We start from the raw sequence: 115,033 nt of genomic DNA, 5'->3' as shown, positions 1-115,033 counted from the left end.
TGCACAGCATCGTCTTCGGCGGCTTCTCGCCGGAGGCCCTGGCCGGCCGCATCATCGACTCCGGCTCCTCCGTCGTCATCACCGCCGACGAGGGGCTGCGTGGCGGTCGCCCCATCCCGCTCAAGAAGAACGTGGACGAGGCGCTCACCAACCCGGAGACCCGGATCAGCAAGGTGATCGTCCTCAAACGCACCGGCGGCAACGTCGCCTGGCACGGCCACAGGGACATCTGGTGGCACGACGCCATCGCCACGGCCAGCCCGGATTGCCCGCCCGAGGCGATGGGCGCCGAGGATCCGCTGTTCGTGCTCTACACCTCGGGCTCCACCGGCAAGCCGAAGGGGGTGCTGCACACCACCGGCGGCTACCTGGTCTATGCCGCCCTCACCTTCAAATACGTGTTCGACTATCACGAAGAAGACATCTACTGGTGTACCGCCGACGTGGGCTGGGTCACCGGCCACTCCTACCTGGTCTATGGCCCGCTCGCCAACGGCGCCACCACATTGATGTTCGAAGGGGTGCCGAACTACCCGGCCACCAACCGCATGAGCCAAGTGGTGGACAAGCACCAGGTCAGCATCCTCTATACCGCGCCGACCGCGATCCGCGCCCTGATGGCCAAGGGCAAGGAGGCGATCGAGGGTACCTCCCGCTCCAGCCTGCGCATCATGGGATCTGTGGGGGAACCCATCAACCCGGAAGCCTGGGAGTGGTACTACCGCACCATAGGCGACGAGCGCTGCCCCATCGTCGATACCTGGTGGCAGACCGAGACCGGCGGCATCCTGATCAGCCCGCTGCCCGGCGTGACCGATCTCAAGCCGGGCTCGGCCACCCGCCCCTTCTTCGGCGTGCAACCGGCGCTGGTGGACAATCTGGGCGAGCCGCTGGAGGGGGCCACCGAGGGCAACCTGGTGATCACCGACTCCTGGCCGGGCCAGATGCGCACCGTGTTCGGCGATCATGATCGCTTCGAGCAGACTTATTTCTCTACCTTCCCCGGTCGCTACTTCACCGGCGACGGCGCCCGTCGCGACGAGGATGGCTACTACTGGATCACCGGTCGGGTGGATGATGTACTGAACGTCTCGGGTCACCGCATGGGCACCGCCGAGATCGAATCGGCGCTGGTCGCCCATCCCAAGATCGCCGAGGCAGCGGTGGTGGGCGTTCCCCACGAGATCAAGGGCCAGGGCATCTATGCCTATGTCACCCTGATCGCCGGGGAAGAGCCGAGCCGCGAGCTGCATAAAGAGGTGAAGGAGTGGGTGCGCAAGGAGATAGGCGCCATCGCCACCCCGGACGTGATCCACTGGGCCGAGGGGCTGCCCAAGACCCGCTCCGGCAAGATCATGCGCCGCATCTTGCGCAAGATCGCCACGGGCGAGACCGACAGCCTGGGGGATATCTCCACCCTGGCGGATCCGGGTGTAGTCGACAAGCTCATCCGCGAGAAGTCCGAAGCGGCCTGACGCAGGTCCCTGCCCATGTCCACAAAGCCGGCCTTGCGCCGGCTTTGTCATCCCTGCCGCCCGCCTTTGCCGGCAGGCGCCGAAAAGCTCAAAAAACAGACAGATGTAGAGATTAGACCAGTAAAGTGCTGCTAATTTTCACGAAATCAATATAATTGCGAAATCTGTGTGCCAGTGCACACCGAATTGCGCAGAAAATGGCTAGATTTCTGGTCATCCGCAAGATAGCTGATAGATAGCAGCATTATCATCGAGGATGTACTCAATATGTCGCAACATCACCGAATTCTCCTGCTCAACGGTCCCAATCTGAATCTGCTGGGCAAGCGGGAACCGGGTATCTACGGCAGCAAGACGCTCGATGAGATCGTCGCCGATCTGCAGCTAAGCGCCAGCGAACTCGGTGTCACTCTGGATCACCTGCAATCCAACGCCGAACATGAATTGGTCGGCCGCATCCACCAGGCCATGGGCCAGGTGGATTTTATCATCATCAACCCGGCCGCCTTCACCCATACCAGCGTCGCCCTGCGCGACGCCCTGCTGGGTGTCGCCATTCCCTTCATCGAGGTGCACCTGTCAAACGTGCACGCCAGGGAGCCCTTCCGTCATCACTCTTATCTGTCTGATGTCGCCAAGGGGGTGATCTGTGGGCTGGGTGCCGATGGCTACCAATTCGCTTTAACCGCGGCCGTGCATCAGTTGCGCGCGGCTTGATAATCACTGATCAGATAAAGAAGAAAGAGAATGCTAATGGATATCCGCAAAATCAAGAAGCTGATTGAACTGGTTGAAGAGTCCGGCATCGCCGAGCTGGAAATCTCCGAAGGGGAAGAATCTGTTCGCATCAGCCGTAATTTCTCCGGCCAGGTTAGCGTTGCCCCGCAGATGATGATGCAGCAGGCGCCCATGCAACAGGTTGCCGCCCCTGCCGCTACAGCTGCAGCGGCCGCCGCTCCGGCTGCCGATACCACCCCGAGTGGTCATCTGATGCGCTCCCCCATGGTTGGCTCCTTCTATCGCTCCTCCAGCCCGGAAGCCAAGCCGTTCGTGGAAGTTGGTCAGCACGTCAATGTCGGCGATACCCTGTGCATCGTCGAAGCCATGAAAATGATGAACCAAATCGAGTCTGACAAGGCCGGTGTGATCAAAGCGATCCTGGCTGAAAATGGTCAGGCCGTCGAGTTTGACGAGCCACTGTTCATCATCGAATAAGGGAAGACGCCACCCATGTTGGACAAAGTAGTCATCGCCAACCGAGGTGAAATTGCCCTGCGGATCCTGCGCGCCTGCAAAGAGCTCGGGATCAAGACAGTGGCCGTTCACTCCACCGCCGATCGGGAGCTCAAACATGTGCTGCTGGCCGACGAAACCATCTGCATCGGCAAGCCTGCCAGTGGGGACTCCTACCTCAACGTGCCGGCCATCATCGCCGCCGCCGAGGTGACGGGTGCCGTCGCCATTCACCCTGGCTACGGCTTCCTCTCCGAGAACGCCGACTTCGCCGAAGTGGTCGAAAAATCAGGTTTCATCTTCATCGGCCCGCGCGCCGAGACCATTCGCCTGATGGGTGACAAGGTCTCCGCCATCGAGGCGATGAAGAAGGCGGGCGTGCCCTGCGTACCCGGCTCCGACGGCCCGGTGGACAACGATGCCAAGCGCAACGCCACCATCGCCAAGCGGATCGGTTACCCCGTGATCATCAAGGCCGCCGGTGGCGGTGGTGGTCGTGGCATGCGCGTGGTGCGCAATGAGGCCGAACTGGCCGCCGCCATCGCCCTGACCAAATCCGAAGCAGGCCAGTTCTTCAAGAACGACATGGTCTACATGGAGAAGTACCTGGAGAACCCGCGTCACATCGAGATCCAGATCTTGGCGGACGGTCAGGGCACCGCCCTCTACCTGGGTGAGCGGGACTGCTCCATGCAGCGCCGTCACCAGAAGGTGGTGGAAGAGGCGCCGGCTCCCGGCATCACCGAAGAGATGCGCAAGTTCATCGGTGAGCGCTGCGTGCGTGCCTGTCTCGAGATCGGCTACCGCGGTGCCGGTACCTTCGAGTTCCTGTACGAGAACGGCGAGTTCTACTTCATCGAGATGAACACCCGGATCCAGGTCGAGCACCCGGTCACCGAGATGGTCACCGGCGTGGATCTGATCAAGGAGCAGCTGCGCATCGCCGCCGGTCAGCCCCTGTCGATCACCCAGCAGGACATCCGCATCCGTGGCCATGCCATCGAATGCCGGATCAACGCCGAAGATCCGGCCACCTTCATGCCGTCTCCTGGCCTGATCCAGCGCTTCCATGCGCCGGGTGGTCTGGGCGTGCGTTGGGAGTCCCATATCTATGCGGGCTACAAGGTGCCGCCCTACTATGACTCCATGATCGGCAAGCTGATCTGTTACGGTGAGAACCGCGACATCGCCATCGCCCGCATGCGTCACTCCCTCGACGAGCTGGTGGTGGAAGGGATCAAGACCAACATCGCCCTGCAAAAAGAGATCATGAAGGACGAAAACTTCCAGCACGGTGGCACCAACATCCACTATCTGCACAAGAAGTTGGGTCTGTAAGAACCTCCCATTTCCGGCACGGCGGCAGGCACTCTGCGCCGCGCTGTACCGGAACTCGGCTCCTCAAGGATCCGCAACTGAAAAAGGGCCATGGCGACATGGCCCTTTTTTGTTATTCTTGCGCCCCTCTCAATCGTCGGAGGCCAAGGTGAACCGTTTCGCTCTCGCCCGTCGGGAAGCAGCCTTCTGCCTGCTGCTCACCCTGCTTTACTTCGTTGCCTGGTATGGCACCGCTTACTTCATCCCGGAAGAGATAGAACTCTGGGATATGCCGCTCTGGTTCCTGCTCAGCTGCATGCTGATGCCACTGCTGTTCATCGGCCTGTGCGGGCTGATGGTGGATCGCCTGTTCATCGAAATCCCGCTGGATACCGAGGAGTCGTCACATGAATCTTGAGTTGATGCTCCCCCTCGTCATCTATCTGGTGCTGGTGCTGGGGGTCGGCTTCTGGGCCAGCCGCCATCGCAGCAACGGGGACTTCGTGCAGGAGTACTTCATCGGCAACCGCAGCATGGGCGGCCTGGTGCTGGCCATGACGCTGGTGGCCACCTATACCTCGGCATCCTCCTTCATCGGCGGGCCCGGCGCCGCCTACAAGATAGGCCTAGGCTGGGTGCTGCTGGCGATGATCCAGCTGCCCACCGTCTGGCTCACCCTGGGGGTGCTCGGCAAGAAATTCGCCATCATAGCCCGCCGGGTCAATGCGGTAACCATCAACGACATGCTGTGGGCCCGCTACCGCAGCAAGTGGGTGGTGGTGCTGGGTTCGGTGACCATCATCCTCGCTTTTATCGCCACCATGGTGGTGCAGTTCATCGGCGGGGCCCGCCTGCTGGAGACCGCCACCGGCCTGAGCTATCAGCAGGGACTCTTCCTGTTTGCCAGCTGCGTGCTGCTCTACACGGTGATCGGCGGCTTTCGCGCCGTGGTGATGACGGATGCGCTGCAGGGCATCATCATGCTGATCGGCACCGGCGCCCTGCTGGCCGGAATACTCATCGCCGGTGACGGCCTGCCGAACCTCATCCATCAACTCAAGGTGATCGATCCCAAGCTGGTCAGCCCGCAGGGGGCAGGCGACATGCTGACCCAGCCCTTCATGCTGAGCTTCTGGGTGCTGGTCTGCATCGGGGTGGTGGGCCTGCCCCACTCGGCCCTGCGCTGCTTCGGCTACCGGGACAGCAAGGCGTTGCACAGAGGCATCCTCATCGGCACCGTGGTCAGCGCCCTGCTGATGTTCGGCATGCATTTGGCCGGCGCCCTGGGGCGCGCCATCCTGCCCGGCATGGACAGCCCGGACAAGATCATGCCCTCGCTGATGATGGAGGTGCTGCCGCCCTGGCTCGCGGGGGTCTTCCTGGCGGCGCCGATGGCGGCCATCATGTCCACCATCGACTCCCAGCTGATCCAGGCCTCGGCGACCCTGGTGAAGGATCTCTACCTCAATTACCTCAATCCTCGCCAAGAGAAGCTGGAGGTGCGCATTCCACGCCTCTCCCTGCTCTGCACCCTGATCCTCGGCACCCTGGTGCTGCTGGCGGCACTGCAACCCCCCGAGATGATCATCTGGCTCAACCTGCTCGCCTTCGGCGGCCTGCAGGCGGTGTTCCTCTGGCCGCTGGTGCTCGGCCTCTACTGGTCGCGGGCCAATGGCCCGGGGGCGCTGGCCAGCATGCTGAGCGGTATCCTCTGCTATGGGGGCCTGAGCCAGTGGGGGATCAAGCTGGCCGGCTTGCACGCCATAGTGCCCAGCCTGGGGCTGGGGCTGGTCGCCTTCATCCTGGTCAGCCTGCTGACGCCGCCACCGGATCAGGCCGTACGCCGATTATTTGATCAGAAATAATAAATGGCTCGATAAAAGGCAGGCACCTATCCCCAAATGGGTGCCTTGCAGGTAAACTGTGCGCTGCATCACAAAATAGCGCCCGTTTATGCCCGTACAGAACGCCAGACAGATCCTGACTCAATCCCTGCAACGACTCGGCTATGCCCTGTTGTTGCCGGTCTCCATCCTGCCGCTGGCCGCCCTGCTCTATCGGCTCGGCCAGCCGGATGTGCTGGATCTGGCGGTGCTCTCCCTCGCGGGTCGCGCCTTGTTCAGCCAGATGCCGCTCATCTATGCGGTGGCCATCGCCTTCGGTCTGAGCCGACAGGGGCAAGGCGCCCAGGCGATGGCCGGGGCGGTCAACTTCCTGCTGCTGAGCTCGGCCCTGGCGACCCTGGCCCCCGGCCTGCATGCGGACATGATCTGCGGCCTGCTGGCGGGGCTGACCACGGCGCTGGTCTGCTCCTGGACCCGCAGCCTGCCCCTGCCCGCCTGGTTGCAACAGTTGCAGGGGGAGCTGCCGGGCCTGCTGCTCTCGGCCCTGATCTGCCTGCTGCTGGTCCTCCCCCTCTCGCTCCTCTGGCCGCTGCTGGAGCAGGGCATCACACTGGTCGCCTCCGATCTGCTCACCACACCGTTTGGCGCCTTCTGCTATGGCGTGCTGAACCGGCTGTTGATCCCCCTCGGCCTGCATCAGGTGCTGGGCAGCCTGGTGGGCCTCGGCGAGAGCAACCTGCAGGCGCTCGCCACCGCCCAGCCCCTGCACGAGGGCTATGTGGCCGGGCTCTACCCGATCATCATGTTCGGTCTGCCCGGTGCCTGTTTCGCCATCTGGCTGCACCGCCAGCGCCTGCAACGGTTGCCACAGGGGGGCCTGCTGCTCACCCTGGCGCTCACCTCGGCCCTGGTCGGCATCACCGAGCCCATCGAATTCCTGTTCGCCTTCGTCGCCCCTTGGCTGTTTCTGACCCATGCCCTGCTCACCGGGATCTCGCTGGGCATCTGCAGCTCACTCGGCATCAAGGTGGGCAGTTACTTCTCCGCCGGGCTGCTGGATCTGGTGCTCAGCTACTCTGCCGGCGAGCACAGCTTCTGGCTGATCCCGCTCGGCATCCTGTTCTTCGTCGCCTATGCCCTGATCTTCTCCCTGCTGCTGGATCACGCCCCCCTCAGCCTGCCGAGCCGCCCCATCGCCGATGAGCTGCCGCGGCTCGCCAACGTGGCACCGACCGATCCGCAGATGCTGGCCATCCAGTACCTCAAGGTGCTGGGAGGGATGGACAACCTGCTGGCCATGAACGTCTGCCTGACCCGCCTCAGCCTGCGGGTGCGCGATATGATGCTGGTGGATCAGCTCCGCCTGACCGGGCTCGGCTGCCTCTCCTGGATCGAGCTGAACGAGCATCAGCTGGTGCTGGTGCTGGGCCCCAACGCCAGCCTGGTCGAGGGGCAGATCCGCATGCTGGCCGAGCGTCAGTCGGTGCCACTCGGCCTCGAGCCCAGCCAGGCGCCCCTCAGCCAGAGCCTCTGATCAGGCGAAGGGCAGCCGCTCGGCGACGAAGTCCATCAGGCTGCGCAGGGCGGGCGCCAGGTGCTCCCGGCTGGGGTAGATGAGGTAGAAGGGGTTGGGCGGTATGGGGTGATCCGGCAGCACCTTCAGCAGGCGCCCCGCGCTGAGATCGTCCCGACAGACGTGATCCGGCAGCAGGGCTATTCCCCCCTGATGCAGGGCCAGCTCTCGCAGCGCCAGCAGGCTGTTGCTGATGCAGGCCCCCTGCGGCCGCCAGCCTCCCTCCTGCAGCGGCCACACCGGCAACGCCGAGTGCACCAGGCAGGCATGGCGCCCCAGCTCCGCCAGCTGCTGCGGCGCACCGTGGCTGGCCAGGTAGCCGGGGGCCGCCACCAGATGGCGCGCCACCTGGCCGATGCGTCGGCAGATGAGGCTGGAGTCTTTCAGCGGCGCCGCCCGCAGCGCCAGATCGTAACCCTCCCCCACCAGATCCAGCTGCTCGTCGCTCAGGGTCAGCTCCAGCACCACCTCGGGGTAGAGGGCGCGAAACTCCGCCAGTATCTTGCCGAGCAGCAGGGTGCCGGTCGCCTCAGGCGCCGTGACCCTCACCCGGCCGGCGGGCGCGCTGCGCAGCCTGGCCATGGCGAGATTGGCGCTGCGCGCCAGGGTCAGCAGCCCCCGGCAGTGCTCCACATAGAGCTCCCCCTGGGGGGTCAGGCTGAGCCTACGGGTGGTGCGCTGCAGCAGGCGCACCCCCAGCTGGGATTCGAGGCGCGAGATCTTCTGGCTCACCGACGACTTGGGCATGCCGAGCACCTCGGCCGCCCCGGTGAAACTGCCCTGCTCCACTACTGTGGCGAACAGCCCCATCAACTCCAGTTCGACATTGTTCATATATTCAAACAGTCTTTCTTGATTACCCATCTTAATGAGGATAATTAACCAGACTAGACTGGCAAGCAATCCCACTCATACCGATTTGAAAGGAATTGCCATGAAAGCCATCGCCCTGACCCATTATCTGCCCAGCGATCACCCCCACTGCTTCATCGAGGCCAACCTGCCCACCCCGACCCCGGGCCCACGGGATCTGCTGGTGAGGGTCAAGGCCACCTCCATCAACCCGGTCGATACCAAGGTGCGCGCCCCCAAGGCCAAGGTGGAGGCGAACCCTCGGGTGCTGGGGTGGGATGCGGTGGGAGAGGTCGTGGCCGTCGGCAGCGAGGTGACCCTGTTCAAGGCCGGCGACAGAGTCTGGTATGCCGGCGACATCAGCCGCCCCGGCAGCAACAGTGCGCTGCAGCTGATCGATGAGCGCATCACCGCCCTCGCCCCGACCAGCCTGACGGATGTGGAGGCCGCCGCCCTGCCGCTGACCGCCATCACCGCCTGGGAGGCGCTGTTCGAGCGCATCGGCCTCAACCGCGAGAACGAGGGACGGCTGCTGATCATCGGCGGCGCCGGCGGCGTCGGCTCCATCGCCATCCAGCTCGCTCGCCAGCTCACCAAGATGGAGGTGATCGCCACCGCCTCACGGCCTGAAACCCGTGATTGGTGCCTGGCCATGGGCGCCCACCAGGTAGTGAGTCATCACAACCTGCAGGCGGAGCTGGCGGGGCTCGGCATCAGCCAGCTCGATGCCATCTTCTGCACCAACGCCACCGAGCAGCACTGGGCCGCCATGGCGAGTCTCATTCGCCCGTTCGGCCACATCTGCACCATCGCCGAGTCCAACGAGCCCTGGGATCTCGGCCTGCTCAAGCCCAAGAGCGCCACCTTCAGCCAGGAGTTCATGTTCACCCGCTCCCTGTTCCAGACCCCGGACATGATAGAGCAGCACCATCTGCTCGGCCGGGTCGCCGCACTGCTGGATGACGGCACGCTCAAGACCACGCTCACCAAGACGATCCCCGAGCTGACCCCGCTTACCCTGGCCCAGGCCCATGCCGAGGTGGAATCCGGCAGCATGCTGGGCAAGCTGGTGATCGACATGGCCGGGTTTGCAGACTAATCCCTAATGGGTAAAAACTGCACCATCATGGGGTGGATTCACCAGTGGCAGGCCCCAAGAGTGCACAGCTCGGCGTAGCGCCAGACCCTTACCACCCAGCCTCCCCCGCGAAAGCGGCATAAAAAAGGGGCCATCCCGCCGGGATGGCCCTAAATACCTGAACGTTGGGGTAACAATCACACACATATCCTTATGCAGGACAGACTAAGCGTTGCAGCTTGCGTGCCAACCCGCCGTTTTTCCACCCGATCACTCCCTTTTCCCGGCCATGAGCGGCCATCAAAAAAAGCCACCCGAAGGTGGCTGAAAAAAGATGACGGAACTTTCATAGAGCAAAGCATTCAGCGGGAACAGGTTGCTTCCCGTCACCCAATGAGGAATACATTAACCGTGCCAACTCGGCAGAGTTCTCTTCCTGCACCATGCCGACATGGGCAAACCACGACAGCACAGGCCCATGATGGTAGACTTCCGCGGTTTCACATTTATGAAGAGTCGACGCCATGCCCTGGATACAAATTCGAATCAACGCCACCGCCAAGACCGCGGACAAGGTGAGCAACATGCTGCTGGGGCGTGGAGCCCAGGCCGTGACCTTTATGGATGCCCAGGATGTTCCCGTCTACGAGCCCCTGCCCGGCGAGACCCCGCTCTGGGGTGAGACCGAGGTAATGGGTCTGTTCGACGCCGAAACTGACCCGGCCCCCACCATCGCCTTCTTCCAGCAGATCTTCGGGGAAGACGTGGGCTACAAGATCGAGCAGCTGGAAGACAAGGACTGGGTGCGCGAGTGGATGGATCACTTCCACCCCATGCAGTTCGGTGAGCGACTCTGGATCTGCCCGAGCTGGCGCGATGTGCCCAACCCGGACGCGGTCAACGTCATGCTGGATCCGGGCCTGGCGTTCGGCACCGGCACCCACCCCACCACGGCGCTCTGCCTGCAGTGGCTGGACGGGCTGGATCTGGCCGGCAAGACGGTGGTCGACTTCGGTTGCGGCTCCGGCATTCTCGGCATCGCCGCCCTGAAACTCGGCGCCGCCCGTGTCATCGGTATCGACATAGATCCCCAAGCCATCCAGGCCAGCCATGACAACGCCGAACGCAACGGCGTCGCCGGCCAGATCGAACTCTACCTGCCGGCTGATCAGCCGCAAGATGTCGAAGCGGACGTGGTGGTCGCCAACATCCTGGCCGGCCCGCTGCGCGAGCTGGCGCCGCTTATCGCCGGCCACGGCAAAGCGGGCAGCCTGATGGCGCTGTCCGGCGTGCTGGAGAGCCAGGCGCCAGAGCTGGAGACCATCTACGGCCAGTGGTTCGACATGGACCCGACCGCGGTGAAAGAGGAGTGGTGCCGCCTCTCAGGTCGCAAGCACGGCTGATGGGTACTGAATCAACTCTGCGGCCGCAAGCAGGGCTGATGGGTACGGCGCCGCCGACAAGGCGCTGAGATCTCTGAAACAACAAGGGCACCCCGGGGTGCCCTTGTTGTTTTCCGGCTCGGCTCCTCTGCCCTCCCCCCACGGAGCTGTATGAGGATGTCAAGGCTGAGCCCGGGCTCACTCTTCTCTCGCCCATAACCGCGTAGAATGTCCTTCCCGACAGCCGATGGTGCCCATTCCGGGAGCGATGAGGCATCAGCCGGCAACCATGCCAGCCCGACCGGAGGCCATTTATGAGCGACTACCAGAAGATGATCAGCAGCCAGCCCTATAACTGCATGGCGCCGGAGCTGGATGCCCTGCGCCGGGAGACGGCCCGCCTGTACCGTCGTTTCAACCGGGCCGAGAAGGAGGCAGAACAGCAGATCCTGCTGCGGGCGCTGATCGGCGAGCTGGCGGAGGGGGCCTTCATCTGCCCGCCGTTCTACTGCACCTATGGCCGCCACATCAGCCTGGGGAAGGATTCCTATATCAACATGGGAGCCACCATGCTGGACAACGCCCCGATCCGCATCGGGGCCGCGGTCATGATAGGGCCGAACGTGCAGATCTACACCGCCGCCCACGCCCTGGCGGCCGATGAACGTATCCAGGGGGTGGAGACGGCGCTGCCGGTCACCATAGAGGACAGGGTCTGGATCGGCGGCGGCGCCATACTGCTGCCGGGGGTCACCATAGGGCGGGAAGCCATCGTCGGTGCCGGTGCCGTGGTGACCCGGGACGTGCCGGCCGGCGCACGGGTGGTGGGCAACCCGGCCCGGATCCTGCCCGCCAAGGCAGCCATGCCAGTGAGCTAGGGGAACAGCTCAAAATCCGCCCATAAAAATAGAGCCCTATGTCATGAGCCACATTGGACTGTAAAAAGGGGCTGCCGGATGCCAGGGACACAGGTCAAAAAACGCCCATAAAAATAAAGCCCAATGTCATCAAGACGTTGGGCTATAAAAAGGTGCTACGGAATTGCGACTCTCATCGCAGAAAATTAGAAGGGGTCGCCTTCTAAACTGGCGAGAGGGATAATAACGGGGCGCAAACGTTTTACGTAGCGTAATCGACCAGGATTGAGAACGGCCTCTCACTATTCAAAAAATTCCCAGCCAACCTCTTTCCCCCCCTTGGCAAGCGCCTATTTATGCGTACAGCCTGATGGTCCTGTCAATAGATGAAAAAAGCCCTGATGCATCAGGGCTTTTTGCTTCAACAGGCCTCGTTTAGAAGTGCCGGATGAACTCGTTTAGCGGTAGCTCGCGCAGCTTGCGCGCCTCCAGCATGGGGGTGCCGAGGTAGAGGAAGCCCACCAGCTGATCCGCCGGCGCCAAGCCCAGCCCGGCATTGACCCGCTCATCGAAGATGAACCAGCCGGAGCGCCAGATGCCGTTGAACCCCTGCGCCTGGGCCGCCATCTGCATCGCCATCAGGGCGCAACCGGCGGAGAGCTCCTGCTCCAGCTTGGGCACCTTGGGGTGATCCTGATGACGGGTCGCCACCGCTACCAGCAGGGGGGCCCGCAGCGGCGCCTCCCGGCTCTTCTTGATGCTCTCTTCGTCTTCGCCACGGGCGCGGGCGGCCTCGGCCAGCACGGCCCCCAGCCGTTCACGCCCCTCCCCTTCAAACAGAATGAACTGCCAAGGGGTCAGGGTGCCGTGATCCGGCGCGCGCAGGCCCGCCTTGAGGATGTTGTCGAGCACCTCGCCGCTCGGCGCCGGGGTGGTCAGGCGGCCACAGGAGTGGCGGTTGAGCAGCAGTGTCAGTGCATCCATTCGATGCTCCTTCTTGGTCATGAGGGCGGTGAACCGCCCTGTCGATAGGGTCAGAACGGCTTGGAGAGGTTGATGCGCCATTCCCAGATGTTGAGCCCATCCTGCCCAATGCTGGTGTATCCGGCACTGGTGGTCAGGGTAGCTTCGCCGCCGATCAGGGTACGCATCCCCAGTCGCACAGTGCCGCTGAGCGGTTCGGTGCGCGCCGAGCTGAGATCGCCCGTCAGGATATAGCCATCGTTCGGCCGCTCAAAGCCATAATCTAGCCCCAGCTCCCCATAAGGCATCAGCGGCAGCCCCTTGCTGGTGTAATAGACGCGGCTGAATTCGACCGTCCCCGTCATGTTGCCCTGGTTGTAACTGTCGCTGTCCTGGTCCAGCCGCAGTGCCAGCCCCTGGTAATCCCCCTCCATCCGGTAGCCGTCGCTGCGGTTGTGGCTGTAGTTGATGGCCAGTCGCGGGCGCACCGAGGTCTCTTCCCAGAAGTACTGGCCGGTGGCCCCCAGGCTGCCGCCAACGGAGGTCGAGCCGTAGTCGCCGGACAGGAACAGGAGGTCCTGATTGTTATCCATCCAGCCGTACACCAGGCTGCCATCCAGCATCCAGCTGGCCGACACCGGATACGCCAGATAGGGGCCAATGTTGTAACCGCCGGCGGACAGCCGCATGCCGCCATTGAAGGAGTCCACCTTGCTGTCGACCCGGGCGACGCTAAGGCCGAGGATGAGATCGTTGTCGAGCCGGGTATCCGCCCCCAGGCTGAACACATTGGTCGAGCCCGACATGTCCAGCCCCTCCCGGTGATCCGAGATGTCGTAATAGACCTCGTCCGCCCACAGGTTCCAGCGCCGTCCCTCCGGCAAGGGGACGGGCTGGCTCTGGCTGGCCACCTGGCCCGCCGCCAGCTCGGCACGGGTGAAGGGGCAGGCGGGATATTGATCTCGCTGCTCGGGAGTCAACTGGTCCCGCTCGTCGGCCATCACGCACAGGGTGCGCTCGTTCAGGGCGCGCTCGCTCGCCTGCTGGCCCGCCGTCATCCGGCCCGGCAAGGTGACGGGAGCCGGAAGGGGGATAAAGGGCCGCTCCCCCAGAGGCGGGCGGGTCGGCATCAGCCCCTCGGGCGGCAGGGTGCCGATCGGCGGCTGTACACCACCGGGCAGGGTCGGCATCACTCCCTGGGGCGGCAATGTGCCGATCGGCGGCTGCACGCCACCGGGCAGGGTCGGCATCACACCTTGTGGCGGCAATGTGCCGATCGGTGGCTGTACGCCCCCCGGCAGGGTCGGCATCACCCCCTGGGGTGGCAGGGTGCCGATCGGCGGCTGCACGCCACCGGGCAGGGTCGGCATCACCCCCTGGGGTGGCAGGGTGCCGATCGGCGGCTGTACGCCACCGGGCAGGGTCGGCATCACGCCCTGCGGCGGCAGGGTGCCGATCGGCGGCTGTACACCACCGGGCAGGGTCGGCATCATCCCCTGGGGCGGCAATGTGCCGATCGGCGGTTGCACGCCACCGGGTCGAGTGATACCACCGAGGGGGGGCCGGGTCGGCATCATCCCCTGGGGTGGCAGGGTGCCGATCGGTGGCTGCACGCCACCGGGTCGGTTGATGCCACCGAGGGGGGGCCGGGTCGGCATCAGCCCCTGAGGTGGCAGGGTGCCGATCGGCGGCTGCACACCACCGGGCCGGTTGATCCCACCGAGGGGGGGCCGGGTCGGCATCATCCCCTGAGGTGGCAGGGTGCCGATCGGCGGCTGCACGCCACCGGGCCGGTTGATCCCACCGAGAGGGGGCCGGGTCGGCATCAGTCCCTGGGGCGGCGAGGTCGGCCTGGAGGGCAAGTTCGGCGGGGTGAAGTGGTCCGGGAAGGTGAAGTGGCCGGATTGCTGGTTATCAGTGTCGAGCAGGACCCGCTTGCCACTCGAGTCGACGTAGGCATACAGCTTGTGCGTGCCCCCGTTCTGCGCCTCCGGCGAGACGGTCAGGTGCAGCCCCTTGTGATCCTGCCGCCAGCTGTCGTAGATCTGGCTCTGTTTGGCAGACTCGACCTCGAACTGGCCGGGGGAGATGGCGGAGAGCCAGACGGAATGTTGCTGATCGGCGGTCCAGCCGAGGAAGATGAGCCGTCCCGCGGGGTCGGCGGCGGCGGTGGTGCCGGGCAGGGTCATCGCCATACCCAAGGCGATGGCACTCAGGCGACGACCCGACGCCTGGGTGGGCATCCGTGATTTAGCTAGGCTCATTTGCTTGGTTTCCTTTACCGATTCCAGGTGCATCCGGCACCCGACAGAGAATTCCCATTGATAGACGGCGCCCATTGCCCGCTTCAGGGGCTCGCCGGGATCTTGCCTATCTTCCCATCTGCGCCCTGCCCCAATGGCATTCGCCCATGCAATGGATACAAACAGAGAACGTTTGAATACCACAAATACAACAATACCGTCCCCGGTGAAACTGCCCGGACCGGGGTGAGCCATAAAAAAAGGGACCCATTGGCCCCTTTCTTACCCGACGAGCCGGCTCAGATGACGGCGGCCAGCTCGGCCCCCTGACGGATGGCCCGCTTGGCATCCAGCTCGGCGGCCACGTCGGCGCCACCTATGATGTGTACCGGCTTGCCTGCCGCCTGCAAGCCGGCTTGCAGCTCCTTGAGCGGCTCCTGCCCGGCGCAGATGATCACCTGATCCACCGGCAGGCACTGCCGGATTTCACCCACCTGAATGTGCAGGCCCTCGTCGTCGATGCGCAGGTACTGGACGCCGGAGAGCATCTGCACCTTGCGGTTCTTGAGCACGGTTCTGTGGATCCAACCGGTGGTCTTGCCCAGGCCGTCCCCCACCTTGCTTTCTTTTCGCTGCAGCAGCCAGATCTGGCGCTCGGGGGCGTCGATCTCGGGGGCCATCAGGCCACCGCGTTCGCCAAACTGCTTGTCGATGCCCCACTCCTTGAGCCAGTGATCGCGGCTGCGATCCCCCTTGCCCTCTACCAGATATTCGGCCACGTCGAAGCCGATGCCGCCGGCACCGATCACCGCCACCTTGTCGCCCACCGGCTTGTGATCCCGCAGCACGTCTATGTAATTGAGCACCTTGGGATGCTCTATGCCTGGGATGTTCGGAGTGCGCGGGCGTATGCCGGTGGCGAGGATCACCTCGTCAAAGCCGCCGCCGAGCAGGCTCTCGGCACTCTGGCGCTGACCGAGGTAGAGCTCGACGCCGCACTTCTCCAGCCGTTTGGCGAAGTAGCGCAGGGTCTCGTGAAACTCCTCCTTGCCCGGGATCTGCTTGGCGAAGTTGAACTGGCCACCGATCTCGCTCGCCTGATCGAACAGGCTCACCTGATGGCCGCGCTCGGCGGCGTAGCAGGCAAACGCCAGCCCGGCCGGGCCCGCCCCCACCACCGCCAGCTTCTTGGGCTGGGGCACGCGGCCGAAATTGAGTTCGGTCTCGAAACAGGCGCGGGGATTGACCAGGCAGGAGGCGCGCTTCTGCTTGAACACGTGATCCAGGCAGGCCTGGTTGCAGGCGATGCAGGTGTTGATCTCGTCCGCCCGGTTCTCGGCGGCCTTGATGACAAATTCAGGGTCGGCCAGGAAGGGGCGCGCCATAGAGACCATGTCCGCCTCCCCCTGGGCCAATATGCGCTCGGCCACCTCGGGGGTATTGATCCGGTTGGTGGTGATAAGCGGCACCTTGAGGTGCTTCTTCAGCTCGGCCGTCACCCAGCTGAAGGCGCCGCGCGGCACGCTGGTGGCTATGGTGGGAATGCGCGCCTCGTGCCAGCCGATGCCGGTGTTGATCAGGGTCACGCCGACCTGCTCCAGCGCCTTGCCCAGCGCAATCACCTCTTCCAGGGTGGAGCCCTGCTCCACCAGATCCAGCATGGAGAGGCGGAAGATGATGATGAAGTCCGTGCCCACCCGCTCGCGAATGGCGCGCACTATCTCCAGCGGGAAGCGCATGCGGTTGTCATTGTTGCCACCCCAGCCGTCGCTGCGCTGGTTGGTACGCTCGCAGATGAACTGGTTGATGAGATAGCCTTCCGAGCCCATCACCTCGACCCCGTCATAGCCCGCCGCCTTGGCGAGGGCCGCGGTGGTGGCGAAGTCGCGAATGGTGCCACGGATCTGGCGCTCGCTCATGGCGCGCGGCTTGAACGGGGAGATGGGAGCCCTGAGGGCGCTCGGCGCCAGGCTGAACGGATGATAGGCATAGCGCCCGGCATGGAGGATCTGCAGCGCTATCTTGCCCCCCTCCTGATGCACGGCCGCGGTCACCTTCTTGTGCTTGGCGACCTGCCAGGGGAAGCTCAGCTGTGAGCCATGGGGCACCAGCCGGCCACGCAGATTCGGCGCTATGCCCCCGGTGACGATGAGGCCGACGCCGCCGCGGGCCCGCTCGGCATAGAAGGCGGCCAGCTTGTCGAAGCCGCCCTTCTCCTCTTCGAGGCCGGTGTGCATGGAGCCCATCAGCACCCGGTTGCGCAACTGGGTGAAACCGAGATCGAGGGGGGCCAGCAGGTTCGGGTAGCGGCTCATGATGCGGCTCCTTGCAAGACCGGGGCACAGGGGATCGCGAGCACGCTGCGACGCGAGGGGGTACAAGCTGGATCGAGGGGGGTCGGCAACGTCGGGTAGCGGCTCACAGGGCCTCCAGTTAATTTTTTGTTATCAAACTGAGGCTAGAGTAAAGAATCGAAATTTCTTTTTCAAACAAATGTTTGGACATTTTTTCAGCGAACAGGCGTGTTCCGAAGAGTGGGGGGCGGATCGCCCCCAAGCGGAAATGGCAATTGACGGGCCAACTGGTTAATAATGGCCCTTCTCTACCCATTAACAGGGCGATAACGCGGCTATGTCTATTTTCAAAGGTCTGGGGTGGCTGTTTCGCAGCCTCTGGCGTCTGCTCAATTTTACCCGGCTGATGCTGGTCAATCTGCTGTTTCTCATCATAGTGCTGGTTATCGTCTTCAGTGTCGGCCAGACAGAGGCACCCAATACCCCCATCGAGGGCGCCCTCACCCTCAATCTCGCCGGCGTACTGGTCGAACAGCGCACCCAAACCGATCCGACCGTGCAGCTGCTCAAGCAGGTGGACAAGAGCGACGATCAGCCGAGCGAAATCGTCCTCGCCGATCTGCTGTGGGCCATTCACAGCGCCAAGGATGACGATCGCATCAAGGCGCTGGTGCTCAAGCCCCAGGGGCTGCAAGGCTCCAGCCTCTCCAAGCTGCAGGAGGTGGCGAATGCCATCGACGAGTTCAAGGAGAGCGGCAAACCGGTCATCGCCATGGCCGACTACTACAGCCAGGGCGCCTACCTGCTCGCCGCCCACGCCGATCACGTGCTGCTCAACCAGAGCGGCGCCGTGCTGATCGAGGGGCTCGGCGTCTACCAGACCTACTTCAAGTCGGCGCTGGAGAAGCTCAACGTCACCCCCCACGTGTTCAAGGTCGGCACCTACAAGTCCTTCGTCGAGCCCTACATCCGCGATGAGATGTCCCCGGAGAGCAAGGAGGCGAACCAGCGCTGGCTGGATCAACTGTGGCAATCCTATGTGACCGACGTGGCCGGGCAGCGGGAGATAGAGCCCGACGCCGTCGCCCCGAGCAAGGAGCGCTTCCTCGAGCTGCTGCGCAAGGCCGGTGGCAATGCCGCCAGCTACGCCCTCGACAACGGCCTGGTGGATCAGCTCGCCACCCGCGACGAGATGACCCAGGCGGTCATCAAGGAAGTGGGGGAAGACGAGGAGCACGGCTGGAAAGGGGTCGGCCTGAAGGAGTATCTGGCCGCCCTCCCCGAGCAATATCCCCAGAGCGGCAAGGATGAGGTGGGCCTCATCGTCGCCAGCGGCGCCATCATGGATGGGGTCCAGCCTGCCGGCACCATAGGCGGTGACAGCCTGGCCGATCTGCTGGCCGATGCCCGCCGCGACGATCAGGTCAAGGCCCTGGTGCTGCGGGTCGACAGCCCCGGCGGCAGCGCCTTCGCCGCCGAGCAGATCCGCGCCGAGCTGCTGGCCCTGAAACAAGCGGGCAAGCCGGTGGTCATCTCCATGGGCAGCTACGCCGCCTCCGGGGGCTACTGGATCTCCGCCGATGCGGACAAGATCTTCGCCTCCCCCACCACCCTCACCGGCTCCATCGGGGTGTTTGGCATGTTCGCCACCATCGACAAGGCGCTCTCCCAGTTCGGGGTGCACACCGACGGCGTCGGCACCACCGACTTCGCCGGCGTCGGCCTGACCCGGGCCCTGCCGGAGCACGTCGGTCAGGCCATCCAGCTGAGTGTGGAAGACACCTACCAGCGCTTCGTCGGCCTGGTCGGCAAGGGCCGGGGCCTGAGCCCGGAAGAGGCGGAGAAAGCCGCCGAAGGCCGGGTCTGGACCGGCCAGGATGCCAAGGATCTTGGCCTGGTGGACGAGTTCGGCAACCTGGACGACGCCCTCAAGGCCGCCGCCGAGCTGGCCAACCTCAAGAGCTGGCAGGTGACCCCCATCGAGCAGGAAGAGTCGGCGAGGGACAGGTTCCTGCGCGAGCTGTTCGACAGCAGCGCCCGGGCGCTGGCCCCGCATCTGCAGAGCTGGCTGCCCGCCGGTCTGGGCAAGGCCATGCTGGAGCTCAACCGGGGTCTCGATCCGCTGACCCGCTTCAACGATCCGCAAGGCACCTATGCCTTCTGCCCGGTCTGCCAGCCCTGAGCCGGCAGCGACAACAAAAAAACCGCCTTCTGGCGGTTTTTTTATCTGCGAACTTGGGCCAGGCGGCCCGGCTCACAACAGGCCGGCGTCGACCCAGTGCTGCAGCTCGGCCAGCACCCGGGTCTCCCGCACCGTCCACTGGGGACAGGGGCCGGCCAGCTGGGTCTTGTTGCGCTGCAGCGCCTCATCCAGCGCGAACCAGCCGGGGGTGAAGCCGAGCCGGATCTCGTAGGGCTGGGGCCGCGGCTCGCTCCACGCCTCCCCCAAGCGGCAGAGGTAGTAGAAGGAGTGGATGCAGTAGGCGTCATAATCCGCCTCGCGGGCGGCGCGAAACTCCCGCGTCTCCCCCAGCAGCACCCCCACCTCCAGCAGCTCGGCGCCGCACTCCTCGCGCAGCTCGCGGGCCAGCGCGGTGCCGTGGCACTCCCCCGCCTCGACGCCGCCGCCCGGGAACATGAGATCGCCATTGACCCTGGAGTGCACCAGCAGCAGCTCATCGCCGCGCAGCACCACGGCTCGGACTGTGGTGCGCTCGAGCACCCGTCCGTCGCCGACGACCTGAGCATGGAACAGACGAATGTCGAAGGGATCGCTCCACTCCGGTGATGACTCAAGCACGTTCATAGCGGACGGTAGACCCCCTGTTGGAGCTGCTGGACTATGGTGGCGGCCAGCCGATCGCCGGCATCCTGCTCACCCTTGCCGATGGCGTGGTAGATCCCGAGCCGGTTGGCCGAGAGCTCGGGGCTGTCCTGAAACGACTCGCTCACCTTGCCCCACTGATAGGCCAGCCCGAACTCCTGCTGCCTCATGTAGAGGGTGCTGAGGGAGGTGAGGATGCGGCTGTTGATCTTGTCCCCCTCCCGATAGAGGCTGAGGGCGTGGTGCATCAGCGCTATGGCCTTGCGCGGCTCGCGCTGGGCATAGATGCCCCCCAACGCCAGCTGCAGCTCGGGCTCCTCCAACGCGGGGCTGCCCTCCAGCGCGAGGAAGCTGGCCCGCGCCTGCGGGTTGCGATGATGGGTCCAGTGCCAGAGCAGCAGGTAGGGATCCCGGGAGGCCCGGGTCTGCACCGCCAGCTGCTCCAGCTGGGTGCCGGCGGCCAGCATACCCTCCACCCTGGGGCTCTTCTGCTCCCTTGCCCGCTTGTACTCGACGTTGGTGGAGTGCTCGGCGCACTGCAGGTAGCGCTCCAGACTCAGCATCAGTGCGTAGCTGTCCCGGTCCGAACCCTCTTCCTGCAGGCGGTAGCGGGCCTGGATGACCTCACCGCGCTCGGGGCGACACCAGCCGTCGTCCACCAGATCCACGCAGAGCTGCTGATGATGGGCACAGATGTCGTGGGTCCGATCGCCGTCGCAGGCCATCAGCGTCAGACAACAGGACAGGCCGAGCAGTAACGGACGCAGGGAAAATGGGGTCATGGCTCACTTCTGGTTGGTAACAATCGCAACCCGCCATGGCCACCGCCAACTAGCAAACAGGCTACATATCCATTACAATGCGCGCGCCGTATAAGGCCGCGACTGCAGAATAATATAACGAAATGAACGGCCCTACACCGATCTGCATTCGACGAATTTCAATTTGCCCCGGCAATTTGCTTCAACAACGTGAAATAAAGGATCTGGTTAATGACCCACGAGCACTACTTGCAGGCGTGGCAGGAGAGCCAGGAGCTCGCCGAAGCCATGCAACCCTTGATCGGTCGTCTCTACCGCCAGCAAGGGATAGAGATCACCATCTTTGGACGCCCCCTGCAAAACGCCTCCACCATCGACATCCTCAAGGCCCACAGGGTCGTTCGCCGCCACCAGGGCACTCCCCTCCCGATCCAGCAGAGCTTCCCCCTGCTGCAAGCCATCCTCGCCCTGAACCCGACCGCCGCCGAGATAGACATCGGCAAGCTGGCCGTCGGTTACTGGCAGGATCACCAGGACGAGGCCGGCCTCGACGACTACCTGCGCGCCCAGCTGGCACCGGCGCTGCACGGCACCGTGCCCTCCGCGACCGACGTGGTGCTGTACGGCTTCGGCCGCATCGGCCGCCTGCTGGCCCGGCTGCTGATCGAGCGCACCGGCGCCGCCAACTCCCTGCGCCTGCGGGCCATAGTAGTGCGCGGCGGCCGCGAGGGGGATCTGGAGAAGCGCGCCAGCCTGCTGCGCCGCGACTCGGTGCACGGCCCCTTCAACGGCTCCATCGAGGTGGATGCAGCGCGCAGCGCCATCATCGCCAACGGCACCTTCATCCAGGTGATCTACGCCAATAGCCCGGCCGACATCGACTACACAGCCTATGGTATCCAGAACGCGCTGATCGTCGACAACACCGGGGTCTGGCGCGATGAGGCGGGCCTTTCCGAGCACCTCAAGGCGCGCGGCGCCGCCCGCGTGCTGCTGACCGCCCCCGGCAAGGGCGAGATGAAAAACGTGGTGTTCGGGGTCAACCACCAGGTGATCACCCAGGACGATCGCATCATCTCCGCCGCCTCCTGCACCACCAACGCCATCACCCCGGTGCTCAAGGTGATGCAGGACAGGTACGGCATCCGCCACGGTCACGTGGAAACGGTGCACTCCTACACCAACGATCAGAACCTGATCGACAACTATCACCAGGGCGAGCGCCGTGGCCGCAGTGCCGCGCTCAACATGGTGATGACCAGCACAGGCGCCGCCAAGGCGGTGGCCAAGGCGCTGCCCGAGCTCAAGGGCAAGCTGACCGGCAACGCCATCCGGGTGCCGACCCCCAATGTGTCGCTGGCCATCATCAACCTGTCGCTGGAGCAGGCTACCGACCGGGACAGCCTCAACGCCTATCTGCAGCAGATGGCGCTGAGCTCGGCCCTGCATCGCCAGATCGATTTCAGCGCCAGCACCGAGCTGGTCTCCTCCGACATGGTGGGTTCCCGCTTCGCGGGCATAGTGGACTCCCAGGCCACCATCGCCGAGGGGGATCACTGCGTGCTGTACGTGTGGTATGACAACGAGTTCGGGTACAGTTGTCAGGTGGTACGGGTGATGGAGCAGATGGCCGGCGTGGTACGCCAGGATCTGCCTGCCTGATCCCTTCATGGCTCAATTTGCAAGGAGAGGCCGATGTCGTTTCAACAGGTGATAGGGCAGATGCCCAAGGAAGTGTACGAGCGGCTCAAGACCGCGGTCGAACTTGGCAAGTGGCCGGACGGCCAGCCCCTCACCGAGGAGCAGAAGGCCACCTCCCTGCAGGCGGTGATGGCCTGGCAGGCGATGCACCTCGACAATCCCGAGCACATGAACATAGGCCGCGATGGCGAGATAGTGATGAAGAGCAAGAGCGAGCTCAAGCGTCAGTATCGTGACGAGGAAGAGATAGTCCGTATCGAGATCAGTCACTGAGCCTTGCCGCGAGCCCTGGCTCGCACGCCATAGCAAAGAGGGGAGCCATAATGGCTCCCCTCTCTTTTCCTCTCCCCCTCATGGTGAGGAGGCCAGAAGCTGTTCACGACCTGTCGCGAGAAGGCGTCAGCAAGGTGAAGAGCAGCGCAGGAACCGGAGCGTATAGATATACGTGAGCCCTCTTGTTCACAAACACGCGAGCAGCACATGAGCCTTGATCACGGCTTCGCAGTAAGATCGTGGACAGTTTCTCAGGGCGTCAGCTCGCCGCGCAGGGACTGCTGCATCAGCTCGCGGATGCGCGGCGCCGGCAAGTCCTGGCTCAGCAGGAAGTGCAGCTTGGTCAGCGCCGCCTCGGCGGTCATGTCGAAGCCCGAGATGACCCCGGCCCGGGAGAGCGCGTTGCCGGTGGCATAGCCGCCCATGTTGACCTTGCCGTGCAGGCACTGGCTCAGGTTGACGATGATGACGCCACGGGCCGAGGCCTCGGACAAGAGCGCCAGCATGGCCGGATTCTGTGGCGCGTTGCCCACCCCGAACGACAGCAGGATCAGCGCCCGCACCGGTTGCTGCAAGATGTTGGCGATCACCTCGCTGGAGATGCCGGGATAGAGCGTCACCACGCCGATGGGCTGGGGGGTGATGTCGTGCAGCACCAGGGCACGCTCGGACGCCACCCCCAGCTCCCCCGCCTCCAGCGCGATGGCGATGCCGGCGTTGAGCAGCGGCGGGTAGTTCGGCGAGTCGAAGGCGTGGAAGCCGTCCGCATGCACCTTCTTGCTGCGGTTGCCACGATAGAGCTGGTTGTTGAAGAACAGCGTCACCTCGTGGATCGGGTAGTTAGCGGCGATGTAGAGCGCATTGAGCAGATTCTGCTGGCCGTCCGAGCGCAGCTCGGCGAGCGGGATCTGGGAGCCGGTGATGATGACCGGCTTGTGCAGATCTTCCAGCATGAAGGAGAGCGCCGAGGCGGTAAACGACATGGTGTCGGTGCCGTGCAGGATCACGAAGCCGTCGTACTTCTCGTAGTTGTCGCGAATGTCCTCGGCGATGCGCTGCCAGTCCGCCGGGGTCATGTCGGAGGAGTCGATGAGGGGAGCATATTCATGAATGTGGTAATCGGGCATCTCGGCTCGATGAAACTCGGGCATCCGTGCCAGACAGTCTTCCATAAAGCCCGCCATCGGCACATAACCGTGGTCGGAACGCTGCATCCCTATGGTGCCGCCTGTGTAGGCGATGTAGATAGACTTCTTCACACCCTCTCCTCTCTATGGGCTGGAAACCGGCAAATCATATAGGGATCACCCGATTTCTTCACTTCCTATTCCTCTCCCAGACGGGAAAGCGGCGAGTCGTCACCCGCTGGCAACGCGGCCGTTTCGCATCATGTCGCTCGCCTCGCGATGAGCCGACAACCGGCGAATGAGGCAGTGAGCAAGCGGCCTCGTCATCGCCACTTTGTCGAGGGCGTCTAAGCCGTCTGAGCATCAAAGTCGACGCCCAAAAAGGAGCGTCGCCGGCAGGTTTTTTAGGGCCGGATCCGGCTTTCTTAAAAAGTGATAAATATCACAACAATGTTAAAAAACAACCATTAATCTGACAAATATGGATGGAGTTGGTATTTTTTGCTACTATCCGGCGGATTTTGATTAAATCACCTCTGGATGCCTGATGGAATCAGGCTCGTATAAACCCCATATCCACATGGGGTGGGGCCTGTCGCCCCTCCTGAAATTGGCGTCTTAGCCACACTGTTTTTCATCCCGGCTGAATCTGTGCGTCTTCATCAGCGAAGACACAGCCAATCAACATGGGAGTACCGAATGATACAACTTGATCCTTATGCCACCCTGGTCGCAGCCACCCTGGTGCTGCTGCTCGGCCGCTCGCTGGTCAACCGGATCGGCGTGCTACGCACCTTCAGCATCCCCAAACCGGTGGCCGGTGGCCTGGTCGTCGCCCTGGTGCTGGTGCTGTTGCGCGCCAGCATGGACGTGGAACTGCGCTTCGATACCGCATTCCAGACCCCGCTGATGCTGGCCTTCTTCGCCTCCATCGGCCTCTCCGCCGATCTCGCCAACCTCAAGCGGGGCGGCAAGGCGGTGTTCACCTTCCTGCTGGTAGTGACCGGCCTGCTGATGATGCAGAACATCCTGGGGATTGGCCTGGCCACCCTGCTCGGGCTGGATCCGCTGATGGGGCTGCTGGCCGGCTCCATCACCCTCTCTGGTGGCCACGGCACCGGGGCGGCCTGGGGCGCCATCTTCAGCGAGAAGTACGGTCTGCAATCGGCGACCGAACTCGCCATGGCCTGCGCCACCTTCGGTCTGGTGCTGGGTGGCCTGATCGGCGGCCCGGTCGCCCGCTACCTGGTGAAGAAGGTGCAGGTGCCCGGTGAGGAGCACAACAGGGACGAAGCCCCCCAGGGCTTCGAGATGCCCGAAATAGAGCGCCCAATCACCACCTACAGCCTGATCGAGACGGTGACGCTGATCGCCATCTGCCTGAAGGGCGGCGAGTTGATCTCCCTCTACCTCAAGGGCGGCGCCCTCGAGCTGCCGGTCTTCGTCTGCGTGCTGTTCACCGGCGTCTTGCTGCGCAACCTGCTCTCCCTGCTGAAATGGCACGAGGTGAGCGATCGGGAAGTCTCCTTGCTCGGCAACGTCAGCCTGTCGCTGTTCCTGGCAATGGCCCTGATGAGCCTGAAACTGTGGGATCTGGCCAGCCTGGCGCTGCCGATCTTCGTCCTGCTGGCCGTCCAGACCGTGGCGATGGCGCTCTATGCCGTCTTCGTCACCTTCAGGGTCATGGGCAGCAACTACGACGCGGCCGTGCTGGCGGCGGGTCACTGCGGCTTCGGCCTCGGTGCCACCCCGACGGCGATTGCCAACATGCAGGCCATCACCCAGCGCTTCGGTCCGTCCCACATGGCGTTCCTGGTGGTGCCCATGGTCGGCGCCTTCTTCATCGACATCATCAATGCCATGGTGATCAAGCTGTTCCTGGCGCTGCCCTTCCTGTAACGCGCCGCGCTAAACCCGATATGAACAGAGCCCACCTTTTGGTGGGCTCTTTGCTTGCTGGCTCCCGCCGGCGCGGCCCTATAGCGGCCGAGCGGGCAACCCATGACGAGCCCCCCCGCGCCAGCGACAGCCAGGGCGCATCCCATCAAGGCATTGGCCGGATGGCGGACAACAAAAAGCCCCGCACCAGAGTGCGGGGCTTTTTACATGAGGCGCCGGAGTGGCTCCGCACCCTGAACCTCCCTTAGAGGATGAAGGTCGAGACCTGCTGGTTCAGGTTGGTGGCACGGCCCTTGAGGCCCTGCGCCTGATCCAGATCCCGCATGGCGGCGGCGGTGATCTCGTCACTCACGTCCTTGATGGCGGTGGTGTTCTGGGTAATCTCGCCGGTCACCTGGGTCTGCTCCTCGGCGGCGGTGGCGATCTGACCCGCCATGTCGGAGATGAGCGAGACCGCCTGGGTGATCTCCTCCAGCGCGGCGGCGGCGGCATCGGCGTCCTTCACGCTGTTGTCCGCCAGCCCCTGGCTGGTCTGCATCAGGCTGACCGCACGGGCCGTGGTCTGCTGCAGCGTCTCTATGGTCGACTGGATCTCCTGGGTGGAGTCCTGGGTGCGGCGCGACAGCACCCGCACCTCGTCCGCCACCACGGCGAAGCCACGGCCCTGCTCGCCGGCACGGGCCGCCTCGATGGCCGCGTTCAGCGCCAGCAGGTTGGTCTGCTCGGCGATGCCCTGGATGGTGGAGAGGATGCCGGAGATGGCCTGGGCATGGCGGCTCAGCTCGCCGATCACCCCGGTCGCCTGCCCCACCTCCTCGGCCAGGCTGTTGATGGACTGACGGGTCTGGTTGACCAACATCTTGCCCTGCTCGCTGCTCTGGGCGGATTGCTGGGCGGCGGCGGCGGTGTTCTCGGCGTTGCCGGCAATCTCCATGGTGGCGCTCGCCATCTCGGTCACCGCGGTGGCGACCATGGTCACCTCCTGCTGTTGACGCTGCAGCTCTTCCACCGCGGCCTGGTTGGTCACCAGGCTGCGCTCGGCATCCGCGTTCAGCTCGTTGGCGAGCTGGCGGATGTTGCCGATCAGCTGATGCTGGCTGCCGACGAAGCGGTTGAAGCTGTTGGCCAGCTGGCCCACCTCGTCGTTGGCGTCGATCTTGATGCGCTGGGTCAGATCGCCGTTACCGTCGGCGATGCGGGCCAGGGCCTGGGAGACCTTGCCGAGCGGGCCCAGCAGCAGGCTGACCAGCCAGGAGATGGCGAGGATGCTACCCACCAGCACCAGCAGGGCCAGGCCGAGCTGGGTCATCAGCAGGGAGGAGAGCGGCGCCTCCAGGGTGGCCTTGTCCAGCACCAGCACCAACTCCCAGTCGGTGTCCGGGATATCCATGGCCCACAGCAGCTTGTCGCGGCCCTCGTTGTCAAAATAGGCGGGCACCAGGCTGGCGCTGCTCTTGCTCTGCTCGATCAGGGCGTTGGAGAGATCGTTGTCGATCTCGGTGGCCGGCTTCATCGCCTTGGCCGCGTCCTTGTACGCGATGACGGTGCCGTCCTTGTGCATCATGATGGCGATGCCGTCGGCGGGCAGCTTCATCTTGGTGACGTCTTCCACCAGGGAGGCGATGGAGAGATCGCCGCCGACCACCCCGCCCTGCGCCGGCTGGGCCAGGGTCACCACCATGATGTTGTAGGCCACGTCCAGATAGGGCTTGGTCACTATCATGCCGCCCTTGCCCATGGCCTCCTGATACCAGCCGCGGGAGCGGGGATCGTAACCGTCACGGTTGATGGAGGGATCCGAGTCGTTCATCTTGCCACTGCCCTCACCGAAATAGGTGAGCTGGAAGCGGCCGGAGACCTGCGCCTGTTGCAGCGCGTTGAGGGGCTCGGGGCTGGCCTTGTTGCCCAGCGCCTGGATGACATCGCGACGGGCGGAGAGCCAGTCGCTGATCCGCTCGGCCTGCTGGCTGCCGAGCCGTTGTACCTGCTCCTGACTGCCTTGCAGCAGCAGTGACTTCTGACTGGTATAGCTCTGCCAGGAGAGCAGCAGGATCACCAGCGACAGGGCGATCACCACAGACAACAGTATCTTCTGCTTGAGTGATAGGTTTTTCATCGTGTTTTCTTCTTGTGAGTCAGGAACAGGATTACCAGGACGGCGCATAGCACCATGTATTGTTAGCGGCCAATCCGGTCGAAACTGAAGCTGAGAATGTGGTAACAGGCGATATTTTCCGCTGATGCGGAGCAAATGAGCGCGGAAATCGGCCTCCAAAGCCGGTCAGGGGCAGCCAACCCTGTCTATTCCTTCCGCAATTGGCTAGAATATCCCGTTTTTAAATCACATCGACCCCGAGAGTTTTCACGATGTTTGAAGTCAATCCTGTATTAAACAAGCTTAAGGAGCTGTCTGAGAGGACCGAGCTGCTTAGGGGGTACCTTTGACTATGACGCCAAGAAAGAGCGTCTAGAAGAGGTCAATGCCGAGCTGGAACAGCCGGATGTCTGGAATGAGCCAGAGCGCGCACAGGCGCTGGGCAAAGAGCGCGTGTCGCTGGACAACGTGGTCAACACCATAGACGTCTTGACACAAGGTGCTGAGGACGTCGAGATGCTGGTCAGCCTGGCGGTCGAAGGTGAGGACGAAGAGACCTTCAACGAAGCCGTGGCCGAAGCCGATCAGCTGGAAGCCAAGCTGGTTGATCTCGAGTTCCGCCGCATGTTCTCCGGCCAGCACGATGGCTCCGACTGCTACATCGACATCCAGTCTGGTTCCGGTGGCACCGAGGCCCAGGACTGGGCCAACATGGTGCTGCGCATGTACCTGCGCTGGGGTGATGCCCACGGCTACAAGCCGGAGCTGATCGAGCTGTCTGACGGCGACGTGGCCGGTATCAAGTCCGCCACCGTCAAGTTCACCGGCGAGTATGCGTTCGGCTGGCTGCGCACCGAGACCGGCGTGCACCGCCTGGTCCGTAAATCACCGTTTGACTCGGGTGGCCGTCGTCATACCTCGTTCTGCTCGGTGTTCGTCTACCCCGAGATCGACGACGACATCGAGATCGACATCAACCCGGCCGATCTGCGCATCGACGTCTACCGTGCCTCCGGCGCCGGTGGTCAGCACGTCAACCGGACCGAGTCCGCGGTGCGTATCACCCACATCCCGACCGGGGTGGTGGTGCAGTGCCAGAACGACCGTTCCCAGCACAAGAACAAAGATCAGTGTATGAAGCAGCTGAAGGCCAAGCTCTACGAGCTGGAAATTCAGAAGCAGAACGCTGAGAAGCAAGCCCTCGAAGAGACCAAGTCCGATATCGGCTGGGGCAGTCAGATCCGCTCTTACGTGCTCGATGATGCCCGTATCAAGGATCTGCGCACCGGCGTCGAGACCCGTAATACCCAATCGGTACTCGACGGCGACTTGGACAAGTTTATCGAAGCCAGCCTGAAATCAGGCCTGTAAACAGAGCAGCAGGAATCACCATGTCTGAACAAACCACCACTCCGGCAGTCGAGAATCAGCTCGAACTGAACAACGAGATGACCGAGCGTCGCTCCAAGCTGGCCGCCCTGCGCGCCCAGGGCAATCCCTTCCCCAACGACTTCCGTCGTGACAGCCTGTCCGGCGATCTGCACGCCGAGTTTGGCGACAAGAGCGCCGACGAGCTGACGGCCTTGGGTAAACGGGTGAAGATTGCCGGTCGTATCATGACCCGCCGGATCATGGGTAAGGCTTCCTTCGCGACCCTGCAGGACATGGCTGGCAAGATCCAGATCTACGTGACCCGTGACGATCTGCCGGAAGGCTTCTACAACGAGCAGTTCAAGAAGTGGGATCTGGGCGACATCGTCGGCGTGGAAGGGACCCTGTTCCGCACCAACACCGGCGAGCTCTCCGTCCACGTCTCCACCATCCGTCTGCTGACCAAGGCGCTGCGCCCGCTGCCCGAGAAGCACAAGGGCCTGACCGATCAGGAAGCGCGCTGCCGTCAGCGTTACCTGGATCTGATCGCCAACGAAGAGTCCCGCAAGACCTTCATGATCCGCACCCAGGTGGTCTCCGGCATCCGCAAGTTCTTCAACGAGAAGCGCTTCATGGAAGTGGAAACCCCCATGATGCAGGTCATCCCGGGTGGTGCCTCCGCGCGTCCGTTCGTCACTCACCACAATGCGCTGGACATCGACATGTACCTGCGTATCGCTCCCGAGCTCTATCTGAAGCGGCTGGTGGTCGGTGGCTTCGAGCGCGTCTACGAGATCAACCGCAACTTCCGTAACGAAGGCATCTCGGTGCGTCACAACCCCGAGTTCACCATGATCGAGTTCTACATGGCCTATGCCGATTACATCGATCTGATGGACCTGACCGAGGAGCTGCTGCGCACCCTGGCCCAGGACATCCTGGGTGACACCAAGATCCATTACGCGAAAGAGGGCGAAGAGGGCCTGACCATCGACTTCGGTCAGCCGTTCCAGCGCCTCACCATGGTGGACTCCATCCTGAAGTACGCCGAGGGCGTGACGCTGGAAGATCTGTCTACCCTGGAGAGCGCCAAGGCCGTCGCCAAGCGTCTGCACATCGATCTGATGAAGGGCTGGGAGCTGGGTCACGTGATCACCGCCATCTTCGAAGAGACGGTGGAACACATGCTGCTGCAACCGACCTTCATCACCGAGTACCCGGCCGCCGTCTCCCCGCTGGCCCGTCGCAACGACCAGAACCCGGACGTAACCGACCGTTTCGAGTTCTTCATCGGTGGCCGCGAGCTGGCCAACGGCTTCTCCGAGCTGAACGATGCGGAAGATCAGGCCAAGCGCTTCCAGGATCAGGTGAACCAGAAAGAAGCGGGCGATGACGAAGCCATGTTCTACGACGCCGACTTCGTGACCGCGCTGGAACACGGCCTGCCGCCGACCGCCGGTCAGGGCATTGGTATCGACCGTCTGGTGATGCTGTTCACCAACAGCCACACCATCCGTGACGTCATCCTGTTCCCAGCCCTGCGCCCACAACAGAAATAAGCCATCGCCTCAGGCCTGGCCTGAATGCTCGATAGCACTAGAAATGCCCCGCACTGCGGGGCGTTTTTTATGGCAAAGAGAAACTGCCGGTGAGCCGGGCAGTGCCGGCTCGGGGCTTATGCGCCGGGTGGCAGCAACCATTCCCCCTGCCACAGGGTCAGCGCCTGACCCGCCATCAGCACCCGCTCCCCCGCCAGGCTGAGCCTCAGCTCCCCCTCCCGGGCGGAGATCTGGCGCGCCCGCAGTTGCGTCTTGCCGAGGCGCTCGGCCCAGAACGGCACCAGGGCGCAGTGGTTGGAGCCGGTGACCGGATCCTCCTCCACCCCGACCCAGGGGGCGAAGTAGCGGGAGACGAAGTCATCGTCCCCACGGCTGGACGGCGCCGTCACCATCAGGCCGCGACCGGGCAGCGCGCGCAGGGCGTGGAAATCCGGCTTGAGCGCCCTCACCTCCTCCTCACTCCCCAGCTCCAGCAGGAACTTGGCGCCGGCCGCCAGGGTTTGCAGCGGCCGGCAACCGAGCGCTGCGGCGTAGGCCGGATCCAGCGTCAGGGGGGCCAGCGGGATACGCGGGAAGTCGAGCCGGATCCACTCCCCCTCACGGCAAGCCTGCAGCTCGCCGCTGCGGGTCTCGAAGCGCAGGGTCTGCGCACGGGCCACCGCCCCTGCCTGCCACAGCACATGGGCGGCCGCCAGGGTGCCGTGGCCGCACAGATCCACCTCCACCGCCGGGGTGAACCAGCGCAGCCGATAGTGTGCGGGCCCGATGGGGCTGAGGAAGGCGGTCTCCGACAGGTTGAACTCCGCCGCCATGGCCTGCAGCTCGGCATCGGACCGCTCGGGCCCCAGCACCACCACGGCGGGGTTGCCACCGAAGGGGCGCTGGCTGAAGGCATTGACATGAAACAATCTGGTCATCGACATCTATCCTGTGTGGCTGACGGAAGGACTCATCACTGCGCTTTTATAACACGGGTCAAGGGCGGCTTGAGCCGGATCCTGACTTTATAAATTCACAAATCGCATAAAGAAGACATTTTTATTCTTTGTTGTTATCCATCGCGCCCCTTAACCTGACCAAAAATCAGACCATGGAAGACGTGTGTGATGCAACTTACGGATATCTCTCCCCTCTCTGGCGACCAGCAACGCCAGCTGAACCAGGTCCTCGCGACCCTCAACACCCAGCAACTGGCCTGGGTGAGCGGCTATCTCTATGGCCTCTCCCAGTCCGGCAGCCAGCCGGTCACCGGCGCCGCGGCCAGCCCGGCGGCGGGTGGCAGCCTGACCATCCTCTACGGCTCCCAGACCGGCAACGCCAAGGGCGTGGCGAGCGTCATCCAGCAACAGGCACAGGCCCTAGGCCTGCCCGTCACCCTGATCTCCATGGCCGACTACAAACCCAAGCAGCTCAAGAAAGAGAGCCACCTGCTGGTGGTAGTGAGCACTTACGGGGAGGGGGAGCCGCCGGAGAGCGCGGTGGATCTGTTCGAGCAGCTCAAGAAGGGCAAGATAGGCAAGCTGGAGGGGCTCAAGTTCGCCGTGCTGGGGCTGGGCGACAGCTCCTACGAATTCTTCTGCCAGACCGGCAAAGACTTCGACGACTTCCTGGCAAAGGCAGGGGCCGAACGTATTTATGAGCTCGCGAGCCTGGACGTGGACTACCAGGAGGCCGCCAAGGCCTGGGGCGAGCAGGCGGTCAAGGTCATCGCCGCCACGCTTGCTGCGAGCGGATCTGCCGGTGCGGCGACAGCCAGCGTGACCGGTGCGGTACAGGCGGCGGTCGGCCACAGCCAGTATCACAAGGAGAATCCCTTCCCGGCCCGGTTGTCGGTCAATCAGAAGATCACCGGCCGCGATTCCACCAAGGACATCCGCCATATCGAGATCAACCTTGAGGAATCCGGCATCCAGTATCAACCCGGCGACGCCCTCGGCATCTGGTTCGACAACGATGCCAGTCTGGTGGGCGAGGTGCTGGCCCTGACCGAGCTGCGCGGTGATGAAGTCACCTCCAAGGGCCCCCTGCGCGAAGCCCTGACCCGTCATTTCGAGCTGACCCGGCTGCACGGCGGCTTCATCACCGGCCTGGCCGACATCTCTGGCAACGCCGCCCTGAAAGACCTGGCGGGGGACAAGGCCCAGGTCAATGCCCTGGTCGCCGCGGCCCAGGTGGTGGATGTGCTCAAACGCTTCCCCGCCAAGCTTAACGCCGAACAACTCGTCGCGCTGCTGCGTCCGCTCACCCCACGCCTCTACTCCATCGCCTCCGCCCAGAGCGAGGTGGAAGAGGAGGTGCACCTGACCGTGGGCGTGGTACGCCATCCCCAGGCCGATGGCACCCTGCGCAGCGGCGGCGCCTCCTCCTATCTGGCGGACAGGTTGCCGGAAGAGGCCGAGGTGCGGGTATTCGTGGAGCACAACGACAACTTCCGCCTGCCGACGAGCCCGGATACCCCCGTCATCATGGTGGGCCCCGGCACCGGCATAGCGCCGTTTCGCGCCTTCCTGCAGGAGCGGGAAACCACAGGGGCAGAGGGCAAGAACTGGCTGTTCTTCGGCAACCCCCACTTCACCCAGGACTTCCTCTATCAAGTGGAGTGGCAGCGCTATGTGAAATCCGGCCTGCTGTCGAAAATTTCCCTGGCCTTCAGCCGGGATCAGGGCCACAAGATCTATGTGCAGGACAAGTTGCGCGAGCAGGGGGCCGAGCTGTTCCAGTGGCTGGAAGCCGGTGCCCACTTCTACGTCTGTGGCGATGCCAACCACATGGCGAAGGATGTGCAGCAGGCCCTGCTGGAGGTGATTGCCGAACATGGTCACAAGAGCCATGAGGAAGCAGAAGAGTATCTGAGCGAATTGCGTCGTGCCAAACGTTATCAAAGGGATGTCTATTGATGAGCAAGCAAACAATCTCGAAGCAAGAAGCAGGACCGGTTGAAGGGCCACTGTCCGACAACGAGCGCCTCAAGCGTGAGAGCAACTTCCTGCGCGGCACCATAGAGAAGGATCTTCAGGACCCGCTCACCGGTGGCTTCAACGGCGACAATTTCCAGCTGATCCGCTTCCACGGCATGTACCAGCAGGATGACCGCGACATCCGCGCCGAGCGCACCGCCCAGAAGCTGGAGCCGCTGCACAACGTCATGCTGCGGGCCCGCCTGCCGGGCGGCATCATCACCCCGGCCCAGTGGCAGGTGATCGACAAGTTCGCCGAGGATCACAGCCTGTACGGCAGCATCCGCCTCACCACCCGCCAGACCTTCCAGTTCCACGGGGTGCTCAAGCGCGACATCAAGCTGATGCACCAGACCCTCAACGGCACCGGTATCGACTCTATCGCCACCGCCGGTGACGTGAACCGCAACGTGCTCTGCACCAGCAACCCGGTAGAGTCCGAGTTGCACCAGGAGGCCTACGAGTGGGCCAAGAAGATCTCCGAGCACCTGCTGCCCAAGACCCGCGCCTACGTGGAGATCTGGCTGGACGGGGAGAAGCTCGGCGAGGATGAGGAGCCGATCCTGGGCTCCAACTACCTGCCGCGCAAGTTCAAGACCACTGTGGTGATCCCGCCCCACAACGACGTGGACATCCACGCCAACGATCTCAACTTCGTGGCCATCAGCGATCACGGCAAGCTGGTGGGCTTCAACGTGCTGGTGGGCGGCGGTCTGGCCATGACCCACGGTGACACCAGCACCTACCCGCGCAAGGCGAGCGACTTCGGCTTCATCCCGCTCTCCCATGTGCTGGAGGTGGCCGCCGCCGTGGTCAGCACTCAGCGCGACTGGGGCAACAGGGTCAGCCGCAAGAACGCCAAGACCAAGTACACCCTCGAGCGAGTGGGGGTGGCGGCGTTCAAGGCCGAGGTGGAGCGCCGCGCCGGCATCCCGTTCGGACCGGTGCGCCCCTATGAATTCACCAGCCGTGGCGATCGCTTCGGTTGGGTCGAGGGGATAGACGGCAAGCATCACCTCACGCTGTTCATCGAGAACGGCCGCCTGCTGGACTTCCCGGGCAAGCCGCTCAAGACCGGCATGCTGGAGATCGCCCGCGTCCATCAGGGGGATTTCCGCCTGACCGCGAACCAGAACCTGATCATCGCCGGCGTCCCCGCCGGCGAGAAGGCGCGCATCGAAGCCCTGGCGCGCCAGTATGGCCTGCTGGACGACGGCGTGAGCGAGCAGCGCAAGCAGTCCATGGCCTGCGTGGCCCTGCCCACCTGCCCGCTGGCGATGGCGGAAGCCGAGCGCATGCTGCCGGCCTTCGTCAGCGACATTGAAGGCCTGCTGACCAAGCACGGGCTGGCGGATGACGCCATCATCTTCCGGGTCACCGGCTGCCCCAACGGCTGCGGCCGCGCCATGCTGGCGGAGGTGGGACTGGTGGGCAAGGCCCCTGGTCGCTACAACCTGCACCTTGGCGGCAACCTGGAGGGGACCCGCATCCCGCGCCTCTATCAGGAGAACATCACAGAGCCGCAGATCCTGGCCGAGCTGGACGCCCTCATCGGCCGCTGGGCCAAGGAGCGCCAGGGCGCCGAGTGCTTCGGCGACTTCGTGATCCGCACCAAGGTGGTGGCCCCCGTCATCGATTCAGCGAGAGACTTCTATGCCGCTTGATCTGCAATCCCTCCTCGGCCTGAGCCGGGAGGAGCAAACCGAGGCGCTGGCTCCCCTCAACCGGGAGCTGGATGCCATGAGCGCCCCCGAGCGAGTGCGCTGGGCGCTGGCCAAGCTGCCGGGAGAACATGTGCTGTCGTCCAGCTTCGGCATCCAGGCGGCGCTGATGCTGCACCTGGTGAGCCGCGAGCGGGCCGAGGTGCCTGTGGTGCTGACCGATACCGGCTACCTGTTTCCGGAGACCTACCGCTTCATCGACGAGCTGACCGAGCGCCTCGCCTTGAATCTCAAGGTCTATCGGGCCGAGCTGTCACCGGCCTGGCAGGAGGCCCGCTTCGGCCTGCTGTGGGAGCAGGGGGTCGAGGGGATCACCCGCTACAACCAGCTCAACAAGGTGGAGCCCATGGACAGGGCCCTGCGGGAGCTCGGCGCCCAGACCTGGTTCTCCGGCCTGCGCCGGGAGCAATCGGGCAGCCGTGGCAAGCTGCCGGTGCTGGCCATTGCCCGCGGCCGCTTCAAGTTCCTGCCGGTCATCGACTGGAGCAACAAGGACGTCTTCTACTACTTCAAGGAGTTCGAGCTGCCCTATCACCCGCTGTGGGAACAGGGCTATCTCTCGGTCGGCGACGTGCACACCACCACCAAGTGGGAGCCGGGCATGAGCGAGGAGCAGACCCGCTTCTTCGGCCTCAAGCGCGAATGTGGCCTGCACGAGGAGAAGGGCGAGCATGACGGCTCCGGTATCTGATCCGCCGGTTGATAGGCTGCTTTGACCATAAAAAACGCCCGGCAACTGCCGGGCGTTTTGTTTGCTGTTTCGCTTGCTGAAACCAGCGGGGTTCGGAGCGAGCTTCCTTGCCCGCCGGCTCGGCCTACTGCGCGGCGGCGCGGGCCTGGGTCAGCCAGTCGTCGACCAGGGCCTGGTGCCCCTTGAGCCAGGCATCCGCATGACGCTCCACATCCGCCGGCTTGTTCTGCCCCTTGTTCATCAGCCCGTTCTGGATGTTGATGTCGTTGAGGGGCAGCTTGACGATGCTGAACAGCTTGGCGGCCGCCGGGTTCGCATCGGTGAAGGCCTTGTTGGCGACTATGTGCATGGTGTTGACGGCAAAGCCGTAGTTCTTGCCATTCGGCAAGCGGGTCTGGTCCGCACCCCTTGCATCGGCCGGCACCTCCAGCCACACCACGTCCCGCCCCGGCACCAGCTCGCTGCTGAGCCAGTAAGGGGTCCAGGTGTAATAGAGCACCGGCTTGCCGCTCTGGTAGCGGGCCAGGGTGTCGGCGACCAGGGCCGCGTAGTTGCCCTGCTTGTGGCTGACGGTCGGGGTCAGACCGAACTCGTCGAGATGCTGGTTGATCGCCCCTTCGCAGCCCCAGCCCGGGTTGCAGCCCACCAGATCCGCCTTGCCGTCACCGTCGCCGTCAAACAGCGCCGCCAGCTTGGGATCCTTGAGCTGACCCAGGTTGGTGATGCCGTATTGGGTCGCGGTCTGCTTGTCGATGAGATAGCCCTGGGCGGCGCCGGCCACATAGGTGCCCTGGCGGAAGAACACCTTGTCACCCCCCGCCTGCTCGTACTTGTTGTCCTGCAACGGGATCCAGTTGAAGGCCAGGAAGGTGCCATCCCCCTGCGCCACCGAGGCATAGGCCACGTTGTAGTCCACCTCCTGCGCGGGTCGCACCTCATAACCCAGCCGCGTCATCAGCTTGCTGACCAGCAGGCTCTGGAACGCCTCTTCCGGCAAGGAGCTCTGCAGGGGCTGCACCTTGACGCCCTCCCCCGGCAGCTCGGTGCTGGCCATGGCGACCGTGCTCAGCAACAGGGTGCCCAGGGTCAGGCTCTTGGTGATGCGTCTCATGAGGTTACTCCTTTGCAATGAATGGATTTGCTGCGACCGCACAGGCGCAGCAGCAGCGCCAGGGGGCCACGCTGATACCAGCGGCCGACCCGGCTGCGATCCGGCTGCCCCATCGCCTGGGTCAGGCGGTCGAGGACGATGGCCAGCAGCACTATGCCGAGGCCGCCGATGGAGGCGAGCCCCATGTCGAGGCGGCCTATGCCACGCAGCACCATCTGGCCCAGGCCGCCGACCGCGATCATGGAGGCGATCACCACCATGGAGAGCGCCAGCATCAGGGTCTGGTTGACCCCGGCCATGATGGTGGGCATGGCGAGCGGCAGCTGCACCTTGAACAGCAGCTGGGAGGGGCTGGCACCGAACGAGTGGGCCGCCTCCACCAGATCGGCGGGCACCTGCCGGATCCCCAGCATGGTCAGCCGGATCATGGGCGGCAGGGCGAAGATGACGGTCACCACCACCCCGGGCACGTTGCCGATGCCAAACAGCATGACGATGGGGATGAGGTAGACGAAGGCCGGGGTGGTCTGCATGGCATCCAGCAGCGGCCGGGTCCAGGTGGAGAGCCGCTCGCTGCGGGCCAGCAGTATGCCGACCGGCAGCCCGATCAGCACGCAGAAGAACAGCGAGGTCAGCACCAGCGACAGGGTCACCATGGCATCGGACCAGGCACCGATAAGGCCAATCATCACCAGAGAAACAAGCGTGCCGAGTGCCATGCGGCCGTTGACCAGCTGCCAGGCGATCAGGGTCAGCAGGCCTATCATCAGGGCGGAGGGCACCGTCTGCAGCAGGTGGGTCATGGCGTTGAGGGTCAGTTCCACCGGTGCCCGCACCAGCTGGAACACCGGCCGCAGGTTCTCCACCAGCCAGCCGATGCCGCTCTCGACCCAGCGGTCCAGCGGTACCAAGGCCTGCTGGAAGGGATCCAGCCAGTCGATGGACGCCCCGGTATCCGCCGTGGCGATCTGATTCTGCCAGTCGGCGGCCTGGGTTTCGGTGCTGCCCCAGGGATCGCTGGTGGCGGTGGTGGCCGTGGCGCCCCAGGGATCGGCCTGCGCCTCGTCGGCCCAGGCCGGGCCGCTCGCCAATAACAGCAGTGCCAGCAAGCCGGCCAGCAGACGGTGAGGAATCAAATTCATAGCGGGGTACTCCTGTCCAGGGTGTTCAGCAGGTTGGCCTTGGAGATGAGCCCAAGGTAGGTGCCATCTAGCTCGACCACGGGCACCTGACAGGGTGCGGCGGCCACCTGGCTGATGAGCTCGTTGAGGGAGGTGTCGGCCAGGATGGGCTGGATGTCCGCCAGCAGCGCCTGCTCCAGGCTCCCCCTGTCACGCACCGCCTGGCTCAGCGACTCGACCGAGACGACCCCGATGAAGTGGCGGCTGCGATCCACCACGTAGCCGTACTCCCGCTCCAGCTCCTTGAGCTGGCGCAGGGCGTTGCCCGGCCCGTCGGTGGTGTGTTTCTTGATGAGCGGCGTCTGCTTGCGACTGGCCACATCCCGGGCGCTGAACACGTTGGCGAGATCCACCCCGCGAAAGAAGGCGCGCACATAGTCGTTGGCGGGTTGGTTCAGGATCTCGTCCGGGGTGCCGACCTGCACCACCTGGCCATCCTGCATGATGGCGATGCGATCGCCGATGCGCATCGCCTCGTCCAGATCGTGGGAGATGAAGACGATGGTGCGCTGCTGGCTGGCCTGCAGCTTGAGCAGCTCGTCCTGCATCTCGGTGCGGATCAGCGGATCCAGCGCGGAGAAGGCCTCGTCCATCAGCAGGATGTCGGGGTCATTGGCCAGCGCCCTGGCCAGGCCGACCCGCTGCTTCATGCCGCCGGAGAGGGCATCGGGGTAGGCGTCAATCCACTGCCCCAGGCCCACCTGGCGCAGTGCCTGACGGGCACTCTGCTGGCGCTCCGCCAGCGGCACCCCGGCCAGCTCCAGGCCGAAGGCGGTATTTTCCAGCACGCTCAGGTGGGGCATCAGGGCGAAGGATTGAAACACCATGCTGATCTTCTTGCGCCGCACCTGGCGCAGCTCGCTGTCCGAGATGGCGGCTATGTCCTCGCCGTCGATCAGCACCTGACCACGGGTCGGCTCGATGAGGCGGTTGAAGAGGCGCACCAGGGTGGATTTGCCCGAGCCGGACAGGCCCATCACCACGAAGATCTCCCCCTCGTGGATGGCCAGATCGACCCCCTGCACCCCTAGCGTCTGTCCTGTCTTGTGCAGGATGCTGGCGCGGTCGTGGCCTTTTGCCAGCAATTTGAACGCCTTTTCCGGATGTTCTCCGAAGATTTTATAGAGTGATTTGACTTCGAGTTTGACTGTCATACTGTCCTTTTTTCATGGTCGACATCTGGGTGATTAGCCTGCCGAACGCGAACCAATTACTTTCTACACTAAACAATTTACATGAACAACAAAAGAACCATAAGAGTCCCAACAAATTACTTCAGTCATAAACAACTGATTTTTATAACTTATTTACAGCAACAAAAATTCAACAGATGACCGAACAACACCGAAAAAACATGAGATTCTTGCAATAAAAATCCATAACCATTCCATTTAATGAGCAAAATCAAGCGAGTGAGGGTCATGGCGGAGGGCCATTCCCGGGTGGATGGCTGCCTCCCATGAAGGGCCCTTAAATGATTACAATACTAACTATATTTAATCGCTATGAGGGGAACACTCGGAGGGGGTTGGGCAGAGCGAGAACCTATGCCGGGTGCGACGGCCAAGCCGCAAAAAAAAAAGCCCCTCGCAACGGGAGGGGCCTGCTTGGTGCGAGTGGACTAGCGTCGCTGCCAGGTCTCGAAGCTGTAGGGGTGCGGGTTCTTCTCGTCCGCCGGGTGCGCCTCGCGCTCGAGGCACTGCCACTCCCCCTCATCGAAGGCGGGGAAACGTGTGTCCCCCGGGACAGCCAGCTCGATCCGGGTCAGGTAGAGGCGATCCGCCCTCGGCAACAGTTGGGCATAGAGATGGCCACCGCCGATTACCATCAGCTCATCCACCGCCTCGCCGCTCGCCAGCAGCGCCAGCGCGGCCTCGACCGAATCGACCACCTCCACCCCATCGACCCGGTAATCGGGGTTGCGGCTGATCACCAGGTTGCGGCGCCCGGGCAGCGGCCGACCGATGGACTCGAAGGTCTTGCGCCCCATCAGCACCGGCTTGCCGAGCGTGACCCGCTTGAAGTGGGCCAGATCGGCGGGCAGATGCCAGGGCATCTGGTTGTCCAGCCCGATAACGCGATCCTGCGCCATGGCGGCAATCATGGAAATTTGCATGGGTTCAGCCTCTTGCAGCCTGTCTCAGACAATGGGCCGATTACGGTACACGACCAGGGAGGGGATCGCCAAACCGAAACTGAGCGCCCCCACGATAAACAACACCTTGAGGCCATTGGTCACCGCATGATGGATGAGCTCGGTAGTCACCCCCGAGATGTTGAGCTCCACCACGGCGATCATGGTCTTGAACGCATAGCTGCCGGGGATCATGGGGATGATGGAGGCGACGCTGAACACCGGCCGGGGGGCCAGCAGACGCTGCGACCAGTAGACGCAGACAAAGCCGACCGTGGTGGACGCCGCCAGGGTGGCCCACTCGATGGGCATGCCATGATGGATCAGCAGGGTACGCAGGCTGTGGGCCAGGGCACCGCCCATGGCGCAATACTTCAGCATGCGCGGCGGCACGTTGAACAGCATGGCGAAGCCCACCGCCGGGATGGCCGACCAGAACGCATCCCTGGCCAGCAGCAGGAGCAGATCCATCATGGTGTTTCCCCCAGCCGAACCGGCAACTGCTGGCGGCGGATAAGCGCTGCACCTAGGGGGGATGGCCCTGGCTCGCAGGCCCTTTCATTTCGCCTCATATCGAGTCCCACCACAGCTTCCAGCCCCAGATCCCGGTGACCGACATGGCCAGCACTATGCCGATGACGGCACTGACGGTGAGCAAGGTCGCCGTGCCCCAACGGGCCAGCCCCAGATTGAAGTAGCCCTTCACCATGTCGGACACGGCGTTGATGAGCGGGAAGCCCGGCACCAGCAACAGCACGCTGGCCGCCATGGTGAGATAGGGCTGGTCTCCCCACTGGAAGTAGGTGGCGCTGGAGGCGATCAGGGTGGCGACAAACCCGGTCACGGCGAAGTTGATGAGCGGGCTGTGGTGATGGCGGGCCATCAGCTGACGCACCCGCATCGCCACCGCAGCGGCGACGAAGGTCACCAGGAAGATGGGCCAGTCGCCGCCGAACAGCAGGCTGAAGGCCCCACAGGAAAGCCCCACCATGGGCACCACCAGCCAGGGGTGATAGTGGAATGGCACTATGCCATCGAGCCGCTGGCGTACCTCCCGCACCCCGACAAGCTCCTTCTCCGCCAGTATGCAGAGGCGCTGAACCTCGCACACCACCTGCATGTTGATGCCCTGATCCCGCACCCGGCGGGTGGTGGTGACGCAGTTGCCCTGATAGAGGCTGGTCAGCACTATGGCGCTGGCGGAGATGGCCATCTCGACGCTCTCCAGCCCGAGAGCCAACCCGAGCCGGACCGTGGTCTGCTCTATGATGCGCCCCTCGGCCCCATGTTGGGCCAGCAGCTGGCCCACCTTGACGATGATCCGGGTGATCTCTGTCTGTTGTTCCGGTGACAGCACCCTTCTTGGCGTGATACTTCTCATAATCCCTTAGAGTCGTAGCAAGATGAAATGTGCCGAGATACTACCCCAAACGGTATAGTCCTTCACCCATATCTGATGATTTAGCCAGCCCAGATGTTATTTATCCGGCGCCCAGCGCCGCTTGGCAGCAAATAACAAACAAACCACCCAACTAATTAACATCGGGTGGTTTGCCTGCAAGAATATGCGGGGGAATAAAGAGAGCCGGGTGCCAATACTTTATTTATTGCGCCTATGATCCGACAGTTGAATCACATTATTCAGCGGCGGCCGCGCCTCCTCCCGTGCCGATGACTCCTCCTGCAGCTGGCTCATATGACGGCGCATGGCATAGAAAGAGTCGTGCATCATGTTGGCGATCCGGATGCAGCTATCCAGATTATTCCGGGCCAGACGCCGCTGGCAATCGATGCGAAATTGCAGGCCCCGCAGCCGCCGTTGCCGATCCGGCCCCACCTGCGCGATCAGGGCATCTATTTGCTGGTGCAACAGCTCATCGAGCCGCTCCGGCTCGTCGAGGGCCCAGTGTTTCAGAGTATCGAAATCAGGCAGCTCCATATGCCCTCCTGGCCAGAAGCCTCATGTGTGACACTTCCACGACTACGCTCAGCACATAATTTCACTGTCCGTAAGGATGGTTATATAAGATGACGGCGATTCTGGTTCGGCCTGCCCCGTGCCACAGGAGTCCATTTCCCTATCAGTGGGGCGATATGTTGACGCGGCTGAACATTTATTCTTTATGATTCATGTAATTATCGGCATTCGGCCTGCGTCAGTTTTTTTATAAATTTTACATGTTTATATACCCGCCCTTATTCCCTATTCATCGGTGGGGGCGGATCGGTTTTTCGTTCGGCTCTCCATTCTGGCGACCCTCCCTATACCCGCCCCGCTGGTTTAACATATCTATCTGATTATGTTATTTTATTTACCACTTTTTCGAATGAGCAAGGGCAGAGCATGAGCAAGGCAAGAATCGGTATCGTCACCGTCAGCGATCGCGCCAGCGCGGGCATCTACGAAGACCTGTCCGGCAAGGCCATCATAGACACCCTGGGCAGCTACCTGACCTCTGAGTGGGAGCCCGTCTATCGGCTCATCCCGGATGAGCAGGATCAGATTGAGGCGACCCTGATTGCACTCGCGGATGAGGAGCAGTGCTGCCTCATCGTCACCACAGGCGGCACCGGGCCGGCCAAGCGGGATGTCACCCCGGAGGCCACAGAGGCGGTGTGCGATCGCATGATGCCGGGCTTTGGCGAGCTGATGCGGGCCGAGTCCCTCAAGTTCGTGCCCACCGCTATCCTCTCCCGCCAGACCGCCGGCCTGCGCGGCGGCTCACTCATCGTCAACCTGCCGGGCAAACCCAAGTCGATCCGCGAGTGTCTGGACGCTGTCTTCCCCGCCATTCCTTACTGCATCGATCTGATGGACGGCCCCTATCTCGAGTGCGACGAGAGCGTGATCAAGCCATTTCGTCCCAAGAAATGAGCTCTGCTCATCACCCATAAAAAGAGGTGCCCCTGGGCGCCTCTTTTTATTTCCAGCCTGTTGGCCGGCGGCTAGGGCCAGCGCTTGAAGATGAGGGAGGTATTGATGCCGCCAAAGGCGAAGTTGTTGGACATCAGATAGTCCACCGCCAGCGTCCGGCCGCCGCTGCGGATATGATCCAGCGGGGCGCAGGCGGGATCTGGCTCGTTCAGGTTGAGGGTGGGGGCAAACCAGCCCTCGGCCATCATCTCGAGGGAGAGCCAGGCCTCGATGGCGCCGCAGGCCCCCAGGGTGTGGCCTAAGTAGCTCTTGAGGGAGGAGATCGGGGTCTTGTCCCCGAACAGGGCCGAAGTGGCGTGGCTCTCGGCGATGTCGCCCCGCTCGGTGGCCGTGCCATGGGCGCTGATGTAGCCGATGTCCCTGGCCTGCAGGCCGGCATCGGCCAGCGCCAGCGCCATGCAGAGCTGCATCGTCTCCTGCTGGGGCTGGGTGACATGGGCCGCATCGCAGTTGGTGGCAAAGCCCACCAGCTCGGCGAAGATGGGTGCCCCCCGCGCCAAGGCATGCTCCAGCTCCTCCAGGATCAGGCTGCCCGCCCCCTCCCCGATCACCAGGCCATCGCGGTCCCGATCGAAGGGCCTGGGGCTCAGCGCCGGGCTGTCATTCATCAGGCTGGTGGCGAACAGGGTGTCGAATACCACCGCCTCCGAGGGGCAGAGCTCCTCGGCGCCCCCGGCCACCATCAGATCCTGATAGCCGTGCTTGATGGACTCGTAGGCGTAGCCTATGCCCTGGCTGCCGGAGGTGCAGGCGCTGGAGGTAGGGATCACCCGGCCGCGCAGGCCGAAGAAGAGGCCGGTATTGACCGCCGCTGTGTGGGGCATCATCTGCACATAGGTGGTGGCCGTGATGCTGGCGGTGGTCTTGTCGTTAAGCATGGCCCCAAAGTCGCTGATGGGCCCCGTGCTGCCGATGGAGGAGCCGTAGGCGATGCCGGTGCGACCGCCGGTCAGGACCGGATGATCGATGAGCCCGGCCCGGGTCAGGGCCAGCTCGGTCGCCACGGTCGCGAGCTCGGAGACCCGCCCCATGGCCCGGGTCTTCTTGCGCGGGTAATGGGCCGGCAGCGCGAAATCCAGGATGGGCGCCGCCAGTCGGGTGTTGAGCCCCTCATAGACATCCCACTCCGGCATCTGGCGCACGGCGTTGTGCTCCTGCCGCAGGCGTGGCCCCACGCTCTGCCAGTCGTTACCGAAGGCGGTCACTCCGGCCATGCCGGTGACTACGACACGCTTCATGCTGCTCTGCTCCACTCTGCCTGCTCAAGTTGGCCCCATAGTCTCACATCCCCGCTCATACCATGCCCCCGCTGATCGAGATCACCTGGCGGGTGACATAGCCGGCGATGTCTGAATTTGACTGCGGGTAGGAGACCAGTCCCATTCGCTTCATACCCTTCATGCCATGCCTCCATTAATAGAAATGACCTGCCGGGTCACATAAGCGGCGATGTCTGAATTTGACTGCGGGTAGGAGACCAGTCCCATTCGCTTCATACCCTTCATACCCTTCACGCCATGCCTCCATTAATAGAGATGACCTGCCGGGTCACATAGGCGGCGATATCAGACATCAGGTAGGAGACCAGCCCCGCCACCTCCTCGGCCTGGCCCATGCGTTTGAGGGGGATCATCTTCATGGCCTCGGCCTCCACCTCGGCATTGACCATGCCGGTGTCGATGAGGCCGGGGGCCACGCAGTTGACCGTGATCTTGCGCTTGGCCAGCTCCAGCGCCAGGGCCTTGCTGGCCCCTATGATGCCCGCCTTGGCGGCGCTGTAGTTGACCTGGCCGCGGTTGCCCATGATGCCGGACACCGATGACAGTGTGACGATGCGCCCCCCCCGGCGCAGCCCTATCATCGGCATGATGCAGGGCTTGAGCAGGTTGTAGAAACCGTCCAGGTTGGTATGCAGCACCCCGTCCCAGTCCTCGTCGGTCAGGGCCGGGAAGGCGCCATCGCGGATCACCCCGGCGTTGCTGACCACGCCGTAGTAGGCGCCATGGGCCTCGATGTCGGACTCGAGCCGGCTGCGGCACTGCGCCCGATCCGAGATATCGAACTGGATCAGCCGCCCCTGCCCTCCCGCCGCCACTATGGCGGCCAGGGTCGCCTCGGCGCCGGCGCTGTCGCCGTGATAGTGCACCACTATGTGAAAGCCATCGGCGGCCAGCTTCAGGGCGATGGCGCGGCCTATGCCCTTGCTGGCGCCCGTCACCAATACGGTGGAACTCATATTCGATCCTTCTCTAACAGATTCAGATAAACCGGTTTTTTAGCCCAGCGCTTTGGCCGGGACCTAAGGCTGTGCCAGCAACTCGGCCAGCTCGGCATCGCCGGGCAGGTAGGTGCTGAGGCGCGCCTCGGCGCAGGGCTCGTCTCCCCGCAGGATCCGGCACTCAAAACTGGCCATGCCGCCATCTTCCAGCAGGCACTCGGCCTCGATCACCAGCAACTCCCCGGCCGCGAACGCCGGCACCTGACAGCGATACTGGCGGCTGCCGAGCAGCATGCCGATGCGCACCGGCTCGCCCCGCTCACGCCCCCGCATCCCCGCCCAGGCGGCTATGGTCTGGGCCATCAGCTCCAGACCGACCCAGGCGGGCAAGTTGCCCTGTTCATCGAGCAGCAGGCCGTGGCGCGCGCCGACCCGGGTCTCGCAGCGCACCCGCTGCCCCCGGTATTCGAGCAGCCGATCCAGCAGCAGCATGGGGGCCTGATGGGGCAGCAACTCGGCGATGGCTATCTCATTCATGGGGCGGTTCTCCTTCCTTCCCCGAGATGATACGCCCCAACAGCAGGCTGACGTTATTGCCACCGAAGGCGAAGGAGTTCGACAGCACCCGGGCCAGCGGTCTGCCCGCCTCCCCTGCCCGCACCAGCCGGATGGGGGCCAGGGCCGGATCCTGTGCCTCCCCCTGCGGGGGCGGCGGCAGTGCCTGCTCCATCAGCAGGCAGCAGAGCGCCGCCTCGATGGCGCCGGCCGCCCCAAGAGTGTGGCCGGTCAGCATCTTGCTGGAGCTGCAGGGCGCCGTCTCGCCCGCGCCAAACAGCCGGGCCAGCGCCTTGCTCTCCATCTCGTCGTTGAGCTTGGTCGCGGTGCCGTGCAGGTTGATGTAGTCGAGCGCTTTGGCCTCGATGCCCCCCTGGAGCAGCGCCATGCGCATGGCGGCCTCGGCCCCCAGCCCCTCAGGATGGGGCGCCGAGATATGCCAGGCATCGGACGACTCGCCCGTGCCGAGCAGGGCGAGTCCGGCACGCTCCCGGCTCAGCAGGAAGAGGGCGGCCCCCTCCCCGATGTTGATGCCACACCGCTCGGCGGCGAAGGGGCGGCAGCGCGCCAGGCTGAGGGACTCCAGGCTGTCGAAGCCGTTGAGGGTCAGGCCGCACAGGCTGTCGACGCCGCCGACGATGACCGCATCCGCCAGCCCGGCCGCCAGCAGGCGCTGGCCGCTGATGAAGGCACGGGCGCTCGAGGAGCAGGCGGTGGAAAGGGTGTAGGCCGGGCCGGTCAGGGCCAGATGGCGCGCCAGAAATTCACTCGGCGAGCCCAGCTCCTGCTGACGATAGTCAAACCCGGCCGGCAGCGGCTGACCAGCTTGTGCGGCGGCGACCGCCACCTCGGCCTCGGCGATCCCAGAGGTGCTGGTGCCCAGCACGATGGCGATGCGATCCGCCCCCAGCCGGGCTTTGAGCTCATCGAACCCTGGCCGGATCTGGGCAAGGGCCGCCAGCAACAAGCGGTTGTTGCGCGAGTCGTAGGCCGAGAGCGCCGCGGGCACAGGGGGCAGCGCCGCGCTCACCCGGCCGACCGGGGTGAGCCGGCCATCGCTCAGGGCCTGCGACTCCGCATCCAGCGGGCTGATGCCCTGCGCCTGCCAGCGGGCAAGGGCCGCAGACACCGCCGCCTTGCCCTCCCCCAGGGCGCAGATCAGGCCGTAGTCCCGGATGTAGCAGGGGGCAACCGGCGGGCGATCCTTCCGATTCGGGCTCATGGCGCCAGCTTCTCCATCTGCAACTGGTAATCGAAGGCGTGCTGGATCAGCCGCACCGGCTCGCGCTCGCCGGCGATCTGCCGGTAGTGGATCTCGCTCACCAGCCGGCCATCGGGATCGGTCAGACGGCGTACCATGCCTTCGTCCTCGAGTCGCCAGCCCTTGGGCAGCTGTGGCTGCCAGGCGGCGATGGGCCAGTAGCTCAGCATCACGTCGGCGAGCACCTGGGCTACCGGGGGCAGGGCCGCCCCTCCCAGCAGGCTGGAGAGCTGCTCGGTTTGGATCCGCTCGCCGTCATAACTCAGCCGAAACAGCCGGATCCCGCTGGGGGTCAGCCCCACCAGGGTGAGCCGGTGTCCATCGGCCTCCAGCACGGTCAGCAGCTGATGCTGGCCGCCCTTGCTCGTGGCACTCAGCAGTTGCTGGCGATAGAGCGGTTGAGCCCGCACCGGGGCTGGCAGCAGCAGGCTGGTGTCCGGGCTCAGGAAGGCACGATTATCGGGCACGGGCTGGCTGGCGCAGGCGCTCAGCAAGGTGGCGAACAACAGGGACAAAAACAACTTCATCATGGCTCCCGAAGAGCTGCGGTGGCTAGTGGTCATGGGGTCATCGCCTCTCCAGTACCAGTGGTGAGAGCAGGAATGCGGTGAAGATACCGCCGCTGAGCACCAGACCGAAGCCGGCGATGGCCGAGGTGTGGCTCAGGGCCAGCAGGCCGAACGACAGCTGGGTGGTCAGGTTCGCCAGCAAGATGGCGAACATGGTCGAGCGTTGGCGCAGGGGATCCCCGCCGCTGTAGGCGAAGAAGAGGCTGTAGTCGATGCCGATGCCAAAGATGAGGCTCATGGCCAGCACCCCGAACAGGGTGAGCGGCTGGCCACAGGCGGCCAGCAGGGCCAGACCGGCCCCCAGCGAAAATCCGCTGATCAGCAGGATCCGCACGCTCTTGCGCCAGCCAAACCGGACCCAGAGCAGCAGACCCACCAGGGCGATAGCCACCAGCAGCAGCTCGGTCAGCTTGATACGGTAGTGGGTAAACAGCTCACTCCACTGGTTGCGTGGATCCTGCCAGAAGACCCCCTCCTGCCCCTGCGCCAGCTTTGCCACGGCGGCAACCTCCGTCACCCCGTTCACCGGCAGCCAGAGCGCCACCCGACCATCTGGCAACCCATGCCAGAGCAGTCGACTGCCCTCGCTGACCGGGCTGGCCAGCCACTGCTCGGGAGTCAGGGGATGCCAGGATCTCGGCTTGGCCTCGACCGGCACGCCGGCCTGATTGAGCCGCGCCACCACCTCGGGCAACAGCCGAGTGAGGGCGGCATGATCCGCCCGCTGCTGTGCCTGGGACGGCAGCCACTGCGCCAGCGAAACGAAACCTGCCAGCTGACCCTGCGCCCTGGCCTGAGCCAGCTTATGACTCATGGCTTCGAGCCGCTGCAAGGCGGTCTCGCCATCCGCCGCCGTCACCAGGAAGCCCGTCATGCCCCCCTGCTGGCCGGTGAGGTGCTGGATCTGCCGCTCCTGTGCCTGCAGCTCGGTGGGCAGCGGCTGCAGCCGGGCTATGTCGTCATCGACCTCCAGCCGGTTCAATCCCACCCCTATCAGGATCAGCCAGAGCAGTGGGACGCCCCAGCGCAAGGCACGGCTCTCGCGCCACCACTTGAGCCAGAGCGCCATCGGCACCAGGATGCGCGCTTCCCGCTGGGGCAAGTCACCAAGCCAGAGTGGGAACAGGCAGAGCACGGTAATAAACGAGGCCGTCAGCCCCACCAGGGCGCACAGCGCCATCTGCTGCAAGCCGGGGAAGGGGGCGAGCCAGAGCAGGCCATAGCCCACCAGGGTGGCGAACAGCGCCATCGAGAGGCTTGGCAGCAAGCGGGCGCGAGTCTGGTGGGGGCTCTCCTGGTCCCCGTGCAGGCGCCGCTCGGTCAAGAAATGGATACCGTAATCGATGACGCCGACCAGGCTGGAGCTGATCACCAGGGTGAACAGGTGCACCTCGCCAAACCACAGCAGCACGGCCAACACCCCCCAGGCGAGGCCGATGGCGATGGGCAGCAGGGAGATCCAGAGCGCACGACCAGAGCGGAACGCCAACCACATCAGCAGCAAGACCCCGAACGTGGAGCCGAGCCCTATGGTGGAGATATCCTCCTGAGCCAGGTCACTGGCATGCTGGCTGTAGAAGAGGGTGCCACGGCGCAGCAGCTCCAGCCCGGGATACTCGGCCTTGAGGCTCTGCTCTGCCGCGTTGAGCCGGGCCAGCAGCTCGCTATTGCGAGAGAGATCGAAGGCCGAGAGGTCCAGCTCGGCTCGCAGCAGAAACCACTGCCGCCCCGCCTCGTCCCGGCTCATCAACCAGCCCTGATCGAGGCGCAGGGCCGTGGCCGCCTGACCCTGCACCCCGGCGCGGGTCAGCAGCAGGGGATCGGCTTGCCACTCGGGGCGGGAGACGCCACCGAAGGGGCTGTAGATCTGGCCGAGCACCCACTGGCTCCAGGCCTCGGGCCCTGCGGCCAGCCGGGCCCGGCTGCCCTCATCGAGGCGCTGCCAGGCATAGTCATAGATGAAGCCTTGCCAGGCGGGGGCCAGCTCTGGCTGGGCACCGCGCACCGCGCTGAGCTCGGGCAAGGCGTTCAGGGCCTTGACCCACTCATCTGCCACGACGCGACCATCCTGCCCCGCCGGCAGGCTCAACATCCAGACCAGCTGTTTGTCGAGCTGGCGCAGCAGGCCACCGCGCAGGGCCGGATCCAGTGTGGATCTCTCCTCCTGGGGCAGCAGATCCATCAGGCTGGTATTGATGCGGCTGTGAGAGAGCTGCCAGCCGAGCAGCGCCAGCGCCAACAGGCTGAGCAGCAGCCAGAGGCAGGAGAGCCGGCGCCAGGTCGGCTCGCTCCAGCCCCGGACGGGGGATGGCCGCACGGGAGAGGATGCGGCGTCGCCAGGGTTTTCAGGGGACAAAATGGGCCTGCTCCTCGGCAGAGAGGGGGAGACTCACCGCCTGCCAGTGAGAGAAGCGGATGCGGGTCTCATCCCCCTGGCGATCGGCGATCACTAGCCGATCCAGCTGCTTGCCACCGCCTAACGTCAGACTGGCAAATACCTTGTTCAGTGGCGCCGCCAGCGGCGTCAGCACCAGGGTCCAGCTCTGCTCGGTGGACTGGAAGTCGAGGGAAAAATAGCGGGTCAGCGCCTGCTCATCCGAACCGAACAGGGCCAGCAGCATGCCGCTGAATTCGAGCAGTTGGGGATTGTCGATAACCTGAACAGGCCCCTGGCCAATCTGCTGACGCATGCGCTGGGCAGTCAGACTCAGCGCCAGTTCAAAGGGCTGCAACTGATGCCACCAGAGCCCCTGGCCGCGCGCCAGCAGCAGCTCGCCGCTGGCTTTCAGGGGCTGGGCCAGCCCGACCACCTGCTTCTCCTGCTCGAAGCGAGCTCGTTGGGCCGGCTGCGCACTCAGCAGCTCGCGCACCTCGGCCTGGGTCATGGGGGCAGCCTGCACCACCCCCGGCAACATCAGCCACAGACAGGCACAGAGCCAGCCGCGCATTCCCTTCATCAAGAGCCGCCTCATTCACTCACTCCCAGCTTGTCGAGCAAGATCCTTGGCGAGGCGAGGCACATCTCGCCGCTCTCCTGGTTCACCGCCACCTGGATGCTGTAGCCCTTGCTGGTGCGCACCCCGCTGATGGCATCGAACAGCTGGTACTCGATCTTGAGCCGGTTCTGGTACTCGCTGAATCTGGCCTCGACCCGCACCCTCTGGCCAAAGCGCAGCGGCGCCATGTACTTGAGCCGCAGGTCGATCACGGGCCAGTGGTAGCCGGAGGCCGCCATCTGGGGGTAGTTGTAGTCGATCCGCTCGAGCAGGGCGCAGCGGGCCAGCTCGATGTAGCGCACGTAGTGGCCATGCCAGGCCACCGCCATCATGTCGATATCGTGAAACGGGATCTCGATCTCGATGCTGTGACTCAGCATCCAGGGTTCACTCTGCATCTTTATCCTCCCCATACAACTCATAGTGACGTCCTTGCAGTCGGGCGATCAGCGCCCTGAGCTCCTGCTCCAGCGCCCTGTCCTCCACCAGCGCCGGATGATGGACGCGCACCGCCAGCACCATCCCTTGCAACGGCTGGCTCAATTCCTCCAGGCTGCGTTGCTGCACGCCAAGGCGCAGCTCGACCCCCTGCACCGCCGCCAGCAGGCAGGCGGCGCCGACTTGCTCGCTGAGGGTCAGCACCCGCAGGGCATCCCGCGCCGCTATGGTGCCCATGCTCACCTTGTCCTGGTTGTGGCACTCGGTGGAGCGGGAGAAGACGCTGGCGGGCATGGTCAGCTTGAGCGCCTCTGCGGTCCAGGCGGAGACCCCGATCTGCACCGCCTTGAAGCCGTGATTGATCATGCGCCGCTCGCCGCTGGCGCCGGAGAGGTTGCTCGGCAGGCCGCCGTTGAACTTGGTGTCCACCAGCTGCGCCAGCTGGCGATCGAGCAGATCCGCCAGGTTCGCCACCGCCGTCTTCATGCTGTCCATGGCCATGGCGATGTGGCCACCATAGAAGTGGCCGCCATGCATCACATGTTCGCCTTCACCATCGATGAGCGGGTTGTCGTTGGCGCTGTTGAGCTCGTTCTCGATGAGCTGGCGCCACCAGGGCAGGCTGTCGGCCACCACGCCGATGACGTGGGGGGCGCAGCGCAGGGAATATCTGTCCTGCAGCCGGTCGCTGTGGCGCGGCAATTCCCCGCCCTGCAGATCGGCCCGCAGCCAGGCGGCGATGCCCTGCATGCCGGGGTGTGGCTTGGCGGCGAACAGCCGCTCGTCGAAGTGGAAGGCATTGCCGGCCATGGCGACGCTGACCAGGGCGGTGATCCGGGTCGCCAGCCGCATCAGGTAGTCGGTGCGGGCGTAGGCCAGGCAGGCGAGCGCCGTCATCACAGAGGTGCCGTTCATCAGCGCCAGCCCCTCCTTGGGTCTCAACGTCAGGGGGCTGACACCCAGGGCCTGATAGACCGCGGCGGTGCTCGCCAGCCGACCGTCCCGATAGAGCTCGCGCTCCCCCACCAGCACGGCGGCCACGTAGGAGAGGGGGGTGAGATCGCCACTGGCGCCGACCGACCCCTCCTCGGGGATGCGCGGGATCAGATCCTGCTCCAGCAGCCAGCAGAGCCGCTCGAGCAGGGCCGGGCTGACCCCGGAGACCCCCTGGGCCAGGGAGCAGAGCCGGGTCGCCAGCACAGCGCGTCCTGCCGTCACATCGAGATCCTCCCCCAGGCCGCAGCCATGGAAGCGGGTCAGGTGCAGGGGCAGCTCGGCCACCAGGGCCGGCGGCACGGCCCGGGTCACGGAATCGCCATAGCCGGTGGTCACCCCGTAGATGACCCCCTCCTCCGCCAGCAACCGGTCGAGAAAGTCGGCGCCGCGCTGGATGCGGGCCATAAAGGCGGGATCCGGGTTGAGCACCGGCTTGGCACGCCCCTCGGCCAGGGCCACCACCTGCTCTATGGTGAGCCGGCCTGCGCCAAAGGTGACCAGGGCCTCATCGGCCTGCTGGGAGGGGGGGAGATCATTGTTCATCATGAGTCAGCTGCCAGAAATCGAAGAAGTTGAACCAGTCCAGCGGCGCCTGCAGGCAGTGGTACTGCAGGCGGTCGGCATAGGCTTGCACCCAGTGGCGCAGGGCAGCCTCCCGCTGTGCACGGGGCAGCAGCAGGCGCTCGGCGAAGGGCTCGAAATGGACGCGAAAACGCCCCTGCTCCTTGAGGCCGAACATCAGGTAGACGGGGCAGGCCAAGACGCTGGCCAGGGCGAAGGGGCCGAGGGGAAAGGGGGCCGGCTGGCCGAGAAAATCGGCCCAGACTACCCGCTTCTCCCGCGTCACCGAGGTGCGATCCCCGACGATCACCACCCACTCCCCCGCCTCTATCTTCTCCTTGAGCAGGATGGCGGTATCGGCCCCCATCTCCTGCACCTGGATGAGATTGAGGCTGGCGCCCGGGTTGATCTGCTTGAGCAGGGCATTGAAACGCGCCGCGTGGCGGGTGAACACCAGGGCATTGATGCGCACCTGGCCGTCCCGGGTACCGAGCGCCCGGCACAGCTCGAGATCCCCGAGGTGGGAGCCGAGCAGCAGCAGGCCGCGGCCCGAGGCGAGCGCCGCCTCATAGTGTTCGCGCCCCACCAGCTCGACCTGTTCGGAGGGGATGTCGCCGCGCCAGCCCGCCAGCTTGTCCAGCGCCGCCTCGCCAAAGCGCAGGAAGTGGCGAAAGCTGGATCTCGGTCCCGCGGGCAGTGGAATGTCGTTGGCCGCCGCAAACGCCTCTAGCCGGGCCAGATACTGCTCCGAGGCCGCCCGCTGGCGCCGCCCGGTCAGCCAGAAGTAACCGATGACGGGATAGAGCAGCGCCTTGAAGCCGCCCCGGCCGAGCAGCCGATAGCTGGCCAGCATGATCTGCATGCCGAGCCAGGAGCCCCGCTCGGGGGTGCGTGACCAGTGACGCTTGCCCCAGGCCAGCCAGCCCTCCCCTTGCGGGCGGGCCCCCTCCCTGTCTGGGGTACCTGACCAGCGCACCTTCTTGCCCTGTTGCCAGAGCCGGGCCGGCCAGCTCAGTACCTTCATCAGCAGATCCCAGAGCAGGCGGCACACCAGCCGGGTGTGCATCCAGGAGATGGCCAGGTTGTCTCGCCAGAGCCGGAAGTGGGAGCTGCCGTCCTGGGGATAGATGACCCGGGTCGGCACGAAGCGCACCGGCACCCCGCGCCAATGGAGGCGCACCATCACCTCGGTGTCGAAATCCATCCGCCGGCCGAGGCGCACCTCGTCAAACAGGGCGCAGCTCGCCGCCAAGGGGTAGACCCGAAAGCCGCACATGCTGTCTTCGATGGCGAAGGAGAGGGTCTCTATCCAGACCCAGACATGGGTGACATAGCGACCATAGAGGCGCCCCTTGGGCACAGAGTCGTCATAGAGGGGGCGGCCCGACACCAGGGCCGCCGGGTGAGCCGTCGCCTCCGCCAGCAGGCGAGGCACGTCGGACAGCTCGTGCTGACCGTCCGCGTCTATCTGCACCCCATGGCTGAAGCCGCGCGCCAGTGCGGCCCTGAGCCCGGTCATCACGGCGGCACCCTTGCCGAGATTTTCGGGGTGGCGCAACAGGCTGAGCCAATCCCCATGCTCCTTTGCCAGGGCGTCGAGGGCCGCCGCCGCGATGGGCTCGCTGCCGTCATCGATCAGCAGGCAGGGCAGCCCCAGGGGCTTCAGCCTGGCCAGCACCCCGGCCAGAGGGGCCGCATGGTTGTAGCAGGGAATGAGGAGGCAGGGATTCAGGGACATAGCCGCACCCGACCGCTGCTGGCATGCTCATCCCCGAGCCGGTAGCTGAACAGCAGTTGCTCCCGCTCGGCCTGCCAGCTCAGGTGCAGCTCGCACTCCTGATCCGGGCGCAAGGGGCGCTGAAACTTGAGCTGGCTCATGCCGCCGAAGGCGCCGGTCAGGCCGAGCAGCGCGCGGCCATAGTGCATGGCCCAGTGCACCTGAGTCACCCCGGGCAGCAGGGGGGCGCCGGGAAAATGGCCGACAAACCAGGGCAAGTCCGGCTCCAGCCGCAGGCGCAGCACCAGGGTGCCGTCCAGCCAGCGCTGCTCGAGCAGGGTGGGTAGCCCGCTTATCTGCATGGGGACGGATCCCTGTCGATCCATCTTGTCCTTCTGTGGCGAGTCGGCCTGTGACGAGTCCGTGTTTTGTACATCAACGGGCGCCTCGTCAAACAGCGCCTTCAGCTCGGCCCAGGGCCGCTTGCCCTGGCTGTTGAGGGGCAGCGCCGGCTGGATGCGCACCCGACGCGGCAGCGCCACCGGCTCGAGCCAGGGTCTGAGCCGATCGCGCAGGGCGATGAGGAAGCGGCCCGGCCCCAGCGCCTGCCACCGGGCCTGGCCCTCTGGCGTCAACACCAGCACGGCGGCGAGCAGTTGCCGGCTCCCTACCGTCAGCGGCAGCACGGCCGCCGCCACTACCCAAGGCAGCGCCATGAGCCGGCTCTCGACCTCATCGAGGGAGATGCGTTTCTCCTCGATCTTCACCAGCCGATCCCCCCGCCCCAGCAGATGAAAACCGCTGTCGGTCAGCCGGATGCGATCGGCGCAGAGCAGCGGCGCGCCATCGGGCAGGAAGGGGGAGTGCAGCAGCAGGCAATCCTCGTCCGCCTGCTCGACCCGGACACCCGGCATGGGCCGCCAGGGGGTGTCCGGCGCCGGACTCTGGCGCCAGGCGATGCCGCCGGTCTCGCTGCTGCCGAAGATCTCCACCGGCAACTGGCCGAGCAGCTCGCGGGCCTTGGCTGCATCCGCCGGGGCCAGGGGGCCGCCAGAGGAGACGATGAGGCAGCAGCCCCTCGCCCCGAGGCCGGGATCGAGCCGGCTGAGGAAGGCCGGGGAGGCGATCAGCCCCCATTTGCCCGGCAGCTCAAGCAGTTGCTCCGGATAGAGCGTCAGGGTGCGGGCGAAGGGCACCCTCAGCACCAGGGGCAGCAGGATGCGAAACAGCAGGCCGTAGATGTGCTGATGGCTGACGCTCGCCAGCAGGCGGGCGCCGCCGAGCCGTTCGCCCCAGAGTTCGATCAAGACCCGCAGCTCGGCCTCGAGCTGGTGCCAAGCCTTGGGGATCGCCTTGGGGGCGCCGGTGGAGCCCGAGGTAAACAGGGTCAATTGCAGGGATGTGGGGGCCGGCCAGCGAGAGGGCTGCGCGCCCTCAGAGACGGTCACACCGGACAGCGGCAGCCGCAGCCAGGGGCCCGCGACCCCCCCCCCAAATTGCTGGCTATCGGTCAGCACCCCATCGAAGTGGTCCTGCAGTTCGGCCAGGGCGGCCGGACGCTGATGCCCTGGCAGCACCACCTCGCGCCCCGTCAGGGCACAGGCCAGCAGCGCCTGGGCAAACAGCAGGCTGTCGTCGAAACAGAGCGCCCAGCGCCGGGCGGGCAGGCTCGCCAATCGGGCAGCCAGTGCCTCGCTGTCAAGGCGCAGGGTGCCGAAGCAGCAATCCCCCTGGGGGCCGAATGCCACCGGCTCCTCGTCCCCCCGCCCCCAGATGGCGGCGAGCAAGCTGATCGGCCCCCTCATGAGGCAAAGCTCCGCTTGACCCGCAGGCGCACCAGATACTCGGCCCCCATCAGCAAGCCCATCAGCAGATAGCTGATCAGGCCGTTGTAGAGGCCCCAGAGGGCGAGATCCCCGTGCCAGATGGTGGCGGCGGCTAGCGTGCCATTGAGCACGAAGAAACCGCACCAGACCCGGGTCACGGTGCGGGTGTAGCGCACCCCGGCCGGGGGCAGGTCGGGATCGGTCAGGCGGGCGAGCCGCTCCACCAGCGTCATGGGCTGGTTCAGGCTCCAGCCAAACAGGCCGAGCAGCGCCAGGGAGACGACGAGGGGGTAGTAGAGCAGCCAGTGCTGGGCCGAGAAGAGGGCGCTGAGCCCCGTCAGCAGCAGGCCAACACAGGCGAGCAGACGGCCGAGCAGCAACCACTCGCGCACCGGGGCAACCCCGGGCAACAGCCGCAGGGCGAAGGTCACCAGCAGGATGACGAGCAGGGCGGAGCCGCCCCAATGGGTCAGCCCCCAGTACACGGCGAGGGGATAGAGCAGCAGCAGGCCACCCGCCAGCAGGGAGAGCAGCCGGATCATGATGGCCGCCCCCGATTCAGGAGGGAGAGCAGCCGGATCATGACGGCCGCCCCCGATTCAGGAGGGAGAGCAGTCGGATCATGACGGCCGCCCCGACTCAGGAGGGAGAGCAGCCGGATCATGACGGCCGCCCCCGACTCAGGAGGGAGAGCAGCCGGATCATGATGGCCGCCCCCGACTCAGGAGGGAGAGCAGCATCATGACCGACTCAGACGAGAGAGCTGACGCCTCATGGCCGTGCTCCGTGCGGCTTGGGTCTCATCGCCGGCTCAGGCCTCATCCATCAGGCGCTGGACCGCATCGACCACGTCACCGACGCTGCGCACCGACTTGAACTCCTCCGGCTTGATCTTCTTGCCGGTCAGCTTCTGCAGGTGCACCACCAGATCGATGGCGTCTATGCTGTCGAGCTCCAGATCCTGATAGAGCTGGGCATCCGGGGTGACCGCGGCCTCGTCCACTTCGAACAAGTCGATCAGGGTGGCCTTCACCTGGGCAAAGATGTCGTCTCTGTTCATCACGGTTTCTCCACGAGGGGGCGGGATCCGGCCTGCGCCTGGATCAGCGCCGCCAGGGCATCGACGCTGGCAAAGTGGCGACGGGTATTCTCGTCATCGGCGGAGAGCACTATGCCGTAACGCCCCTTGATGGCGAGCCCCAGCTCCAGCGCATCGATGGAGTCCAGACCCAGGCCATCGCCAAACAGGGGCGCCTGGCTGTCGATGTCGTCCGGGCTCAAGCCTTCCAGGTTGAGGCTGTCGATGATGAGTCGTTTTATCTCTTGTTGCAGGTCTTGCATTGCTCTTCCATAGGCTGTCATGGGGTCCCGGGTTGCAGGACCCGGGTAAGAAACCGGGTTAACTGGCGGGCGGCCAGGGCGCCGTGCTGCGAGCCGTCGACCACCTCTGCGGCATGGATCTGCGGCAGAAACTCCAGGGTGAAGCAGGGTTTGTTGGCCGGGGTCCGGTACCACTTGTCCTGCTTGGTGAGGAAGCGCTCGCTGCACTGGATCCGCACGGGCTGCAGTGGCAGCTGGCCACGCAGCGCGAGCTGGGCGGCGCCCCGCTGCAGCCGGATCGGCTGGCCCGGGGTGGTGCGAGTGCCTTCCGGAAACACCAGCAGCAGGCCCCCCTGGCGCACCCGCTCGATGCAGCGCGGCAGCAGTTGCTCGGCCTCCACATTGGGAATGTAGCCGGCGGCACGCACCACGCCACCGAGAAAGGGATTATGCCACAAAGCCTGCTTGACGATGCAGTCACAGGCCGGCAGCTCGGCGGCCAGCATCACATAGTCCAGCAGGCTGGGGTGGTTGGCCACCACCAGCACGCCGCGCAGGGAGTCCGGCAGGCCACTCACCCTGTAGTCGAGCACCCCCAACCCCCTGAGCAGCCCCATAAACAGCCGGAAACTCTGCTTGATGCTGGCCTGGGCCAGGGTGCGGCGCCGCTCCCCCCGCAGGCAGAGCGCCAATAGCGGGAACCAGCAGAGGCTGAGCAGCAGACCGCCAAGCCCAAACAGGGTGAAGCCGAGGGCGGTGCCCGCCAGCCGCCAGAGCCGGTTCAGTCGCGCCGCCATGACCACTCCTGGCGCCCATCCCCGAGCAGGCAGCCGGCTTGTTGCAACAGGTGCGCGCGCCAGAATGCCAGAGGCTGGGCCAATGCGGGAGGCCGGGTCTCGGCCCGCCGGCTGCCACAGTGCCAGTGCTCCCCGCCCGGCTCATCCGTGAGCATCAGCGCGACCGCATAGGGCGGGGTTGCCAGCAGCCAGCGCCGATGGAAGGCCGGGATCTCGCCCTCGAAGGCCACCAGCAGCACACGACCGTTGTTGACGCTCAGAGTGGCGACCGCCTCGGTCAGCCCCGCCATCAGGCTGCCCTCCCCCGCGGCGAGCGAACTCATGGGCAGCGCCGCCTTGCCCTGAATGGAGCAGATCCCGGCCGCCGTGTTGTGCACCGACATGGAGAAATCCGTGGGAGAGAGGGGCTTGCCCGCCGCCAGCCCCTGCAACAGCGTCATGGAGCGGGCCAGCTCGCCGTGGCGACTGACGAAGATGACGCTGTCGACGGGGTGGCGAGCCAGCATCTCCAGCCCCAGCTGCACCGCGAGCCGGGCGCCGGCGCTGAGGCGGCGGGCCATCATCATCGGCAGCAGCGGGGTCGGCGGCATGGAGGCGTCGGCGGGCCAGCGGCCCTGCTCGGCCCACTGCCGCCACTGGCCTGTCTGGTCCAGACCGGGGGAGAGCGCCTGTGCATCGAGGAGTGAAAATGAGAGCATGATAGCGACGCTCCGTCCTGTTGCGGCGTTAGGGATCATGAGCAATAAGCGGTTCAGCCGGCGACAGGGTACAGCGAGTCCATGCCGAGCGAATAGCCAACCTATTACCACCATTGATGATGCCGGCCATCATAGCATTATTTTTCAGAAAGAGTAGGCAGCATAAAATATAACCCTTTGTTTGTAGTCGCCTTTTATTGAAAGCCGCCAGATAATGATGTCTTATTGTTCCAGTTAATAAGCAGCAGCACCGCGGAACAATCATCAATGGCGACCCGAGCCAGGCCGGGCTGTTTCGCCCCAACCACCCATCACCCACCACGAGAGCCGCCCAGTGAAACATTATCAGTGCGAGCAATATGATGCCCTCGACGCCATCAGTCAGGCCCAGCGCATCGCCTTCGCCCCCATGCTGTTCCAGGCGAGCTGGTGCCTGCGCGAGACCGGCGTGCTGGCCTACCTGGAGCAGTGCGGCAAAGCGGGCGCCACCACGGCCGAGATAGCCGGCCACTGCGGGCTCAGCGAATATGCGGTCTCGGTGCTGCTGGACATGGGGCTGGGCGGCGGGCTCTGTCATCTGGCCGACGAGCGCTACGTGCTCGGCAGGGTCGGCAAGTACCTGCAGAACGACCCCATGACCCGGGTCAACATGGATTTCACCCAGCACGTCTGCTATCAGCCCCTCGCCCACCTGCTCAGTGCCATTCGCGAGGGAAAGCCCGAGGGGCTCAAGCTGTTCGACCCCGACTGGGCCACCATCTATCCCCACCTCGATGCGTTGCCCGAGCCGGCGCGGGCCAGCTGGTTTGCCTTCGATCACTTCTATTCCGACTGGGCCTTCCGCCAGGCCCAGGATCATGTGCTGAGCTACCGGCCGCGGCGGCTCTATGACGTGGGTGGCAACACCGGCAAGTGGGCCCTCTCCTGCGCGGCCCGGGATCCTGCACTCAGCGTCACCATACTGGATCTGCCGGAGCAGCTCGCCCTGGCCCAGCCCCGGATAGCAGAGGCCGGGCTGGCGGAGCGGGTCGACGGCCATGCCGTCAACATGCTCGACGCCGACGGGCCGCTGCCGGGTGAGGCGGACATCTGGTGGATGAGCCAGTTCCTCGACTGCTTCAGCCACCCGCAGATAGTCGCCATCCTCAAACGCATTCGCCGCCACATGAAGCCAGGGGCCAGGGTCTGCATCCTAGAGCTGTTCTGGGACCGGCAGAGCTTCGAGGCCGCCAGTTTCTGTCTCAACGCCACCTCCCTCTACTTCACCGCCATCGCCAACGGCGACAGCCGCTTCTATCACTCCAAGCAGATGTACCAGTGCCTGCGCGAGGCCGGTTTCCACGTGGAGGCCGAGCACGAGATCCCGGGGCCCGGCCACACCCTGCTGGTTGCCCATCCGCTGCCCAGCTGGCCATAATGCCCCATCGGAATGGCAGCATCGATGACACGAGAAGGAGTACGGCATGATGCGTAACTGGATGGCACTGCTGGCACTTTGCCTGGCCCTTGGCGCCCTGACCGGCGGCTGTGCCGACATCAAGGAGGCGGGCCGGACTGTGGGGCACACCACCCGCGATGTGACCCGGGAGATTGGCCACACCACCCGGGACGTGACCCGGGAGATCGGCCACGGCACCCGGGACACCGTCAAGAAGGTGGGCGATGAGATCAGTAAATGACAACAGGGGCCTTGGCCCCTGTTGTGTTAGCTGCGACTGACCATCACCACATCGCCATCAGCTGGGATTCCATGGCCTCCTCCGGCTCCTCCGGCAGCTCGGCGAAGAGGTCCAGCCCGGTCTGCTCCTCCACCGCGTCCACCGTCACTATGTAGTCCGCAAGCCGGCTGGCCGACACGTTTTCCTGGGGCAGGATGAAGGCGATGGCCTCCCGATTGGCCACGTCCATCACCACCCGGTAATAGGCATGGGGCACCGTCACGCCGTTGCCGATGGCGGCATCCGAGTTGGTGAAGATGGGACCGGTGATCACCTGAACCTCCTCATAGGCGATGGCCCACTGGCGGGTCTTCTCCTCCAGGATGCGCCAGGCCCCCTGATTGAGCGCCGGCAACTGCGGCGTCATGTTGGTCAGCAGGAAGCTCTGCTTCATGGTGGTGGCGCTGGTGCGCATGTCCGCCGCCGGCGCCTGGTGGCCTCTGTCATAGCCGGAACCCTTGTAATCCGCCAGGGTGGCGCGGAACTGCACCGGCACCTCCTTGTCCTCGGCGAAGGCATCCTTGCGCGGCACCTGACCCTGGGCGCTGGCCGCCGTCATCCGATAAGAGACCCAGTCAGAGACCTTGGTGTCGTAGTTGTAGCCGGCGGCATAGCCTTCCCGGCACAGCAGCTGACTGGATTGACTGGGGACTCCCAGGGTGACGTGATCCTTGCACTGGAATCCCGCCGCCAGGGTCGGGAAAGCGCTGAGAGTAAATCCGATAGCCAGAACTAACTTATTAATATTATTCATTATTATGCCACTCCTTGTGTTAGGCGGAGTGATTTGACACCAGGTCGGAGGAGTCAGGCAATCGGCTAGTTTGCGAGCATGTCGTAAATGTGAAGATGACTGCAATTCGGCCAAAAACCTGCGGACAGCTGGGGGATTGTCATCCCCCTGTCATTGTGCTGAACGGGGCATTTTTCCCGTTTAATCAATTGGATATGCCCATGAAAAAGCGGGGCGCCCGGCCCCGCTCTGGTGATGTCCCTCAGCTCTTGACCTGAGGCCGCGGGGTATCGGCTCGGGACGGCGGCAGTATGGGCAGCACTATCTGCGGCTGATCCCCGGTCAGGCTCTTGAGGAAGTCGGTCATGTCGTCGGCCTCCTGCTCGCTCAGACGCTGACCGAGCTGGATGTCGGCCATGATCTGCACCGCCTCCTTCAGATCCCAGACGGCCCCATCGTGGAAGTAGGGGTAGGTCAGCGCTATGTTGCGCAGGGTCGGCACCTTGAACCAGCCGATGAGCTGCTGCTCGCCGGTCACGGCGCCGCGGCCCTGGGCCGGGTTGCTGGTCGGGTAGTGCTTGACCAGCCCCATCTTCTGATAGGAGTTGCCGCCGATGGCGACCCCGTTGTGACAGGCGGTGCAGCCCTTCTCCTTGAACAGCTGGTACCCCTTCAGCTGCCGCGCCGTCAGCGCCTTGCCGTCCCCCTTCAGCCAGCGATCGAAGGGGGCATTGGGGGTGATAAGGGTCTCCTCGAAGGCGGCGATGGCATCGGTCACCTCGTCGATGCCAAAGTCCGCTTTGCCATAGACCGCATCGAAACGGGCACGGTATTCGGGCAGGGTGTGCAGGGTCTCGACCGCCAGCTTGTGGGTGAAGGCCATCTCCAGCGGGTTGGCGATGGGGCCCGCCGCCTGCTCCTTCAGATCCTTGGCACGGCCGTCCCAGAACTGCACGAAGTTGAGGCTGGAGTTGAGCACGGTCGGCGAGTTGATCGGCCCCTCCTTCCACTGGTGGCCGAGGGAGCTGACCTGGTTGTCCACTCCGCCGGTCGCCAGGTTGTGGCAGGAGTTGCAGGAGATGGCGTTGGACCTTGACAGCCTCGGCTCGAAGAACAGCATCTTGCCCAGCTCGACTTTCTCCGGCGAGCCCGGCTTGACGGCCTCGATCGGTTGCACCGGCTCGGTGGCCCACCCCATCCCGGGCAAGGCCAGTACCAGCAGCAGACAATATTTATTCATTTTTCTCTCTCCCTTGAGTCCGCGAACAATCGCAGCCTCAGCCTGACTGGGAAAGGCTGTGCAATATTTGCTCAGGATCAAATGGGATGGATAAAAACCACATTAAAAACAATGGATTGATATATTTTTGACGGACTGATGGCGGGGACTTGCGAGGTAAAAACAGCTGAATTTCGATGTATGAATTATCAACAGAGCGGGCCTGAATAACAGCCAATTAATTAGATTGGGGTCATTGAATAAAGCGATTATTAAATATGCAGCAATGATCGAACATTAATTAGGTTTATTTAACATGCATTATTCAATGCTCGAGATAATACCTTATCAATAATGCCTCGGTGGCGCCGACCAGCCCTCGCCCCTATTTTGGGTGATCCCTCGCGGGTTATTCGCTGATAAAGGGGAAAGATGGCCGGGTTTATTTATCCAGACCCGCTGGCTGCAGGCTGCCGCCCTCCACCAGGCATAGCGGCGCACAATAGCAAAGAGGGCCAGAAGGCCCTCTTGTTCATGCATGACTTCACCTCACAGGCTGGCGGCGATACGCGCCCCCAGGGCGGCGTTGTTCAGCACCAGCTGGATGTTGGCCGCCAGGGAGTTGCCGCCGGTCAGCTCGCACACCCGCGCCAGCAGGAAGGGGGTCGACTCCTTGCCCTTGACGCCCTGCTCGTCCGCCTCGCGCAGCGCCTGCGCGATCGCCGCATCTATGTCGGCCTTGGGCATGGCAAACTCGGTCGGGATCGGGTTGGTCACCACGGCGCCGCCGGCCAGCCCCAGCTCCCATTTCAGGCGCAGCGCCTGCGCGATTGCCGCCGGGGTGTCGAGGCGGTAATCCACCTTGAAGCCACTCTCGCGGGTGTAGAAGGCGGGCAGCTCCTCGGTCTGGTAGCCGATGACCGGCACCCCCTGGGTCTCCAGGTACTCCAGGGTCAGGCCGATGTCGAGTATCGACTTGGCACCGGCGCAGACCACGGCCACCGGGGTCTGGGCAAATTCCTGCAGATCCGCCGAGATGTCGAACGTCTCCTGAGCACCGCGGTGCACACCGCCGATGCCGCCGGTGGCGAACACCCGGATGCCGGCCATGGCGGCGATGATCATGGTGGAGGCCACGGTCGTCGCCCCCAGCCCCTTGTTCGCCAGCACGAAGGGGATGTCCCGGCGGCTGCACTTGGTGGCGGCATGACCGGCCCGACCCAGCGCCTCCAGCGCCCCCGCATCCAGACCCACCTTGAGGCGGCCATCCAGGATGGCGATGGTGGCCGGCACGGCGCCGTTATCGCGCACCACCTGCTCCACCTGGCGCGCCGTCTCCACGTTCTGCGGATAGGGCATGCCGTGGGAGATGATGGTGGACTCCAGCGCCACTACCGGTTTGCCGGCGGCCAGGGCCGCGGCCACTTCTGGTTGGATATCGAGATAAGCGTTCAACATGGGTACTCCTCCAGCATGCGTTCAACGGCGGCCTTGGATAGGCCGGAAAAGACGGTATCGGAACAATTGACGGTGAGGGCGGCGCAGCCGAGCGCGAAACGGGTGGTCTCGGCCATGTCAGCCTCCAGCAACCAGGCGTGGGCCAGCCCTGCCATGAAGGCATCGCCGCCGCCGGTCACGTTGACGACCGGGCTGCCGAGCACGGGCAGATGGCCCTGGCACTCCCCGTCGCTATAGAAAATCCCCTGATCGCCGAGGCTCAGGAACAGCCGTTGCACCCCGGCGCGGTGGAACCAGGCCGCCGCCATGGGCCAGCTCTCGGGGCCGGCGATGCGGAAGCCGCACAGCTGCTCGGCCTCGCTGCGATTGGGCTTGAGGGTGTGGATGCGGTGCAGCCAGGGGCGGATCTTCTCCACCTTGGCCACCGAGACGGTGTCGACGAAGATAATGTGCTCCCCTTGGCGCTCGAACAGCCAGTCGAGGGTGTGGGTGGCGAGGTTGGTGTCGAGTACCCAGAGCCGGGCCGCGCCGAGGAAGCCGCTGAGCTGGCTGAGCCTTGCCGGGGTGAGTTCGTCGATGATCGCCATGTCGTTGACGGCGCAGCTCATCTCGCCGCTGCCATCGTGCAGGCTGAGGTAACAGGAGGTCGCCTGACCCTCCAGCACCAGCACCTGGCGTACGTCGACGCCGGCACGCTGGCTCACCTCCAGCAGGTGATGGCCGTACTGATCGTTGCCCACCGCAGTCAGCAGCCGGGTATCGGTGCCGAGCCGCGCCAGGTTCTCGGCGATGTTGCGCCCCACCCCGCCGGCCGAGGTGCGGACCTTGCCGGGGTTGGAGTCACCGATGCGCAGGTTGTCGTGGCTGCAGCCGCAGATATCCATGTTGGCGCCGCCGATCACCACGGCGTAGGGACCCTCGCGCAGCACATAGCCACGCCCCTGCACATAGCCCTGGCGCATCAGGCTGGAGATGTGGCTCGCCAGCGCCGAGCGGCTGATGCCGAGCCTGTCTGCCAGATCCTGTTGGGCAATCATGGGATCCTGGCGCAGCAGGGCGAGGATCTCTTGTTCACGTTCCGTCATAGACAAACATCCAGTTACAAACGTTTGTCCATTATTTCCGAAAAACGTTTTCCCGCCATCCTCTCGTGCAAGAAATGTCGGGTCGCACACAAAAAATCACCGGGCCTGGCCCGGTGATCCTCCATGGCAGGATCCGGCACCGATCAGCTCAGCAGCACCCAGACCGCCCCCTCACTCTGCATCACCGGCCAACAGGCCACCCGCAGCGCCGGATCGTCGAGGCAGCGGCCATCGGCCAGGGCATAGCGCTGCTTGTAGAGCGGCGAGGCCACCACGGGCTCGCCGCTGCAATCACCCACCAGGCCGCGCCCCAACACCGCCACCCCGGCCCGCGGATCCACGTCATCCAGCGCATATACCCGCTCACCAAGCCGAAACAGCGCCAGCGCCCGCCCCCCCAGCCAGGCGCTGCGGCCCCCCTGCTCCGGCAAGGCCGAGAGCGCGCACACCCGATGCCACTGGCCATGTTCACTGTGCAACCTGTCTTCCCCGAGCTCATTCATAGCCACACCTCGCAGTTGCCCACCCTGTTCGGGATCTAACAAGGCTTCCATCCCCTCGCTCATATCAGCTCCTTGATACTGATTGCCGGCACCCACTGGCCCCGCTCCGCCCGGCGGGGAGGCGTGCTCCCCTCCGGCTGGTTGACGAAGGCCTCGAACAGCTTCAGCTTGTCTGGATCTGCCAGGGTGCTCTTCCACTCGCACTGCCAGCTGCCGACGATCTCGCCCATCATGGCCTCCAGCTCGGTCCCAATGCCGAGTCTGTCCTCGATGATCACCGACTTGAGGTAGTCGAGCCCCCCCTCCATGCCCTCCATCCAGACCGAGGTGCGCTGCAGCCGATCGCCGGTGCGCACGTAGAACATCAGCAGCCGGTCTATGTAGCGGATCAGGGTCTGCTCATCGAGGTCGATGGCGAAGAGGTCGGCGTGGCGCGGCCGCATGCCGCCGTTGCCGCACACATAGAGATTCCAGCCGCGCTCGGTGGCGATGACGCCTATGTCCTTGCTCTGGGCCTCAGCGCACTCCCGGGTACAGCCGGAGACCGCGAACTTCAGCTTGTGGGGCGCCCTCAGCCCCTTGTAACGATTCTCCAGGGTCTGGGTCAGGCTCATGGAGTCCTGCACCCCGTAGCGACACCAGGTCGAGCCGACGCAGGACTTCACGGTGCGCACCGACTTGCCATAGGCCTGGCCGGTCTCGAAGCCCGCCGCCACCAGCTCGCCCCAGATGGCGGGCAGCTGATCGACCCGGGCACCGAACAGGTCGATGCGCTGGCCGCCGGTGATCTTGGTGTAGAGCCCGTACTTGCGCGCCACCTCCCCTATGGTGATGAGCCCCTGCGGGGTGATCTCGCCCCCGGGGATGCGCGGCACCACCGAGTAGGTGCCGTCCTTTTGCAGGTTGGCGAGGAAGGTATCATTGCTGTCTTGCAGGCCACGCAGCGGTTTCTCCAGCACGTGCTCGTTCCACAGGGACGCCAGGATGGAACCGACCGTCGGCCGGCAGATGTCGCAACCCAGGCCATGACCGTGCTTGTCACGCAGCGCCTCGAAGCTCTTCAGCTCGCCGACCCTGGCCAGGTGATAGAGCTCCTGGCGACCGTAGGCGAAGTGCTCGCACAGCCCCTTGTCCGCCTCTACCCCGATTTCGCTCAGGGTCTGCTCCACCACCTGCTTGAGCAGGTTGCTGCAGCCGCCGCAGCCGGTACCCGCCTTGGTGCAACTCTTGATCGCCGCCAGCTCGTGATTGCCCGCCTTGACCGCCGCCACCACGGCCCCCTTGCTGACGTTATGGCAGGAGCAGAGGATGGCGCTGTCCGGCAGCACCAGCGGCGCGGCCGCCCCGCCGACCTCTCCCACCAGCAGGGAGAGCGGCGGCTGCGGCAGCGCCATGCCGTTCTGGTAGTACTGCAACAGCCGCTCGTAGTCGGCCCCGTCCCCCACCAGAATGGCGCCGAGCAGGCGGCCCCCCTCGCCGTCGGTCACCAGCTTCTTGTAGACCCCGTTGACCCGATCCAGCAGCAACAGCTCCTGGGCCCCGGCGGTGCTGGCGTGGGCATCGCCGATGGAGCCCACATCCACCCCCATCAGCTTGAGCTTGGTGGACATGTCCGCCCCGGCGAAGCGGGCATCGCCGCCGCACAGGCTGGCCACGGCGGCGCGGGCCATCTGGTAGCCGGGGGCCACCAGCCCGAAGATCCGGCCCTGCCAGAGCGCACACTCGCCGATGGCCAGCACGGCGGGATCCGAGCTATGGCAGCCGTCGTCGATGCAGATGCCGCCACGCTCGCCCAGGGTCAGCCCGGCCTGGCGCGCCAGCCCGTCGGCGGGGCGGATCCCCGCCGAGAACAGGATCACGTCCGTCTCCAGGTGACTGCCATCCTTGAATACCAGCCGGTGGCGGGCCTGCTCCCCGTCCTCGATGCACTCGGTGGCCCGCTCCACCAGCACCTCGACCCCGAGCGCCCGGATCTTGTCCCGCAGCACGGCGCCGCCGCTCTCGTCGAGCTGCACCGGCATCAGCCGCGGGGCGAACTCCACTACCTGGGTCTTGAGGCCGAGCAGACGCAGCGCATTGGCGGCCTCCAGCCCGAGCAGGCCGCCGCCGATCACCACGCCGCTGCGCGCCTGGGCGCAGGCATCGCGGATGGCGGCGAGATCCCCCAGGGTGCGGTAGACGAAGCAGCCCTCACGCCGATGGCCGGGGATGGGCGGCACGAAGGGCACCGAGCCGGTCGCCAGCACCAGCCGGTCGTAGGGGAAGCGCTCGCCATCGGCCAGGGTCAGGGTGCGGGTCTCCCGGTCCAGCGCCTCCACCTCGGCTCCCAGCCGCAGCGCTATGCCCTGCGCCTCATACCAGGCGGGATCCGCCAGCTGCAGCGCCTGTGGCGCCTTGCCGCCAAACACCTCCGACAGGTGCACCCTGTCATAGGCGGAGTCCGGCTCGGCCCCGAACACCGTCACCTCGTACCGCTCCAGGCCGCCAGCCGCCGCCAGCTGCTCGACGAAGTGGTGGCCCACCATGCCGTTGCCGACCACCAGCAGACGTTGTTTCTCGCCCCTCTCGGGCGATTCGACGAAGTGGTGGTCCATCTCATCATCCATGCCGTTGCCGATGACCAGCAGACGTTGCTTCTCAACCCTGCCGGGGGATTCGACGACCTGGTGATCGATCAAGTCCATGCCCTTGCCCACCAGCAATCTTTGTTTGTGATCCATGTGTCTCTTCCTTGAATTCTGGGAGTTCAGGCCCGCAGCTTGCTGCGCACCTGCTCGGCCGCCTTGAGCGGGGTCACCTTGCGCTGCTTCTCGTAGAGGAAGCGCAACACCTGCTGGCGCAGCCTGTGATACTGGGGGTCGTCCGCCAGGGCAACCCTGTCTCTGGGCCTTGGCAGGTCTACGGTCAGGATCTCCCCGACGGTGGCACTGGGGCCATTGGTCATCATGCAGATGCGATCGGAGAGCAGCACCGCCTCGTCCACGTCGTGGGTGATCATGATGACGGTGTTGCCGAGCTCGGCCTGGATGGCCATCAGCGCATCCTGCAGATGGGCCCGGGTCAGGGCGTCGAGGGCACCGAACGGCTCGTCCATCAGCAGCACCTTGGGGGAGAGCGACAACGCGCGGGCGATGCCGACGCGCTGCTTCATGCCCCCCGACAGCTCGTGGGGCATCTTCTGGCTGGCGTGATCCATCTGCACCAGCGACAGGTAGTAGTCGACCCGCTCCGCCACCGCCCGCCGGTCCGGCTCCACCTGCCGGGCTGCCAGCGCCACGTTCTGCTGGACGCTGAGCCAGGGCAGCAGCGCATGGTTCTGAAACACCATGGCCCGCTCCGGCCCGGGCCCCACCACCTCGCGCCCGTCCAGGATGATGCCTCCGGTGGTAGGATCCAGCAGCCCGGCCACCAGGTTGAGCACTGTGCTCTTGCCACAGCCGGAGTGGCCGATGAGGGAGACGAACTCCCCCTGTTCGATGCGCAGGTTGACCCGGCTGAGGGCCTCGAAGCGGCCCTGTTCCGTCTCGAACGAAACGCCGACATCGCTGATCTGCAGATAACTTTTCATTGGCGGTTCTCCTGCCTGAATATGTGATTCGTCTCTAGTGCAACCCTTGACGCTTGTCCTGCAGCGGGACCACTGCTGCACAAGTCCCTAACGCAACGCCTGCCGCTTGCCCTGAAGCAGAACCACTGCCGCCAGGCCCGGCTCTCCCTCTGTTGCCGACACGGCCCTAACGCAATGCCTGGCGCTTGTCCTGAAGCAGAACCACTGCCGCAAGGCCCGGTGCCGACGCGGCCCTAACGCAACGCCTGCCGCTTGTCCCAGGAGAGCCACTGCTGCAGGGCCAGCATGCCCCTGTCCAGCGCGCAGCCGATGAGGCCTATGGTGACCACGGCCACCATGATGCGGGCCAGGGAGGCCGAGCCGCCGCTCTGGAACTCGTCCCACACGAACTTGCCGAGCCCCGGGTTCTGGGCCAGCATCTCGGCCGCGATAAGCACCATCCAGGCCACCCCGAGGGAGAGCCGCAGCCCGGTGAAGATCATGGGCAGGGCGCCGGGCAGCACGATGCGGCGCACATGGGTCCAGAAGGAGAGCCGCAACACCCGGCTGACGTTGTGCAGGTCGCTGTCCAGCCCCGCCACCCCGACTGCGGTGTTGATCAGGGTCGGCCAGAGGGAGCAGAGGGTCACCGTCAACGCCGAGGTGACGAAGGACTTGGCAAGCCAGGGCGCAGGGCTGGCGTAGAGCGCGCTCACCACCAGGGTGATGAGGGGCAGCCAGGCCAGCGGCGACACCGGCTTGAGCAGCTGGATCACCGGGTTGGCGGCGCGATAGAGCCCCTGGTTCATGCCGAGCAGCAGGCCGCACGGGATGGCGATCAGGCTGGCCAGCCCGAAGCCGCACAGCACTGTGAGCAGGCTGGTGGCTATCTGATCGAAGAAGGTGGGGCGCCCGGTATAGGGGCGCAGTTTCACCTCGGCCGCCGGATCCTGCGCCAGCCGCTCGGCGTTGCGCAGCTGCTGGCGCTCGAGGAAGGCGGCCGCCTCGTCCCGCTGTGCCAGGTGCTCCTGCCCCAGCGACCAGAGCTGGCTGGCGGTCGCCAGCGGCCCCGGCAGGGTGCCCAGGCTGGTCTGCACCTGGCTCGCCCCCCACTGCCAGAGGCCGAGGAACAGCAGCACGCCGAGCAGGGGCTGCACCAGGGTTTTCCAATTGACGGCTTTCCAATTGATGAATTGCCACTTGTGTCGTTTCATCGCTCGCTCCTTGTTCATTGCACCCGCTCATCGCCCTTGAGGCCGATGGCAAACTGTTGCAGGTAGGCGTTGGGATGACGCCCGTCGTAGATCAAGCCGTCGATGAAGCCATCCTGGGGACCGCGATAACCCTGCTCGCTGGCAAAATCGGGAAAATCGCTCGCCTTGAACTTGCCCTCGGCGATGAGCGCCTCGGCCGCCTGGCGGTAGACCTCGGGTCGATAGACGGCCCTGGCTACCTGCTCGAACCAGGCGTCCGGCTTGGCCTCGGGGATCTGGCCCCAGCGCCGCATCTGGGTCAGGTACCAGATGGCGTCGGAGTAGAAGGGATAGGTGGCGTGGTGGCGGAAAAAGACGTTGAAGTCCGGCAGGCTGCGCCTGTCCCCCTTGGCGTACTCGAAGGTGCCCGTCATTGAGCCGGCGATCACCGCCTCGTCGGCCCCCACGTACTCGGGTTTGGCCAGCAGCTTGGCAGCCTCGCGCCGATTGCCGTTCTGCTCGGCATCCAGCCACCAGGCCGCCCGCAGCAGTGCCTTCACCAGCCGGATGTGGGTGTTGGGATGGCGCTCGGCCCACTGGCGGGTGACGCCGAATACCTTCTCCGGGTTGTTGCGCCAGATCTCGTAATCGGTGATGACGGGCACCCCGATCCCCCTGGCGACCGCCTGCTGGTTCCAGGGCTCCCCCACGCTGTAGCCGGCTAAGGTGCCCGCCTCCAGGGTGGCGGGCATCTGGGGTGGTGGCGTGACCGACAGCAGCACCTCCGCCTGGCGCTGGCCCGAGCTGTCACCCTGATCGGGGGCATAGAAGCCGGGGTGGAGCCCGCCGGCCGCCAGCCAGTATCTGAGCTCGTAGTTGTGGGGGGAGACGGGAAACACCATCCCCATGTTGAACGGCTTGCCCGCCTGTCGGTATTGGGCCACCACGGGTTTGAGCGCCGCCGCGCTCACCGGTGTCGGCACCTGACCCGCCACCGGCTTGGGCAGATGGGGCTGCATGGCGGCCCACACCGGGTTGGCGACCGTGATGGCGTTGCCGTTGAGATCCATGGCGAAGGCCGTCACCAGCTCGGCCTGAGTGCCGATGCCGATGTGGGCGGCCAGCGGCTGACCCGCCAGCATCTGGGCACCGTCCAGCTCGCCGTCGATCACCCTGTCCAGCAGCACCTTCCAGTTCGCCTGCGCCTCCAGGGTGACGTAGAGCCCCTCGTCCTCGAAGTAGCCGCGCTCATAGGCCACCGCCAGCGGTGCCATGTCGGTCAGCTTGATGAAGCCGAACTTGAGCTCCTCCTGCTCGGGAGCCCCCACCGCCAGCGCCGGCAGCGACAACATCGCCAGCAACAGGGCCGCACATCCTTGTCTCTTGTTCATTCGCCTTCCTCGCTCAGATCCAGTCATGGGCGGTCATCCCTCTGCGCCGTTGCAGGGTCGCGACCAAAAAAAAGCCTCACCGATCCGGGATCGGTGAGGCCTCTTTGCCCTGTTGCGAGTGACGGGCCGGTTGGCGCCGTCACTCCTTGTCTGCTGGGTAATTCACTTTCCATGCCAGCTTGGCCAGGCCACTGAAAACGGGCCTGTCCCGCCCCTTTCTTCCTGCTTTGCCTCCTCATTTGCCTCAATAAGGCGCAACTGCACCAAAACGGTTGCTCCGCGAGGGCATCAAACGGGCAGGGCCAGCAACAACTGCCGCGCCAGCTCCCCCAGGCTCAGGTGGCGGCTCATGGCGGTGCTGCGCATCAGCCGGTAGGCCTGCTCCTCGTCCAGCCCCTGATGGCGCATCAGCCGCCCCTTGGCCTGCTCGACCAGCCGCCTCTCCTCCAGCTTCTGGCGCAGCTCGGCTTCGGTTTGCGCCAGCGCCTGCACCATGGCCAGCTGACTGCGGGCCAGCCGCAGCCACTGCTCGACCGGCTCCCGCTCGCCACACGGATGCGGCACCAGCAGCACCCCCTGCTGCAACAGGGCGATCTGGGGCTCTGCGCCGAGTCGCTCGCAAAACAGCAGGCGCGGCACCCCGGGCCAGAGAGAGAGGCCGAGCCGCACCTCGGCACCGAACTGGCGACTGCTGATGAGCAGGGCATCCCCCTGCCCGTCCGGGGTCAACAGCTGGCGGCTGTCCAGGATCTGCGGCTGATGGCCGTAGTGGCTGACCAGCAGGGCCAGGCGGTTGGCCTGACCCGGCTCATCGGCGTGGATCAGCAGGCGGGAGGGGGGGCCGGCAGGGCCCCCGGGGGGAAGAGTGGTCATGGCGCTCCTTGCCAACGGCTAGCGCAGCTTGTCTGTCGCTGCTTGTTCACCACAGATGAGGCAACATGAAGGCCAACTATTTGAATCTACCCCCTTTTTATCTATCTGGAGGTAGTAGAGGTAGAGGTCGAGGCGGCTCAGGCCACCCGATCCAGCGCCTGGGTCAGCAGGGCGTTCAGCTCGGTGCGCAGACCCACCACCTCCCCCATGATCATCAGCACGGGACTCTGCCCGAGCAGGGCCACGGCGGCCTCTGCCAGCATGGCCAGCCGGGTCTCATGCACCCGCTGCTGCGGGCTGCAACCGGCCACCACCAGCGCCACCGGCAGATCCGGCGAGGCGCCGGCCGCCAGCAGCCCCTGCCGGATCTGGGCCGCCCGCTCCAGCCCCATGTAGAACACCAGGGTGTGACCGACCCGGGTCAGCCCCTGCCAGCCCTGATAGTCGCGCTCGTCCATCAGATGGCCCGTCACCAGGGTCAGGGAGCGCGCCAGCCCCCGGTGGGTCAGGGGGATCAGGCTGCTGGCGGCGCAACCCAGCGCCGCCGTGATGCCTGGCACCAGCTCGGCTTCGATGCCGTGGCGGGCCAGGTGCAGCGCCTCCTCGCCGCCACGGCCAAACACCAGGGGATCTCCCCCCTTGAGCCGCACCACCCGCTTGCCGGTGCGCGCCAGCGCCAGCAACAGGGCGTTGATCTGCGCCTGGCTCGGGCTAGGCTCACCGCAGCGCTTGCCCACATCGAAACGGGCCGCGCCCTTGGGAATGCGGGCCAGGATCTCGCTCCCCACCAGGCGGTCATAGATCACCACCTCCGCCGCCTCCAGCCGTTGCAGGGCGCGCAGGGTCAACAATTCGAGCGGGCCGGGACCGGCCCCTACCAGACTGACATGGCTCATCTCACACTCCTTGTGCCCCGTCTTAAGCGGAGGCGATAAAAACATGTTTAATCAAAAGCTTGTCTATCTCTGGCAGACAGGTGCCGCAGTTGCTGCCACAGCCGAGCAAGGCCTGCAGCCCCGCCAGCTCGCTCACCCCCTGCCGGGTGATGGCGTCGACGATGCGCCCCTCCGACACCCGCAGGCAGGAGCAGACCAGCCGGCTCTCCCCGGCCAGGGCAGCGCTCAGGGTCTGGCTCAGGGCCCCCGCCTGCAAGGGCGTGCCGAGCAGGCTCGCCAGCAGGGAGACCTTGAGATCCGGCCATCGCTCGCCCACCAGCAGGATGCCGTTGATGCGATCCTGCACCAGCGCCACCGCGAGCCAGCCCTGTGCGAGTGGCAGCCGCAGCCAGCGCCCCGTCGTCCCCAGCTGCTGCCACAGCGCCTGTGGCCCCTCTGACCAGGAGGCAAGCAGGGTGCAGTTGCCCTCGGGCAGGGGGCGTTTGGCCCACCAGTCCACCGCCTCTCCCCAGGGCTGCTGGCCGAGCCAGAGCCCCTGCCAGCGGGTCGGCTGCGGCTCGGCCATCACCCGTCCCTGCTTGAACATGGGCTGGCCCGAAAGGGGATCCACCACGGCGGCGATGAGGCGGTTGACCGCCCCCTGGCTGCACTGGCTGTCGGTCCAGTGCATGGGCAGGAAGGCCTCTCCCTCCCGCAGCCCCTCGTCCACTCCGATCAGCAGCCGCGCCTCGCCCAGCCCGTTGCTCAACCGCACCAGATCCCCCTCGGCCAGCCCGAGTGCCAGCAGGCTGGCGGGGCCGACCCGCAGCTTGGGCCAGGGCTCCGCCTCCTGCAATCGGGGCACGTGGCCGGTGCGGGTCATGGTGTGCCACTGATCCCGCAGCCGGCCCGTATTAAGCAACAAGGAGAGGCCTGCCGGCTGCAGCACCGCTTTTGGCTCGGCGACGTCGACAGGTTCAGGGGGAAAATGCTGGGCCAGGGGCAACAGACGGGCCCGCCCATCCGGGGTGGGGAAGCGCCCATCCTCGAACAGACGGGCACGGCCCCTGGGCCAGGCGGCGTTGACCGGCCAGCTCAGTGGCTCCAGCGCCTCGAACTCGGCGCGACTGAGGCGGGCCAGCCCGGAGATGTCGAACTGGCGGGCCCCTTCGTTCTCGAAACCGGAGAGGGCGGCGTGTTCACAGAAGATCTCGTGCTCGTGCTCATAGGCAAAGCCCTCGCCGAAGCCAAGCCGGCGGGCCAGCTGGGTCAGCGCCCACCAGTCGGGCCTGGCCTCCCCCGGCAGGGGCAAAAAGGCGCGCTGGCGGCTGATGGTGCGCTCCGAGTTGGTGACCGTGCCGCTCTTCTCGCCCCAGGCGGCGGCGGGCAGCAGCAGGTGGGCGAGGCGCGCCGTGTCGGTGTCCGCCGTCACCTCGGAGACCACCAGCAGCTCGCAGCGGGCCAGCGCCTCCCGCACCCGGTTGCCGTCTGGCAGGGAGACGGCCGGGTTGGTGCCGAGCACCCAGAGCGCGCGTATCTCCCCGCGCGCCACCGCCTCGAACAGTGCCACCGCCTTGTGGCCCGGGCCGCGCACCATGGTCGGGCTCTGCCAGAAACGCTGCACCCGATCGCACTCTTCCTCGCCAAAGCCCATGTGGGCCGCCAACTGGGTCGCCAGCCCGCCCACCTCGCGCCCGCCCATGGCGTTCGGCTGCCCGGTCATGGAGAAGGGCGCCGCCCCCGGCTTGCCGATGCGCCCGCACAGCAGGTGGGCGTTGATGATGGCGTTGGCCTTGTCCACCCCCTGGTTGGACTGGTTGATCCCCTGGCAGAACAGGGTGACGGTGCGGGGGGTACGGGCAAATAGCCGGTAGAAGCCGAGCAGATCCCCCGGCGCCAAGTCGCAGCTCTGGGCCACCGCCTCCAGCTGCCAGGCCGGATCGTCCAGCGCCGCCGCCAGCTCGCCAAAGCCGCTCACATGGCGCGCCACGTAATCCTTGTCCCAGCCGTCGCTGTCGAGCAGATAACGGCACAGGCCGTTCCACAGCGCCACGTCGCTGCCGGGTTTGAGGGCCAGGTGCAGATCCCCCTGCTCCGCCGTCATGGTGCGGCGGGGATCCAGCACCACCAGCCTGAGCTCTGGGCGCCGCGCCCGCGCCTGTTGCAGGCGACGAAACAGCACGGGGTGGGTCCAGGCGGTGTTGGCGCCGGTGAGCACCACCAGATCCGCCAGCTCGAGATCCTCATAGCAGGCGGGCACCAGATCCTCGCCGAAGGCGCGCTGATGGGCCGCCACCGCCGATGACATGCAGAGCCGGGAGTTGGTGTCCACGTTGGCGCTGCCGAGATACCCCTTCATCAGCTTGTTGGCGACGTAGTAATCCTCGGTGGTGAGCTGACCCGACAGATAGATGCCGATGGCCGCTGGCCCGGATTCGGCCAATATGGTGGCGAAACGGTCGGCCAGGGTATCGAGCGCCTGGTCCCAGCCGATGCGCCGCCCCTGCCAGCGCGGGTAGAGCAGGCGGTCGGGAAAGTCCAGACTCTCCAGCAGGCTGGCCCCCTTGACGCAGAGGGCGCCCGCGTTGGCCGGATGCCGTTCATCCCCCTGCAGCTGCCACTCATCGCCCTCCCGGCTCAGCCGGATGCCGCAGCCCACTCCACAATAGGCACAGGTGGTGTTCATTCCCTCGCTCCTTGTCGTCCGGCGACCCGGCTACGGGTTGCCTGATTGCCACAGCCCATAAAAAAGCGTCCGCCCCCCAATGGGGACGGACGCCTTTGTCCGGCTGAGCCTCGATCATCTTGTCATGACGGATGACTGCAAAGCCTGCGCCAAGATGCGAGGCGCCCCGCCAGTGCGACCACCGGCGCCGGCCTGCGCCGGGACGGTGCAGCTGCCCTCTTGTTGGGCCCCGCCAGGAAAAACAGGGCCCTGCCCGACGACACTCATGGGCAAAGTGCGAGCCGGGGGTATAATGCGGCCGCCACAGAGGAGAGAGAGATGAAAGAGTCGGATTACGACGGCGCGAACACCGTTGATACAGCCTCAGCGGAGCATGCCGCGCCCGCTTATTGCTGCATCGGGCTGGTCAATCCCAAGTCGCCGGAGAACGTAGGGGCCGTGATGCGGGCCGCCGGCTGCTACGGGGCGGACGAGGTCTACTACACCGGCAGCCGCTTCGAGCTGGCGCGCCGCTTCGCCACCGACACCAAGCAGATGGTGGAGAAGATCCCCCTGCTCGGGGTCGAGGAGCTGCTGGCGTTCGTACCCGAAGGCTGCACCCCGGTGCTGGTGGATCTGATCGAGGGGGCCACCTCGCTGCCGGACTATGTGCACCCGGAGCGCGCCTTCTACATCTTCGGCCCGGAGGATGGCACCCTGGATCCCGCCCGCTATGAGGCGGTGAAGGAGGTGATCTATGTGCCGACAAGAGGCTGCATGAACCTGGCCGCCTCGGTCAACGTGATCCTCTACGATCGACTGGCTAAGCGCCTGCGGGCGGGGCTGGGGGAGTAAGAGGGTGATCAATGTGACCACGCATAAAGGCTGCATGAACCTGGCCGCCTCGGTCAACGTGATCCTGTATGACCGCTTGGCCAAGCGCCTGCGGGCGGGGCTGGGGGAGTAAGCCGGCGGTCAATATCACCACGCAAGCGGGGATGCATGGGCCTGGCCTTGCTGCCTACTTGGCTACCCTCGCCTCCTGCTCCTTGATAAAGGCGTGGTAGTAGTCATAGAGCTGGTTGTTGCGATAGATCTCGGCCAGGGTGCCGCCGCCAAGCAGCCGCCTCATGCCGGGATCCCAGTGCTGGCGCAGCTGCTGCCCGCGCTCGGTGTCGGCGAAGATGGGATAGGTGGGCACCCAGCGCAGGAAGATCCTGCTCATGTCGGACGGGAGCTCCCCCTTCGGATAGAGCACGCCGGCGGTCAGATAGTAGCGGTAGCGCTCCTTCGCCAGGAGCTGCATGGCCAAGGCGTGATCGTCGATCTCGTGCCAGCGCATAGGCACGGGAATAAACTTGTCAAAGGCCCAGCCCCGCAGCCAGAGCACATCCTGGCCCTGCAGGCTCACCTCGCCGGCCCAGAGCGGCAGCCACTTCTTCAGCATCAGCACAGTCACATCATCGGCCGAGGCCGGATAACTCGGCTGGTGTACCCCCTGCACCTCCCCCAGATAGACCCCCATCGCCATGTCGCCCCCCTTCTGCGCGACCACCGCCAGCGCCCGCTTGTAGGGCACTATGTGGGGATGGATGCGATAGCCTTCCGGCTCATAGATGGCACGCACTATGTCCAGATAGACACCACGGCCATCGTTCTGGCAGAAGCCGGGCCAGTCGTCGCAATAGACATGAATGACATCGGCCCGGGCGGACCAGGGGAGCAGCAGGCAGCACAACAAAAGCAGCAGCGGACGAACCATGTACCTGTATTTCCTCGGTGGCGGGTCTGTCAGCGGGGCCCACAGACAAAGGGCATGTTCAAGCCTTATCACATCATAGGAAGTGATCCTGGCAGATCACCTCTTTTTCCTGATTTTGCGAGCGGGTCGAGGGTAATAACCTCCTTGATGGGTATCATGAACAATAAGATTCATTAGTGACCCAACTAGAGGAGAGCCTTCTTATGCCTACCATCAAATCCTTGCTCTGCCCCGTCGATTTCTCCGAGATGTCCAAGGCCGTGCTCGACTACGCGGTCTTCATGGCCCAGAGCCATCAGGCCGAGCTCAAGCTGGTCCATGTGGTGGATCAGCTGCACGGTTTCGACAGCTACAAGATACTGCACATGACGGCCATCGAGATCACCCACGAGATGGAGCGTCAGGCCAAGACCCAGCTCAAGGAGCTGGTCGCCGATCTGGCCGTGCCCGCCACCTTCGAGGTCCGCTTCGGCCGTGCCGCCGATGAGATCGTCATCCAGGCGAAAGAGGACAAGGTTGACCTGGTGGTCATGGGCAGCCACGGCCGCTCCGGCATCAGCCACCTGCTGGTGGGCAGCGTCGCCGAGTCCGTGGTGCGTCACGCCCCCTGCCCGGTGCTGGTGGTGCGTAAATAACACTGCCGCCAACCGACATCCGAAGGCCGGCGCTCGCTGGCCTTCTTGCTATGGGGCCAACTCAGCCATGGGCGTAGATGACGCTCCCCTCCTTGATGATGTTGATGATGGCCCGCGACTGCTCCCTCGGCAGCGCGGGACAACCCCAGCTGCGGCCCAGCTTGTCATATTTGCGCAGGTGGCGCGGGCTGGCATAGTCAGCCCCGTGCACGACGATGGCGCGCCTGCGGGCATTGCTGTTCTTGCCCGGGCTCAGCCCATCGAGGCGCAGCGAGTAACCGTGCTTGCCCTGATAGGTCTCGGCGGTGCGATAGACCCCGAGGGAACTCTGCCGGGAGTTGAGCTGATTGGAGAACTGGCGGGCCGCCAGCTCACCTGAGTTGCGACCGTGGCTGACCCAGGTGTGGTAGAGCAGCTTGTGACGCTTCACATCGATCACGAACAGCCGGCGCTGGGTCGAGGGTTTGCTGTAATCGATGATGGTGAGAATGGCCTTGCGCTTGTGACGCACATCTTGATAGCCCTGCAGGGCCTTGCGAAACACCCGCTTGTCGAGCTTGCCCGCCAGACCCAGCTGGCGATAGAGATCCTGGTCCCAACTGGCATGGCCGGCGCCGCTGAAACAGAGCGCCCCCAGCAGCAGCGGCAGGCTCAGCCAGAGCGCGCCTAGCCGCGTCATCCAATTTGTTCGCTTCATCCTTGAAGTCGCTCCCGTTCTTGCTGGTAGCCCAGTGTGCAAAATAGCGCCACACCTCGCAGGATAGTTATATGCAAGCCCCTGATAGGACGCAATAAAAAAGCACAAAAATGCCGACATGGGTCGGCATCCTTACAACGGGTCAAGGGGCGCACTCAGGCACGACTCAGGTAGTCCGCCAATCCCACCCATTTGTAGCTGGTGAGCTCGGTCAGCCCCATGGGGCCACGGGCATGCAGCATCTGGGTCGACACCGCCACCTCTGCGCCGAGGCCAAACTGACCACCGTCGGTGAAACGGGTGGAGGCGTTGACGTAGACAGCCGCCGAGCCGGCACCGTTGACGAAGCGCTCGGCATTGGCGAGATCGTTGGTCAGGATGGCGTCGGAGTGACCGGCATTGTGCTCACGCATGTGCTCCAGCGCCTCGTTCACGCCGGCCACCAGCTTGACCCCCAGGGTCAGCCCCAGCCACTCGGTATCGAAGTCTTCCGGCCCCGCCTCGCACAGGTTGTCGGCACCGGCCAGCAGCGCCATGGCATTGGCCGCACCCACCAGCGTCACTTTGCGCTCGTTCATCAGGCTGACCAGCTGCGGCAGCAATCGGGGGGCGACCCGCTCGTGCACCAGCAGGGTATCGAGGGCGTTGCAGGCGGAGGGGCGCTGCACCTTGGCGTTGTCGATGACCGCCAGGGATCGCAGCAGATCGGCGCTCTCGTCCACGAAGATGTGGCTGATGCCGAAGCCACCGATGATGACGGGGATGGAGCTGTTCTCCTTGCACATCTTGTGCAGGCCGGCGCCGCCACGGGGGATGATCATGTCCACATAACGGTCGAGGCGCAGCAACTCCCCCACCAGCGCCCGATCCGGGTTGTCGATGTACTGCACGGCCCCGGTCGGCAGGCCGGAGGCCGCCAGGGCGTGCTGGATCACCCGCACCAGCTCCAGGTTGGAGTGGAAGGTCTCACGGCCGCCGCGCAGTATGCTGGCGTTGCCGGTCTTGAGGCAGAGGCTGGCGATGTCGATGGTGACGTTGGGACGCGCCTCGTAGATGACGCCGATGACGCCGATGGGCACCCGACGGCGGGAGAGGCGCAGGCCGTTCTCCAGCACCCGGCTGTCGATCTCGGCGCCGACCGGATCGTCGAGCACTATCACCTTGCGCACGTCCGCCACTATCCCGGCCAGCCGCTCGGGGTTGAGCAGCAGCCGATCCAGCATGGCCTCAGCCAGGCCGGCCTCGCGGCCCGCCGCTATGTCTTTGGCGTTGGCGGCCAGGATCTGCTCGCCACGCGCCTCCAGTTCATCGGCGATGGCGGCCAGCGCCCGGTTCTTCTGCGCCGTGCTGATGGTGGCGAGTTGATAGGCGGCTTCGCGCGCCGCCTGCCCCATTTTCTCCAGACTCATGATTTGGTCCCTTTCTGGGTGCCGCCTTGCAGCAACACCATGTCGTCTCTGTGAATGGTCACGGCACCCTGGCCATGACCCTACACCAGTTTTATCTGATCCGGCCGCCTTACAGCAGCACCATGTCGTCTCTGTGGATGGCCACGGCGCCATAGCCGTAGCCCAGTACCTGCTCTATCTGATCCGAGTGCACGCCACGCAACTTGTCCAGCTCCAGGTGATCGTAGCGGCAGATGCCGCGCGCCAGCTCGCGCCCCTTCGGATCCATGATGCGCACCACATCGCCCCGCACGAAATCGCCCCTCACCGCTATGATGCCCTTGGGCAGCAGGCTGGAGCCCTTGTCCTGCATGGCGGCGACGGCGCCCTGATCCACCTGGACCTCGCCATGAGGGGGAGGGCCTGCCAGGATCCAGCTCTTGCGCCCTTCCAGCGGCGAGGCCAGCGCCGGGAACAGGGTGCCGACCCGCTCGCCCTTGGCGAGGCGGCCGATCACCTCGGGGATCTGGCCGGTGGCGATCACCACCTTGACGCCGGCCCGGCGCGCCACGTCGGCCGCCTGCAGCTTGGTCGCCATGCCACCGGTGCCGAGGCCGCTGACGCTGTCCCCCGCCAGCTTGCGCAGGGTGTCGTCTATGGTCTGCACCTCTTCGATGAGCTGGGCATCGGGGTTGGTACGCGGATCGGCGGTGAAGAGCCCCTTCTGATCAGTCAGCAGGATCAGCAGGTCGGCATCCGCCAGGATGGCGGCGCGGGCGGAGAGGTTGTCGTTGTCCCCCACCTTGATCTCGGCGGTCGCCACCGCATCGTTCTCGTTGATGACCGGGATGATGTGATGATCCAGCAGGGTACGCAGGGTATCGCGGGCATTGAGGTAGCGCTCCCTATCCTCCAGATCGGCACGGGTCAGCAGCATCTGGCCGATGTGCAGCCCGTAGAGGTTGAACAGGTCCTGCCACACCCGGATGAGCTGGGTCTGACCGACCGCCGCCAGCATCTGCTTGTTGGGCAGGGTCGGCGCCAGCGGGGGATGGCCCAGATGCTCACGCCCGGCGGCGATGGCCCCCGAGGTGACTACCACGACGCGATGGCCGTGACGGTGCAGCGCCGCACACTGTCTGACCAGCTCCACCATATGGGCACGGTTGAGCCGGGCAGATCCCCCGGTGAGCACGCTGGTGCCCAGTTTGACGACTATGGTTCTGTTTTCCATGGGAACAAAGAGGTTAAAAAAGTAAGGGATCCTTTATACCCACGGCCCCGCAGCCCTGCAAGGCAATTAAACGCCGTTGAAAAGGAAGGGGGCCCTGCGAGTCAAGGCCCGCAGGGCCGCGGCAGATCAGGCGGCGGTCACGCTCAGCTCGTTGGTCACCTGCTCGGCAGGGGTCAGCTGGCACTCTAGTGCCGTCAGCTTGGCGCTGATGAGCTTGTAGAAGTGGTTGAGGGTGCGCTCGACTTCGACCTGGTGCTTCTTGGGCAGCGGCTTGTTGAGCCACTCCCCGTCCGCGTTGTAGAAGCCGAACTGGTAGTGATAGCTGAAGCTGTGATCCTGCTGCTCCAGCACCAGCCACCAGCCCCAGAATTCCCGCTTGTCCGGCGCCGGCTTGGCGCTGATGCAAACGGAGAGGCAGTCGAAACGATAACGCCCCTCCTCACACAGGTCTTCCCGTAAATAGGGGCCAATGGCCGCGAATTGCCGCAGCAATCGCTTGTAGGTCACTCTTTCCGACATGCTAACCTCCCTGTTGAACAAGCCATATCATCACGCGATGATGTTACATTTTTACTTCTGTATCATGTACATAAATGCTGTTTGAGCCAGTCAACCGTCTCTTTCAGCGCCGCGTCGTACACCTCAAGCAGAGGCTGTTTGTCGAAGACCACCGCCTTGCCATTACGGCTGGCGGCAGCCAGGGCCCGCACATCCTGCTCCGGGCAAATGAAATCTCGCTTGTGGCCGATGCTCAAGATCGGCACCGAGGTGCGGCTCCCCAGCAGACCCTGGGTCTTGAGGGAAAAGACCTGGCACTTGGTGCGCAACAGATCCCACTGCGCCGCATCGGCGCCCAGCCGGTTCGCCAGGCCATCACGCATCATGCGCGGGCAACGGGCAAACATCTCCTGATTGGTAAATACCTGATTGATGCCGGCGCCGATGCAGACCACTGTCCTGAGCTTGAACGGCTCGACGAAGGCCAGCCGCGCCGCCACATTGCCCGCCAGACGGAATCCCACCATGGCGATCCGCTGGTGATCGACCCAGGCCACCTCGGAGAGATGATTGAGCACCGCCTGATGCAGGCGGCTGGTGTCCTGCACCAGCGGCCAGTGCTCGGCGTAGCCGATGCCCGGCATGTCCAGCGACAGCATGCCGATGCCGTGGGGCTCGAGGCACTTGAAATAGAAGTTGAGAAAATCGACCTGCAGCGAGTCGATGCCGCCGCTGACGATGACCAGGGGCACAGGCTTGTCGGTGGTGGGCAGGTGCAGATAGCCCTGGATGGTCTTGCCCCGGAACGGCACCTGCAGCTCCTTGAGCGGCACCTTGAACAGCCGGCCCGCCTCGCGGTACGCCATGTTGCCAAGCAACTGGGCCTGATCCGCCAGCTCGTCATTCTTCAGATGGGGATAGCTGGCGATGGAGTAGTAACGCACCGCCTTGAGCAGGTTCTTCAAGGCACCGGCCGAGTCACCCTGGGTCACCAGCTCACGCCCCTGATTGAAGTAGTAGCCAGCCAGCTGGCTCCATTCGTAGACCCAGTTGCCGGGCACATAGCCCTTGATGGTATCCAGATAGCGCTCGTGGCTGCGCTCGCCCTGCCCCATGGCAATGCGGGCAAGGGTCTGCTCCACTTCGACCGGGTTGGCTCCCTGCCAAGCCCAGGCCGGCCGACGCAGCAACCTGTACCAGTGGGGCGAGAGGGCGCCGTCGATAAAGCTCTCGGCCAGGGAGCTGTCCTGCTCTTCTACCGGACTGGAGTTGGATATCTCGGAGGTCTCCAATACCTTTTTGATCCGGGTGAATAGCTTTTCCGTCAGGTTGGTATCGTTGTTTGGTTCCAAAATCGTGGCTCTTCTGTCTCAGGCAATGGCCCATCTTAACCACTTTTCGCACCGGGCAGCCATAGCATAAAAGAACAGGGCCCCAAACAGGGGCCCTTTGAAACCTTTTCACCTCATCGCGAGCAAAGCGGCAGCCATCAAGGCGGCCCCTTTCCCGGATACGGTGTGGCTCTTACTCTTCGTCGCAGATCGGATTGGCGAATTCCAGCGCCATGTCCCATGGCTGCTCAATCCAGGTATCCTGCGGGATGGCGACTTCGAAGTCATCCACCAGCGGCTCGCCCATCGGCTTGGCGAAGATGGTGATGAACTTGGCCTTGGGATAGAGGTCACGGATCGCCTTGGCGGTGCCACCGGTATCCACCAGATCATCCACCACCAGCCAGCCTTCGCCGTCACCGGCGGTAGTGGCGCCCTTGACGACCACCAGCTCACGCTGGTTGTTGTGGTCATAGCTGGAGATGCAGAGGGTTTCGACATTGCGAATGCCAAGTTCACGGGCCATCAGCGCGGCAGGCACCAGACCACCACGGCTGACCGCGATGATCCCCTTCCACTGGCTGACAGGCAGCTGACGACGGGCCAGACGGCGCGCTTCACGTTGCAGGTTGTCCCACGACACGTAGAATTTTTTTGGCATGTTATCGATCTCGAAGAGTTATATAAAACAATTACTTAAGACGTAAAGATTCGTGCTGACACACGAGATTCAGTAAATTCTGGTGCCCCTGCCTGCCGAATTTGGCTTGCACTTTGACTGCCTGGGGATAAACCCTCGGCGGCAGACACTGATGCAATGGAAGCAGGACGGGCATAGCTGGCGGTCATCGCGATCGGAATGAAGACCGCAGACCGGCTGTTGGGGCGGTATGATAGCATCGTTTGCGGATAAAATGACTGGCAAACGTATGCGAAAAACAGGAAAAGTCGGTCATCTCCCACCCCGTCGGCCCTCGTCTGGCGATCACCCGCGGCCAGAATGCTACTCATTCGAGGAGCAAACCCCGAATTTCAGGTAAAAAAATAGCAGGGGGAGGATTAAGACCTCACACACCTGCTGTTTGTCGATTCGGTCGTCAGCCTGGCTGAGGACCCGCCTTAACGACGGCTGGCGTAGGGGTTCGGATAGTTGAAACCCTGGGTATAGAGAGACTGGGCAAACCAATAGGTTGAATTGCTGCCTGACATATTTAAAACTCCTGATTGCTTAACAAGTTACGTACCTTTATGCGGGTTCAGATCCTTGAACAGACACTCGGTTCCGTGGAGGCGCACTTGCTTTGCTTCGGTTCCCTGGAGGCATTCGTTGTCATCCTGACAAGTGGTTGACCCACGGCGGTCAATTTACCACCCGGCGCCGAAAACACAATATTTTTGTGACGCATATCACAAAAACAAGGTTGTGCTGGTTCATCTCGATAATGCAGGCATGTCCGCCATTTATGGTGCCTTTATCAGCACAAGCAGAGCGCTATTTGCGCTGTTTGCTCACATTTTTGTGTGATTGGCTGTATTATCGTAGCCCTCTTCCCCGGCCCTCTGGGCCCGGTCATTTTCCGTGCTGGTAAGGAGTCCTGACGTGGCACAGCTTAGTTCTCTCTCTCCCCAATTGATTTGGCAGTTCTTCGAGCAGATCTGCTCCATCCCCCATCCCTCCAAGCACGAAGCCCGCTTAAGCGCCTGGATAGTGCAGTGGGCCCAGCAGGAAGGCCTGGCGGTCAAGCAAGACGCCGTGGGCAACATCATCATCAAGAAGCCGGCCACGCCGGGCATGGAAAACCGCAAGGCCGTGGTGCTGCAGGCCCACATCGACATGGTGCCCCAGGCCAATGCCGATACCCAGCATGACTTCGCGACCGATCCCATCGATGCCTATATAGATGGCGACTGGGTCACCGCCCGCGGTACCACCCTCGGCGCCGACAACGGCATGGGCATGGCCGGCTGTCTGGCCGTGCTGGCCGACAAGACCATCAAGCACGGTCCGCTGGAAGTGCTGCTGACCACCGACGAGGAGACCGGCATGACCGGCGCGTTCGGGCTGGAAGCGGGCTGGCTGGAAGGCGAGATCCTGCTCAACACCGACTCCGAAGAGGATGGCGAGGTCTACATGGGCTGCGCCGGTGGGGTGGATGCCAATATCCGCTTCCCGCTGGAGCTGGTGGCCGCCACCGAGGGTGAAGGCTTCGAGCTGCAGGTGAAGGGGCTGCGTGGCGGTCACTCCGGGGTCGACATCCACCGCGGTCGTGGCAACGCCAACAAGCTGCTGGTGCGCCTGCTCAAGGCCGCCGAGCCGCTGGGGGTGCGCCTTAGCGAGATCCATGGCGGCACCCTGCGCAACGCCATCCCCCGCGAGGCGCGCGCCAAGCTGCTGGTGCCCGCCGCCAGCGTCAACGAATTCAAGGCCCTGGTCGACCGCTATGCCGGCATCTACCAGAGCGAGCTGGCGGCCACCGAGGCTAACCTGACCCTGCTGCTCAATGCCCAGGACAAACCGGCCAAGTTGATGAGCGAAGCCCTGCAGGCCCGCCTGCTGGACTCCCTGATGGCCTGCCCGAACGGCGTCATCCGCATGAGCGACGCCATCCCGGGCGTCACCGAGACCTCCACCAACCTCGGCGTCATCAAGACCCTCGAGGGCGAAGTCTACGTGCAGTGCCTGATCCGCTCCCTCATCGACTCCGGTCGCGAGAGCGTCGAGCAGATGACCAGCTCCCTGTTCAGGCTGGCCGGCGCCAGCTGCGAATTCACCGGCGCCTACCCGGGCTGGGCACCGAACGTGGATTCTCCCGTGATGGCGCTGGTACGCAACAGCTACCAGACCCTGTTCGGCGAGATGCCCAACGTCATGGTGATCCACGCCGGTCTGGAGTGCGGCCTGTTCAAGAGCGCCTACCCGGATTGGGACATGGTCTCCTTCGGCCCGACCATCCGCGGCGCCCACTCCCCTGACGAGAAGGTGCACATCCCGGCGGTCGAGCGTTTCTGGCAGTTGCTGGTGCACGTGCTGGAACAGATCCCGGCCAAGTAAGGCGCATCATCGCAGCCATTCATGCCCCGCCCGGTGCGGGGCATTTTATTGCCTCCTTCTCCTCATCCCCCGCCTCAATCTCGCCTCTCATACCCCACGACAACCGCTCCCGGCTCCATGAAACCGTCTCCATAAGCAGCGCTGGATTTGAAAACCCTTTCCATGAGTTATGTAAATTTACTACACAAAAAGTTGATCCAGCTCACATTAGGCCATAGGATCGAATTGTGACCCAGGTCACATACAACAATGAGATAACAGAGCGATGAGGTGAATATATGTTTGAGAATCTGGCAGTACTGTTCCACCTTAAGGGTGCAACCAGCAAGAAGGGCGCAGAAGAGAAAGACACCTATGCACCTTCAACCCGTCAATATTACTTCCGTTATGGCGCCTGATAGAGTCTGGCCGGAAGAGAAAGTAGTAAAATTACAAAATAACGCAATCCACACAACAGCCATCCCCTCGAGGGAGCTGTCCTGCCCGGGCCAGATGTTCCACGGCCAAACCTGAACGCCACAACCATGAAGATGGGGCCCACGGGCCCCATTTTTTATTTCTCCTCTCCCGTGCCATCTGGTTGCGATGCAGGCACCGGCATCATATCGCCTTTCCCAAGGGCACCGCCTCCGTCACCGGCAGGGGGAAATGACAGGCCACCTGATGGGCAGCACCATCGCAGATCCGCAGCTCAGGCGAGGTGCCGTGACACAGCTCGGTGGCATAGGGGCAGCGTTGGTGAAAATGGCAGCCGCTGGGGGGCGAGATGGGGGACGGCACATCGCCGGTCAGCAGGATACGCTGGTTGCGACGGCGGGGATCCGGCACCGGAATAGCCGAGATGAGCGCCTGGGTATAGGGGTGGCGCGGGTGCAGATAGAGTTGCTGTGCCTCCGCCAGCTCGACGATCCGGCCAAGATACATGACGGCGATCCGATCCGAGATGTGCTTTACCACCGACAGGTCGTGGGCGATGAAGATGATGGCCAGGTTCATCTCCCGCTGCAGGCTGAGCAGCAGGTTGACAATCTGGGACTGCACCGACACGTCCAGCGCCGACACCGCCTCGTCACACACCAGCAGCTTGGGCTTGAGGGCGATGGCGCGGGCTATGCCGATGCGCTGGCGCTGGCCCCCCGAAAACTCGTGGGGGTAGCGATCCACCGCACTCTTCGGCAGGCCGACCTTGTCCAGCAGCTCCAGCACCCACTCGCGCCGCTGCTCAGTGCTGCCCTTGCCGTGGATGATGAAGGGCTCCTCCAGGATCTGGCCGACCGTGTGGCGACTGTTGAGGGATTCTGCAGGATCCTGGAATACGATCTGCATCTCCTGGCGCAGGGAGCGCATCTCCCGGGCGGACAACTTGGTGATGTCCCGCCCCTCGAAGCTGATCTGGCCCGCCGTCGGCTCAAACAGCTTGAGCAGGGAGCGACCCAGGGTGGACTTGCCGCAGCCCGACTCTCCCACCAGCCCCAGGGTCTCGCCCTGCTTCAGATCGAAGCTGATGCCGTCCACCGCATAGACGGTGTATTTCTTGCGAAGGAAGCCACCGCCGAGCTGGAAGTGCTGCTTCAGATCCCGCACAGACAACAACGCAGTCATATCAACTCCTTCCAGTGATGGCAGGCGACCCCGTGTCGCTCGGTCAGCTGCTCGGTCGCCGGGATGACCCTCACGCACAGCTCGGTGGCATGGGGGCAGCGGTTGGAGAAACGGCAGCCCGCCGGCATCTCGTGCAGGGCGGGCACCTGGCCCTTGATGGTCTTGAGCAGGCTCTTGGGCACGTCTTCGAGGCGCGGGATCGAGGCCATCAGACCATGAGTATAGGGATGGCGCGGATGGTCAAACAGCTCGTAGATGTCGGCCCGCTCCACCGCACGGCCGGCGTACATCACCACTACCTCGTCGCACAGCTCCGCCACCACCCCGAGATCGTGGGTGATGAAGATGATGGCCATGCCGGTCTGGGCCTGCAGCGCCTTCATCAGATCCAGGATCTGGGCCTGGATGGTCACATCCAGCGCCGTGGTCGGCTCGTCACAGATCAGCAGATCCGGCTCGCAGGCGAGCGCCATGGCGATCATCACCCGCTGGCGCATGCCGCCGGAGAGGTTGTGCGGATAGACGCTGAAGCGCCGCTCCGGCTCCGGGATCCCCACCCGCTGCAGCATGGCGATGGCGGCCCCCTTGCGCTGGGCCTTGCCATAGTCGGGCCTGTGCAGGCTGAACACCTCCATCAGCTGATCCCCGACCGTCTGCACCGGGTTGAGGGCCGTCATCGGCTCCTGGAAGATCATGGAGATACGGTTGCCGCGCACCTTGTACATCTGATCCGGCGGCAGCGACAGCAGCTCCTCCCCCTGAAAGCGGATCGAGCCGGCCACCACCTGACCGTGAGGCTTGGGCAGCAGCCCCATGATGGCGAGGGCGGTGACGCTCTTGCCGCAGCCGGACTCGCCGACGATGCCTAGCGTCTGGCCCGCCTTCACCGAGAAGCTGACGCCGTCGAGCACCTTGATCTTGCCGTCATCGACGGTGAACTCCACCTCGAGATCGCGCACCTCGAGGATGGGGGCCTGGGTATCGGGCATGGCCTCCCCCTTCTCAATGATGCGCATAGGTCTTGTCGAGCAGGTTGATGGGGGTCAGCGCCTCGTCGGCGTCCTTCGCCTGCAGCGTCTGCTCCTTCAGCTTGGGATCGATCCAGAGCAGGCCGCCGCTGCTGTGGGGGTAGCCGTCCATCGGCCAGTAGAGCAGATCCGGCGTGTTCTTGGTGGCAGGCACCTCGGGCAGCATCACATAGCGCCAGCTGCTGGCCCGCACGTAGTTGAGCTGCACCCCGGGCACGAAGATGGCGAGATCGTAGATGCGCTGCTGGATCTGGCGGGAGAGCTCGGCCCGTTTGGCGGTGTCGAACTCGATGCCATAGGCATCGATCAGGGCGTCCAGCTGCTTGTCGGCGACGTTGAACAGGTTGTTGGTCTGCGGCTTGTTGGCATTGTCTGAGTGGAAGGATTCCCAATATTGCGGATAGAGACCACCACCGGCCCAGCCGAGCCAGGCCGCCTCGTGTTTCTTCTCCAGCATCACCTTGAAGCCGGTGGCGCCATCCACCAGGTTGAGCTCCAGATCCAGGCCCGCCTTCTTGGCCTCTTCTTTAAGCACGGTCAGTCGCTTGGAGTGCTCCTGGCTGGTGTAGGTGAGCGCCAGGGTGAGCCGCTCCCCCTTGTCGTTTTGCAAGATGCCATCCGGCCCCGGCTTGCCATAGCCGCCCTTGGCGAAGTACTCCCGCGCCTTGCCGATGTCGTAGGCCCGCTCCGGCAAGGGGATATCGGTGAATTCGCCAAAGCCCGAGCCGAAGGTGGTGGCCCTGTCGTAGTCGCCGCGCAGCACCGTCTCGATCATCTTGTCGAGATTCATGGCGTGCTGGATGCCGAGCCGCACGTTCAGATCCGCCAGCTTGGGGTTAGCGATGTTGAGGTGCAGCCCCTGGCCGCCCTGCTTGGTGTCGGTCATGGCCATCACCTTCTGCACATAACCCTTCTTGTACTCGGGGGTCACGGCCTTCTCATGCCACCAGTTCGGCAGGATCATCTCGAAGGCGTCGAACTCCCCCTTCAGGAAGTGGCGGAAGGCGATGTTGTGATCCCGGATCACCTGCACCTTGATGGTCTCGACGTTGAATCTGTGCTGGTTGTAGCGATCGTGCTGGGCCCACCACTCCTTCTGTTTGCTGAAGGTGACCGACTTGCCCTTCTTCACCTCCGTCATGACGTAGGGGCCCGTGGTCGGCACCAGGGCCCAGTTGTACTGCTTCACCCAGTTGGGGGTCAGCTTGTAGTAGTGCTTGGGCTGGGGCCACAGCTCGGTGGTGTTGAGCAGGTCCAGCTTGGCCTTGCGGGTCCCCGCCTTGACCATGATGGTGTGTTCATCGACCTTCTCCACCGCGATCACTTCCGTGGTGTAGTAGTTGTTGAACCAGGGCCCCTTGATGTCCTTGGATCGCATCATCTCGTAGCCGAAGGTGTAGTCATCGGCGGTGACCGGCTTGCCGTCTGACCACTTGGCCCGGGGATCCAGCTTGAAGTAGACGGTCTGGCTGTCTGGCGCTATCGCCCAGGCGCTCGCCAGCGAGGGGATGGGGTTGCCGGTGTTGGGATGAAAGCTGATCAGCCGCAGCTGGTTATCCTGGATGTAGGAGCGGAACGAACCGTTGGAATCGGGGCCGACGGTGCGAAACGTCAGCGGGAAGCTGTCGATAAAGAGGTTGAGGGTGCCGCCGGGTATCGCCTTGGGGGAGGCGAACACGGGATCTGTGTCGTTGCTCTCCCACTTGAGATCCGCAGGCAGGCTGGCGGCCCATACCCAGGATCCGTTCACCAACAGAAAAATAGCACCTATCCATTTGATTTTATTGTTCATGTTTGACTTCCTGGTCATTCCCCTGCTGTGGGGGTCTCATTGATAACGGATACGATTCGAACGCCTTTCGAGCAGGCCTGGCGCCTGCCCTGTCACTGATAACGGGTAAACTTGCGCGGATCGAACGCCTCGCGGATGGCCTCACCGATGAAGGAGACCATGATCAGCACCAGGCTCACCGCCGCCACCACAGAGCTGACGATCCAGATGGCATCCAGGTTGTTGATGCCCTGGGAGAGCAGCTCCCCCCAGCTCGGGGTCGGCGGCGCCAACCCGAAGCCCAGATAATCCAGCGCGGTCAGGGTGGAGATGTTGCCTACCACGGCGAAGGGCGCCAGGGTGACGATCATCATCAGGGTGTTGGGCAGAATGTGGTGGAAGATGATGCGCTTGGTGGTGGCCCCCTGGGCCCGCGCCGCCATCACATAGTCCCGCGCCCGCTCCTTGTAGGTGAGGGTGCGCATGTACCAGGTGATCCCCATCCAGCCGAACAGCACGTTGATGCCGACAAAGAGGCCGAAGTTCGGCTTGGCCAGCGACACCAGGATCATGATGACGTAGAGGAAGGGCACCTGGGACCAGATCTCGATGAAGCGTTGCAGGATGAGGTCAAACCGCCCGCCGAGGAAGCCCATCATGCAGCCGATGCTGACCCCGATGAGGTAGCTCGCCACCAGGGCGATGAAGGCGAAGCCGATGGCGATGCGAAAGCCATACACCAGCCGGGCCAGCACGTCGCGGCCGCTGGTGTCTGTCCCCAGGAAGTGGCGCTCTGCCAGACTGGGGGCGTAGGGTGGGTAGACATCCTGCTTGAAGTCCTGCTCATAGGGGTTCCAGGGCACCGGCGGCAGCAGCACCCAGTCCCCCTTGGCCTCTTGCTCCAGCTTGGCCTGCAGCTGGCGATAGTTGGTCTCGTACTCGTAATCCAGCCCGAAGTACTGGCCGGGGATCACGTCGCCATAGGTGGGGAAGTAGAGCTCCCCCTGATAGCTCACCATCAGCGCCCGACTGTTGACCAAGAGCTCCGCCAGCAGGGAGAGCACCACCAGGGTGGTGAAGATCACGAAGGAGTAGTAGCCGCGCTTGATCGACTTGAATCGCTTGAGTTTTTTCAGGGTGACCGGGTTCAGGTTCATGTTTGTTCTCCAAACCGCACGCGGGGATCGACCAGCGCAACACGGATATCGGAGACGATATGCGTCGGCGTCGGCATCGACATGACAAGAGGATTCATGTTCACGCTCACTCTCCAAACCGCACGCGGGGATCGACAAAGGCGACACAGATGTCGGAGAGGATATTGCCTACCAGCATCAGCATGGAGGTGATGGCCAGGATCCCCATGACGGTGGGGTAGTCCCGCTCGACGATGGCCTCGTAGCCGAGCAGACCTATGCCGTCGATGTTGAAGATGGTCTCGATGAGGAAGGAGCCGCCGAAGAAGACGGTGAGCACGCTGCCGAGGTGGCTGGCGATGGGGATCAGGCTGTTGCGCATGGCGTGATGAGTGACCGCCTTGCCAAACGGCAGCCCCTTGGCCACCGCCGTGCGCACGTAGTCCGCCGACAGGTTCTCCATCAGGCTGTTCTTCATGGTCATGGTGAGGATGGCGAAATCCCCGATGGCATAGGCGATGAGCGGCAACAGGGCGTGGGCGAAGAGGGTGCGGACCTGATCCCAGCTGCTCTCCATGGAATCAAACTCGTCCCCCGGGAAGCCTCCCATGGGCAGCCACTCCAGATGGAAGGCAAATACCGTGATGAGGAAGATCCCCACCACGTAGGCGGGCAGCGCATAGGCCATGTAGATGAGCATGGAGCTGAGGGAATCGAAGCGGCTGTTATGCCTTAACGCCTTGGCCACCCCGAGCGGGATGGAGACCGCGTAGCTGAGCAGGAAGGTCGCCAGCCCGAAGAAGGCGGTGACCGGCAACCTCTCCTTGATGAGATCCCACACCGGCTCGTAGTAGCGGGTCGACTCCCCCAGATCCAGCACCACCAGCTTCTGCAGCCACTCCCAGTAGGCGATCAGCATGGGCTTGTCGAGGCCGTAGAACGCCTTGAGCTCCTCGATCTGCTCATCGGAGAGCGCCTGCGCCCCCTTGCTGCCGCTGGAGCGACCGGTCTCGTTTTGGGATACCTGCGCCTGCAGCAGCATGCGCTCGACCGGGCCGCCCGGCACGAAACGGGTGATGGTGAAGACGAGCAGGGTGATACCGAGGAACGTCGGGATGATCAAAAGCATCCGACGTAAGAAATACGACAGCATGGTGGGTTAAACCTCGTCCTTGTTGTTCTTGTATGGCCATTCTATTCCGATGAACGGCCTGTCCTTCCTGGCATTACTCACTGAATTGGCTGTTATTGGCAGACAATCCCGCTCGGTCACTGTAAAAGCTCTGCAACAAAAATCAAGTAAAACGAAGACCTGCAACCGCCATCGATGCCAACAGTGAAAATAACTGTCGTCTTTTCCTTAAAAACCCAACTTCAAGATAAAAAACTGCTACGCCTTCCTGTTTAAATAGTTTTTAATTATTAAAAACAAATTAAGCAATGTGAGATTTAAATAAAAAAATAGATAAAAAACAAACAGATGAATTTAAATCACCGCCTTTTACAATTTACCCGTAAGAAGAGGAGCGGATCTCGCCAGCACCGCCCTGAACAGAAACATGACCAGGGGCACAAACAGATTTAAATGCTGACAAAGTGTCAGGATGCGATATGCAGATCAGGGTGACAGGTGACTTATCGATAAGTTCAAAAATAACCAATAAAATTGAAACACTCGGATTTAACATCGTTTTCACATCGCTATGAGTTATTTAGTCAGAATAAAATCCCAAAATAAACGCACCAATAAAACATAGTCATCTTATTACCACCTCCCTCCCCGTTCGTACCGCCTCATTTGACGTCCATCCCCAAAGCTTGATAAGCCTTACGCACCGCTCCAACGAGGGCGGTAAAGGAAGCAAACAATAAACAATCAGGAAGGATACTAGCGATGCTTAGGAAAAGCAGACTCTCTGCTGCCGTAGCGTTTGCCTTGGCGAGCGCGGCAGTTGTGGCCACCCCTGTCTCGGCCGAAGAGACCCAAAACGTAGAAAAGCTGCAGAAAATCAAGGTCACCGGCTCCCGGATCTCCCGCGTCGAGGTGGAAGGCTCCACCCCCGTTGTCTCCATCACCAAGGCCAAGATCGAGCAGTCGGGTCAGCAGACCGTCGCCGATTACCTGAAACAGGCCTCTTACAACTCCTTCGGTGGCGTCTCCCCGGCATCCGGCAGCTCCTTCCAGTCCCAATCCACCGTCGGCCTGCGCGGTCTCGGCTCAGAACGTACCCTGGTGCTGCTGAACGGCAAGCGGGTGGCGGGCTCCCCCACCATGGGCGGCACCTCCATCAACCTGAACACCATCCCCATGGCGGCCGTTGAGCGGGTGGAAGTCAACCTGGACGGCGGCTCGGCCATTTACGGCTCCGACGCCATCGGCGGTGTCATCAACGTGGTGCTCAAAGAGGGCTATGAGGGGCTGACCTTCCAGGGCCGTCTCGGCTCGCCGACCGAGCCGGGCGGCGATGAGGCCAGCGGCTCCGTCGTGGCCGGCGTCAATGGCGAGAAAGGCTCGCTGATGGCGGTCTACGAGCACGACAAGAAAGACGTCATCTATGCCCGGGATCGCGATTATCTGGCCAAGCAGGGCAACGATTCTCCCAGCCCCTACGGCCGCAACGTGGAGGGGATCACCGGCCTCGACGCCAATGGCGATCCCATCTGGAAATACGGTCCGCTGGCGGGTGCCACCAACGCCGACGGCAGTTGCAAGGAGCCCTTCGTCGGCTTCGAGGACGGCTGTAACTTCAACTACGGTCAGGTCGCGGCCACCACCGCCTCCCGCAGCCGTGACACCCTGTATGTGAACGGTCGCTACCACATCAACGACAACGTCGACTTCGTGCCGCAGATCATCGGCTCCCGGGTCGAGAGCTTCGGCCGCTTCGCCCCCGCCGCCGGTGCCTTCGCCATCGATCCCTCCAACCCGAAGAATGCGCAGTTCTTCGCCGACAACGGCCTGGATGCCGCCGCGACCCAGGGTCTGGGTGAGGCCGCCTACGCCTACTACCGCTTCACCAACGTCGGTCCCCGTGACAACTATGTCACCGACATGACCGGCAGCCTGAACCTCGGCTTCGAAGGCACTGTCACTACCGAGTCCGTGGGTGACATGCAGTGGAACGCCGGTTACATGTACTCCAAGACCGACAACAAGGAGAACGGCACAGGTTACGTGCTGCAATCCGCCGCCCAGCAGGCCATCGCCGATGGCAAGTTCGTGAAGGGCGAGTTTGATGCCTCCAGTACCAAGGCGATGTCTGCCGATGTCAGCCGCCGCTCCACCATGGACTTCTACCAGTGGTACGCCGGGGTACAGTGGGACATGGGCGAGCTGCCGTCCGGGCCGGTCAGCTGGTATGCGGGCGCCGAGTACAACGACTGGGTCTATGCCGACAAGTACGATGCCCAGTCAGAAGCGGGCAACATCATCGGTTCAGCTGGCAACTCCTCCGGTGGGGTGCGCGATGTCACCGCCGCCTACATCGAGTCGCTGGTGCCCATCACCGAGCAGGTCGAGCTGAACCTGGCCGGTCGCTTCGATGACTACAGCGACTTCGGCAGCGCCTTCTCGCCCAAGGCGAGCCTGCGTTACCAGCCGCTGGACAACCTGATGCTGCGCGGCTCCTGGTCCCGATCCTTCCGTGCCCCCAGCCTGAGCGATCTCTATTCGGCAGACTCGGAGTCGGCCGACTGGGCCAAGGACTATGTCTACTGCGAGGCCAATGGCATCTCCGCGGCGGACTGCCCAAACCGCCAGTACACCACCACCCGCACCGCCAACGAGGAGCTGAAGGAAGAGACCGCGGACACCTGGAACTTCGGCGTGGCCTACAGCCCGGTGGATGACCTGAACCTCTCCCTGGACTACTACACCATCAAGATCACCGACGTGATCCAGCTGAACTCCCTGCAGTCCCTCATCTATGACGAGCTGAACACCGGCAGCTCCAGCAGCATCACCCGCAACAGCCAGGGCAAGATAGGTAGTGCCATCGCCCCCATGGTCAACCTGGGGGATCTGAACACCAGCGGTCTGGATCTCAAGCTGGATTACCGCTACGACCTGACCTCCGCCACCATCCGTTATGACCTGGGCGGCACCTACATCCTGGATTACAAGGAAGGTCTGTACGCCGGTGGCCCCGTCATCGACAAGATTGGCCAGAACGGTCTGCCACAGTTCCGCTTCAGCTCCGGTGTCGGTGTCAACGTGCCCCAGTGGTGGAACATGGATAGCTACCTGAGCGCGAACTACATCGATTCCCAGAGCCAGGACTACATCGCCGATACCGGTGAGGAAGTCGGCCACATCGCGTCCCAGACCACCTGGAACCTGAACGTCGGCGTGGATGCGCCCTGGAACGGCAAGATCCAGGTCGGGGTGAAGAACATGTTCAACGTGGGCCCGTCCCTCGAGAGCGATGGCTTCACCTATGACGATGAGCTCTACAGCATCGACGGTCGCATCTACTACCTCGACTACGCCCAGAAGTTCTAATCCACCAAGCAAGCGACAGGCCGGCCCGTTTCGGGTCGGCTTTGCCCAACGTTCCAAGGAAGTTACGGAGATAGGGTAATCCTATGAAAAAAAGGACTATTACAATGAAGAAAGCGCTCCTCGGCAGCCTGGTTTCGGCTGCCTTGCTGACCAGCTTCAACCTGAGTGCCGCCTCTGCCGGTCAGGCAGTGGACGCTCAAGCCGCCACCGACAATGCCTCCAAAGTATCCCAGCAGAAGATCGACAACTACGCCGAGTCTGCCGAGTCTGCCCTGGCGCAGTACAAGGCCGCCCTGCGTCAGGTCGACAGCCTGCGCACCTACAACGAGCAGGTGGGCAAGATGGTCGACTCCCAGGCCACCGAGCTGACCTCGATGCAGCGCCAGATAGCCCAGATCGATCAGACCAGCACCGAGGTCGTCCCCCTGATGCTGAAGATGATCGACTCCCTCGATCAGTTCGTCTCCCTGGATCTGCCGTTCCAGAAGGTTGAGCGGGAGGACCGCGTGGCGGCCCTGACCGATCTGATGAACCGGGCCGATGTCACCATCTCCGAGAAGTACCGCAAGATCCTGGAGGCCTACCAGATCGAGGAGGGCTTCAGCCGCACCATCGAGGCCTACAAGGCCAGCCTGGACAAGAATGGCGCCGAGAAGACCTACGAGTTCCTGCGCGTCGGCCGCATCGCCCTGCTCTACCAGTCCCCGGATGGCAACGAGACCGGCATCTGGAACAAGAAGACCCGTCAGTGGGAGGAGTTGCCCCAGGAGTATCGCAGTGCAGTAGAACAGGGCTTGCGTATCGCCAAGAAGCAGGCGCCACCCGCGCTCATCAAGCTGCCGGTTCAAACTGCGGAGAAAGCATCATGAAAGGAATCAAACTCGCCATTGCCTCCCTGATCGCGGGAGCCACCCTGATCACCCTGCCGGTGACCGCCGCCGAGAAACCGGTGGACCTGAACGCCCTGCTGAGCCAGGTCAAGGCCGCCAGCACCAGCGAATCCCAACTCAACAAGGAGCGGGAGGCCCGCTTCCTGGCCGACAAGAATGAACAAGGGGCGCTGCTGGCCAAGGCCAAGGCCGAACTCGCCGCCGAGACCGCCAAGGGCGAGCAGCTCAAGGCCACCTTCGACCTCAACGACAAGCAGCTGACCGAGCTGACCGAGACCCTGCGCCAGCGTTCCGGCAACATGGGCGAGATGTTCGGCGTGCTGCGTCAGTTCGCCGGTGAGTTCAAGGGGATCTTCAACGCCTCCGCCCGCCGGGTCGAACACCCCGAGCAGGCAGCGCTGCTGACCCGCCTGGCCGAGAGCAAGGAGTTGCCCTCCAGCGACGATCTGAGCGCCTTCTGGACCACCACCCTCAGCCGCATGGTCGATGGGGGCAAGGTGAGCCAGATGCAGGGGACAGTGGTGTACGGGGAAGGCAATCAGGCCGAGAAGACGGTCACCCAGATCGGGGAGTTCAACACCGTCTCCGAGGGCAAGTACCTCACCTTCGTGCCGGAGACCGGCAAGTTCGAACAGCTGCCCCGCCAGCCGGACAAGGCAGTGCTGGAGCCCATCGCCAAGTTTGAGCAGGGCAATGGCGCCGTCGAGCCGGTCTTCATCGATCCGTCCCGCGGCGTGATCCTCTCCCTGCTGGTGCAGTCGCCAACCTTCAAGGAACGCGTCGATCAGGGCGGTGAGGTGGGCTACGTCATCATGGTACTCGGCGTGCTCGGTACCCTGCTGGCCCTGTTCTGTGGCGCCCGTCTGTCGATGATCGGCTCCTCCATGCGCAAGCAGCTCAAATCCGATCAGATCGTCAAGGGCAACCCCATCGGCGAGATGCTGGGGGCCTATCAGGCTCATCGCGGTGACAACATCGAGGATCTGGAATCCAAGCTGGACGAGATCATCCTGCGCAACGTGCCCAAGTTCGAGAAGGGCATCAGCATCATCAAGCTGATCGCCTCGGTGGCCCCGCTGCTGGGTCTGCTGGGGACCGTGGTCGGGATGATCGCCACCTTCCAGGCCATCACCCTGTTCGGCACCGGCGATCCCAAGCTGATGGCGGGCGGCATCTCCGAGGCCCTGGTCACCACCATGCAGGGTCTGGTGGTCGCGGTGCCCATGCTGTTCCTCTACACCATAGTGCAGACCCAGAGCCGTCGTCTCATCCAGATACTGGAAGAGCAGAGCGCCGGTTTTGTCGCCCGTTATCAGGAACGTCTGCACGCCGCCAAAGCCGCAGCCTAAGGAGTCACCCATGTGGTTCTGGTTGATTGAAGAAGTCGAGTCGGTCCGCCGGTTTCTGGGATTGGGGGGCGATGTACTGGTCGCCCTGTTCTTCCTGACGCTGCTGATGTGGGCCCTGCTGCTGGAGCGCTGGTTCTACTTCATGGCGGTCTATCCCCAGCAGGTGAAGCAGACCAAGGCCAGCTGGATGGCCCGCGGCGATCACCTCTCCTGGTCTGCCAGGCAGATCCGGCGCGAGCTGGTCTCGCGGGTCGCCATGGCGGTAGACAAGGGGATGCCGGTCATCAAGGTGTTGATCGCGCTCTGTCCGCTGATGGGACTGCTGGGCACCGTGGTCGGCATGGTGCAGGTGTTTGACACCCTCGCCATCACCGGCACCGGCTCCCCCAGGGCGATGGCCTCGGGCATCTCCAAGGCGACGGTACCGACCATGGCGGGCATGATTGCCGCCCTTTCCGGCCTGTTTTTTGTCAATCAGCTCGACCACAAAGCCAAGCTGGCGGTCGAGAAGCTGGAAGACAACCTGAAACACGGTTAATGCAGGATGCATTCCCCCGGCACGGCATCGCCGACCGGGGGCACAGTTAAGCAAGGAGTTTTTGCCATGAGAAAACGTCACAGCGACAGCGGTGCTGAAGAGGCGGCCATCGATCTGACCCCCATGCTGGACATAGTGTTCATCATGCTGATCTTCTTCATCGTCACCACCTCGTTCGTCAAGGAGTCCGGGGTTGAGATCAACCGCCCGAGCGCCAGCACGGCCGAGACGGTGAAGAAGGGGAATATCATGGTCGCGGTTCGCGAGAACGGTCAGGTCTGGGTCGACAAGCGTTCCGTCGAGGTGGGTGCCGTGCGCGCCAACATCGAGCGGCTGCGGGCCGAGAACCCGGAGAGCGCAGTGGTGATCCAGGCCGATACCGAATCCCGTTCGGGTCTGGTGGTCCAGGTCATGGATCAGATCCGCATGGCCGGTGTCCAGAGCATCTCCATCGCTGCCAACAAGAGCAGCTGATGCTGGAGAGAGACCTATGAGATACCTGATATCGTTAGCGGTCTCCTGTGTGGTGGTGTTCTTCCTGTTCCTGGGAATGAACAAGCTGATCACACCGGATCACCGGGAGCTGGTGGAGAGGGATGACGTCACCATGACCGACTTCATTCGCCTCAAGCCTCAGGAGACCCTGCAAGAGAAACAGCGCGAGCTGCCCAAGCCGCCGCCCCCGGATCGCCCGCCTCCCCCGCCCGAGATGGAGGTGGCCAGCACGGATCGGCCGCAGATGGAAAGCTCGTCGATGGACATGCCCAAGCTCGACATCCCGGTCAACATCGGCGGCGGCAACGCCCTCGGTGCCTACAGCACCGGCGGCGGTGGTGGCGGGACCGGCGGCAACAACGGCGCCATCCCGCTGGCGACCTTCGAGCCCATGATGCCGCGCAAGGCGGCCCTGGCCGGCCTTGCGACGGGCAAGGTGCTGGTGGAGTTCACCGTGACCGAGCGTGGCACCGTCAGCAACATCCGCATCGTCAAGGAAGAGCCGCGCAGCTATGACCTTGGCAAGGCCGCACGTCAGACCATTACCAAGTGGACGTTCAAGCCGGCCATGATCGATGGCAAACCGCAAGCCAGTCGCATGCAGCAAGAAATCGAGTTTGCGACCAACTAAGGAAGGTGGCGATGAAGAAGTTACACACCCTGATCCTCGCCCCGGTTGCCATGGCGGTACTGCTCAGTACCGCCAGCTGGGCCGCCGAGCAGCCCGCCTTGTCCGATCGCGCCTACCGCGCGGTCAACAAGGCGCAGGCGTTGATCACCGAGAAGAAATACGGCGAGGCGAATGCCAAGCTGCAGGAGGCGCTGTCCGGAGTAGGCGAGCGGGTCTACGACAAGGGTGTGATCCTGCAGACCCTCGGCTTCGTGGCGGCGCAGCAGGAGAAGTACGGTCAGGCGACCAAGTACTTCGCCGATGCCATCGCCACCGGCGGCCTGCCGCAGCCGGTGGCGCAGCAGGTGCGCTACAACCTGGCCCAGCTCTACATGGCGGAGGGCGACTTCAAGGCCTCCATCAGCACCATGAACCAGTGGTTCGCGAGCCTCGGCAAGGATGAGAAACCGACCCCGCACGCCTACATCACCCTGGCCAACGCCCATGTGCAGCTCAAGCAGTATCGAGAGGCCATTCCGGCGGTGGACACTGCGATCAAGCTGTCGGCGGGCAAGGCACCCGAGTCCTGGTATCTGCTGAAGATGGCGGCCCACTACGAGCTGAAACAGTACAAGCCGGCGACCGAGGTGCTGACCGCCCTGGTCGACAGGTACCCGGAGAAGAAGAAGTACTGGACCCAGCTCTCGGCCATGCAGATGCAGGCGGGCAACGATGGCAAGGCGCTGGCGGCGCTGGAGTCGGCCTACCACCTCGGCATGCTGACCGAGCCGGCCGAGTTGCAGCGCCTCGCCAACTACCTGGCCTTCTCCGGCATCCCCCATCGCGCCGCCCGCGTGATGGAGAAGGCCATGAAGGACGGCGTCATCGAGGGCAACGCGGCCAACTACAAGGCGCTGGCCAACTACTGGCATCAGGCCAAGGAGCTGGATCCGGCCATCGATACCCTGGCCAAGTCCTACCAGCTGGCGCCCAATGCCGAGCTGCAGCTGAAGATGGCGCGCATGATGATCCAGAGCAAACGCTACCAGGATCTGGTGGCCCTTGCCGCCAAGCCGGCGGCGAATGCCAACGGTGAACAGCGCGCCGATCTGAAGTTCCTGACCGGGGTCGCCTACTTCGAGCAGCAGAAGCCGAAGGAGGCGCTCAGCGCCTTCACCCAGGCGGCTCAGAACGGCAACGTCAGCGGCCGCGCCTCACCCTGGATCAACTTCCTGAAAGAACAACAGGGCGGCGCCATCACGCAATAAACCAGGTCGCAGATTGACCCTGGCCACTCGCGGCAGGACGGGCCCCCTCCCCGTCCGCTGCACATAACAAGGGGTTAGCCCCGCAGATTGCCTTGGTGGCAATTGGCCGCTCTTCGGAGCGGTCTTTTTTATGCTCGCGCTCTCCTTCCTTTATATCTGCCATAAAAAAATCCGGAGCCTGGGCTCCGGATTGGGTCGTATCGATACGGGCAGCGCCGTGACGTCGCCCGCCATACCAGACTCAGTAGTTACACACCAGCTTCCAGCTGCCGTCGCCGGCCTTGGGTTCGCTGCTGGTCCACCAGTTCGCCTGCCAGACCGCCTTGCCATTGGTCAGGCGATCGTTGGCGTTGGCGTGGTCCCCTTGCGGCCAGCTCGGGTAAGCCGGATAGCTCGCCGGGTTGACGCTCTGGGCGCTGCAGCTGGTGCCACCGCTGCCACCATCGCCACCGCCGCTGCCCAGCACCGCCTCGGCCAGGGCCGGAAAGTCGGCCTTGAGGCCTATGGTCTGGCTGCCGCTGACGAGACGAATGCCACTTGGCACGCCCGCCGCCGGCAGGTAGTAGGTCATGGCCACTTCCACCTCGGTGCCCGGTGCCCAGGCCTTCCAGCTTGGCAGCGTCATGGCCACCTTGTGGAAGTCCTTCTCGCCCGCGATGCCATCCGAGTTCTGGTTGCCACCGCTCTCGACCACCTTCAGGCCCATGCCACTCTGATCCGTGATGGTGTCAGAGGTGGAGGTCGGCACCAGGAACTCGATGCGGGTCCCGCCCGGTATGGTCTGGGTCGACTTGTTGGTCAGTTTAAGCGTCGGGTTGATCGGGTAGTTGGAATCCCCCTCCTTGAAGCCGCTCAGGCTGACGCCGATGTCGAGCTGCGCCGCCGGGGCAGGCAGATCGTTCTGCTTCAGATTGGGCTGGCTCGCCGTCCTGAACTTGTCGTAGGCCAGGCTGGTGAGGGTGCTGCCCATGACATATTCGTTCTTGGCCGGATCGAACGCGTAATCCCCCGCCATCTCCCAGAACATGACGCCCCCCAGGCCGCGCTTGACGATGTAGTCCAGCTTCTTGCCCATGGACTCTTCATCTTCGGTGGAGAGGAACACCTTCTTCTCCTCGTTCCAGAGCCAGGGCGCCTGCGCCTTGTCATCGTAGTAACGCACGTACTTGCCCTGGATCACGTCGGCCGGGTTGTTCGGATCCAGACCCCAGGCCTGACCGTAGCTCGGCAGGGTGGTGATGCCGAGGCTGGCCGCGTGCTCCAGGTTCTTGGCATGCCACATGGGCACGGCGCCGGCGCCAACCTCGTTGCCGTTCTTGTCCAGATCGTGCCAGATGTTGTCGATGCCGACAGCGCCGTTGCCGCAGGGGATGGTGCTGCCACCGGTGCCCGGCTGGCAATTGCTCTGGCTCGGCAGGGCCGCCTTGCCGTTGAGACCATGGGTACCGCCGGTGACCCCTTGCCAGCCACGGGTGTAGTAAGGCACCCCTATGTTGATCTTGCCGGCCGCCAGGGCGCCACGGAAGTAGTGGGCCGACCAAGCCGCGTTCAGATAGCCGATGGCGCCGTACTGGGCCTGGCTATAGACGCCCCACTGGGCCAGCTCCGGATCCGCCTTGTTGTCGAACAGCGCGGCGTTGTGGGCCACGAAGTTGTTCCAGGCGCCGTGGAAGTCATAGGTCATCAGGTTGACGTAATCCAGGTACTGGGTGACCTGGAAGTTCTCCATGCCGCGCAGCAGATAGGCCGACGCCGGTGAGGCTATGGTCAGCATGTACTTGCGGCCATCCTCGGTGCCGGCGCTGTCGAGCCGGTTGCGCAGGGTCTTCATCAGGACTTCGTAGTTGGCAAACAGCTTGGCCCGGCACTGGTTGGAGAGCGGGAAGTCGTTGGGGTTGCCCGCATCCTTCATGGAGGTGGGGTACTCGTAGTCCACGTCCACCCCGTCGAAGCCGTACTGGCGGATGAAGCCCACCGCCGAGTCGGCGAAGGCGTTGATGCCGGCGGTGTTGACCGAGCAGTCGCCCTTGGTGGTAGCGGTATAGAAGCCACGAGTATCGGCCCAGCCCCCCACCGAGATCAGGGTCTTCACGTCCGGATACTGTTTCTTGTATTTCGACAGCAGGTTGAGGTGACCCTGGTAGGCAAACTCCGGATCCATCTCGGCGCCCGGCACCCCCTCCCAGGTCAGCTTGGTGGCGGCGTCGTCCACCTTGATCAGGTGGCTCTGCTCATCCACCGCCGCGAAGGCGTAGTTGATGTGGGTGATCTTGTCCCAGGGAATGTCGTTCACCAGGTAGGCGGGCAGGCCGTTCTTGCCGGTGCGCCAGGAGGTGAAGTAACCGATGACCCGGCGGGCATGGTCATCCCCCATACACTCGCTGCCATCGGCGCGGTAGATCTGGCGAATGTCGCAGGAGAGGTTGCCACCCGTGGGGGGCAGCGCGGCCTCTTCCACCTGGACATCGACCTGGGCCGACTCACCGACCAGGTTGGCCTTGTCGGTCGCCACCACCTTGAGGCCGGCGACCCCCTTGCTCTGGGGCGTCCAGTTCAGCTGCCAGGGGGCGCTACTGTCTTCACCCACCTTCTGGCCATTCACATAGAGCTCGACCCTGGCCACATCGTTGTTGGCATCGGTCACATCGGCCGTGACCGTGGCGACCCGGCCCAGGGTCAGCCTGGCGCCGGCGGCCGGGCTGCTGATGCTCACCTTGGGCGCTTCCGGGGCCACCGCGGCGCTGACGGCGAAGCTGACATCTGCCTCGCTCAGCAGCTTGCCATCCTTGTCCAGGGCGCGGGATTTGAGCTGATGGGGGCCGACGCCGCTCGCCACCCAGCTGGCCGACCAGGGGGCCGCGCTGCTCAGTGCGACCTGGGTGCCATCGATCAGGTACTCCACCTTGACCAGGGCGCTGCTGTCACCGCTCAGGGTTACCGCCAGGGCCACAGGCACCCCCTCGTTGAAAGCGTTACCAACGGCGGGCGAGCTTATCGCGAGCCCGAGGCCCGGCGCCGTGCCGCCATCGCTGAAGGGTTTCCAGGCATCGGCCCAGACGGTACCCACCCCGGGCGCATAGTGATAGGGCGAGGCGCCACACCAGCCGGAGTAAGGAAATTCCTTGCACTCATAGAGGTTGCCGACGTTGCTGACGACATCGCCAGCCTTGTAGGCGGTGCCGGACTGATAGGCGGGATAGGCGGCTTGCGCCCAGGCGGGCATGGCCGCAAGGGCGACCAGCATGGCGAGCCTGCTGGGCCTTAGGGTCTGTTGCATATTGTTATCATCCTTGTTTTATCTTGGCTTTTAAGACCGGGCAAAGCGCAATAGCAACAGGTGAGAAAGGGTCGACAACAGGCCATGGACGGGGCCACATCCCCTCATGTCACCCTGGGTAACCCCGCTGTCTGGCCAGTATCCGGCAGATCGGAGGCTTTGCGTCCCGGCATCACTGCCGGTTTGCCCTTTACCTGGGTTCCGTGAGGAACAGGGCGAGTATAGGAAGCAAGTGGCCGAGTCTCAATCTTCATTCTCGAAGAAAAATATGTAAACGCCACCAAGCCCCCCCGCATCCTCCCGCACAGCCGGTGACACTTTTATCATTAATTTCAAAATGTTAGCCACGTCATAAAAACGAAACAGGCCTCTTTTGCCTCCCCATAATGTGCGTTGGCTCACTGGTATGATGTGCCAGAAATGTGACAATGCGCGCCCTTGGCCAAGGCGCCAAGGCTATGGAAACACTGGCAAAAATAAAAAAGGAATACCCATGAAAGGAACACCTACCCTGCTGTCGCTGGCCGTGGGGCTCGCGCTCGCGTCCCCCTCAATCCATGCCGCCGGCTTCAGCTGCCCGGCCGACAACGCCCTCACCCCCATCCCCGCCATTCAGGGCAGTGGCGACAAGAGCCCGCTGATCCCGGACGATCTGTTTGAAAGCCCCCAGACGGTGGCCGTCAAGGCGGTGGTCAGCGCCCTCGGCGAGAGCCTGAACAAGGGCTTCTACCTGCAGGATCTCCAGGGCGATGGCAACCCCCAGAGCTCGGACGGCATCTTCGTCTTCCTGAGTGACATCAACAAGTACCCCGCCATCCAGCCGGGGGCCGAGCTCTGTCTGGAAGCCAAGGTGGCGGAATACTACGGCCATACCCAGCTCAAGCCGGTCCTGGATAGCAAGATCCCGCGCCTGCAGGTGCTGGCGCAGGGCAGCGCCCCCGCCGCCGTGCCGCTGCGGGTGCTGGAGGGTGAGACCCTGGCCCGGGCGCTGGAGCGTCACGAGGGGATGCGGGTGCGGCTCGATGCCGACAGCGCGCTCAAGGTCAGCCGCAACTTCAGCTACGACTACGCCGCCCGGCGCAACAACCTGGTGCTCGCCCATCAGGCCCCGCTGATGAAACCGACCCAACTGCACGTGGCGGGCAGCAGCGAGGCCAAGGCACTGGCACAGGCCAATGCCGACAACCGGGTATTCCTCGAATCCGACTTCAAGGCCGCCGACGGCAAGCTGCCCTGGCTGCCCGCCTGGGAGCCGGAGCAGGGTTACCTGCGCATCGGCGATGCCCCGGTCAACCTGGAAGCCCTGGTGGGTTACAGCTATGACGAGTACCGGCTGATAGTGCCGAAGGGGCAGACCATCACGGCCGGCGATCTGCTGCGCACCGACGAGAACGATCGCCAGAGCGCCCCGGCTCGGGTCGCCGGCACCGATCTGCGGGTCGGCAGCTTCAACGTGCTCAACTACTTCACCAGCCACTCCAGCGTGGGCGGTGCCCTCAACGTGCTGTGCCAGGATCAGGCGGATGCGGACAGCGCCAAGGGTTGCAACAGGGGCGCCAAGAACCTGGAAGATTTCCAGCAGCAGCGCACCAAGATAGTCAACGCCATCACCGAGATGGACGCCGATCTGCTCGGCCTGATGGAGATGGAGAACAACGGCTTTGACGAGCACTCCGCCATCAGCGATCTGGTCACGCATCTGAACGCACGGCAGAAGGATGCCAGCCAGCACTACGCCTTCGTCAGCCTGCCCAAGGCGCTGCTCGGCGAGGAGCGCTACTTCGGTGGCGACGCCATCATGGTGGCCATGCTCTATCGCCCGGCCAAGCTGACCCCGAACGGGGAAGCCGGTGTGATTCAACTGCCGCAGCAGCGTTACATCCTAGGCGGCGTCGCCAAGAGCGCCGGTCAGCGCGACTCCCTGGTGCAGAGCTTCACGGTGGCGGGCAGCAAGGATCCCCTGACGCTGGTGGTCAATCACCTGAAATCCAAGGGTTCTGGCTGCTTTGAGAACGGGGACGGCAAGACCGAACCCGCCGATCTGCAGGGCAAGTGCACCGAGTTTCGGGTGAGTGCGGCCAAGGTGCTGGGCGAGGCGGTGAACAAGCTGCCGGGCCAGGTGCTGCTGGTGGGTGACTTCAATTCCTACGCCAAGGAAGACCCGATCCGGGTGCTGACCGACTACGATGCGGCCAAGGCGGATCGCAAGATCCGCTCCGCCTCCCACACCTTCGTCGGCGAGCAGCCCTACGAGCAGCTCGGCCAGGAGGTGAGCAAGAGCTATGGCCTGGTCGATGTGAACGTCAAGTTCAACCAGGAGAAGGCCATCTCCTACAGCTACGAGGCCGAGCTCGGCACCCTGGACTACGCCCTCGCCAACCCGGCGCTGGCCAAGAAGGTGGTGGCCGTCGCCGACTGGCACATCAACTCCTACGAGAGCAACCTGTTCGAATATGGCCGCGGCTTCACCGGCGACATGATCAAGTCCGACAACCCGTTCAGCGCCTCCGACCACGACCCCATCATCGTCGACCTCAAGCTGCAGGAGCCAAGCAATGGCAGCGGGGGTGGCGCCATGGGTGCCCTGCTGCTGGCGCTGTTGCCGCTGGCCTGGCGCCGTCGACACACCTCATGATCCGCTCTGAATAACGAAAAAAGCCCGCGACAGTCGCGGGCTTTCTCATTTAGGCCATTTGATGTGTAAATGAAGAGGCGTTAGCCATGAAAAAAACAAATGCCTGAACAAACAAAAAGGCCACCGCGATAACGATGGCCTTCAATATTTGGTGGAGCTACGCGGGATCGAACCGCGGACCTCTTGCATGCCATGCAAGCGCTCTCCCAGCTGAGCTATAACCCCAAATTTTACTTTTTAAACAAGCGGTTCTGGCGGCCGCTTGTCTTACTGCGAAATAGTGGTGGAGCTACGCGGGATCGAACCGCGGACCTCTTGCATGCCATGCAAGCGCTCTCCCAGCTGAGCTATAACCCCGAAATCTTTACTCTTTAGACAATCGGTTCTGGTGTCCGTTTGCCTTACTGCGAAATAGTGGTGGAGCTACGCGGGATCGAACCGCGGACCTCTTGCATGCCATGCAAGCGCTCTCCCAGCTGAGCTATAACCCCACAAAGGTCGGCCTGGGTGATACACACCGCACTGCCCTGGGTACTGCATTGTCAATTTGGAACCTGGTGGAGCTACGCGGGATCGAACCGCGGACCTCTTGCATGCCATGCAAGCGCTCTCCCAGCTGAGCTATAACCCCTTGGATTCCAGATTGTTCGAGGAGAATTTGGTGGAGCTACGCGGGATCGAACCGCGGACCTCTTGCATGCCATGCAAGCGCTCTCCCAGCTGAGCTATAACCCCAACTCACCTCGGCGCTACCAAAGTTATCTCTGGCAACGGAGGCGCATGATAGGCATCACCCGCTTTGCTGTCAACCCAAAAATAACACCGACTGGAGCGTTTAGTCAAAATTCAAACAGTTAGCTGTTTTTAGCGCCAACCAGATGGCTATCTCACTGTTTTATGTCACAAATATACTTGTCTGCCAAAAACAAAGGGCCCCCGTTCGGGAGCCCTTTGTTGTCAACGACTGGCGCTTATTCGGCGGCCATGCGTGCTTCGATATAGGCCAGGGCGCGATCGATGCGTGCCAGCACCCGCTCCTTGCCCACCAGCGCCATCACGGCGTCGATGGCGGGGGACTGACCCAGCCCGGTCACGGCGACGCGCAGCGGCATGCCGACCTTGCCCATGCCCTGACCCAGCTCGGCGGCAGTGGCTTCGATCAGCTCGTGCAGCGCCTCTGTGGTCCAGGTGTCCAGCGCGGCCAGCTTGGCCTTGGCCAGGATCAGCGGCTCGGCAGCCACACCGCGCAGGTGCTTCTTGGCGGCGGCTTCGTCGAGCGCCTCGTACTCTTCGAACAGATAGCGGCTCTGAGCGGCCATCTCCACCAGGGTGTTGCAGCGCTCGGCCAGCAGGGTCACCACCTCGGCCAGAGTCGGGCCTGTGCTGGTGTCGATGTGCTGCGCGGCCATGTGCCATTCCAGATACTTGGCGACGTGGACCGGGTCCTGGCTGCGCATGTAGTGGTTGTTCAGCCACAACAGCTTGTCGGTGTTGAAGGCGGAGGCAGACTTGGAGATGGCATCCAGGCTGAACAGCTTGATCATCTCGTCCAGGCTGAAGATCTCCTGATCGCCGTGGGACCAGCCCAGACGCACCAGGTAGTTCAGCAGCGCTTCCGGCAGGTAGCCGTCGTCGCGATACTGCATCACGGACACGGCGCCGTGGCGCTTGGAGAGCTTGGCACCGTCATCACCCAGGATCATGGAGACGTGGGCAAACTCCGGCACCGGGGCGTTCAGGGCTTTGTAGATGTTGATCTGGCGCGGGGTGTTGTTGATGTGATCTTCACCACGGACCACGTGGGTGATCTCCATGTCCCAGTCGTCCACCACCACGCAGAAGTTGTAGGTCGGCGCGCCGTCGGTACGACGGATGATGAGGTCATCGAGCTCGGTGTTGGCAAACTCGATGCGGCCACGGACGTGGTCGTCGAACACCACAGAGCCTTCGGCCGGGTTGCGGAAGCGGATCACGTGGGGCGCATCGGCCGGGTGATCGTGCGCCTTGTCGCGGCACTTGCCGTCATAGCGGGGCTTCTCGCCGCTCGCCATCTGGCCTTCACGCAGCGCTTCCAGGCGCTCCTTGGAGCAGAAGCACTTGTAGGCGCGGCCGTCGGCCAGCATCTCGTCGATCAGCGCGTTGTAGCGATCGAAGCGCTTGGTCTGGTAGTAGGGACCCTCATCCCAGTTCAGCTCCAGCCATTCCATGCCCTCAATGATGGCGTCGATGGCCTCCTGAGTGGAACGTTCCAGATCGGTATCCTCGATACGCAGCACAAACTCGCCACCCTGGCTTTTCGCATAGAGCCAGGAGTAGAGCGCGGTACGGGCACCGCCGACATGCAGAAAGCCGGTCGGGCTGGGAGCAAAACGGGTTTTGACTTTCATCTTTAAGCCTTGTGTAGAGGGCCTTGGGCCAATTCATTAAAAAAACCGTCGCATTTTAGCACTCAGAATCACGGATGGGAAAACCATGCAACAGCAGGGGCCTAAATAGGCAAGGATCCGGCCATGCCCCCATTCTTTGAATGGGATCGCAAAACCTCCCCTCTTTTTCCGCTTTGCTGGGCAACATCGCTGGAGAAGTCTCCCGCCCTGCCGATAAATCCGTCAACTATCTACGTTACAAGGAACGCAAGATGCAGTTTCGTTCTATCCAGAATCGCATCCTGGTGATGGCGGGGATCGCCATGACCACGGCGCTGGTCATCCTGATCCTGCTCAATCAATACTCGGGCAAACAGACCCAGCAGCTGACCATCAGCTCCAGTCGTGCCGCGCTGCAGCAGGAGGCCTGGCAGAAGGTGAGTGCCAACGCCCGTGCCGAAGCCGCCACCATCACCCAGCTGCTGCAAAAGGGGCTCTCCTACACCCAGCAGATGGCCGGTACCCTCGCCCTGCAACAGCAGGGCAAGCTGCCGCTGGATCGCCAGCAGGCCACCGATCTGCTCAAGGCGCAGCTCGCGCTGGAGCCACAACTGTACGGCGCCTTCGCCGGCTTCGAGCCGAACGGCTTCGACGGCCAGGACGCCGCCTTCGCCGGTCAGAGTGCGCTGGGCAGCGACAGCAAGGGGCGCTTCGTGCCCTACTTCTACCGTGACAAGGAGCAGATAGGCACCGACCTGCTGCTCTCCATCGAGAAGAGCGATGCCGACGAATTCGGCAACCCGGCCAACGACTACTACGCCTGCCCGAAACGGGAGGGGCGCTCCTGCCTCATCGATCCCTTCAAGGTGGATATCAACGGCCAGCAGGTGCTGGTGAGCACCATCACCACCCCCATCATGGTGGCGGGCCAGTTCAGGGGGATAGCCGCGCTGGATCTGGCGGTGGACTCCATCAGCCGGCAGGCCCAGTCCCTCAACAGCAACATCTATGACGGCAAGGGCGAGACCCTGATCGTCAGCGCCGCCGGGGTCATCACCGGCACCAGCGGCGATGCCAGCCTGCTCGGCAGCCGCGCCGACAAGCTGCTCGGCAACCAGTGGCAGCAATATCTGAAGCCGGAGGTGCAACGCCAGGAGCTGGACGAATCGTTCCGCATCTCGGTGCCCATCATGGTGCCGGGCATGAGCCGCAACTGGGCCATCATAGTCACCCTGCCCTACCAGGTGGTGCTGGCCGGTGCCGACCAACTCGAGAGCCAGCTGAGCGACATGAGCCGGGCCGCCATGACCCAGCAGCTGATCGGCGCCCTGCTGGTGCTGGTGCTGGCGCTGGCCACCATGCTGGTGATCGCCCGCAGCATCACGGGCCCCATTCGGCAGATGGTCAGCCTGGTGGATGACATCGCCGATGGCGAGGGGGATCTCACCAAGCGCCTCAACACCCAGTCCAAAGACGAGCTGGGGGCACTGGCCCGCGGCATCAACCGCTTCATCGATAAGCTGCAGGTACTGCTTGGGGATGTGCAGAAGACCGCCAGCGAGGTAAACCGCCACGCCGGTGACACCGACAGGATCGCCGTCCAGACCGATACCAACCTGCAGCATCACCAGGCGGAGATGGAGCAGATGCTGACCGCGGTGCAGGAGATGTCCTATGTCAGCCAGGAGGTCGCCACCCACGCCAACAACACCGCCGACTCGGCCAAGCAGGCCCAGAGCGCGGCGGATCAGGGCAAGGTGCGCTTCCAGCAGGTGATCCAGTCCATGCACAGGGTCGCCGCCGAGGCGGGCAAGGGGGCCGAGGTGGTCGAGGGGCTGGCCCACGACAGCGAACAGATCACCAGCATCCTCACCGTGATCCAGGGCATCGCCGATCAGACCAACCTGCTGGCCCTCAACGCCGCCATCGAGGCAGCCCGGGCCGGCGAGCAGGGCCGCGGCTTCGCGGTGGTCGCCGACGAGGTTCGCAAGCTGGCCGGCAACACCCAGCAGGCGGTGCAGAATACCCAGGAGTTGATCGAGAAGATCCGCCACAGCTCGACCAACGCGGTCAACGCCATCCAGCAGAGTCAGCAGCTGACCCATCAGGCGGTGGGGGAAGCGGATCTGGCGGAGGCGGCGCTCGGCAGCATCTACCAGGCCATCTCCACCATCAACGACATGACCTACCAGATCGCCTCCGCCGCCGAGGAGCAGAGCTCGGTTGCCGAGACAGTCTCCGGCAATCTGTCAAAAACCAACGCACTGGCCAACGACATCGCTCAGGATGCGACTCAGACGGCCAAAGCCAGCCAGGCCTTGCGCCAGGCGGCGGAGCGTTTACAGCAATTGCTGGGACAATTTCGTCTCAGCTGATAATTTTCATGCTCTGGACTCTCCCCCTCGGGGGCGAGTCCGTTTACCATAGACGGCATATTTGCCTGATGGCAGGCAATGTAGTGAGAGGTAAATGCCGTGCCCACCCCGGACCGTCGCCCACGTGGCCATAACAGACGTGCCCAGCAGCGTCGCCAAGACGAATCACAAGGATCCCTGCTCCATCGTATCAATGCCGCCACCCTGCCCCTGCGTCAACGCCTCGGCCAGGGCATGAGTGGTTTTGGTCAACGCAACAAGGACACCCAGAAGGGTTCATTCAAGCTGACCAGCCCGCTGCCGCGCAAAAACACCATAGGCCTGCTGGTGCTGGTGCCCATCTGGCTGCTGCTGCTGGCCTGGGAGCCTGCGCCCTCGGCGCCCAGCGTGGCCCCTTCCGGCTCGCTCGCCGTGCCGCTGGCCGTGCCGACCCAGGCGCTGACCGTTGGTAGCGCCGCCACCGGGGGAGCAGTGCAAGCCGCCAAGCCGGTCGAGGAGAAGGTGAACGGCAGCTGGCTGCAACACGATGTGCAGGCCGGAGAGACCCTCTATTCCATCTTCCGCAAGTTCGAGCTGCCGGGCGCCGAGCTGAGCCGGTTGATCGCCATCGAGGGGCCGGATCGCCCGCTGACCCGACTGCAATCGGGCAAGTCGGTGTTCATCCTGGTGGATGACAGCCGCCGCATCCAGCGGGTCGAGATCCGCTCCTTCGGTCAGGTGAGTTACCGCTACGACCGGCAGGGTGAAGGGTTTGCCCTCAAGGAGTGATGCAACGGGAGGCTGATGAGCCTCCCGTTTTTTTGAGCGGACCCATGAAACAAGCCGCTGGCTTCGCAATAGTTTTAGCTTGCTCAAAAAATGAAAAGTGCCAAATTGACAAGGGATCGGGCTTCAGTACAATCGTTTGTGCTTTCGACAGGGATTGTACTGCATGCTACTGGGACAAATTGACGTAGTCAGTCATGGGTAGGCCCCTGCATCCTAGGCAAATGCTGCCCAACAAGGCGTTAGTTTCATTTTGTTATAGATAGGACTTACCACATGTCTGACATTCGCACCGGCCAAGTAAAATGGTTCAATGAGACCAAGGGCTTTGGCTTCATCGAGCAATCCCAGGGACCGGACGTTTTCGTTCACTTCTCCTCCATCCAGAGCACTGGTTTCAAGACCCTGGCTGAAGGTCAAAAAGTCCAGTTCACTGTGACCGATGGCAAGAAAGGCCCTCAGGCTGAGAACGTGACTCTGCTCTAAGCCGCACCCGTGAGCTCGCAGGAGGAGATCGACTCCTCCTATTTTTTTGCCCGCCATTTACCTCCCTCTCCCCGCGCCAACCAAGGCACGCCCTCCAATCGACAAGCGCCCTGCCATACCGGCACAATGCATAGACTGTGACTCTGGCGAGGCCAGCACGCACATGATGTCCCAGCTGATCAAATACAGGCGAAAGAGACCGATACGGCGGAATATGTTTGGGAAAATGGGAAAATAAAAAGGTGATATAGAGGCATGCAGTTGAACTGCGATATCGAAGGGATGGGGCACTACGAAGAGAGATTGGAGCGGGAAACGAGACTCGAACTCGCGACCCCGACCTTGGCAAGGTCGTGCTCTACCAACTGAGCTATTCCCGCAACAGGATGTCATCTGCACATGATTGGAGCGGGAAACGAGACTCGAACTCGCGACCCCGACCTTGGCAAGGTCGTGCTCTACCAACTGAGCTATTCCCGCAACGGAATATCATCTGCAAACTTTTGGAGCGGGAAACGAGACTCGAACTCGCGACCCCGACCTTGGCAAGGTCGTGCTCTACCAACTGAGCTATTCCCGCAACAGGATGTCATCTGCACATGATTGGAGCGGGAAACGAGACTCGAACTCGCGACCCCGACCTTGGCAAGGTCGTGCTCTACCAACTGAGCTATTCCCGCA

The 115,033-nt window shown here is 63.7% G+C and carries 95 protein-coding genes, 9 tRNA genes and 1 riboswitch (1 of these 105 cut by a window edge); of the genes, 37 read left to right on the top strand and 67 right to left on the bottom strand.

Annotated elements, in window-relative coordinates; all coding sequences use genetic code 11:
• From acs to AACW18_RS03130, 7 genes are all read left to right on the top strand, one after another.
• Positions 1–1,475 carry the 3' portion of an acetate--CoA ligase gene (acs, locus tag AACW18_RS03160; RefSeq protein ID WP_218387824.1) on the top strand. Its footprint begins 472 nt before the window's first position, so only the last 1,475 of its 1,947 coding nucleotides appear in the window; the start codon falls outside the window, past its left edge; its stop codon occupies positions 1,473–1,475.
• Between the two features lie 267 nt (positions 1,476–1,742).
• Positions 1,743–2,192, top strand: a complete 450-nt coding sequence (gene aroQ / locus AACW18_RS03155; protein WP_218290539.1) for a type II 3-dehydroquinate dehydratase — start codon at positions 1,743–1,745, stop codon at positions 2,190–2,192.
• 36 nt (positions 2,193–2,228) lie between these two features.
• A complete protein-coding gene (gene accB, locus AACW18_RS03150; protein WP_042652823.1) occupies positions 2,229–2,690 on the top strand; it encodes an acetyl-CoA carboxylase biotin carboxyl carrier protein in 462 nt (153 codons plus the stop codon).
• 15 nt (positions 2,691–2,705) lie between these two features.
• Positions 2,706–4,046: an acetyl-CoA carboxylase biotin carboxylase subunit gene (gene accC, locus AACW18_RS03145; protein ID WP_042652824.1), complete on the top strand. Its 1,341-nt coding sequence runs from the start codon at positions 2,706–2,708 to the stop codon at positions 4,044–4,046.
• 148 nt (positions 4,047–4,194) lie between these two features.
• Positions 4,195–4,443 carry a YhdT family protein gene (locus AACW18_RS03140; protein WP_218290538.1) on the top strand — a complete coding sequence of 83 codons (249 nt, stop codon included), beginning with the start codon at positions 4,195–4,197 and terminating at the stop codon, positions 4,441–4,443.
• Positions 4,433–5,890 carry a sodium/pantothenate symporter gene (panF, locus tag AACW18_RS03135; RefSeq protein ID WP_042652826.1) on the top strand — a complete coding sequence of 486 codons (1,458 nt, stop codon included), beginning with the start codon at positions 4,433–4,435 and terminating at the stop codon, positions 5,888–5,890. The genes AACW18_RS03140 and panF overlap by 11 nt, the downstream gene beginning before the upstream one ends.
• An 88-nt stretch (positions 5,891–5,978) precedes the next feature.
• Positions 5,979–7,403 carry a PTS transporter subunit EIIC gene (locus AACW18_RS03130; RefSeq protein ID WP_042652827.1) on the top strand — a complete coding sequence of 475 codons (1,425 nt, stop codon included), beginning with the start codon at positions 5,979–5,981 and terminating at the stop codon, positions 7,401–7,403.
• Here AACW18_RS03130 and AACW18_RS03125 read toward each other — a convergent pair whose 3' ends face one another.
• Positions 7,404–8,276, bottom strand: coding sequence for a LysR family transcriptional regulator (locus tag AACW18_RS03125; RefSeq protein ID WP_042652828.1), 873 nt, complete (start codon positions 8,274–8,276; stop codon positions 7,404–7,406). It lies immediately after the preceding gene.
• 100 nt (positions 8,277–8,376) lie between these two features.
• Here AACW18_RS03125 and AACW18_RS03120 point away from each other — a divergent pair, with 100 nt between their 5' ends.
• The 3 genes from AACW18_RS03120 (at position 8,377) to AACW18_RS03110 (ending at position 11,632) form a co-directional block, all read left to right on the top strand.
• Positions 8,377–9,393: a zinc-binding alcohol dehydrogenase family protein gene (locus AACW18_RS03120; protein WP_218387823.1), complete on the top strand. Its 1,017-nt coding sequence runs from the start codon at positions 8,377–8,379 to the stop codon at positions 9,391–9,393.
• A gap of 503 nt (positions 9,394–9,896) precedes the next feature.
• Positions 9,897–10,775, top strand: a complete 879-nt coding sequence (gene prmA / locus AACW18_RS03115; protein WP_218387822.1) for a 50S ribosomal protein L11 methyltransferase — start codon at positions 9,897–9,899, stop codon at positions 10,773–10,775.
• 293 nt (positions 10,776–11,068) lie between these two features.
• Positions 11,069–11,632 carry a sugar O-acetyltransferase gene (locus tag AACW18_RS03110; RefSeq protein WP_218387821.1) on the top strand — a complete coding sequence of 188 codons (564 nt, stop codon included), beginning with the start codon at positions 11,069–11,071 and terminating at the stop codon, positions 11,630–11,632.
• 414 nt (positions 11,633–12,046) lie between these two features.
• Here AACW18_RS03110 and AACW18_RS03105 read toward each other — a convergent pair whose 3' ends face one another.
• The 3 genes from AACW18_RS03105 to AACW18_RS03095 all read right to left on the bottom strand — a co-directional run bounded on the left by AACW18_RS03105 (position 12,047) and on the right by AACW18_RS03095 (position 17,132).
• Positions 12,047–12,595 carry an NAD(P)H nitroreductase gene (locus AACW18_RS03105; RefSeq protein WP_042652833.1) on the bottom strand — a complete coding sequence of 183 codons (549 nt, stop codon included), beginning with the start codon at positions 12,593–12,595 and terminating at the stop codon, positions 12,047–12,049.
• A 50-nt stretch (positions 12,596–12,645) separates the two neighbouring features.
• Entirely contained in the window at positions 12,646–14,838 is a 2,193-nt protein-coding gene (locus AACW18_RS03100; RefSeq protein WP_256351753.1) for an autotransporter outer membrane beta-barrel domain-containing protein, read from the bottom strand.
• A gap of 278 nt (positions 14,839–15,116) precedes the next feature.
• Positions 15,117–17,132: an NADPH-dependent 2,4-dienoyl-CoA reductase gene (locus tag AACW18_RS03095; protein ID WP_218387820.1), complete on the bottom strand. Its 2,016-nt coding sequence runs from the start codon at positions 17,130–17,132 to the stop codon at positions 15,117–15,119.
• 316 nt (positions 17,133–17,448) lie between these two features.
• Here AACW18_RS03095 and sppA point away from each other — a divergent pair, with 316 nt between their 5' ends.
• Positions 17,449–19,293 carry a signal peptide peptidase SppA gene (gene sppA, locus AACW18_RS03090; RefSeq protein ID WP_218387819.1) on the top strand — a complete coding sequence of 615 codons (1,845 nt, stop codon included), beginning with the start codon at positions 17,449–17,451 and terminating at the stop codon, positions 19,291–19,293.
• A gap of 72 nt (positions 19,294–19,365) precedes the next feature.
• On the opposite strand, the gene AACW18_RS03085 is transcribed toward sppA, so the two are convergent.
• Positions 19,366–19,917: an NUDIX domain-containing protein gene (locus AACW18_RS03085; RefSeq protein WP_218387818.1), complete on the bottom strand. Its 552-nt coding sequence runs from the start codon at positions 19,915–19,917 to the stop codon at positions 19,366–19,368.
• Positions 19,914–20,717, bottom strand: coding sequence for a DUF2989 domain-containing protein (locus tag AACW18_RS03080; protein WP_218387817.1), 804 nt, complete (start codon positions 20,715–20,717; stop codon positions 19,914–19,916). Before AACW18_RS03080 ends, AACW18_RS03085 begins: the two co-directional genes overlap by 4 nt.
• A 210-nt stretch (positions 20,718–20,927) precedes the next feature.
• On the opposite strand from AACW18_RS03080, the gene AACW18_RS03075 reads away from it, so the two are divergent.
• A complete protein-coding gene (locus AACW18_RS03075) occupies positions 20,928–22,358 on the top strand; it encodes a glyceraldehyde-3-phosphate dehydrogenase (protein ID WP_218387816.1) in 1,431 nt (476 codons plus the stop codon).
• Between the two features lie 33 nt (positions 22,359–22,391).
• Entirely contained in the window at positions 22,392–22,670 is a 279-nt protein-coding gene (locus AACW18_RS03070; protein WP_218387815.1) for a YeaC family protein, read from the top strand.
• Positions 22,671–22,921: 251 nt separating this feature from the next.
• Here the strand turns inward: AACW18_RS03070 and ansA are convergent, their stop codons facing one another.
• Positions 22,922–23,929: an asparaginase gene (gene ansA, locus AACW18_RS03065; protein ID WP_218387814.1), complete on the bottom strand. Its 1,008-nt coding sequence runs from the start codon at positions 23,927–23,929 to the stop codon at positions 22,922–22,924.
• A 567-nt stretch (positions 23,930–24,496) separates the two neighbouring features.
• On the opposite strand from ansA, the gene gltS reads away from it, so the two are divergent.
• The gene (gene gltS / locus AACW18_RS03060) at positions 24,497–25,696 is read left to right on the top strand and encodes a sodium/glutamate symporter (RefSeq protein ID WP_042651741.1); all 1,200 of its coding nucleotides are present in this window, start codon (positions 24,497–24,499) and stop codon (positions 25,694–25,696) included.
• 244 nt (positions 25,697–25,940) lie between these two features.
• Here the strand turns inward: gltS and AACW18_RS03055 are convergent, their stop codons facing one another.
• Entirely contained in the window at positions 25,941–27,812 is a 1,872-nt protein-coding gene (locus tag AACW18_RS03055) for a methyl-accepting chemotaxis protein (RefSeq protein WP_042651740.1), read from the bottom strand.
• Positions 27,813–28,063: 251 nt separating this feature from the next.
• Between AACW18_RS03055 and prfB the strand changes: the two genes are divergently transcribed.
• Both prfB and lysS read left to right on the top strand, forming a co-directional pair.
• A protein-coding gene (prfB, locus tag AACW18_RS03050; RefSeq protein WP_126623275.1) for a peptide chain release factor 2 occupies positions 28,064–29,162 on the top strand; the annotation gives its coding sequence in 2 pieces (ribosomal slippage) (positions 28,064–28,138 and positions 28,140–29,162; 1,098 coding nt in all).
• A 20-nt stretch (positions 29,163–29,182) separates the two neighbouring features.
• The gene (lysS, locus tag AACW18_RS03045) at positions 29,183–30,721 is read left to right on the top strand and encodes a lysine--tRNA ligase (protein ID WP_033132420.1); all 1,539 of its coding nucleotides are present in this window, start codon (positions 29,183–29,185) and stop codon (positions 30,719–30,721) included.
• Between the two features lie 116 nt (positions 30,722–30,837).
• Here the strand turns inward: lysS and AACW18_RS03040 are convergent, their stop codons facing one another.
• Positions 30,838–31,644, bottom strand: a complete 807-nt coding sequence (locus AACW18_RS03040; protein ID WP_218387813.1) for a PhzF family phenazine biosynthesis protein — start codon at positions 31,642–31,644, stop codon at positions 30,838–30,840.
• A gap of 183 nt (positions 31,645–31,827) precedes the next feature.
• On the opposite strand from AACW18_RS03040, the gene AACW18_RS03035 reads away from it, so the two are divergent.
• Genes AACW18_RS03035 through AACW18_RS03025 form a run of 3 tightly spaced genes read left to right on the top strand, consistent with a single transcriptional unit; the run spans position 31,828 to position 36,090 of the window.
• Complete coding sequence (locus AACW18_RS03035) at positions 31,828–33,618, top strand: assimilatory sulfite reductase (NADPH) flavoprotein subunit (RefSeq protein WP_218387812.1); 1,791 nt, start codon at positions 31,828–31,830, stop codon at positions 33,616–33,618.
• Positions 33,618–35,342: an assimilatory sulfite reductase (NADPH) hemoprotein subunit gene (gene cysI, locus AACW18_RS03030; protein WP_218387811.1), complete on the top strand. Its 1,725-nt coding sequence runs from the start codon at positions 33,618–33,620 to the stop codon at positions 35,340–35,342. Before AACW18_RS03035 ends, cysI begins: the two co-directional genes overlap by 1 nt.
• On the top strand, positions 35,332–36,090 hold the full coding sequence (locus AACW18_RS03025) for a phosphoadenylyl-sulfate reductase (RefSeq protein WP_218387810.1): 759 nt from the start codon (positions 35,332–35,334) through the stop codon (positions 36,088–36,090). Before cysI ends, AACW18_RS03025 begins: the two co-directional genes overlap by 11 nt.
• 124 nt (positions 36,091–36,214) lie before the next feature.
• Here the strand turns inward: AACW18_RS03025 and proX are convergent, their stop codons facing one another.
• The 7 genes from proX to AACW18_RS02990 all read right to left on the bottom strand — a co-directional run bounded on the left by proX (position 36,215) and on the right by AACW18_RS02990 (position 42,455).
• Entirely contained in the window at positions 36,215–37,201 is a 987-nt protein-coding gene (gene proX / locus AACW18_RS03020; RefSeq protein ID WP_218387809.1) for a glycine betaine/L-proline ABC transporter substrate-binding protein ProX, read from the bottom strand.
• Entirely contained in the window at positions 37,198–38,343 is a 1,146-nt protein-coding gene (proW, locus tag AACW18_RS03015) for a glycine betaine/L-proline ABC transporter permease ProW (RefSeq protein ID WP_218387808.1), read from the bottom strand. Before proW ends, proX begins: the two co-directional genes overlap by 4 nt.
• Positions 38,340–39,536 carry a glycine betaine/L-proline ABC transporter ATP-binding protein ProV gene (gene proV, locus AACW18_RS03010; RefSeq protein WP_218387807.1) on the bottom strand — a complete coding sequence of 399 codons (1,197 nt, stop codon included), beginning with the start codon at positions 39,534–39,536 and terminating at the stop codon, positions 38,340–38,342. Before proV ends, proW begins: the two co-directional genes overlap by 4 nt.
• A gap of 467 nt (positions 39,537–40,003) precedes the next feature.
• Positions 40,004–40,498 (bottom strand): type 3 dihydrofolate reductase, encoded by a 495-nt coding sequence (folA, locus tag AACW18_RS03005; RefSeq protein ID WP_218387806.1) that lies wholly within the window; start codon positions 40,496–40,498, stop codon positions 40,004–40,006.
• Positions 40,499–40,522: 24 nt separating this feature from the next.
• On the bottom strand, positions 40,523–40,990 hold the full coding sequence (locus tag AACW18_RS03000; RefSeq protein WP_218290518.1) for a threonine/serine exporter family protein: 468 nt from the start codon (positions 40,988–40,990) through the stop codon (positions 40,523–40,525).
• A gap of 94 nt (positions 40,991–41,084) precedes the next feature.
• On the bottom strand, positions 41,085–41,897 hold the full coding sequence (locus tag AACW18_RS02995) for a threonine/serine exporter family protein (RefSeq protein ID WP_218387805.1): 813 nt from the start codon (positions 41,895–41,897) through the stop codon (positions 41,085–41,087).
• 219 nt (positions 41,898–42,116) lie between these two features.
• A complete protein-coding gene (locus tag AACW18_RS02990; protein ID WP_042644227.1) occupies positions 42,117–42,455 on the bottom strand; it encodes a DUF3135 domain-containing protein in 339 nt (112 codons plus the stop codon).
• A gap of 405 nt (positions 42,456–42,860) precedes the next feature.
• Here AACW18_RS02990 and mog point away from each other — a divergent pair, with 405 nt between their 5' ends.
• Entirely contained in the window at positions 42,861–43,391 is a 531-nt protein-coding gene (gene mog, locus AACW18_RS02985) for a molybdopterin adenylyltransferase (RefSeq protein ID WP_042651731.1), read from the top strand.
• A 71-nt stretch (positions 43,392–43,462) separates the two neighbouring features.
• On the opposite strand, the gene AACW18_RS02980 is transcribed toward mog, so the two are convergent.
• From AACW18_RS02980 to AACW18_RS02900, 16 genes are all read right to left on the bottom strand, one after another.
• Positions 43,463–44,689: a beta-ketoacyl-ACP synthase gene (locus AACW18_RS02980; protein ID WP_218387804.1), complete on the bottom strand. Its 1,227-nt coding sequence runs from the start codon at positions 44,687–44,689 to the stop codon at positions 43,463–43,465.
• A 272-nt stretch (positions 44,690–44,961) separates the two neighbouring features.
• A complete protein-coding gene (locus AACW18_RS02970; protein ID WP_218387803.1) occupies positions 44,962–45,687 on the bottom strand; it encodes a 3-ketoacyl-ACP reductase FabG2 in 726 nt (241 codons plus the stop codon).
• Positions 45,688–45,750: 63 nt separating this feature from the next.
• Complete coding sequence (locus tag AACW18_RS02965; protein WP_218387802.1) at positions 45,751–46,206, bottom strand: ApeP family dehydratase; 456 nt, start codon at positions 46,204–46,206, stop codon at positions 45,751–45,753.
• A complete protein-coding gene (locus AACW18_RS02960) occupies positions 46,199–47,446 on the bottom strand; it encodes a beta-ketoacyl-[acyl-carrier-protein] synthase family protein (protein ID WP_218387801.1) in 1,248 nt (415 codons plus the stop codon). The genes AACW18_RS02965 and AACW18_RS02960 overlap by 8 nt, the downstream gene beginning before the upstream one ends.
• Complete coding sequence (locus AACW18_RS02955) at positions 47,443–48,012, bottom strand: DUF3261 domain-containing protein (protein WP_256351752.1); 570 nt, start codon at positions 48,010–48,012, stop codon at positions 47,443–47,445. Before AACW18_RS02955 ends, AACW18_RS02960 begins: the two co-directional genes overlap by 4 nt.
• Before the next feature lie 40 nt (positions 48,013–48,052).
• Positions 48,053–50,371, bottom strand: a complete 2,319-nt coding sequence (locus tag AACW18_RS02950; protein WP_218388341.1) for an MMPL family transporter — start codon at positions 50,369–50,371, stop codon at positions 48,053–48,055.
• A gap of 28 nt (positions 50,372–50,399) precedes the next feature.
• Positions 50,400–51,011 (bottom strand): outer membrane lipoprotein carrier protein LolA, encoded by a 612-nt coding sequence (locus AACW18_RS02945; RefSeq protein WP_218387799.1) that lies wholly within the window; start codon positions 51,009–51,011, stop codon positions 50,400–50,402.
• An 11-nt stretch (positions 51,012–51,022) separates the two neighbouring features.
• Positions 51,023–51,448, bottom strand: a complete 426-nt coding sequence (locus tag AACW18_RS02940) for an acyl-CoA thioesterase (RefSeq protein WP_218387798.1) — start codon at positions 51,446–51,448, stop codon at positions 51,023–51,025.
• A complete protein-coding gene (locus tag AACW18_RS02935; RefSeq protein ID WP_218387797.1) occupies positions 51,438–53,027 on the bottom strand; it encodes an HAL/PAL/TAL family ammonia-lyase in 1,590 nt (529 codons plus the stop codon). Before AACW18_RS02935 ends, AACW18_RS02940 begins: the two co-directional genes overlap by 11 nt.
• Entirely contained in the window at positions 53,017–54,777 is a 1,761-nt protein-coding gene (locus AACW18_RS02930) for a glycosyltransferase family 2 protein (protein WP_218388340.1), read from the bottom strand. The genes AACW18_RS02935 and AACW18_RS02930 overlap by 11 nt, the downstream gene beginning before the upstream one ends.
• A complete protein-coding gene (locus tag AACW18_RS02925) occupies positions 54,774–56,567 on the bottom strand; it encodes an ApeI family dehydratase (protein WP_218387796.1) in 1,794 nt (597 codons plus the stop codon). Before AACW18_RS02925 ends, AACW18_RS02930 begins: the two co-directional genes overlap by 4 nt.
• A complete protein-coding gene (locus tag AACW18_RS02920) occupies positions 56,564–57,130 on the bottom strand; it encodes a hypothetical protein (protein ID WP_218387795.1) in 567 nt (188 codons plus the stop codon). Before AACW18_RS02920 ends, AACW18_RS02925 begins: the two co-directional genes overlap by 4 nt.
• Before the next feature lie 269 nt (positions 57,131–57,399).
• The gene (locus tag AACW18_RS02915; RefSeq protein ID WP_042651723.1) at positions 57,400–57,648 is read right to left on the bottom strand and encodes an acyl carrier protein; all 249 of its coding nucleotides are present in this window, start codon (positions 57,646–57,648) and stop codon (positions 57,400–57,402) included.
• On the bottom strand, positions 57,648–57,929 hold the full coding sequence (locus tag AACW18_RS02910; RefSeq protein ID WP_042651722.1) for a phosphopantetheine-binding protein: 282 nt from the start codon (positions 57,927–57,929) through the stop codon (positions 57,648–57,650). The genes AACW18_RS02915 and AACW18_RS02910 overlap by 1 nt, the downstream gene beginning before the upstream one ends.
• A 17-nt stretch (positions 57,930–57,946) precedes the next feature.
• The gene (locus tag AACW18_RS02905; protein ID WP_218329852.1) at positions 57,947–58,705 is read right to left on the bottom strand and encodes a lysophospholipid acyltransferase family protein; all 759 of its coding nucleotides are present in this window, start codon (positions 58,703–58,705) and stop codon (positions 57,947–57,949) included.
• On the bottom strand, positions 58,690–59,403 hold the full coding sequence (locus tag AACW18_RS02900) for a beta-ketoacyl synthase chain length factor (protein ID WP_218387794.1): 714 nt from the start codon (positions 59,401–59,403) through the stop codon (positions 58,690–58,692). The genes AACW18_RS02905 and AACW18_RS02900 overlap by 16 nt, the downstream gene beginning before the upstream one ends.
• Before the next feature lie 334 nt (positions 59,404–59,737).
• Here AACW18_RS02900 and AACW18_RS02895 point away from each other — a divergent pair, with 334 nt between their 5' ends.
• Both AACW18_RS02895 and AACW18_RS02890 read left to right on the top strand, forming a co-directional pair.
• Complete coding sequence (locus AACW18_RS02895; protein ID WP_218387793.1) at positions 59,738–60,820, top strand: methyltransferase; 1,083 nt, start codon at positions 59,738–59,740, stop codon at positions 60,818–60,820.
• Between the two features lie 46 nt (positions 60,821–60,866).
• Positions 60,867–61,082, top strand: coding sequence for a hypothetical protein (locus AACW18_RS02890; protein ID WP_218387792.1), 216 nt, complete (start codon positions 60,867–60,869; stop codon positions 61,080–61,082).
• Between the two features lie 43 nt (positions 61,083–61,125).
• Here the strand turns inward: AACW18_RS02890 and AACW18_RS02885 are convergent, their stop codons facing one another.
• From AACW18_RS02885 to AACW18_RS02830, 12 genes are all read right to left on the bottom strand, one after another.
• Complete coding sequence (locus tag AACW18_RS02885; protein WP_218387791.1) at positions 61,126–61,875, bottom strand: DNA/RNA non-specific endonuclease; 750 nt, start codon at positions 61,873–61,875, stop codon at positions 61,126–61,128.
• A gap of 241 nt (positions 61,876–62,116) precedes the next feature.
• Positions 62,117–63,094, bottom strand: a complete 978-nt coding sequence (locus AACW18_RS02880) for a cytochrome-c peroxidase (protein ID WP_218387790.1) — start codon at positions 63,092–63,094, stop codon at positions 62,117–62,119.
• A gap of 528 nt (positions 63,095–63,622) precedes the next feature.
• On the bottom strand, positions 63,623–64,531 hold the full coding sequence (locus tag AACW18_RS02875; protein WP_218387789.1) for a pseudouridine-5'-phosphate glycosidase: 909 nt from the start codon (positions 64,529–64,531) through the stop codon (positions 63,623–63,625).
• Positions 64,525–65,616, bottom strand: coding sequence for a PfkB family carbohydrate kinase (locus AACW18_RS02870; protein ID WP_218290503.1), 1,092 nt, complete (start codon positions 65,614–65,616; stop codon positions 64,525–64,527). Before AACW18_RS02870 ends, AACW18_RS02875 begins: the two co-directional genes overlap by 7 nt.
• A gap of 143 nt (positions 65,617–65,759) precedes the next feature.
• Positions 65,760–66,182, bottom strand: a complete 423-nt coding sequence (gene nirD, locus AACW18_RS02865) for a nitrite reductase small subunit NirD (RefSeq protein ID WP_256351751.1) — start codon at positions 66,180–66,182, stop codon at positions 65,760–65,762.
• Positions 66,179–68,713, bottom strand: coding sequence for a nitrite reductase large subunit NirB (gene nirB / locus AACW18_RS02860; RefSeq protein ID WP_371317024.1), 2,535 nt, complete (start codon positions 68,711–68,713; stop codon positions 66,179–66,181). The genes nirD and nirB overlap by 4 nt, the downstream gene beginning before the upstream one ends.
• 152 nt (positions 68,714–68,865) lie before the next feature.
• Positions 68,866–69,687: an ABC transporter ATP-binding protein gene (locus tag AACW18_RS02855; protein WP_218387788.1), complete on the bottom strand. Its 822-nt coding sequence runs from the start codon at positions 69,685–69,687 to the stop codon at positions 68,866–68,868.
• Between the two features lie 233 nt (positions 69,688–69,920).
• Positions 69,921–70,880, bottom strand: a complete 960-nt coding sequence (locus AACW18_RS02850; protein ID WP_218387787.1) for an ABC transporter permease — start codon at positions 70,878–70,880, stop codon at positions 69,921–69,923.
• Between the two features lie 14 nt (positions 70,881–70,894).
• A complete protein-coding gene (locus AACW18_RS02845) occupies positions 70,895–72,250 on the bottom strand; it encodes a CmpA/NrtA family ABC transporter substrate-binding protein (RefSeq protein WP_256351749.1) in 1,356 nt (451 codons plus the stop codon).
• A 288-nt stretch (positions 72,251–72,538) separates the two neighbouring features.
• Positions 72,539–73,123 carry an ANTAR domain-containing response regulator gene (locus AACW18_RS02840; protein ID WP_218387786.1) on the bottom strand — a complete coding sequence of 195 codons (585 nt, stop codon included), beginning with the start codon at positions 73,121–73,123 and terminating at the stop codon, positions 72,539–72,541.
• Between the two features lie 137 nt (positions 73,124–73,260).
• The gene (cobA, locus tag AACW18_RS02835; RefSeq protein ID WP_218387785.1) at positions 73,261–74,019 is read right to left on the bottom strand and encodes a uroporphyrinogen-III C-methyltransferase; all 759 of its coding nucleotides are present in this window, start codon (positions 74,017–74,019) and stop codon (positions 73,261–73,263) included.
• 22 nt (positions 74,020–74,041) lie between these two features.
• The gene (locus AACW18_RS02830) at positions 74,042–76,684 is read right to left on the bottom strand and encodes a nitrate reductase (RefSeq protein ID WP_218387784.1); all 2,643 of its coding nucleotides are present in this window, start codon (positions 76,682–76,684) and stop codon (positions 74,042–74,044) included.
• A 318-nt stretch (positions 76,685–77,002) separates the two neighbouring features.
• Here AACW18_RS02830 and AACW18_RS02825 point away from each other — a divergent pair, with 318 nt between their 5' ends.
• Both AACW18_RS02825 and AACW18_RS02820 read left to right on the top strand, forming a co-directional pair.
• Positions 77,003–77,518 carry an RNA methyltransferase gene (locus tag AACW18_RS02825; RefSeq protein WP_218387783.1) on the top strand — a complete coding sequence of 172 codons (516 nt, stop codon included), beginning with the start codon at positions 77,003–77,005 and terminating at the stop codon, positions 77,516–77,518.
• A 13-nt stretch (positions 77,519–77,531) separates the two neighbouring features.
• On the top strand, positions 77,532–77,630 hold the full coding sequence (locus AACW18_RS02820) for an RNA methyltransferase (protein ID WP_256351821.1): 99 nt from the start codon (positions 77,532–77,534) through the stop codon (positions 77,628–77,630).
• Between the two features lie 54 nt (positions 77,631–77,684).
• On the opposite strand, the gene AACW18_RS02815 is transcribed toward AACW18_RS02820, so the two are convergent.
• Entirely contained in the window at positions 77,685–78,425 is a 741-nt protein-coding gene (locus AACW18_RS02815) for a hypothetical protein (protein ID WP_218290497.1), read from the bottom strand.
• 203 nt (positions 78,426–78,628) lie between these two features.
• On the opposite strand from AACW18_RS02815, the gene AACW18_RS02810 reads away from it, so the two are divergent.
• The gene (locus tag AACW18_RS02810) at positions 78,629–79,060 is read left to right on the top strand and encodes a universal stress protein (RefSeq protein ID WP_218387781.1); all 432 of its coding nucleotides are present in this window, start codon (positions 78,629–78,631) and stop codon (positions 79,058–79,060) included.
• Between the two features lie 61 nt (positions 79,061–79,121).
• Here AACW18_RS02810 and AACW18_RS02805 read toward each other — a convergent pair whose 3' ends face one another.
• The 6 genes from AACW18_RS02805 to gpt form a co-directional block, all read right to left on the bottom strand.
• A complete protein-coding gene (locus AACW18_RS02805) occupies positions 79,122–79,757 on the bottom strand; it encodes a murein L,D-transpeptidase catalytic domain family protein (RefSeq protein WP_218387780.1) in 636 nt (211 codons plus the stop codon).
• Between the two features lie 155 nt (positions 79,758–79,912).
• Positions 79,913–81,166, bottom strand: coding sequence for a glutamate-5-semialdehyde dehydrogenase (locus tag AACW18_RS02800; RefSeq protein ID WP_218387779.1), 1,254 nt, complete (start codon positions 81,164–81,166; stop codon positions 79,913–79,915).
• Positions 81,167–81,275: 109 nt separating this feature from the next.
• Positions 81,276–82,379 carry a glutamate 5-kinase gene (gene proB / locus AACW18_RS02795; protein WP_218387778.1) on the bottom strand — a complete coding sequence of 368 codons (1,104 nt, stop codon included), beginning with the start codon at positions 82,377–82,379 and terminating at the stop codon, positions 81,276–81,278.
• Between the two features lie 126 nt (positions 82,380–82,505).
• On the bottom strand, positions 82,506–82,898 hold the full coding sequence (gene crl, locus AACW18_RS02790; protein ID WP_042651701.1) for a sigma factor-binding protein Crl: 393 nt from the start codon (positions 82,896–82,898) through the stop codon (positions 82,506–82,508).
• A 62-nt stretch (positions 82,899–82,960) separates the two neighbouring features.
• Complete coding sequence (frsA, locus tag AACW18_RS02785) at positions 82,961–84,229, bottom strand: esterase FrsA (protein WP_218387777.1); 1,269 nt, start codon at positions 84,227–84,229, stop codon at positions 82,961–82,963.
• Between the two features lie 172 nt (positions 84,230–84,401).
• Positions 84,402–84,869 (bottom strand): xanthine phosphoribosyltransferase, encoded by a 468-nt coding sequence (gene gpt, locus AACW18_RS02780; protein WP_042651699.1) that lies wholly within the window; start codon positions 84,867–84,869, stop codon positions 84,402–84,404.
• A 939-nt stretch (positions 84,870–85,808) separates the two neighbouring features.
• Here gpt and AACW18_RS02775 point away from each other — a divergent pair.
• The gene (locus AACW18_RS02775; RefSeq protein WP_218290493.1) at positions 85,809–87,260 is read left to right on the top strand and encodes an aminoacyl-histidine dipeptidase; all 1,452 of its coding nucleotides are present in this window, start codon (positions 85,809–85,811) and stop codon (positions 87,258–87,260) included.
• 600 nt (positions 87,261–87,860) lie between these two features.
• Here AACW18_RS02775 and AACW18_RS02770 read toward each other — a convergent pair.
• The 5 genes from AACW18_RS02770 to AACW18_RS02750 all read right to left on the bottom strand — a co-directional run bounded on the left by AACW18_RS02770 (position 87,861) and on the right by AACW18_RS02750 (position 93,950).
• Complete coding sequence (locus AACW18_RS02770; RefSeq protein ID WP_218387776.1) at positions 87,861–88,862, bottom strand: ABC transporter ATP-binding protein; 1,002 nt, start codon at positions 88,860–88,862, stop codon at positions 87,861–87,863.
• The gene (locus AACW18_RS02765) at positions 88,859–89,878 is read right to left on the bottom strand and encodes an ABC transporter ATP-binding protein (RefSeq protein WP_218387775.1); all 1,020 of its coding nucleotides are present in this window, start codon (positions 89,876–89,878) and stop codon (positions 88,859–88,861) included. Before AACW18_RS02765 ends, AACW18_RS02770 begins: the two co-directional genes overlap by 4 nt.
• Entirely contained in the window at positions 89,865–91,682 is a 1,818-nt protein-coding gene (locus AACW18_RS02760) for an extracellular solute-binding protein (RefSeq protein ID WP_218387774.1), read from the bottom strand. The genes AACW18_RS02765 and AACW18_RS02760 overlap by 14 nt, the downstream gene beginning before the upstream one ends.
• Before the next feature lie 92 nt (positions 91,683–91,774).
• Positions 91,775–92,818, bottom strand: a complete 1,044-nt coding sequence (locus tag AACW18_RS02755) for an ABC transporter permease (protein ID WP_218290489.1) — start codon at positions 92,816–92,818, stop codon at positions 91,775–91,777.
• A 106-nt stretch (positions 92,819–92,924) separates the two neighbouring features.
• Positions 92,925–93,950, bottom strand: coding sequence for an ABC transporter permease subunit (locus AACW18_RS02750; RefSeq protein ID WP_218290488.1), 1,026 nt, complete (start codon positions 93,948–93,950; stop codon positions 92,925–92,927).
• Positions 93,951–94,691: 741 nt separating this feature from the next.
• Here AACW18_RS02750 and AACW18_RS02745 point away from each other — a divergent pair.
• The 7 genes from AACW18_RS02745 to AACW18_RS02715 all read left to right on the top strand — a co-directional run bounded on the left by AACW18_RS02745 (position 94,692) and on the right by AACW18_RS02715 (position 102,448).
• The gene (locus tag AACW18_RS02745; RefSeq protein ID WP_218387773.1) at positions 94,692–97,298 is read left to right on the top strand and encodes a TonB-dependent receptor plug domain-containing protein; all 2,607 of its coding nucleotides are present in this window, start codon (positions 94,692–94,694) and stop codon (positions 97,296–97,298) included.
• Between the two features lie 104 nt (positions 97,299–97,402).
• Entirely contained in the window at positions 97,403–98,167 is a 765-nt protein-coding gene (locus AACW18_RS02740) for a DUF3450 domain-containing protein (protein WP_218387772.1), read from the top strand.
• Positions 98,164–99,537, top strand: a complete 1,374-nt coding sequence (locus AACW18_RS02735; protein WP_042651692.1) for a MotA/TolQ/ExbB proton channel family protein — start codon at positions 98,164–98,166, stop codon at positions 99,535–99,537. Before AACW18_RS02740 ends, AACW18_RS02735 begins: the two co-directional genes overlap by 4 nt.
• Before the next feature lie 10 nt (positions 99,538–99,547).
• Positions 99,548–100,075, top strand: a complete 528-nt coding sequence (locus AACW18_RS02730; RefSeq protein WP_042651691.1) for a MotA/TolQ/ExbB proton channel family protein — start codon at positions 99,548–99,550, stop codon at positions 100,073–100,075.
• 66 nt (positions 100,076–100,141) lie between these two features.
• Positions 100,142–100,549 carry an ExbD/TolR family protein gene (locus AACW18_RS02725; protein ID WP_042651690.1) on the top strand — a complete coding sequence of 136 codons (408 nt, stop codon included), beginning with the start codon at positions 100,142–100,144 and terminating at the stop codon, positions 100,547–100,549.
• Between the two features lie 16 nt (positions 100,550–100,565).
• Positions 100,566–101,201 carry an energy transducer TonB gene (locus tag AACW18_RS02720; protein ID WP_042651689.1) on the top strand — a complete coding sequence of 212 codons (636 nt, stop codon included), beginning with the start codon at positions 100,566–100,568 and terminating at the stop codon, positions 101,199–101,201.
• Positions 101,202–101,212: 11 nt separating this feature from the next.
• Complete coding sequence (locus AACW18_RS02715; protein ID WP_218387771.1) at positions 101,213–102,448, top strand: tetratricopeptide repeat protein; 1,236 nt, start codon at positions 101,213–101,215, stop codon at positions 102,446–102,448.
• A gap of 241 nt (positions 102,449–102,689) precedes the next feature.
• Here the strand turns inward: AACW18_RS02715 and AACW18_RS02710 are convergent, their stop codons facing one another.
• Positions 102,690–105,692, bottom strand: coding sequence for a glycosyl hydrolase family 18 protein (locus AACW18_RS02710; protein ID WP_218388336.1), 3,003 nt, complete (start codon positions 105,690–105,692; stop codon positions 102,690–102,692).
• 147 nt (positions 105,693–105,839) lie between these two features.
• Positions 105,840–105,923, bottom strand: a riboswitch (cyclic di-GMP riboswitch).
• 295 nt (positions 105,924–106,218) lie between these two features.
• Here AACW18_RS02710 and AACW18_RS02705 point away from each other — a divergent pair.
• Positions 106,219–108,360 (top strand): ExeM/NucH family extracellular endonuclease, encoded by a 2,142-nt coding sequence (locus tag AACW18_RS02705; protein WP_218387770.1) that lies wholly within the window; start codon positions 106,219–106,221, stop codon positions 108,358–108,360.
• Positions 108,361–108,509: 149 nt separating this feature from the next.
• On the opposite strand, the gene AACW18_RS02700 is transcribed toward AACW18_RS02705, so the two are convergent.
• The 6 genes from AACW18_RS02700 to gltX all read right to left on the bottom strand — a co-directional run bounded on the left by AACW18_RS02700 (position 108,510) and on the right by gltX (position 110,747).
• Positions 108,510–108,585: transfer RNA gene (locus AACW18_RS02700), tRNA-Ala, on the bottom strand.
• A 56-nt stretch (positions 108,586–108,641) separates the two neighbouring features.
• Positions 108,642–108,717, bottom strand: a tRNA-Ala gene (locus AACW18_RS02695).
• A 58-nt stretch (positions 108,718–108,775) separates the two neighbouring features.
• Positions 108,776–108,851 (bottom strand) — tRNA-Ala (locus AACW18_RS02690).
• 64 nt (positions 108,852–108,915) lie between these two features.
• Positions 108,916–108,991, bottom strand: a tRNA-Ala gene (locus AACW18_RS02685).
• A gap of 28 nt (positions 108,992–109,019) precedes the next feature.
• Positions 109,020–109,095 (bottom strand) — tRNA-Ala (locus AACW18_RS02680).
• 236 nt (positions 109,096–109,331) lie between these two features.
• The gene (gene gltX / locus AACW18_RS02675) at positions 109,332–110,747 is read right to left on the bottom strand and encodes a glutamate--tRNA ligase (RefSeq protein ID WP_218387769.1); all 1,416 of its coding nucleotides are present in this window, start codon (positions 110,745–110,747) and stop codon (positions 109,332–109,334) included.
• 251 nt (positions 110,748–110,998) lie between these two features.
• Here gltX and AACW18_RS02670 point away from each other — a divergent pair, with 251 nt between their 5' ends.
• The 3 genes from AACW18_RS02670 to AACW18_RS02660 all read left to right on the top strand — a co-directional run bounded on the left by AACW18_RS02670 (position 110,999) and on the right by AACW18_RS02660 (position 114,352).
• Positions 110,999–113,101: a methyl-accepting chemotaxis protein gene (locus AACW18_RS02670; protein ID WP_218387768.1), complete on the top strand. Its 2,103-nt coding sequence runs from the start codon at positions 110,999–111,001 to the stop codon at positions 113,099–113,101.
• Between the two features lie 99 nt (positions 113,102–113,200).
• Complete coding sequence (locus AACW18_RS02665; protein WP_218290480.1) at positions 113,201–113,869, top strand: LysM-like peptidoglycan-binding domain-containing protein; 669 nt, start codon at positions 113,201–113,203, stop codon at positions 113,867–113,869.
• A 273-nt stretch (positions 113,870–114,142) separates the two neighbouring features.
• The gene (locus AACW18_RS02660) at positions 114,143–114,352 is read left to right on the top strand and encodes a cold-shock protein (protein WP_042651683.1); all 210 of its coding nucleotides are present in this window, start codon (positions 114,143–114,145) and stop codon (positions 114,350–114,352) included.
• 304 nt (positions 114,353–114,656) lie between these two features.
• Here AACW18_RS02660 and AACW18_RS02655 read toward each other — a convergent pair.
• The 4 genes from AACW18_RS02655 to AACW18_RS02640 form a co-directional block, all read right to left on the bottom strand.
• Positions 114,657–114,732: transfer RNA gene (locus tag AACW18_RS02655), tRNA-Gly, on the bottom strand.
• A 24-nt stretch (positions 114,733–114,756) separates the two neighbouring features.
• Positions 114,757–114,832 (bottom strand) — tRNA-Gly (locus tag AACW18_RS02650).
• Positions 114,833–114,856: 24 nt separating this feature from the next.
• Positions 114,857–114,932: transfer RNA gene (locus AACW18_RS02645), tRNA-Gly, on the bottom strand.
• A gap of 24 nt (positions 114,933–114,956) precedes the next feature.
• Positions 114,957–115,032 (bottom strand) — tRNA-Gly (locus tag AACW18_RS02640).
• Between the last annotated feature and the right edge of the window lies 1 nt (position 115,033).

Origin of the sequence: Aeromonas sp. sia0103 (assembly GCF_963895295.1) — a bacterium.
Lineage (GTDB): Bacteria > Pseudomonadota > Gammaproteobacteria > Enterobacterales > Aeromonadaceae > Aeromonas > Aeromonas encheleia.
Note: the sequence above shows the minus strand (reverse complement) of the source record. Positions and strands in the feature narration are given on the sequence as shown.

Excerpts from the sequence above, each read along its gene's own strand:
- aroQ (WP_218290539.1), top strand. The coding sequence starts at position 1,743 with ATGTCGCAACATCACCGAATTCTCCTGCTCAACGGTCCCAATCTGAAT.
- accB (WP_042652823.1), top strand. The coding sequence starts at position 2,229 with ATGGATATCCGCAAAATCAAGAAGCTGATTGAACTGGTTGAAGAGTCC.
- accC (WP_042652824.1), top strand. The coding sequence starts at position 2,706 with ATGTTGGACAAAGTAGTCATCGCCAACCGAGGTGAAATTGCCCTGCGG.
- panF (WP_042652826.1), top strand. The coding sequence starts at position 4,433 with ATGAATCTTGAGTTGATGCTCCCCCTCGTCATCTATCTGGTGCTGGTG.
- AACW18_RS03130 (WP_042652827.1), top strand. The coding sequence starts at position 5,979 with ATGCCCGTACAGAACGCCAGACAGATCCTGACTCAATCCCTGCAACGA.
- AACW18_RS03125 (WP_042652828.1), bottom strand. The coding sequence starts at position 8,276 with ATGAACAATGTCGAACTGGAGTTGATGGGGCTGTTCGCCACAGTAGTG.
- AACW18_RS03120 (WP_218387823.1), top strand. The coding sequence starts at position 8,377 with ATGAAAGCCATCGCCCTGACCCATTATCTGCCCAGCGATCACCCCCAC.
- prmA (WP_218387822.1), top strand. The coding sequence starts at position 9,897 with ATGCCCTGGATACAAATTCGAATCAACGCCACCGCCAAGACCGCGGAC.
- AACW18_RS03110 (WP_218387821.1), top strand. The coding sequence starts at position 11,069 with ATGAGCGACTACCAGAAGATGATCAGCAGCCAGCCCTATAACTGCATG.
- AACW18_RS03105 (WP_042652833.1), bottom strand. The coding sequence starts at position 12,595 with ATGGATGCACTGACACTGCTGCTCAACCGCCACTCCTGTGGCCGCCTG.
- AACW18_RS03100 (WP_256351753.1), bottom strand. The coding sequence starts at position 14,838 with ATGAGCCTAGCTAAATCACGGATGCCCACCCAGGCGTCGGGTCGTCGC.
- AACW18_RS03095 (WP_218387820.1), bottom strand. The coding sequence starts at position 17,132 with ATGAGCCGCTACCCGAACCTGCTGGCCCCCCTCGATCTCGGTTTCACC.
- sppA (WP_218387819.1), top strand. The coding sequence starts at position 17,449 with ATGTCTATTTTCAAAGGTCTGGGGTGGCTGTTTCGCAGCCTCTGGCGT.
- AACW18_RS03085 (WP_218387818.1), bottom strand. The coding sequence starts at position 19,917 with ATGAACGTGCTTGAGTCATCACCGGAGTGGAGCGATCCCTTCGACATT.
- AACW18_RS03080 (WP_218387817.1), bottom strand. The coding sequence starts at position 20,717 with ATGACCCCATTTTCCCTGCGTCCGTTACTGCTCGGCCTGTCCTGTTGT.
- AACW18_RS03075 (WP_218387816.1), top strand. The coding sequence starts at position 20,928 with ATGACCCACGAGCACTACTTGCAGGCGTGGCAGGAGAGCCAGGAGCTC.
- AACW18_RS03070 (WP_218387815.1), top strand. The coding sequence starts at position 22,392 with ATGTCGTTTCAACAGGTGATAGGGCAGATGCCCAAGGAAGTGTACGAG.
- gltS (WP_042651741.1), top strand. The coding sequence starts at position 24,497 with ATGATACAACTTGATCCTTATGCCACCCTGGTCGCAGCCACCCTGGTG.
- AACW18_RS03055 (WP_042651740.1), bottom strand. The coding sequence starts at position 27,812 with ATGAAAAACCTATCACTCAAGCAGAAGATACTGTTGTCTGTGGTGATC.
- lysS (WP_033132420.1), top strand. The coding sequence starts at position 29,183 with ATGTCTGAACAAACCACCACTCCGGCAGTCGAGAATCAGCTCGAACTG.
- AACW18_RS03040 (WP_218387813.1), bottom strand. The coding sequence starts at position 31,644 with ATGTCGATGACCAGATTGTTTCATGTCAATGCCTTCAGCCAGCGCCCC.
- AACW18_RS03035 (WP_218387812.1), top strand. The coding sequence starts at position 31,828 with ATGCAACTTACGGATATCTCTCCCCTCTCTGGCGACCAGCAACGCCAG.
- cysI (WP_218387811.1), top strand. The coding sequence starts at position 33,618 with ATGAGCAAGCAAACAATCTCGAAGCAAGAAGCAGGACCGGTTGAAGGG.
- AACW18_RS03025 (WP_218387810.1), top strand. The coding sequence starts at position 35,332 with ATGCCGCTTGATCTGCAATCCCTCCTCGGCCTGAGCCGGGAGGAGCAA.
- proX (WP_218387809.1), bottom strand. The coding sequence starts at position 37,201 with ATGAGACGCATCACCAAGAGCCTGACCCTGGGCACCCTGTTGCTGAGC.
- proW (WP_218387808.1), bottom strand. The coding sequence starts at position 38,343 with ATGAATTTGATTCCTCACCGTCTGCTGGCCGGCTTGCTGGCACTGCTG.
- proV (WP_218387807.1), bottom strand. The coding sequence starts at position 39,536 with ATGACAGTCAAACTCGAAGTCAAATCACTCTATAAAATCTTCGGAGAA.
- folA (WP_218387806.1), bottom strand. The coding sequence starts at position 40,498 with ATGCAAATTTCCATGATTGCCGCCATGGCGCAGGATCGCGTTATCGGG.
- AACW18_RS03000 (WP_218290518.1), bottom strand. The coding sequence starts at position 40,990 with ATGATGGATCTGCTCCTGCTGCTGGCCAGGGATGCGTTCTGGTCGGCC.
- AACW18_RS02995 (WP_218387805.1), bottom strand. The coding sequence starts at position 41,897 with ATGAGAAGTATCACGCCAAGAAGGGTGCTGTCACCGGAACAACAGACA.
- AACW18_RS02990 (WP_042644227.1), bottom strand. The coding sequence starts at position 42,455 with ATGGAGCTGCCTGATTTCGATACTCTGAAACACTGGGCCCTCGACGAG.
- mog (WP_042651731.1), top strand. The coding sequence starts at position 42,861 with ATGAGCAAGGCAAGAATCGGTATCGTCACCGTCAGCGATCGCGCCAGC.
- AACW18_RS02980 (WP_218387804.1), bottom strand. The coding sequence starts at position 44,689 with ATGAAGCGTGTCGTAGTCACCGGCATGGCCGGAGTGACCGCCTTCGGT.
- AACW18_RS02970 (WP_218387803.1), bottom strand. The coding sequence starts at position 45,687 with ATGAGTTCCACCGTATTGGTGACGGGCGCCAGCAAGGGCATAGGCCGC.
- AACW18_RS02965 (WP_218387802.1), bottom strand. The coding sequence starts at position 46,206 with ATGAATGAGATAGCCATCGCCGAGTTGCTGCCCCATCAGGCCCCCATG.
- AACW18_RS02960 (WP_218387801.1), bottom strand. The coding sequence starts at position 47,446 with ATGAGCCCGAATCGGAAGGATCGCCCGCCGGTTGCCCCCTGCTACATC.
- AACW18_RS02955 (WP_256351752.1), bottom strand. The coding sequence starts at position 48,012 with ATGAAGTTGTTTTTGTCCCTGTTGTTCGCCACCTTGCTGAGCGCCTGC.
- AACW18_RS02945 (WP_218387799.1), bottom strand. The coding sequence starts at position 51,011 with ATGAAGGGAATGCGCGGCTGGCTCTGTGCCTGTCTGTGGCTGATGTTG.
- AACW18_RS02940 (WP_218387798.1), bottom strand. The coding sequence starts at position 51,448 with ATGCAGAGTGAACCCTGGATGCTGAGTCACAGCATCGAGATCGAGATC.
- AACW18_RS02935 (WP_218387797.1), bottom strand. The coding sequence starts at position 53,027 with ATGAACAATGATCTCCCCCCCTCCCAGCAGGCCGATGAGGCCCTGGTC.
- AACW18_RS02925 (WP_218387796.1), bottom strand. The coding sequence starts at position 56,567 with ATGAGGGGGCCGATCAGCTTGCTCGCCGCCATCTGGGGGCGGGGGGAC.
- AACW18_RS02920 (WP_218387795.1), bottom strand. The coding sequence starts at position 57,130 with ATGATCCGGCTGCTCTCCCTGCTGGCGGGTGGCCTGCTGCTGCTCTAT.
- AACW18_RS02915 (WP_042651723.1), bottom strand. The coding sequence starts at position 57,648 with ATGAACAGAGACGACATCTTTGCCCAGGTGAAGGCCACCCTGATCGAC.
- AACW18_RS02910 (WP_042651722.1), bottom strand. The coding sequence starts at position 57,929 with ATGCAAGACCTGCAACAAGAGATAAAACGACTCATCATCGACAGCCTC.
- AACW18_RS02905 (WP_218329852.1), bottom strand. The coding sequence starts at position 58,705 with ATGGCGGCGCGACTGAACCGGCTCTGGCGGCTGGCGGGCACCGCCCTC.
- AACW18_RS02900 (WP_218387794.1), bottom strand. The coding sequence starts at position 59,403 with ATGCTCTCATTTTCACTCCTCGATGCACAGGCGCTCTCCCCCGGTCTG.
- AACW18_RS02890 (WP_218387792.1), top strand. The coding sequence starts at position 60,867 with ATGATGCGTAACTGGATGGCACTGCTGGCACTTTGCCTGGCCCTTGGC.
- AACW18_RS02885 (WP_218387791.1), bottom strand. The coding sequence starts at position 61,875 with ATGAATAATATTAATAAGTTAGTTCTGGCTATCGGATTTACTCTCAGC.
- AACW18_RS02880 (WP_218387790.1), bottom strand. The coding sequence starts at position 63,094 with ATGAATAAATATTGTCTGCTGCTGGTACTGGCCTTGCCCGGGATGGGG.
- AACW18_RS02875 (WP_218387789.1), bottom strand. The coding sequence starts at position 64,531 with ATGTTGAACGCTTATCTCGATATCCAACCAGAAGTGGCCGCGGCCCTG.
- AACW18_RS02870 (WP_218290503.1), bottom strand. The coding sequence starts at position 65,616 with ATGACGGAACGTGAACAAGAGATCCTCGCCCTGCTGCGCCAGGATCCC.
- nirD (WP_256351751.1), bottom strand. The coding sequence starts at position 66,182 with ATGAGCGAGGGGATGGAAGCCTTGTTAGATCCCGAACAGGGTGGGCAA.
- nirB (WP_371317024.1), bottom strand. The coding sequence starts at position 68,713 with ATGGACCACCACTTCGTCGAATCGCCCGAGAGGGGCGAGAAACAACGT.
- AACW18_RS02855 (WP_218387788.1), bottom strand. The coding sequence starts at position 69,687 with ATGAAAAGTTATCTGCAGATCAGCGATGTCGGCGTTTCGTTCGAGACG.
- AACW18_RS02850 (WP_218387787.1), bottom strand. The coding sequence starts at position 70,880 with ATGAAACGACACAAGTGGCAATTCATCAATTGGAAAGCCGTCAATTGG.
- AACW18_RS02845 (WP_256351749.1), bottom strand. The coding sequence starts at position 72,250 with ATGAACAAGAGACAAGGATGTGCGGCCCTGTTGCTGGCGATGTTGTCG.
- AACW18_RS02840 (WP_218387786.1), bottom strand. The coding sequence starts at position 73,123 with ATGACCACTCTTCCCCCCGGGGGCCCTGCCGGCCCCCCCTCCCGCCTG.
- cobA (WP_218387785.1), bottom strand. The coding sequence starts at position 74,019 with ATGAGCCATGTCAGTCTGGTAGGGGCCGGTCCCGGCCCGCTCGAATTG.
- AACW18_RS02830 (WP_218387784.1), bottom strand. The coding sequence starts at position 76,684 with ATGAACACCACCTGTGCCTATTGTGGAGTGGGCTGCGGCATCCGGCTG.
- AACW18_RS02825 (WP_218387783.1), top strand. The coding sequence starts at position 77,003 with ATGAAAGAGTCGGATTACGACGGCGCGAACACCGTTGATACAGCCTCA.
- AACW18_RS02815 (WP_218290497.1), bottom strand. The coding sequence starts at position 78,425 with ATGGTTCGTCCGCTGCTGCTTTTGTTGTGCTGCCTGCTGCTCCCCTGG.
- AACW18_RS02810 (WP_218387781.1), top strand. The coding sequence starts at position 78,629 with ATGCCTACCATCAAATCCTTGCTCTGCCCCGTCGATTTCTCCGAGATG.
- AACW18_RS02805 (WP_218387780.1), bottom strand. The coding sequence starts at position 79,757 with ATGAAGCGAACAAATTGGATGACGCGGCTAGGCGCGCTCTGGCTGAGC.
- AACW18_RS02800 (WP_218387779.1), bottom strand. The coding sequence starts at position 81,166 with ATGAGTCTGGAGAAAATGGGGCAGGCGGCGCGCGAAGCCGCCTATCAA.
- proB (WP_218387778.1), bottom strand. The coding sequence starts at position 82,379 with ATGGAAAACAGAACCATAGTCGTCAAACTGGGCACCAGCGTGCTCACC.
- crl (WP_042651701.1), bottom strand. The coding sequence starts at position 82,898 with ATGTCGGAAAGAGTGACCTACAAGCGATTGCTGCGGCAATTCGCGGCC.
- gpt (WP_042651699.1), bottom strand. The coding sequence starts at position 84,869 with ATGCCAAAAAAATTCTACGTGTCGTGGGACAACCTGCAACGTGAAGCG.
- AACW18_RS02770 (WP_218387776.1), bottom strand. The coding sequence starts at position 88,862 with ATGACTGCGTTGTTGTCTGTGCGGGATCTGAAGCAGCACTTCCAGCTC.
- AACW18_RS02765 (WP_218387775.1), bottom strand. The coding sequence starts at position 89,878 with ATGCGCATCATTGAGAAGGGGGAGGCCATGCCCGATACCCAGGCCCCC.
- AACW18_RS02760 (WP_218387774.1), bottom strand. The coding sequence starts at position 91,682 with ATGAACAATAAAATCAAATGGATAGGTGCTATTTTTCTGTTGGTGAAC.
- AACW18_RS02755 (WP_218290489.1), bottom strand. The coding sequence starts at position 92,818 with ATGAACCTGAACCCGGTCACCCTGAAAAAACTCAAGCGATTCAAGTCG.
- AACW18_RS02750 (WP_218290488.1), bottom strand. The coding sequence starts at position 93,950 with ATGCTGTCGTATTTCTTACGTCGGATGCTTTTGATCATCCCGACGTTC.
- AACW18_RS02745 (WP_218387773.1), top strand. The coding sequence starts at position 94,692 with ATGCTTAGGAAAAGCAGACTCTCTGCTGCCGTAGCGTTTGCCTTGGCG.
- AACW18_RS02740 (WP_218387772.1), top strand. The coding sequence starts at position 97,403 with ATGAAGAAAGCGCTCCTCGGCAGCCTGGTTTCGGCTGCCTTGCTGACC.
- AACW18_RS02735 (WP_042651692.1), top strand. The coding sequence starts at position 98,164 with ATGAAAGGAATCAAACTCGCCATTGCCTCCCTGATCGCGGGAGCCACC.
- AACW18_RS02730 (WP_042651691.1), top strand. The coding sequence starts at position 99,548 with ATGTGGTTCTGGTTGATTGAAGAAGTCGAGTCGGTCCGCCGGTTTCTG.
- AACW18_RS02725 (WP_042651690.1), top strand. The coding sequence starts at position 100,142 with ATGAGAAAACGTCACAGCGACAGCGGTGCTGAAGAGGCGGCCATCGAT.
- AACW18_RS02720 (WP_042651689.1), top strand. The coding sequence starts at position 100,566 with ATGAGATACCTGATATCGTTAGCGGTCTCCTGTGTGGTGGTGTTCTTC.
- AACW18_RS02715 (WP_218387771.1), top strand. The coding sequence starts at position 101,213 with ATGAAGAAGTTACACACCCTGATCCTCGCCCCGGTTGCCATGGCGGTA.
- AACW18_RS02710 (WP_218388336.1), bottom strand. The coding sequence starts at position 105,692 with ATGCTGGTCGCCCTTGCGGCCATGCCCGCCTGGGCGCAAGCCGCCTAT.
- AACW18_RS02705 (WP_218387770.1), top strand. The coding sequence starts at position 106,219 with ATGAAAGGAACACCTACCCTGCTGTCGCTGGCCGTGGGGCTCGCGCTC.
- gltX (WP_218387769.1), bottom strand. The coding sequence starts at position 110,747 with ATGAAAGTCAAAACCCGTTTTGCTCCCAGCCCGACCGGCTTTCTGCAT.
- AACW18_RS02670 (WP_218387768.1), top strand. The coding sequence starts at position 110,999 with ATGCAGTTTCGTTCTATCCAGAATCGCATCCTGGTGATGGCGGGGATC.
- AACW18_RS02660 (WP_042651683.1), top strand. The coding sequence starts at position 114,143 with ATGTCTGACATTCGCACCGGCCAAGTAAAATGGTTCAATGAGACCAAG.